This is a genomic window from Enterococcus sp. LJL120, from assembly GCF_054871765.1.
Genome location: NZ_JBTXLV010000004.1, coordinates 229,441 through 344,783 on the forward strand (window position 1 = coordinate 229,441; position 115,343 = coordinate 344,783).

Sequence of the window (115,343 nt, forward strand, 5' to 3'; positions counted from 1 at the left end):
CCTCGGCGAGAAAAAAGAAATTCCTGAAGCCTTTGCTTTCAATTTATTACACGAATTGAGTTTAGTGGCAACTGGCATGGAAACAATGATTTCTGAAAAACATTTAATCGATGAGCTAGCTCAAGTTTATTTGAAAGAAACCCGCAATGCCTTTTATATCGGCCGCAGTGTAGATTATTACGTTTCTATGGAAGCCGCTTTGAAATTGAAAGAAATTTCTTACGTTCAGACTGAAGGTTTTGCAGCTGGCGAATTAAAACACGGCACAATCGCTTTAATTGAAGAAGGCACTCCTGTCATGGCGATCATCACCGATGCTGCGACAGCGGCTCATACAAGAGGAAATGTTCGGGAAGTTGAAAGCCGCGGTGCAAATGTCTTAGTGATTGCCAGTGAATCCGTCAGCAAAGTTGACGACCAAATTATTTTACCAAACGTTCATCCGTTATTAACACCATTAGTTAGCGTTGTACCGGCACAATTAATTGCCTACTACGCTACCTTGCAAAGAGGTTATGATGTTGATAAACCAAGAAATTTGGCAAAATCTGTAACAGTTGAATAGCAAATTAGTCAAAAGAGGTTCGGCAAAATTGCCGAACCTCTTTTGCTGCTTAGCCATAAAAAAACTCCATTTCAACTGAAAAATTGAAATGGAGTTTATCTCGAATGAACTGATTTATTTTTTTCGTCAATTAAAAACTTAGTTTTCTAAGCCAATCTCTTCTCTGACAACTTTGGCTATTTTTTCAACATAATAGTCAACTTGCTCATGGGTGGGAGCCTCAGCCATCACTCTTAGTAATGGTTCGGTTCCTGAAGGCCGAACTAGGATACGTCCTTCGCCATTCATCTCCGCTTCTGCTTCTTCAATCACGGCTTTAATGGCTGGCACTTCCATAGCGCCGTCTTTATTCGAGACGCGGATATTTACTAATTCCTGCGGATAGATGGTGACTTCACTAGCCAACTCGGATAATTTTTTGCCGGTTTCCTTCATCACGTTTAGCAATTGGATGCCTGAAAGCATGCCATCACCGGTGGTATTATAATCTAAGAAAATCATATGGCCGGATTGTTCGCCACCAAAATTATAATCATTTTTGCGCATTTCTTCGACAACATAACGGTCACCGACTTGCGTGATAACATCATGCATTCCAGCAGCTTCCACTGCTTTATGGAAACCTAAGTTGCTCATGACTGTTGTAACAATCGTATCTTTTTTCAAGGCATTGTTGGCTTTTAGATACTTGGCACAGATATACATAATTTTATCACCATCAACGATATTGCCTAACTCGTCAACAGCAATAATCCGGTCGCCGTCGCCATCAAAGGCTAAACCGACATCGGCTTTTTTCTCTAGAACAAAGGAGGCTAAAGCCTCTGGATGAGTTGAGCCAACGCCGTCGTTAATATTTAATCCGTCAGGCTTGGTACCCATTGTATAAAAATCAGTTTCCAAGTCAGCAAAGACCCGATTAACTGCTGAATAAGTGGCGCCGTTCGCTGCGTCAATACAAATCCGCATACCTTCTAAATCACCAGGAATACTTTGCACTAAAAATTGTGAATACTTCAATAAGCCCTCTGGAAATTCATCAACGGTACCTAAACCAGCTGCTGATGGCCGAGGCAGTGTATCTTCTTCAGCATCTAGCAATGCTTCAATTTCCAATTCTTGTTCGTCTACTAATTTGAAGCCATCAGCTCCAAAAAATTTAATGCCATTGTCTTCGGCAGGATTGTGGGAAGCTGAAATCATAACGCCGGCAGAAGCTTTTTGAACTCTTGTTAAATAAGCTACCCCTGGTGTCGAAATAACGCCTAATTGGAAAACTTCGATTCCCACAGACAGTAAACCTGCGACCAAAGCCTGCTCCAACATTTGACCAGAAATTCTTGTGTCACGACCAACTAGTACCCGCGGACGTTTTTCAGAATCTTCGTGTTGACTTAAAACATAACCGCCAAAGCGACCTAATTTAAATGCTAATTCAGGGGTTAACTCCTTGTTGGCAATCCCTCTAACTCCATCTGTACCAAAATATTTACCCATTTAATTTGAATCTCCTTACTTGTCTTCTTTTTACGAACCAACGCTGTCTAATGTTGCAACTTCATCACTACTAGTTTCCGCCGAGCTGAGTGTACTGCTAGTTTGCGTACTGCTGGAGCTGGATGAACTAGATGAAGAACTGCTGGAGGAACCATTGCTCGTTCCTCCATTATTTGTTGCTCCACTAGAACTTGAACTAGAAGTTGTGGTACTAAAATTTGGCGTGATTGTCACCCGGACATTCTCTGGATCTGATGTGTAATCATCCGTTCCAAGGGCAACTGTCTGCACTGTTTCAGAGGTAATATTGGAAATGTCAATCGGCAAGGAAATGACATCAATATTATTGATTACTGATTGGGGTCCACTAATAGTCGCCGTCTCAGTTGAAAGACTAATTGTATAACTTTCAACATTATCTGGCAAATCCCCCTCTTGAGTGGCTTCAATGGTCACGTCCTTGGTTGGTGCTGTGACTTCGATTGCAATGGAAACCGTGTCAGGATTAGCTGAGATGCTCAACGTTTCTCCAGAACTATCCAAGGCTGTCACAACCGCATCTTGAGAAAAATTCTCCGTTTGGGCTGACGTTGGACTGACTAAAGCAATCACCCGATCAATCCTGGCAAGAGTATCCGCTCCTGTTGTAATTTCAACGGAGCTCGGCGAAGCGGTTTGCGTTGACGTATAGCCTTCTGCCAAAGCCGAACTGGAAAGTGTTGGCGTGACATCAAAGGTTTGCGTGACCTTTTCTTCAATGGTCACGGTAATGCTAGTGGTCTCTAAAGTTGCCGACACCGCGCTGCTGAGATTTTGAGTCCGCAGATTGACCTCATGGGTCCCCACGCTTAAATCAGATAAATCGGCGACGACTTGAAAGTTTCGAGTATCTTCGTTGTATTCGGCATCTAATTGCACCCGATTGAAACTGGATAAGGTAACACTGACAGTATTTTGATAGCCATAAACATAATATTCATCACTATCATAAATCAGTTCCACCGGCACACTGCTAGCCGTTTCGGTATAGGTATCGGTTTGAGAATAAAAAATGCTTTGTAGAGAATCATTGTTTGCATTAACAAATAAAATCAGGGCAAAAACTAAGGCCAACAAACGATAGGTTAAGTTTTTATCCTGCCAGAAATTCACTAATCTTTTCATTTGCGCTTCCCTCCTGACTTAAAGAAGTCATTGAAGAAGCCCCGCAAGCCTTGAATATTTGTCGTTTCCTCTTCAGTAGTCAAATACTGATGTAACACGACCAGATATTCCTCTTGGCTTAAATCGGTTAAAAATTCATTGTTAACCGCCATGCTGACATGGCCGGTTTCTTCTGAAACAATAATCGTCAATGCATCGCTGACCTCACTCAAGCCAATTGCAGCTCGATGTCGTGTGCCATATTCTTTTGGAATCAACATACTTTCTGACAGCGGCAAATACGCCGAGGCCACCGCAATTTTATTCTTTTTAACAATGACAGCCCCGTCATGCAAAGGAGTGTTCGGAATAAAAATATTAATCAGCAGCTCGCCGCTGATATCGGCATCTAAAGGAATGCCGGTTTCGATGTATTCATCTAAGCCGGTATTGCGCTCAATACTAATTAAGGCCCCGATTTTTCGTCGGCCCATATATTGAATAGCTTTATCATAGGCCGAAATAACGCGTTCTTCTTCCCGCTCACTTTTTTTAGTTTGCGTGAAAAATGTTTGCCGGCCTAAATGCTCTAAGCCTCGGCGAACTTCCGGTTGGAAAATTACAACAGCCGCAATCACTCCATATGTGATGACATGGTTCATCAGCCATGACAAAGTATGCAGACCAATAAACTCCGCAAGAATTCTGATTAAAATAAAAAGGGCTACTCCGCGAATCAACTGTACCGCTTTTGTCCCTCGTACTAGCTCAATTAATTTGTAAGCTAGAAACCAGACAACTAAAATATCTAATATATTTATCCAAAAGCTTAACGTAAGGATATTGCCACTAAAAAGATCCTGCCAATAAGTTAAGCTGAGAAGGTCACTGATTTGAAATGACATTACACGCCTCTTCTCCATTTCATTTTTAAGATTTCTTTGTGATTATAACATAATTTTAAAGCTTCATGGAAAACTTAGGGAAGTTTAAAAAGTTCTGAATAAAAATTTGCAGAGTTCTAAAGTAATAAAGAGACTCTGACATTAGTCTTTTAACAGATTCAAACCCGAACTAAATTATATCTGCGACTGTAATCCAGCAGACCTCGCCGCAAATTGACAATAGTTAGTGTTTCTTACAAGATATTGTCCGTTAAGTTCGTTTCTGTATTAACTAATGTCAGAACCTCTTCAAAATTTTTTAAATCTAAACAACTAAAATGTTGGAAATTATTTCAGTTTTTTTTGATTATAGAAGTTAGCTAAGAACTGGCTATCAATCTTCGGCTAGTCCTCCAGTTTTGCGCGAATTTTTTCTTCCTGACCAGCAAGCCGAGCATAGCTGTAAAAACGATTTTTAGCGTCTGTAACAGTTTTAGCAAATAATTTTTCTGCTACCTCCGGCTGCCCCTGTTTTAAAGAAGCAAAGCGAACTTGTTTTTCCATGAAAGCTGGCATTGCGGCAAAATCCGGCTTTTTATAATCTAAGTTCAAGGGATTTTTATTTTTTTCCCGCAGTTCTGGGTTATAGCGATACAAGCTCCAATAACCAGAGGCCACTGCCTCTTTAGCTTCTTTCAGGGTTTGACTCATGCCGCCTAATAAGCCGTGGGTGATACACGGCGTATACGCGATAATTAGAGAGGGTCCGGGAAACCGTTCCGCTTCTTCAAAGGCTTTAATCGTCTGCATTTGATTGGCACCAGAAGCGATTTGCGCCACGTAAACATTGCCATAGGTCATCGCCATCATACCCAAATCTTTTTTCGAAACATATTTACCACTGGCAGAAAATTTAGCGATTGCTGACGCTGGGGTGGCCTTTGAGGTTTGGCCGCCGGTATTGGAATAGACTTCATTATCCATGACTAAAATATTTACATCCGCTCCGCTAGCCAAAATGTGATCAATCCCGCCAAAACCGATATCATACGCCCAGCCATCACCGCCAATCATCCATTGACTACGTTTAACAAATAAATCTTTGTCTGCATAAAGCTTCTTCAAACTTTCTTGACTGTCCATTTCTGCAGCCAGAGCCGCTGTGAGTTTCGCCGCTCTTTGCTGCGTGCCTTCGCCATCATTTAAATGATTTAACCAGTCCTCCATTAAAGCTCTCAGCTCTGGGGAAACACTGGACAAAGTTTCCGCCATTTTTAAAGCTAAACGTTCACGGCGGGTTTGATTGGCTAAAAACATGCCGTAGCCAAATTCTGCATTGTCTTCAAATAAAGAATTCGACCAAGCGGGACCTTGTCCTTGTTCGTTCGTGGTAAAAGGCGAGACCGGAGCCGCTCCGCCCCAGATAGAAGAACAGCCGGTTGCATTGGCAATCATCATTCGGTCACCAAACATTTGCGTCAATAATTTTACATAAGGAGTTTCGCCACAGCCAGAGCAAGCGCCGGAAAATTCTAATAACGGCTGATTAAATTGCGAGCCAATCACAGTATTACTTTTGGCAGGATTTGCCTTTTGTTTCAACGTCATAGCAAAGGCCCAATTAAGCGCCTGCTCTTTTTGACTTTGATAGGGCTGCATCACCAATGCCTTTTCTTTTGCGGGACAAACATCCACGCACAATCCGCAGCCGGTACAATCTTCAACAGAAACTTGAATGCGATACATTTGGCCATCAGCTCCCCGCATCTCCCGCACAATAAAGCCAGCCGGTGCTTCAGACAATTCTTTTTCATCGGCTAAGAAAGGCCGAATTGCGGCATGGGGACAGACGAAGGCGCACTGATTGCACATGGTACAATGGTCACTTAACCACTCTGGAACCTCTAAGGCAATACCGCGTTTTTCAATCGCGGTAGTTCCCACCGGCATCGTGCCATCGGTCATCCCATTTGCTATTAAGGTGCCGACTGATAACTCATTGCCGGCTTGTGCATTGACTGGTTCAACGATTTCTCTAATATATTTTGTTGCTGCTGTTGATGGCTGACTTTTTACCTCAAGCTTTTTCCATTCCTTCGGTACTGTTACCTTATGCAGTAGCTCAGCCGTTTTATCAATAGCTGCCAGATTTTTTTCGACAATTTTCATAGATTTTTTGCCATAACTTTTAACAGCTTCTTCTTTTAAAATCGGTAAAACCTCTTCAAAGGGCATCACCTTAGCCAATTTAAAGAAAGCCGTTTCCATCGCGGTGTTAATCCGCCTTCCCAAACCAACCTCTTGAGCCAGCTGCATCGCATTGAGGGTATAAAACTGAATTTTATTTTCAGCCAGATATTTTTTTATTCGTGTCGGCAGATGGCTCTCCAGTTGACTGTCAGTCCAAATAGTATTAAGTAAAAAGATGCCACCGGGTTTTAGCCCCTTCAACAAATCATAATTATGTAGATAAGCCGGTGTATGACAGGCGATAAAATCAGCATTTTCCACGAGATAGGTCGATTGAATCGGCTCACCGCCAAAACGTAGATGAGAAATGGTCAGGCCGCCAGATTTTTTGGAATCATAATAAAAATATCCTTGCACAAATTTGTCGGTGTGATCACCGATGATTTTGATAGCTGATTTATTGGCTCCTACGGTACCGTCAGAGCCAAAGCCCCAAAATTTTGCCTGAAAGGTTTGCGAATTGGTGAGGTCCAGCAGCTCACCGCTGTCCAATGATAAATTAGTTACCTCATCAACAATTCCGATTGTAAAACGAGTCTTCATCTCTTTGCGAGGTTTTTGCAATTCATTGTAGATGGCTAAAATCTGATCTGGCGTAACATCTTTAGAGCCTAAGCCGTAACGACCGCCGATAACGACTGGTCTTAATTCTGAATCATATAGCGCACTTTGGACATCTAGCAATAACGATTCGCCACCAGAGCCGGCTTCTTTACTTCGATCGAGTACAGCAACACTTTTAACTGTCGCAGGCAATTTTTCCAATAAATTTTCTACAGGAAAAGGTCGGTACAAATGAATATTTAAAAAGCCGACTTTGCGCTCTTGTTGATTCAAATAATCAACAGTTTGTTGAATCGTGCCTGCAACTGAGCCCATTGAAATAATAAGCTCTTCAGCATCTAGAGCTCCATAATAATTCACTAAATCATAATCAGTGCCCCGCAGCTGATTAATTTTTTGCATATATTTTTGAACAATACCCGGCAGCTTTTGATAATAAGCATTGACAGTTTCCCGCTGTTGAAAATGCAAATCAGGATTTTGATTGGTCCCGCTAGTGGTAGGATGATTAGGAGACATCGCCTTTCCTCTAAACTTGGCTAATTTTTCCTGATTAATCAACGGTGCCAACTCTTGATACTCTAATACTTCAACTTTTTGAATTTCGTGGCTGGTTCTAAAGCCATCAAAAAAGTTTAAAAAAGGCAATTCCCCTTCAATCGCCGCCAGATGAGCAACTGGCGCTAAATCCATCACTTCTTGGACGCTGCTTTCAGCCAACATAGCAAAACCCGTTTGGCGAGCTGCCATGACATCGCTGTGGTCGCCAAAAATATTAAGGGCATTGGTGGTTACCGCCCTTGAAGCGACATGAAAGACTCCCGGCAATAATTCGCCGGCAATTTTATACATATTGGGAATCATTAACAGTAAGCCTTGAGATGCTGTGTAGGTACTGGTGAGGGCGCCGGTTTTTAAAGAGCCGTGGACCACACCGGCTGCCCCTGCTTCTGATTGCATTTCAACAACTTTAACTGGTTGTCCAAAAAGATTTTTCTTGCCATCGGCTGACCATTGATCTACCAGTTCAGCCATTGTTGAACTGGGGGTGATTGGATAAATCGCAGCTAATTCGGTAAAGGCATAAGAAATATAAGCTGCGGCGGTATTCCCGTCCATCGTTTTCATTTTCCGCATAAAAATTCTTCCTTCTTTCAAATTTTGCACCTCATGATTATAACGGATTGCCGCTGCTTTTGAAACAAAGAATAAGAAATTTTTCACAGACTTTTCTTAGGAATTTTATTATTCTAAGCTACTTTGTGAAAAAATCTCGTTATGCCTAGAGAAACTTTTAAAGCGAGCAAACAAATCAATGTGAAATTTTTTCAAAATACGCTATCATGAGGATAATCAAGTAAAGTTTGCTGCTGATTCGCTGCGGCAAAAAAATTGGAGGCTATTATGGATATTTCTGTTATTGATGCAAAAAAAGTGACCACTGAGAACGGGATTAAAATCGGTTTAGACAGTGCACCAAAAAAAATTGTGGAATTTATGAATTTGCGCTGTCCCTATTCTAAACAATGGTTTGAAGAATCAAAGGAACTGTTAGTCGAAGCTGTCGCTCAAGGTAAAGTTCAACGAATTATTAAACTATTTGATAAGGAAAAAGAAAGTTTGCAACGGGGCAATGTGATGCACCATTATGTCAGCTGGAGTGAACCGGAAAAAGCGCTAGGAGAAATTCAAAAGATTTATGATACCCAAGAAGATTGGGGCCATTTATCCTTAGCTGAGGTTGCGGTTTTTGCCGAAGAAAAATTAGGCTTAAAGGAACAATTAAACCAAGTTTTAGTCGACCAGATTATTGCTGAGGCTAACAGTGCCAATATTAAGTTCGTGCCGACTTGTGTCGTGGAAAAGGCCATCTTCGATGAAAATATTCAGCCTGAAGAATTAAGAGAAGTTTTAGATTTGATGTAAACAAAAAAATCCGCTAGCTTTTTTTGACAAAAAGCTGAGCAGTACTGCCCAACTGGTCAAGATAGCTAACGGATTTTTTATTTGATTAGCCGCTTTTACGGAGATGGTCCGCAAACTCATTAATTTTGCGGATGCGGTGGTTAATTCCCGATTTAGAAATAACACCAGAGGGAATCATCTCGCCTAATTCTTTTAAGCTGACTTCTGGGTGTTCTAAGCGCAGCTCAGCAATTTCCTGCAATTTTTCTGGTAGAGATTGCAGACCTACTGTATTTTCTATAAAGTGAATATTTTCGATTTGCTTAGAGGCAGCGTCAATTGTTTTATTCATATTCGCCGTTTCGCAATTGACCAGCCGATTAACTGAATTGCGCATATCCCGCACGATGCGGACGTCCTCAAATTTTAACATTGAATTGGTCGCCCCGATTAAAATCAAAAAATCAGCAATTTTTTCAGCCCCTTTTAAGTAGCAGATATAGCTGTTTTTTCGCTCTAAGGTGCGGGCATTCAAATCAAAATAATTAATCATCTTGCAGACGTCTTCATTGTGTTCTTCGTAGGTCGAAGAAATTTCCAGATGATAGCGGCTGGTTTCTGGATTATTAACAGAACCGGAAGCTAGAAAAGCCCCTCTTAAATAAGAGCGCATCTTCTGGGGATTTCCCATAATCTCGTCGGAGACATGACCGTTAAACATCATGCCGTCCATAATATCTAAATCAATTAAAATCGCTTTGGTTTGTTCCTTTAAGCGTACGATATAAACATTATTTTTTCTCAATTTCATTTTTTTGCGAACTAACAGCTCACTTTTAACTTGATAGTGATCTTTTAACAGGCTGAAAATTCGGCGGGCGATGGCGGCATTTTCGGTTTGAACATTTAAAACAAACTGCTGATTTGTCAAACTCAAAGAGCCGTTCATGCGAATCAGGGCAGCCAATTCTGCTTTAGCGTGTTCCCGATGAACCTCAAGGCCGGTCAATTCTTTTTTTACATCTGCTGCAAAGGACATTGAATTCCCTCCTTTACATTTTTACGCCATATAATAGGCGCATCAATTCCTCCACGACCTTATCGCCGTCGTGAAAAACGCCGCCGTTCCGTAATTTTAAAAAGTCTGCTGAAATAACTCGACAGCCCTCTCCCCGCAGTCCCTTAAAATCATGGGTCACTTGAACCAGATACTCATCGTATAATTCAAAATCCATGTATCCCTCTGGTATGGGTTCAACATTTACTAAAACGGTGTCGACAAATTTTTGCTGCAAATGATTGTGGAGCACGCGGATATGATCAGCATCACTGAAATGTTCCGTCTCGCCCTTTTGCGTCATAATATTACAAATATAGACAGTTTCTGCCTTGGTTTTTAAAAGGGCGTCGCCAATTTCTTGAATCACTAAATTTGGCAAAATACTAGTGAATAAACTTCCGGGACCTAAGACCACCATATCAGCCGCTAAAATACTATTGACGACTTTGCGGGCAGCTTTGGGCACGTCATCGTTATCAACATTAGTCACGTAGACGTGATCAATTGTTTTGCGGTCTAAAGCGATTTTAGATTCGCCGGCCTGTGATGAGCCATCTTTATAGACGGCATGTAAGACTAGCGGCTGCTCTGATGAGGGGTAAATATGCCCGTCAACGTGAAGCATCTTCGATAATAATTGAATGGCTTCATAGGTGCTGCCCCGCATTTCTGAAACGGCGGCAATAATTAAATTGCCGATGGAATGATTGGCTAGAAATTTATCATCTTTTTTAAAGCGATATTGAAAAATATCTTCATAGAGCTGCGGCATATCCGATAAGGAAACCAAAATATTGCGCATGTCCCCCGGTGGCACCATCGCCACCGAATTGCGAATTTCCCCGCTGGAACCGCCATCATCAGCAACAGTCACCACCGCGGTGATGTCAGCCCCTTGATTTCGCAAACTTTTCAGGATTACCGGTAGGCCGGTACCACCGCCAATCACGACAATTTTAGGCTTACGGATGCGGTAGGTTTTCATTTGATTGTCATTACTCATGAGCGATTCACCGTCTCTTTGCGTTTATCTTTATCCCGGTGAGTGATGTTAACTTTATAATCAGCTTTCAATGCGCGGCCGACCCGTTCAGTCAAAGCGACTGAACGATGTTGACCACCGGTACAGCCGATGGCAACCGTTAAGCTACTTTTGCCCTCTTTAATATATCCCGGCATAATGGTCGCCAACAAATCATAAAACTTTTCATAAAAAGTTTCTGTTTCAGGAAACGACATTACATAATCATAGACCGGCTTGTCCATGCCGGTTAACGGCCGCAATTCTGGAATATAATGGGGGTTTGGTAAAAAGCGCACGTCCATCACAATATCGGCATCAATTGGCAGACCGTATTTAAAGCCAAAGGAAATCATTTCCACCCGAAAACCGCTTGTTTCCGCCGTTTTAAACTCTTGGATAATTTTTTCCCGCAGCTGCCGTGGCGTTAAGGTAGTCGTATCAATCACAATATTTGCTTTAGGTTTTAAATCTTCTAAAATGGCCCGCTCTTTGCGAATGCCCTCAGTCACCAAGCCATCCATTGCTAAAGGATGGGCCCGACGTGTTTCTTTATAACGGGAAACTAGCTCCTCATCGGAAGCATCTAAGAATAAGACTTTTGTTTCAATAAAATCAGTATTTTCTATTTCAACCAGCATGCTTTGAATTTCATCAAAGAAACTGCGGGAGCGCAAGTCAACAACTAACGCAATTTTATGAACCTTGCCGCTTTCTTTGAGGAGTTCCCAAAATTTAGGAATCAAACTTGGCGGCATATTATCGACACAAAAATAACCCATGTCTTCAAAACTTTGAATTGCTACCGTTTTACCGGCACCGCTCATTCCCGTAATTATTACTAATTGTAAATTTTCTGCCATAATGGAGACCCCTTTCTCTTCAACTCACCTATTATATCATTCCTGGCGTGTCACTACCATCTTTTTACTTCAAGAATTTTTCGCAGTTTGACTCGTTTATATATAGGAAGCTTTGCCATTTCTGCCCTCCCTCGGTCAATTACATCTTTTTAGAACCAAATATTGATAATTATAATTTTATCATGCAAAAGGAAGAATGATTTAAGCTGTTCTACGACAAATTATCATTATAATTTATTTTTTAAACTTGAATTTATCTTATAAATTAACCAATTCCCTTGATGAATAAAGCTTTTCTTTGGCTAATTTTTCGCACCGCATTAAAGGGCACCTTCAGTAAAAAATTTCTCTTAAAGATAAATAATATTGGATATGTCAAAAAATACGCTTGTCGTGTTTTAATAATTTGACGAATAGACCTCCATTGTTTATTCTCCAAAAAAAAGTTATTTTTTCGGTATCTTGAAAAATTAAAATACTGGTGGATAAATTCGAGCATTATTGTAAGAAAAAGAAAATGTTTATTCGCGAAACAAGGAAAAAAAGAGAATGAGGTTAAGCAACTTTTTCAAATCTTTGTAAGTTGCCCGCTACAATGCCACAGTAACTCCTGAAAACTGGTCTTCTCCTCTCAGCAAAGTTCAGCAAAATTCAACGAGGGACAGAGATGAGCTATTCAGAGCCAGAAAAATTCATCTGACAAAATCACCAAAAAAATTTTGCAGATTTGTTTTTTATAAAAGCTATTACTTAAGAAAAATTACATATTATTTTCGTACTATAGCTATTGACTATCAAGGGGGGTCGTAAAAAAATAAAATGCAGTTGTCGGTTATATTTTAAAAGGCTGAAATTATTTAACTTTTTAAATTGGTAAATGTTGTCACCCTTGGTTAGGGAAAGGAATGTTTCACATGAAAGAAATGTTAAGCAGCACGACAAGACGGCGGATTACGCTATTAAATCTTCTCTTTGTTATGCTAGATAAAATTGATTTAGAGAGTTTGGCTCAACGGCTAAAGACTTCTAAAAAGACTGTCCTGACAGATATTGAATACTTTCAAGAGAATTGGCCAGAGATTGTGTCAATTGATTACAATACCACCACGGGAATCAGTTTAACAGAGGCTAAGAATCAAACGGTCCAGACAATTTATACGGATTTTTTACAGGAGTCTTTAGAGTTTCAACTACTGGAGGGGATTTTCTTCAATCCAAATCAAAGCGGCAAATATTGGGAGGATCAGCTCTTTATCAGCACCTCCAGTTTGTATCGCATGAGTCTACGGATGGAAAAAGCCTTAAAAGCTCATGGGATTCGGCTGCAAAAAAATCCTTATACGCTAGTTGCTGCCGATGAAAATCAGTTTCGCAACTTTTTTAAAGTTTATTTTTCAGAAGCCTATGGAGTCAAAAAATGGCCCTTTGAATTCATGCAAAGTCAGCTTCTCAAACTCGTTCGTCAGATTTCCGCTGATTTTGAGGTCGAGGTCAATGAAATCCAGGTCTATGATTATAGCTTTCGTTTAGCTATTCTGTTGGTGAGAACCCAACAAGGTCATACTGCACTCCACAAGTACAGTCCCGAAGATGTCGGTTTAACTGACTATCAAAAGCTTTTTGACTTTTATATTCAACAGTTACCTAGCGATTATCGCAGCTTTTTTGCCAGTGATACGCCGGGAAGAAACGATTTCATTCAAACAATTCTATGGTGGAAATTTGCTTGGGATAATCAAGAAGAAGCGAATCGGATGCGGCGGGCGGCCAATCATTTAATTGATCAAGTTTCTTTGGAAAATGATATTCCGATTGATGATTTCAGTCGCAATCGTGTGAAAAATAGTTTTATCAGTGCCTATCTCAGTCATAAAATTTATCAAGGGCCCAAATTTATGCTCTACAATCGAGCCTACTTTTCAAGGTTGTCGATTGAGTCTGCTTATCCGTTTTTCTCGTCTGTTTTTAAAAATTGTTTGCAGGAGCTGCAGCGAAGTCATCGAATCTCTTGGATTTCAGATTATCATGATGAAATTTTAGCGAAGATGATGATTCAATGGGAAAATTTACCAATGCTGATTGAAGGGCAGCGGGATACCGTCAAAATCGGAATCTTTAGCGACCTTGGAAAAGTCCACGCCCAATCTTTAGCAAATTTCTTGGGTCGTCTCTTTCTCAATCGGGCCAATATGGAGGTTATGAACAGCGATTATTTTTCAGCGAAAGCCTGTGATGTGCCGGCCTGTGATATTTATGCCGCCAATTATCAAATGTCTAACGTCCCCCCTGAAAAGCTGATTATCTTAGAAGACATTCCCACCTACCGCAGCATTGCTGGTTTACGGATTGAAATTGAAAAACAGCGAAAGGCCAATGTTCAAAAATTGCTACTGAATTATACGACCAATCAAAACGCCCGCTACTCAGCTTAAAAAAAACGAACTGCTAATAGCAAAAGGCTCCCTGTAAAGGAAATCCTCCGATAAAAGCAGTTCGTTTTTTTGTTTACGAGTAAGAGCTATTTTTCCATCACTTTCTTCAAATAATAGCCGGTGTAGCTGTCTTTCGACTTGGCAATTTTTTCCGGACTACCGGTGGCTAAAATTGTGCCGCCGCCATCGCCGCCTTCTGGACCCAAGTCAATGATGTAATCAGCTGATTTGATAACATCTAGATTATGTTCAATCACTAAGACTGTATTGCCGGCGTCCACTAGTCTTTGTAAAACCTGTAGCAAGCGGGCAATATCGTCGGTATGCAGGCCGGTAGTTGGTTCGTCTAAAATATAAAAATTCTTGCCGTTTGAAATTCGGTGCAGCTCACTGGCCAATTTCATCCGTTGGGCTTCCCCGCCGGATAAAGTTGTAGCTGGTTGTCCCAAAGTCACATAGCCTAGACCAACATCCAGAATGGTTTGCAGCTTCCGGTGAATTTTAGGAATATGTTGGAAGAATTCAACCGCCTCTTCAACAGTCATCTCTAAAATTTCAGCAATATTTTTCCCTTTGTAGTGCACTTCTAACGTTTCAGAATTATAACGTTTGCCATGGCAGACTTCACAAGGGACGTAAACATCTGGTAGAAAATGCATTTCAATTTTAATAATTCCATCGCCCCGACAAGCTTCACAGCGGCCACCTTTGACATTAAAGGAGAAGCGGCCCTTTTTATAGCCCCGGACTTTGGCTTCATTGGTTTTCGCAAATAAATCCCGGATATCATCAAAGACACTGGTATAAGTCGCCGGATTACTCCGAGGCGTGCGACCAATTGGACTTTGGTCGATGTCGACAATTTTTTCAATCGTTTCGTAGCCTGAAATCGTTTTGTATTTGCCGGGCTTATTAGTATTACGGTTAATTTTTTGCGCCAAAGCCTTTTTCAAAATTTGATTGACTAAGGTTGATTTGCCTGAACCTGAAACCCCAGTCACTGCTGTAAATGTTGCTAACGGAAAGTCCACGCTTAAGTTCTTCAAATTATTTTCAGCTGCACCGGTAATCCGGATTTTGCCGCCGTTACCTTTACGGCGATTCTTCGGCACGGCAATTTCTTTGTCGCCAGATAAATACTGTCCAGTGATAGACTCATGATTTTTAGCAACCTCCGCCGGTGTACCCGCTGCGACAATTTGACCGCCTTGTTCCCCAGCGCCGGGACCGACATCAATTAAATAATCGGCTGCCATCATCGTATCTTCGTCATGTTCAACGACAATTAAGGTATTGCCTAAATCTCGCATTTTTTTAAGAGAATCAATCAGGCGGTTATTGTCCCGCTGATGCAAACCAATGGAAGGCTCATCCAAGATATAAAGCACTCCGGACAAATTGGAGCCGATTTGCGTCGCCAAACGAATCCGTTGCGCTTCCCCGCCGGATAAGGTGCCGGCAGCTCGACTTAAGGTTAAATAATCCAAGCCAACATTTTTTAAGAAAGTCAGCCGATCGTCGACTTCCTTTAAAATCGGTTTAGCAATCATCACCTCTTGCTCACTGAGGGTTAAGCCTTGGGCGAAGTCTAAAATTTTTGTTACCGACAGTTCGCTGATTTCACCAATATTTTTTTGATTAACCTTCACCGACAATGCCTGTGGATTTAAGCGATAGCCTTTACAAGATTGACAAGCTAATTCCGTCATATACAGCCGCATTTGATTGCGGGTGAAATCACTGGCAGTTTGTTCATAACGCCGAGAAATATTCCGCAGAATACCTTCAAATGGCATTTCCACATCCCGCACGCCGCCAAACTCATTTTCATAATGGAAATGGAACATGTCATCACCAGAGCCGTTTAAAATAATATCCCGGTGTTCTTCTGGCAAATCTTTGTAGGGCATGTCTAAGTCAATGCCAAAGCCCTCTGCTGCTTGGGCTAGCATCTCCGGATAATACTGCGAGCTGATTGGGTTCCACGGTAAAATGGCCCCTTCCCGTAAAGTTTTATCTTGATCAGGAATCACTAAGTCAATATCGACTTCCAATTTCATCCCTAGTCCGTCACATTCAGGGCAGGCTCCAAAAGGCGCATTAAATGAAAACAAGCGGGGCTCCAATTCGCCTACGGTAAAGCCACAGTAAGGACAAGAATAATGTTCGCTGAAGAGAATTTCTTTTTCGCCAATCACATCCACCACCGCGTAGCCATCTGCTAAACGCAACGCTGCTTCAAAGGAATCAAACAGACGGGAGCGAATACCTTCTTTAATAACAATCCGGTCAATTACGATTTCAATATTGTGTTTCTTATTTTTTTCTAATTCGGGAACTTCGCTGACATCATAGTTTTCGCCGTTAACACGAACCCGCACATAGCCTTCTCTTTGAATCATTTCGAAAACTTTTTTATGCTGGCCTTTTTTGCCGTGCACAACCGGCGCCAAAATTTGAATCCGCGACCGTTCCGGCAATTCCAACACTTGATCGACCATCTGTTCAACTGATTGGCTAGTGATTTCCGTTCCATCATTAGGACAAATCGGATGACCAATTCGAGCATATAAGAGCCGTAAATAGTCATTAATTTCTGTGACCGTGCCGACCGTTGAACGAGGATTCTTGCTGGTGGTTTTTTGGTCAATCGAAATTGAAGGACTCAAGCCATCAATGCTATCGACATCCGGTTTATCCATTTGACCTAAAAACTGCCGTGCGTAAGAAGATAAACTTTCGACATAGCGGCGCTGCCCCTCAGCATAAAGAGTATCAAAGGCTAAGGAACTCTTCCCTGAACCAGAAAGACCGGTGACCACCACCAATTTATCTCGGGGAATCGTTACGTCGATATTTTTTAAATTATGGGCGCGGGCGCCGTGGATGACAATTTTATCATTTGCCATAGTATCACTTCTCCATTTCCAAAAATTCCTGCAAAGCATCTTCATCATTGTAGCACTCATCAGAAAAAAATTTTAATTTCTGAACTTAACTAGTTGCGACTGTTTGACACGCAAAAAACAATCCGACACAGAAGGCAGGCGCAACGTTTCCTCCTATGTCGGCGGCGCGTATTTATTCGCCAGCTTTAATCTCCAGAATCGTATCCCGCAGATTGGCGGCTGTTTCAAAATCAAGAGCCTTAGCAGCATCCTTCATTTCTTTTTCGAGTTTCAATAAGAACATTTCCCGTTCTTCTTTATTCATATCCGCTAGAGAAACGGACGTATCATAACCCGTCACCTCTTCAGCGACCTTCGTGATAGCAATTAAATCACGAATTTCTTTAATAATTGTTTTCGGCTCAATTCCGTGCTCGACATTATAAGCCTCTTGAATGCTACGACGGCGAGCCGTTTCATCAATCGCCCGCTGCATGGAATCCGTCATCTTATCGGCGTACATAATCACTTTACCTTCAGAGTTACGGGCAGCCCGGCCAATCGTTTGCACCAACGACCGCTCACTCCGCAGGAAGCCTTCCTTATCCGCATCTAAAATGGCAACTAAGGAGACCTCTGGGACATCCAGTCCTTCTCTTAGTAAGTTGATTCCCACCAGCACGTCAAATTCCCCTAAGCGCAAATCACGAATGATCTCTGTCCGTTCCAAGGTTTTAATATCGCTGTGAAGATATTTCACCTTGATACCCATTTCTTTAAAGTAGTCGGTTAAATCCTCAGACATTTTTTTCGTCAGTGTCGTGACAAAGACCCGTTCATTTTTCTCAACTCGCTCATTGATTTCACCAACTAGGTCATCAATCTGACCCATAATCGGCCGCACTTCAATTACTGGATCTAATAAACCGGTCGGCCGAATAATTTGCTGGATTACTGTATCGGTTTGTTCCGCTTCATAAGGTCCCGGCGTCGCCGAAACATAAACGATTTGATTGACATGTTCTTCAAATTCTTCTAAACGTAATGGCCGATTATCTAAAGCTGAAGGTAAACGGAAGCCGTAGTCCACTAACATTTGTTTGCGGGCCCGGTCGCCGTTGTACATACCGCGAATCTGCGGCATCGTCACGTGGGACTCGTCAATCACGATGAGAAAATCATCCGGGAAGAAGTCGATTAAAGTATATGGTGGCTCTCCTTCTTTACGACCGTCCATATGGCGGGAATAATTTTCAATTCCCGAAGTGTAACCCATCTCTAACATCATTTCGATATCATAATTGGTTCGCTGTTCTAAGCGTTGGGCTTCTAATAACTTATTTTCACTCCGTAAAATCGCTAAGCGGTCCGCCAATTCATCTTTAATTTGATTGACTGCTACCTGCATATGTTCTTCATTGGTAACGAAGTGAGTTGCCGGGAAGATTGCCACGTGTTCAGTATCGGCTAAAATTTCGCCGGTTAATGCATCGACTTCACGAATCCGTTCAATCTCATCACCGAAAAATTCAATCCGCAACGCCCGTTCATCTCTTGAGGCTGGGAAAATTTCCACAACATCTCCTCTAACTCGAAAACGACCCCGCTGAAAATCAATATCGTTGCGTTCAAATTGAATATCTACTAAGTTCGTCAAAAGCTGATTGCGTTCCAGCTCCATTCCAACTCGTAAGGAAACAACCTGTTGGCTATATTCAATCGGTGAACCTAAACCAAAAATACAAGAAACTGACGCAACAACAATCACATCATTTCTTTCCAGTAAAGAGCTGGTGGCCGAATGCCGCAGCTTATCAATTTCATCATTGATGCTGGCATCTTTTTCAATATAAGTGTCACTTGAGGGCACATAGGCTTCCGGTTGATAATAATCATAGTAGCTGACAAAATATTCCACGGCATTGTCAGGGAAAAATTCTTTAAACTCGCCGTATAATTGGCCCGCCAAAGTTTTATTGTGGGCAATAATTAAGGTGGGCTTATTGGTTTCCTTGATTAAATTAGAAATTGTATAGGTCTTGCCGGTCCCGGTCGCCCCTAAAAGAACTTGGGCTTTCTTTCCATCAATAATGCCTTCAGTTAATTGGCTGATTGCTTCAGGCTGATCGCCAGCCGGTTGATATTTTGACACCAAATTAAACTGACGGGAGGTATCTCGCTCCAACATTTTTCTGCCTCCTCAAAATAGAAATTTTCACTGGAAATAGTATATCATAGCGAACATACTTTCGCCATTTTTAAGCTATGATTTTTAAGAAAAAACCCTCAGTCTTACGAAAAAATTTCAAGTTTGAAAATTTTCTGGAATCAGCGACTTTTTTTTTTGTTAAAAATAGCATATAATTTTTCAGATGTAGAAATTTTGGAGGTTAGACATGAAAAGAAAAAAATATTTATTGAGTTTCGTTATGTTGCTGTTGGCGTTGGGAGCTTTTTTGGGCGGAACAACGGCAAAAGCTGCCAGCAATCATTATCAAATCGGCACAGATATCACCTTCCCGCCCTTTGAATTTCAAAATGACTCAGGCGATTATGTCGGTATTGATATTGAACTACTGGCAGCCATTGCCGAAGAAGAAGATTTCACTTATGATTTGAGACCTATGGGGTTTGATCCTTCTGTTCAAGGTGTGCAAGCCGGTCAGTTGGATGGCATGATCGCTGGTATGAGCGTTACCGAAGAACGTCAGCAGGTTTTTGATTTTTCCGATACATATTTTGACAGTGGTATTCAAATGGCCGTTTTAGGGAATGATGACGAGATTACCGGGTACGAAGATTTAAACGGAAAAGTCGTCGGTGCTAAAATTGGAACCCAAAGCGCAACTTTCTTAGAAAATAATGCCGATGAATATGGCTATTCAATCAAGCTCTATGATGCCTCTGATGCTTTATACGGAGCAATCAACAATGGCACGCTGCAGGCAATTTTTGATGATTATCCAGTGTTAGGCTATGCTATTGCAAACGGGCAAGATTTTAAACTTGTTGGCGATCGTCAAGAAAGTAATTCCTATGCTTTCGCCGTTAAAAAAGGCGAAAATCAAGAGTTGCTGACAATGTTCAATGAAGGCTTAGCGAAATTAAAAGCTAGCGGCGAATACGATGAAATTGTTGCCAACTACATCTCAACCGGTGAAGATGGCGAAGTAGATGTCGCAACCTCAGGTACTACGGCGGATGAGTCAACTTTATGGGGTTTAATTCAAAATAACTATCCGGCCCTTTTAAAGGGCTTGGGGCAAACAATTTGGTTAGCAATTGTTTCCTTCGCCTTAGCGATGATTGTCGGCATTATTATCGGCTTGTTCAGTGTTTCGCCGGTTAAACCTTTAAGAATGTTTGCCGGTGTCTATGTTGATATTATTCGCGGTATTCCAATGATGGTTTTGGCTTACTTTATTTTCTTCGGCCTGCCTTTCACCATTCCAGATTTTATCGCCGGCATTATCACCCTGACTTTAAACGCCAGTGCTTATATTGCGGAAATTGTTCGTGGCGGAATTAATGCGGTGCCGATTGGTCAAATGGAGGCCTCCCGCAGTCTAGGTTTACCTTATACGCGAACCATGCAAAAAATTATTTTGCCGCAGGCGATTCGGATTATGATTCCTTCCTTCGTCAATCAGTTTGTCATCTCATTAAAGGATACGACGATTATTTCTGTTATCGGCGTCATCGAATTGCTACAAACTGGTAAAATTATCGTTGCCCGTAACGGTCAAGGTGGTCGGGTTTACTTTATCATCGCTGTGATGTACTTGATTGTGATTACCGCCTTAACCAAATTAGCAAAACGTCTAGAGAAGAAGGTGTAAACAATGGCAGAAAAAATTCTAGTGAAAAATTTAATCAAAAAATACGGTGAAAATACTGTTCTCAATGATATTAATGTTGCGATTGCAGAAGGCGACGTGGTCTGCGTCATCGGTCCTTCAGGCTCAGGAAAAAGTACATTCCTCCGCTGTTTGAATCGCCTTGAAGAAGCAACGAGTGGCGATATCGTGATTGATGGCACCCATCTGTTGGATAAGGATACCAATATCAATTTAGTGCGCCAGCATATCGGTATGGTTTTTCAGCATTTTAATTTATTTCCCCATTTGACGGTGCTGCAAAATATTATTTTAGCTCCAACTGATGTCAAAAAAGAAACCAAAGCAGAGGCAGAAAAACGGGCCTTAAAATTATTGGAAACGGTCGGCTTGTCTGATAAAAAAGACGTGTATCCTGACAGCTTATCCGGTGGTCAAAAACAACGGGTGGCGATTGCCCGGGCCTTAGCCATGAAGCCGGACATTATGCTCTTCGATGAACCGACCTCAGCACTAGATCCGGAAATGGTTGGTGATGTTTTAAATGTTATGAAGAAATTAGCCAAGCAAGGAATGACTATGGTGATTGTTACCCACGAAATGGGCTTTGCCAAAGAGGTAGCGAATCGCGTGATGTTTATCGACGGCGGCAACTTTTTAGAAGACGGTACACCGCAACAAATCTTCGAAAATCCGCAAAATGAACGGACCAAAGATTTCTTAGATAAAGTTTTAAATATTTAATTTAAAAGGGCGAGCTTTTGCAGAAAAGTTAAGCACCCGAACGATAATAAAAAGCGCTTGAGGTCCTGTCGGTCCTCGGGCGCTTCTTTTATAAAACAATTTATATGATAGTTTTCTTTGCAGTCTGTTAAGCTTTTGAATATTTTTTGACGCCTGCTTCTTGACGGCGGTTAAGATAGCCCAACACCAGCTTGGTAATCTCCATTGAAAAGGTGGCAACGACTGCTAACGCAATACAAAAACCAACCTGTAGCAAACTGAAATCAGTCGGAATATCAAAGACTTCCCGAATTCCTGGCAATAAAGTTACGCTATATAAAACAGCGCAGAGGCTCATCGCTAACACGACCATTTTATTTGAAAAGAAGCCAACCTGCCAAGAGGTTTGAATATTGGAACGGGCCGCTAAAGTTTGGAAAGTCCGGCTCCAGATTAGCGTTGAAAAGGCCATCGCCACACCCACCCCTTCTGAATATTGCATTCCGATATATTGAGCAATAATCACAGCCAATCCAATTAAAATTCCTCGATAGGCCACTGAGACAAAAGTCTTGCCGCTTAAAATGCCGGCATTAGGGTCTCTGGGTGCCCGCTTCATAACATCTGGCTCCGCTTTTTCCGTTCCTAATGCAATCGCCGGCAGAGAATCATTAATTAAGTTGATAAAAAGCAGCTGAATAGCTGTAAAGGGATTGCTCCAATCCATAATTAAGGCAAAAAGAATGGCAATAATTGCCCCTAAATTACCGGCAAACAGATACGCAATCGCCTTTTTCAAATTGTCAAAGACGTTGCGCCCGACTTTGACCGCTTTAATAATGGAAGCAAAATTATCATCCGCTAAAACCATGGCGGCTGCATCTTTTGCTACATCTGTTCCAGTTCCCATGGCAATGCCAATGTCTGCCTGCTTTAAAGCCGGTGCATCATTGACACCGTCGCCGGTCATCGCCGAAATATTTCCTTTAGACTGCCACGCTTTGATAATTCGAATTTTATTTTCTGGTGACACCCGACCATAAACAGTCACCGTATCTAAAATTTCCATCAAAGCATCCTCAGATAACTCATCTAATTCAGTCCCCGTTAAGGCAGTGTCATTCTCTGAGAAAATGCCGATTTCTTTGGCAATTGCCACGGCTGTCGTTTTGTGGTCGCCAGTAATCATAATTGTTTTCAAACCAGCAGACTTGGCGTCTTTGACTGCTTGATAGACTTCTTTTCGTGGTGGATCAATCATCGCCAGCAGCCCCACCAAAATCAATTCATTTTCATCTTCTAAGGTGATTTCGGTATGATTAATTGGCTTAAAGGCAAAGGCTAAGACCCGCAATGCTCGTTTAGAAAATTTTTCGTTTTGCTGCTGTAATTGTTTTTGCAAATCAGCAGTTAAAGGCTGCACCTGACCGTTCAATAAAATTTTACTTGAGCGGCCGAAAACAATATCTGGTCCACCCTTGACTAAAAGTAAATCCTGACCGTCAATCTGATGGAGTGTCGACATTAATTTTCTAGCAGAATCAAAGGGCAATTCACCTTTGCGGGGATATCTTTTTCGCAAATCAGCAGCCGACAATGCTAGCTTCTGACTAAAATCTACTAAGGCAATCTCTGTTGGATCACCTAATTTTTGGCCGGCCTCGGTAATAATGGCATCATTAGTCAAAGTAGAAATTTGCAATAAGCGTTCTTCATCGACTGTCCAGTTTTGCGAATCCTTGGTAAATTCGCCAGTTTTGCCGACGGGTAAATAAAAGTCGACCACCGTCATTTTATTTTGGGTTAAGGTTCCGGTTTTATCTGTGGCAATAATACTCGTGGAACCTAATGTTTCTACGGCTGCCAGCTTGCGGATAATTGCATTTTCCTTGGCCATCTTCTTTGTGCCCAAAGACAAGACAATCGTGACAATCGATTGTAACGCCTCAGGAATGGCGGCTACTGCCACTGCCACCGCGAACATAAACGCATTGACAATATCTTCTGTGGCAACCCCAGCGTTATCGCCGAAAAATAACCGAGCTAGTTGAATTCCTAAAATTGTCAGCGATAAAACTAAAATCCAGATACTTAATTTTTTACTGAAACGATCTAAGCCTCGTTGTAAAGGCGTCTTACTTTCCGTGGTATTTTCCAATAGGGCTGCTACTTGACCAATCTCAGTAGCTCCAGCGGTCGCTGTTACTAAAAATTTTCCTCGACCATTCGTGATAATTGTGCCACTGAAAACCATATTATCTTGATCGCCGATAGCAACTTTATCAGCTAAAGTTCCCACCATTTTTTCAGCAGGCACGGATTCTCCCGTTAGCATCCCTTCGTCAACTTTTAAACTGTTTTCCTCAATCAAACGGCCATCCGCCGGAATATAATCACCGGCCTCCAGATTAACAATGTCACCGACAACAATTTTATTGGCGGGAACTTGTTCTTCTTTACCATCCCGTAACACACTGGCCACAGGCGCCGAAAGTTTTTTCAGAGCCTCCAGTGAACCTTCCGCTTTTTTTGCTTGAATGACACTGACTAAAGAGTTCAGCATTAAGACAGCGAAGATAACAATCGCTTCGATATGGGCGCCCATCGAGACCTGTACGAAGGAAACAATCAGTAAAACAATCACCATCGCATCTTTAAAGGTTTCTAAAAATAACTTGATAACCGATTTTTTCGGCGCTTCCGGTAGTTGGTTCAAGCCATCTTTGGCGAGCCGTTCTGCCGCCTCTTGATTGGTTAAGCCAGTGGGATTCGTCGCTAATGTCTCATATAAATTTGTTATTTCCTCTTGATAAGCTGTTTTTTTCAATTGTTTCCTCCAAATTTTTTATTGAAATAGCTCCTTAGAGACAAAAAGAGACTTAAGACAAACCAAATAGGTTTATCTTAAGTCTCATCGTTTCAGGTTAATACCAGCCAAAAAATTTTGACTAACTGTTGATATTACCGCGGCCTTTAACGACCACCGATTACTCCCCTAAGGACGTATTTCTATATTCGTTATCATAACGAAGTTAGTGGCCAAAAGCAACAGATGCAGCCTGTCAACTTTTTTTCAAACACAGAATTTTTGAAGGAATCACTTCAAAAGCTGCTGTGCCGCCAGTTTAATAACGATTCGTGTAAATCATAAGAAATTCTATCTAGAGAAAACAATTTTAAACTTTCTCTCTAACAAAACTTCTTTGAACATTTAATGTAAATTCTTTACAAAATTATTTTTTCTTTTTGCCGCCGCCAAAAGCGTCCTTCATTTTATCGAAGAAGCCCTCTTCCTGCTGCTCGCTGACTTGGGAATCGCCACCAGCATCTGCAAATGCTCGTAACGCTTCTTTTTGCTTGTCGTTTAAGTTTTTCGGTGTAATAATCCGCACCGTCACATGTTGATCACCGTTGGCATTGCCCCGTAATCTCGGCGCTCCCTTGCCTCTTAAACGAAATTCTTTACCAGTTTGAGTGCCGGCGGGAATTTTCATTTTTACATCTCCGTGAACAGTCGGTACTTGGACTTCATCTCCTAAGGCTGCCTGAACAAAGCTCAAAGGCAAATCATAGAAAATTTCGCCGCCGTCGCGATCAAAAATATCACTTTCTTCGACACGGAAGACCACATATAAATCGCCATAAGGTCCGCCATTGGTACCGGCTTCCCCTTGATTTTGCAGACGCATTTGTTGACCGTCTTCTACACCGGCAGGTACGTTCACTTTAACGGAATGGGCTTGCTTTTCATGACCTGAACCATGACAAGTTGGGCATGGTTCTTTAATTTCTTTACCAGTTCCGTGGCAGACATCACAGGTTTGACGACTCATGACCCGGCCTAGTGGTGTTTGGCGTTCAACATTAATTGAACCGGAACCATGACACTTATGACAAGTCACAGGTTGCGTACCTGGCTTAGCACCATTTCCGTTACAAGTGTGACACACTTCTTCACGATTGTATTTGATTTCTTTTTCAGTCCCAAAAATCGCATCTTCAAAAGCTAAATCAACCGTGTATTGTAAATCGGCTCCTTGTCTTGGGGCATTGGGATCGACGCTGCGACCACCGCCGCCAAAGAAAGAATCAAAAATATCTTCAAAACCGCCGAAGCCGCCGCTACTGTAGCTGCCGCCACCGCCGCCACCGCCGCCGAAACCACCAAAGCCACCAAAACCGCCAGCGCCGCCACCATAATTTGGATCAGTTCCTGCGTGACCGTATTGATCGTAGGCTGCTTTTTTCTGAGGATCGCTTAAAATTTCATAGGCTTCAGAAATTTCTTTAAATTTGTCTTCAGCATCCGCTTCTTTATTAATGTCGGGATGGTATTGTTTAGAAAGTTTTCGGTAGGCTTTTTTGATCTCATCATCTGTTGCCCCTTTGGTCAGTCCGAGCACTTCATAATAATCTCTTTTCGTTGCCATCGGCTTCCTCCTTGACGTAAATCTGCTTACAAATCCTTGATTTACGCTTCACTCATTATTTTTCCTGATTGTCTCAATTAAATCCGTCTTACGAATCCAAATTATCATACCATATTTATTAGAGAATCTGAACAGTTTCACCGCATTCTCCTAAAAATATTGGTGGCTCTTAAATAGACGAATACCAATCAAAAAGCCAAAGCAGAAGCTTTGGCTTTTCAAACAACTTAGCAGACTAGCTGCTGGTTAAACATTATTTATTGTCACCGTCAACTTCTTCAAAATCTGCATCGACAACATCATCAGCGCCGCCTTGAGCTGCTTCTGGGTCAGCTTCTGCTTGTTGTTGTGCTGCTTGTTCATAAAGTTTTACTGATAGATTTTGCACGATTTCGTTTAGCGCATCCCGTTTAGTCTTCATTTCTTCAATGTTGTTCGCTTCAACGGCTGCTTTCAATTCATCACGGGCATCTTCCGCTTTTTTGACTTCGTCAGCATCGACTTTGCCTTCAAGCTCCTTCAATGTTTTATCGACTGTGAATAACAAAGCATCGACATCGTTACGTAAATCAACTTCTTCTTTACGAGCTTTATCAGCATCAGCATTTGCTTCAGCATCTTTAACCATCCGTTCGATTTCATCATCAGATAAGCCTGAAGAAGATTTAATCGTGATTGTTTGTTCTTTTTGCGTGCCTAAGTCCTTCGCAGAAACATTTACGATACCATTTTTATCGATATCAAATGAAACTTCGATTTGTGGAATACCACGAGGTGCTGGTGGAATATCCGTTAATTGGAAGCGTCCTAAAGTTTTGTTGTCTGCTGCCATTGGCCGTTCACCCTGCAGGACATGAATATCAACTGCTGGTTGGTTGTCAGCCGCTGTTGAGAAGACTTGTGATTTACTTGTTGGGATTGTTGTATTTCTGTCAATTAATTTAGTGAAGACGCCACCCATTGTTTCAATACCTAATGATAATGGAGTTACGTCTAATAAAACGACATCCTTCACATCACCAGTGATGACACCACCTTGAATGGCAGCCCCCATCGCAACTACTTCATCTGGGTTCACTGATTTATTTGGTTCTTTATTCGTTTCTTTGCGGACTGCTTCAACCACTGCTGGAATCCGAGTTGAACCACCAACCAAAATTACTTCATCAATTTCAGATTGAGATAAGCCAGCATCTTTTAAAGCTTGGCGTACTGGTACTTTGGTTCTTTCAACTAAATCTAAAGTTAATTCATCAAATTTAGCGCGGGTTAAAGTCATTTCCAAGTGCAAAGGTCCAGCGTCGCCAGCTGTGATAAATGGCAAGCTGATTTGTGTGCTAGTCACACCAGATAAATCTTTTTTAGCTTTTTCAGCAGCGTCTTTTAACCGTTGTAAAGCCATTTTATCTTTGCCTAAGTCAATACCGTTTTCTTTTTTGAATTCTGCAACCATGTGGTCGATAATTTTGTTATCAAAGTCATCCCCACCTAGGTGATTGTCACCGGCAGTTGATAATACATCAAAGACGCCATCGCCTAATTCAAGAATGGAAACGTCAAAGGTACCACCACCAAGGTCAAAGACTAAGATTTTTTCATCTTTATCTGTTTTATCTAAACCATAAGCTAAAGCGGCTGCTGTTGGTTCATTGACAATCCGTTCAACTTCTAAACCGGCAATTTTACCAGCGTCTTTCGTTGCTTGACGTTGGGCATCGTTGAAGTATGCAGGAACAGTAATAACAGCTTTTTCAACTTTTTCCCCTAAGTAATCTTCAGCAAAACCTTTGATATATTGTAAAATCATTGCTGAAATTTCTTGTGGTGTATAAGATTTGCCTTCTGCTTCGACTTTGTAGCCAGCTTCACCCATATGACGTTTGATAGAAGCAATTGTGTTGGGATTAGTCACTGCTTGACGTTTTGCTACTTCACCTACTTGAATTTCACCATTTTTAAATGAAACAACAGATGGTGTTGTGCGGTTGCCTTCTGGGTTGGCGATAATTTTTGCTTCGCCGCCTTCAAGAACTGCAACTGCTGAGTTTGTTGTACCTAAGTCAATACCGATAATTTTACTCATAATTAATTTCTCCTCACTGTAACTTTTTTATCTTTTATTTTTAGAATAGCTTTTTTATTGAGCCACAATAACCATCGCTGGTCTTAACACGCGGTCATGTAATTTATAGCCCTTTTGCAAAACTTCAACAACCGTTTCGCTTGGAGCGTCATCATTGGCTGGAATCGTTTGGACAGCTTGATGTAAATTAGGATCAAAGGTTTCTCCCATTGCAGAAATTTCTTCGATGCCTTCTTCCTTCAAAGCAACTTGCAAACTTTCCAAAACCATCATAATGCCTTTTTTCAAACTGGCACCCTGTTCATCATCCACTTCAATTGCCAAAGCCCGCTCCAAATTATCTAGAGATGGCAAGACTTTTTTTGCTAAGTCTTGGGAACGATATTTTTGCATCGTTTCTCTTTCACTGCGATTGCGGTTGGTGATATTGGCGATTTCCGCCCGAGCTCTTAAAAACTTATCCTCCATATCAGAAAAATCAGCATTTAATTTTTCCAGCTCTGTTAAAACTTCGACTTCTTCGACTAATTCTTGATTGGCATCCGCTTCTTCAAGATTTTCAGGTTGCTCTTTTAATTCTTCGTCTTTTTCTGCCATCGTATAAACTTCCCTTCTATTCATTGGTTAACCGTCTAATTCCCGGTAGTAATCCTCCAAACGATCGGCAAGTTCTTGGCGGAACACATCCACTAAGCCGAACATTTTCGAATAAGGCATGCTCGTCGGTCCTAATAATGCAATCATGCCCCGACCGTGACCTTGAATATCATAGGTCGCTTGAATCAGACTTAGATTGTCTAATAAATTATTCCCGATTTCAGAACCAATTTTTATTGAAATCCCACCCTCTGCTGGTACAAAGAGCTGACTCAATTCATCCGAATCCTTCATAAATGAATAGGCTGATTTAAATTCTGTCAAATCTTGACTAGGATTAAAATCTAACAAATTCATTCGACCGCTCACGTAAACTTTTTCTTCAAAGGCTTGGCCTAGCATACTATTAAATAAACTGACCAATCCGTCCGTCGTTTGGAAATACTTGTGAAGAATCATCGGAATTTCTGTCCGCAACCGATGGTAAACTGTCAACAAAGGTTCGCCGACTAATTTATCATTGATAATTCGAACAATTTTTTCTAAATCCTCACCGGTAACTCCTTCAGGAATTTTGAAAATTTGGTTTTCGACATTGCCTTTGTCCGTCACAATCAAAGCAATGACTTGGCGATCATTTAAAGGGACAATCCGAAAACCGGTCAATTTCCTTTCCTTAACTTCAGGACCTAAAGAAAATGCCGTGTAGCTGGTCAATTGGGCTAGAACCTCAGCAGAGCCTTCAATGATTTCATTAATTTCGTGAAATTCCTTTTTAAAGGATTGACGAATTTTCAAGACATCATTGTTGGCAATTTGAGTCGGTTCCAACAAATAATCCACATAATAACGATAACCGGCTAAGGAAGGAATTCTTCCTGAAGATGAATGGGTCTTTTGTAATAACCCATGCTCCTCCAACGCCTTCATATCATTGCGAATTGTTGCAGAACTGGCTGAGATGCCCTCCTCCATCAACTTTTTCGAGCCGACGGGTAATCCAGTTTCGGTATAATTCTGAATGATGAGCCGTAAGATATTTTTTTGTCTGTCTGTTAACATCTCAATCACCTTCATCATTTGTTTTAGCACTCTTAACTATCAAGTGCTAACACAAGTATTAATATACCATATTCTCCAGAGAAGTCAAGGAAAACGATGCAAAAATTAGCACTTGTTTTATCCGAGTGCTAATTGCTTTTTTTCAGATAATTTCAATCATTGGAAAAGTTTCTTCTATATTAAGTCTAAATAAAGTATGGTACTATTTACAAAGAAATTGAACCACGAGGAGTCCAAACGATGGAAACAAAAAAAATTTTACAACCGGTCTCAGCCTATTTACACATTCCTTTTTGCGAGCATATTTGCTATTACTGTGACTTTAATAAAGTTTTTCTAGAAGGTCAGCCGGTTGATGAATATATTGAAGCATTACTAAAAGAAATTCAATTGACGAAAGAGCGTTTCCCAGTTGAAGAAATGGCTACTCTCTATATTGGTGGTGGAACGCCTACCTCCCTCTCTGCAAAACAATTGGATCGCTTATTAGCCGGCGTGAGGGAGCTGCTGCCCTTCAATGATCAAAATGAATTTACCGTTGAAGCTAATCCCGGTGATTTAACTCAAGAAAAATTACAGGTAATGAAAAATTACGGAGTAAACCGTTTATCAATGGGCGTACAAACCTTTGATGATAAATTACTGAAAAAAATTGGTCGCAAACACACCGCTGCCGATGTCTATGAAACGATGGCCTTTTTAGAAAAGGAAAATTTTGAAAATGTTAGCATCGATTTGATTTATGCGCTGCCGGGACAAACCTTGGCAAGCTTTCGTGATACCTTACAGCGGGCAATTGAATTGGATTTGCCCCATTACTCGTTGTATTCTTTAATTTTAGAAAATAAAACCATGTTTATGAATTGGGTGCGGCAAGGTCGGTTGGAATTACCAGATCAAGATATTGAAAGCCAGATGTTTGCTGAAACCATTGAACTGATGGCAACTGGCAATCGGCAACAATACGAGGTCAGTAATTTTGCAATTCCCGGCAAGGAAAGCCAACATAACTTAGTTTATTGGAACAACGAACATTATTTCGGTCTGGGGGCAGGTGCTAGTGGTTATCTCGGCAATATCCGCTATAAAAATCATGGCCCAATTCAGCATTATTTAGCGCCTTTACGAGACAATCAGCTACCGATTCGTGAAGAAGAAAAATTGAGCCGCAATAACCAGATGGAAGAAGAAATGTTTTTAGGGTTGCGAAAACGCCAAGGCATTTCGCCTGCTCATTTTGCTGAAAAATTTCAAGTGTCATTAGATTCAGTTTATGGACTGGTCATTGAAGAATTAATTCAAGAAAATTTATTAGTGCAACAAGAAGATTATCTGGCTCTAACAGAGGAAGGCTTATTTTTGGGAAATGATGTCTTTGAGCGGTTCCTGTTAGACGATTAAATACAATCAAAACAATTGACTTATAGCCCACTCTAAGTTTTATACTTAATTTGTAACTAAAATTGAAAGTAGGGATTTATATGACAGTCTTAACAGAAAATTTTCGTTTAGCCAATGGAAACCTAATTCCGAAACTGGCTTTAGGCACTTGGCAATCCAGTGTAGCGGAAGCCTATGAAGCTTCCAAAATTGCCTTAGCAAACGGTTATCGCCACATTGATACAGCGGCGGCTTACCACAATGAAGACGCAGTCGGTAAAGCGGTAAGGGAATCTGGTTTACCAAGGGAAGAAGTTTACATCACTACTAAAGTACCAGCTGAATTAAAAACCTATCAAGAAGCTGTGAAAAGCATTGATAATTCTTTAAAGGAATTGGACCTTGGTTATATTGACTTGATTTTGATTCATGCCCCTCGCCCCTGGTCTTTGATGCGGGACAGTGGCGGCAATGATTTTAAAAAAGAAAATTTAGAGGTCTGGCGGGCTTTAGAAGAAGCTTACACAGATGGCAAAGTCAAAGCAATCGGCGTTTCCAACTTTAGCATTGATGATTTGCAAAATATTTTTGACCACGGTACGATGAAGCCAATGGCCAATCAATTTATCTATCATATTGGTCGAACTGATGACCAACTGGTTGCTTTTTGCCAAGACAATGATGTCCTAGTTGAAGGCTACTCACCGATTGGCACTGGCCGTTTATTGGGCAATACCGAATTACAAGCTATTGCTGATAAGTATGACAAGAGTATTCCTCAGTTAGCGATCCGTTACCTACTGGAAAAAAATATCTTACCATTACCAAAATCAGTCCACGAAAAATATATTATCGACAATGCCAAAGTCGATTTTGAAATCACCCCTGAGGATATGGCAACATTAGATAATTTTTAAAAAAAGGTTACAACATAATTAGTTTGACAAAAATTTTTCGACTTCCCTTGTAGATTTGCGGTTAGCAATTCTTTACCGCAAATTTACAAGCGAAGCAGCCTTGACTGGACTGCTTCGAAAAATTCTTGCTTACTTTATGTTGTAACCTTTTTTATGCGTTAACAATTTGTTCTTGTACGTATGTGCTATATAGGGGATGGCTGACTATTAATTCTGCATGAGTGCCATGTCCCGTGACTTGGCCTTTTTCAATGAAATAGATTTGGTCAGCATCCACAATGGTAGACAAGCGATGGGCAATTACTAAAGTGGTGCGCCCCTCCATCAAGGAATCTAATGCGCGTTGAACTTTTTCTTCAGACTGAGAATCTAAACTGGCAGTCGCTTCATCCAACATCAATATTTTGGGATTTCGCAAAAAGGCTCGGGCGATGGCAATCCGTTGTTTTTGACCACCAGATAATTTGACGCCTCGTTCGCCAATTTCTGTTTCCAATTGGTCAGGAAAATCTTTGACAAATTGATCGGCATAGGCTAGCTCTAGGCCCCGCCATAATTCCTCTTCTGGCAATTCCTTGTCTAAGCCATATTGTAAATTATCGCGAATACTGCCGGCAAAAACCGCACTGTCTTGAGAAACATAACCAATTTGCGAGCGCCAATCCGCTAAGTCAAGGGCTGCCACATTTTCATCACCGATTAAAATTGCCCCACTGGTGGGTTGATAAAAACGTTCCAATAAAGCAAAAATCGTCGACTTACCGCCGCCACTCGGTCCTGCAAAAGCCACCACGGTATTGGGCTTGGCTTCAAAGGAAATATTTTCTAAAACCGGATGCAGTGCATCATACGAAAAGGATAACTCTCTGACTTGCAATTTTTGACCAACCACATCAAAATCTTCACCCGCACCGACTGGTTCTAACGGCGTGTGTAAAATTTGTTCAATTCTTTGCGTGGCCCCCATAGCTTTTTGCAATTGCGAAAAGAATAAGGCAAAACTAGTGGCTGACGCAATAATATTAAAAAGATACAGTAAAAATGCCACCAGTTCACCACTGGTTAAAGTGCCGGCCTGTACTCTGACCGCTCCATAACCAAGAATTCCGACAAACAGCCCCAACATCACAGTCATCATAATCGGTTGCAAAACGGCTTCTATCTTGGCATCTTTAATCCCTAATTTAAAAATTTTATCAATAAAACGACGACCGCTATGTTCTTCATAGGTTTCGCCATTACTGGATTTAATTAGACGAATTTCCGATAATTTTTCACTGGCCTCGCCATTAAACTCAGCTGTGGCTGCTTGTAATTGCCGGCCGATTTTTGACATCATCCGGCCAATAGGCAACATAATTAAGGCGATTAGCGGAACTGCGGTAAAAATTAAAGCCGCCATTTTCCAATCCATCCAGACTAAAATAATTAACGAGCCCACCAATTGAATGCCACCAGTGATAAAACTGGGAAATTGAGAGGTCACTAAATCTTTGATAACGGAAGTGTCATTAACTAAGCGAGAGCTACTCTCACCGGATTTATTTTCATCGAAATAACCTACGGGTAAGTGCAACAGGTGGTCCCACAAATTTTCCCGCAATTTTTTGACGGATTCTTCCCCGACATAACGGAGGAAAAAGCCTCCCAAAGTCCCAAAGCCTAACTGAGCAACAAAGGCCAGCAAAAGTGTCACCAGCATTTTCGTATCAATTCTGGTTAAGACACTGGTATCGACCAAACCCTTTGTTAGCTGGGGTACGATTAGACTGGCACCGGAAGTTACCAAACTCAAGAGCATCCCCAGCAGAAATAAAGATTTTCGTGGGTTGACACTGTTAATAAATTTTAAAAAATCACCAATTTTAATGACTTTTTCCTTTGGCATTTCTTCATTTACGACGGTTCCTCTGTCTGCCATTTTACTTATCCTCCTAGTCAGTCAAGCGGATCGCCGCTTGATTTGAAACTGCACATTAAAGCCTAAAAATAATTTTTTAATCGTGAGATATTCATACCAAAATGAATTTTGAATCAGCTGATAGACTGCCTAATTTCAATCATCGAAGTAATTTCCGTTACAACAATTAGTTAGTCTTAAACTAATCTCCAATAGCCGAAAAAAAATTTTAAGGATTCAATCACAGTTTTAGTTAAAATTTTTAAAAATCTTGCCACTCGTCTTCGGAATCTTTTTCCGCAGGTTTCTTTTTATCAGACGAATCGGCATATTCTTGCCAATCTTCCGGGTTGCCCCAGAAATTACCTGGAAATTGACGACCAAAGTTACGGCCAAAGTCTTTCATTTCCCGACGATGCTGGAAGGCCTGTTGCTTCATCTCACGGCGCATGTTTTTCCGTAATTTTCGAAATTCCTCTGGGCTCAGCTGGTCCCAATCTTGTCCCCACTGATCTTCAAACTGCTGACGGAAGTTTTGCATCACCTGCAAACGATCCAGTGGGTCCATAAAACGAGGTGCCTCCCTTTGAAATTTTTCCTCCCAGCCTTCTGGAATTTTTTCCAGCAGCTCTTGTAATTCCAACTGTTCCGCTTCGTTCAAGCCTTTGAAAAAGGCTTCACTACGATTTTGTCCATAGGTCAAGGCGGTTGCTTTTTTGCGACCCGCCTCAGATAAATAGACCCGCTTGATTCGCTTATCCTGCTTATCTTCTTGGCGGTAAATATCGCCGACGGTTTCCATTTTCTTTAAGACCTCAGCTAAAGAACTCGGACGAATATCTAAAATCTCGGCTAACTGGCTTTGAACTAAGCCAGCTTCTTCGGATAGTATCTGCAGCACCCGTTTTTGTCCAGAAAGATTTTCATCCTTTAGACTGACAAATTGATTACTGGCTAAGCCAACAAAGCGCAGCTGTTTCATTAGTTGATCGGTTAATTTACTCATTAAAAATTCCTTCTTTCAATTTAAATAAGTTCGGTACCTAACTTAAATCTAAAATGATTATAGTTAGGTGCCGAACTTTTGTCAAGAATTTTCTTTTGGCCTTTTTCGTACAAGATAAAAACTGTAGCCGACTAAAGTAAAAGCTGTGATAGCTTCGCTTGCTTTATGAAGCCAAGGCTTTTGATAGCTGACTTGCAGCTGATATTGCCCAGCTGGTAAATCAAAGCTAATTGTTTTGCCGTCAGAGACAACCGTCTTGACCTTCTGCTGATGCTGGTCAATAACTACTAAGCCGCTGTAGGCAATCACCGGTGTAACCACCCGATTTTCAGAAGCAGTTAAAGTTAAATCTAATTCAATTCCGCTGGCGTTCCCTTGATAATCCATTACGGTTTCCCGCTGATTAATAAAACCAACTTTATTTAAAATATTCTTTTTTTCGGTTTGATTTAAGCCCTTCGGCAGATAATCACGATTTTGATATTCTTGATAATGCTGCGACTCCTCGACTTGCTTTTGTGACAGCATTAAATTAGCCGGATCGCGAATTTGAATCAAATTTTCGACACTGACAATCGCCAGCACCGCTAAAAGCGTCGCCAGTAAAACTGGCAGGCGCCGTTTTGCTGAGTGTCGTTTTACTAGCCAATCTGACAATAGAACCGCTCCTAAATAATAACTAAAAATTCCTAAAAACGGCATCAGGCGAAACGGAAACTGCATTAAAATCATTGGCGTATTTTGAAAAAACTGCCACGGAAATAAGGTCGTCAAACTGATGAGGAAAACTAGCGACCAACCAAAACAGTTTTTAAGAAAACTGGATTGCCGCAAAATATTTGTCGGGCTCCTGAAATAACTCCACAGGCAACCGCCTAAAATCACGGAAATTACTAAACCAAAACTCATATAACCAAGATAATTATCCAAAGAATTGGCTAGAATCGTCCACAAATTATAGGCCTGCTGCTGCAAATCATAAGTTTTAACGGAATTAATTCCAATGGTCAGCATTTGATAAACCATCGGAACTAGACTGGCTAAAGATAATAATCCCGCCAGCAATGCCACTTGGATAAAGTTGCTGATGATTTTTTTATTAACTTGTTTTTTACATCCGTAAAAAATTAACATCAAGCCTAAGACTAACGAAACCAAAATTAACGAAAGGATGTGAGTATATGCCAAGAGCGCCATCCCTAGCACGAGCCAATGTTTTTTACGACCGTTATCTTTTAAAATACTATAAAAACCAGCAAAGATCAGCGGATAAAAACTAAGCGCCACAAATTCACCCAGCGCCATCCTTTCATAAAAACAAATCAAACGATAATGGGAAAAACCATATAGCAATGAGAATATATAGGGGACAAAAAGTCTAGCCTGCCGATTTAAATTGGGTAATGCCTGCTTGGTCAAATAGCAGGCGGTGTAATAGGCGATTAAAAAAGTGATAAAAGTCAAAAGAATGACATACAGGTACAGCCCCGTGACAACTGAATAAAATAAGGCTGATAAAATTGCAATCGGTACAACTGAAGTCAGCGGTGGGTAAAAAAGATTCACACCATAAAAAATCTGACTATGACCAAAAACCGCCACTTCCTGCTGCCAGCCATTCGCTTTTAATTGCTCCAGCAAACTAAAAATCCGCCCGAAATGAAAAGCGTAGTCATCCCCCCGCAAAATAACCAGTTGAAGATGCTGCCAGTCAAAAGCCGGCAAAACATACAACACTGAAAAAATAAAAAAAACTAAGAAAATTTTTCGCCGTCCCTTTTGCATTTGCCCACCTCTTTTTACCAAGTTCTGGAATACTACAGCTTAACTGATAGTCCACTATTAGTCTAACAAGGGACGTTAAATAAAAAGATGGGTAAATGTAAACAATTGGTAAACTATTTTCCGAAAAAAAGAAGCCGACTGATAGCCGGCTTCTAATAGTTTAGGAAATCTACTGGCGTCATAAAACTGCCAGTGTCTGTAAAATGATTTTTGTTTACAGATGACTCTCCGATTTTGTTTTTGTATCTTGTTGCGGAATTTTTAATCTAGTCTTGATAAATTTCTTTTGCCAAATTGAAGGCAGACCAGGCTTTAGGCCAGCCAGTGTAAAAGGCTAAATGGGTAATCAATTCGACGATTTCTTCTTTGGTTACACCATTTTTCTTCGCAATATTTAAATGGGCTTCTAATTGGGGGACACCTTGGGTCATCAAGCTAGCCACGGTAATTAAACTGCGGTCATGGGGGGACATTTGACTTTCCCTTGCCCAAACTTCACCAAATAGTACATCGTCGTTTAATGCTGCAAATTGCGGTGCGAATTCACCTAAATTATCTCTACCTGCTGTTTGTTTTTCCATAATCAATCATCCTCTCTTAATTGAACTATCTGCTTAAAGTGCGTCGTAAATTTGATCCGTAACTGGTTCTAACCATTCTGCTTGACCAGCAGTAATAGCCAAGTGTTCAAACCAGCTATCCTTAGCGGCACCATGCCAATGTTTAACCCCATCATGGGTAACGACAACATCCCCCGGCACTAATTTTCTCGCCGGCTGGCCATCTTCTTGGTACCAGCCTTCGCCACCAGTCACTAATAAAATTTGAAAACCATTTTTATGAATATGCCAATTATTGCGGCAGCCGGGTTCAAACGTAACATTGCCGACGCCGACACTGACATTGGGATCTGTAACTAAATTATTTAAATAACTTTGGCCAATAAAATATTGGGCGTAAGCATCGTTGGGTTCTCCTGCTGAAAAAATAATACCGTCTTTGACTTCTTCGTTTTTCATTACTATAACCTCCGAAATTTTTTTATTTCTTAAAACAATCTGAATGGTACTGATGGAGCCAATTGGCAATTGCCCGATCTGAGCGACTGACGTTACTGCCGCGAATGGCGAGACCGGTTTTGATTTGACTGGCGGCAAGCAATTGCTGCAGATTTTCAATGCTGGCACCTAAACCACTGCCCTCATGAGTGGCAAAGGGATAAATAATCTGATTAGCGGAAACCATTTTTTCTAAAAAAGTCGTCACCACCATCGGAAAGGTGCCCCACCAAATGGGGTAACCGAGAAAAATTTCCTGATGCTCGGCCAAATCAATCGGCAAAGGTTGAAATGCCGGCCGTAAATTTTGCTTCTTTTCGGCTTCAGCGATTGTAGTTGTCGCTGAATAACTTTCAGGATACAGCTTAACCGGTTTTAATTCGGCAATTTCGGCTGACAATTGCTGGCTAATCTTTTCGGCCAATTCAGCTGTCTGGCCGCTCTTAGAAAAATAAATGACCACACTCATGACAACATCACCTCCATTTCCCACTGTCCTTGCTACTCCTTTATGATAATCTCCTATCTTCATTTGGTCTAATACTTCATAAAAAAAGAACTATGCTTTGAAAGCATAGTTCATCCGTTGAATAAATTCTTTGACGACTGGTGCCTGCACCTTATGCTTGCGCCAGACGAAGACACATTCCGTTTCAATTTTTGGTGACAAGGGAATAAATTTCACCTCATTGGAATGGTGATAGCTAGTGGCACCTTTAATCACCAACGCAGAGGCCACTCGATTTTCAACCAGGGCAATCACATTAAAAATTAGATTATAGACACCTTTAATGTTCAATTGATCAATCTTAGTATGTGCCCAATTGGCTAACATTTCCTGAACTTCACTGCGGCGGCTGACTAACAGCGGCACTCCAATTAAATCTTCTGGGGTAATTGTCTCTTTGCTAGCTAAAAAACTTGTCCCTTCCACCAATAGCCCCCAAACTTCTTTTCTAGGCAGAGGGGTGCTGTGATATTTTTCCGTTGCAACCGGGTTGATTAAGATGGCGACATCCAGTAAACCCAAATCCAACTTCTCGATAATTTCTTCACTGGTACTGCTAAAGATTTCAAAGCTGACTTGCGGATAATCTTCCACAAATTCCTCCAGCATCAACGCCAAGGTATCGGAGTTATCCGCCTCAACACAGCCAATGGAAATTTTACCACTAAAGAGGGTTTGCCGTTGGTCCAAAAATTCCTGTTGCGTTTTATCCGCCAACTGGATTATTTCTTGGGCCCGTTCCCGTAAAAAAATCCCCGCCTCAGTCAGTACAAGCTGCTTATGCTCCCTTTGAAACAATTCAACACCTAATTCCTCTTCCAGCTCTTTTAGTTGGCGGCTTAAGGTCGGTTGGGTAATATTTAAATTTTTAGCCGCTTTAGAGATATTCCCCTGCTCAGCAATGGCTAAAAAATACCGATAACTTCTCAACTCCATTATACTTTACCTGCTATTCTTTATTTTTTCTTGGGGAGGTTAACTTCTTGGCAACTTGCCATAATAATTGCCGCACCTCTGGCGAAGTTTTTTCTACTCCGTTACCATATAATGCTGCTTCGTATGCTTCTGTTACAACGGCAAAGTCTGTTAATTGCGTTTCTTTAGCAAAACGCTGTGCATAAGCTATTAACGTTTCCGAAGGCTCACGAGGAACTTTTTTTTCAGCCTTTTTCAAAATTAATGGATACCCTTCAAGCAGCGCCTGCGGTTTACTCAAAACAAAACGCAGTCGAATTAGCAGCCAATTAACACTGATAATCAAGGCTGCAAGTGACGCCAAAAGTAAAGCCGCTACCAGATAAACCAAATCAGTATAATTTCTTTGGCTTGCCGCTGCTGTCTCTTCCGTTGACTCTTCTGAACTAACTTGACTACTTGTTGTCGAAGTTGTTGCTTGCGTGCTACTAGAACTAGCTGAAGGCGTTGCTTCAGCAGAACTTTCTGGTGTCTCTGCTTCTTCTGTTATTGTTGGCCGATCGGGATTACTAAAACTCGGCGTCGGTTCAAAAGGCAGCCAACCGAAACCGGAAAAATAAACCTCCACCCAGGAATGGGCATTATTATTGGTTACTGTATAAAGATATTCTTCACCATCACGACTGCGGCTGCCGGGCGCAAAGCCCTTGGTCCAACGGGCGGGAATCCCCAATGTCCGCAGCATTACAACCATCGAACTGGAAAAATTATCACAGTAGCCCACCTGTGTTTCAAAAAGAAATTGGTCGACATAATCCTGACCTTCTTCAATGACTGCCGCATCGACCTTTGAATAGCGGAAGGTGGAGGAATTTTTTAAATAATCCTCCACAGCCAGCACTTGATTGTATAAACCGTAGACATCAGTTGTCACTTGAGTGGCTAACTCGCCAACACGACTCGGCAAATTTTCCGGCAACTGCAGATAATCAACTGCAGTATCTGTTGGCGTTTGAACATAAACGTTTTCTAAATCACTGGCATCATAAGAAAAATCCTGCCAGTTGATTGTTGCGGCAATCGGTGCTGCTAAATTTTGAACATCCACCCGCCGAATTTCTTCTTGAACATAGGCCGCCGCCCCTGGATTGGATATCGCAATAGTATTGGCACCATAGGGTAGAGCAAGATAACTGGCTTGGCTTGTATACGAAAGCTCGATTGTTTGCGCTTCAGCGTATGTCCGCTGATAATCATAATCGATTACCGATAAATTGGTGGGATCAACATATGTCGCATTTTCAGCCTCGGTGGCAAACCAACCGGCTCCCGAGTAAAAATCTTTGCTTTCAACCCGCCAATAATGACTGCTAGCTTGGCGAGCTGTAAAAATTTCTGCATTGTCATCTAATAACGGTCCCCCCAGTGAGCTATCGTCTTCACTAAAGCCCATGCGGGAGACACTGGCAGTTCCTTGACTGCCGACAAAATCATAAAAGCCCGTAGCATTCAGCTGCGTCCGAAAATTTGCAGTCGTCAGCATTAATGAATTGCGGATGCCCGTTGAAGGCAGGTACTCAGCAACTAAAAAGATAACTAAAGTTAGACCAATGCCAGTCAACAGCAGCGTTAATTTGTATTTTCCTTGCCAATAATTATTCTTTAAAAAAACGGAAAGAATGCCACAGCTAGCAATAATCAAAGCCTGAAGTGTAAAATTCAAGCCGGGATGATAGAGACTGGTCATTAAAAGATACCCAATCATCAGACTGTAGCCAAAGAAAAAGATTTTAAAATGAATGAACAATACTAAAAGCAAAATAGAAAGCAATAACAATAAAAGCATCGCTAAAATTTCACCAATGTAAGCTCCAGAGTTTATCAGCTGTTCAACGCCTTGGTCAAGGCCATCTTTAAAACGAATCAGCCAAGTAATGCCAAGGGGCAGATTGTAGGGAAAAAAATGATGATAGCCAAAAAAAAGGGCTGCCAGTACCAGTAAAGATTTCAACCAGACTTTATTCAACAGCAATAGCATAGCGGCAACAACTGCAAAAAAAGTAAAAGCAAAAAAATTATCTGATAAGGAATAAGCCTGCAAAAAAACCGTGAAGGCAGTAGCGACACTTAAATAGGCTAAAAAAGCCAAGAGGCCATCTGCTTTTAGTTTTTCGCCGTTGACAAAGATGGAACGGGATTTAACCACGGGCCTCGCCCCCTTTTTCTGGTAATTCTGCTGCGGTCAGTTGTTGAATTTGCTTAATATCTAAAACTTGGATTTTTTTTCGCCGTTGATTCTCCTGAAGAAACGCATTTAATTCAGGCGTCTGAACCGACGTGATGATTAAGACCTGGCTACCTTTAAATTTGGGCAGCGCAGGTGTTTCAGTGAAGGGCTTGATAGTCGCAAATGTTTCCGTCTCAATTAAGGTACCAGTTTTTAGTTGCTGACCGACGATAATCTGGTAGAAATTGGTATTTTGCGCTAATAATTTTTGCAACGAATAATACCAGCTGAGGCTTTCTTCAAAGTCAGCCGCTGCTTGGCCCCAAAAAACTAAGACCACCTCACTGGGTCGCTCCATTTCCTGTTCCCGATAAATCAGGGTCCGTTCTTTACTGGAAAGCTTCCAATCAATATTTTTTAAAGGATCTCCAGGACGATAATCCCGATAGCTTTTAATGGAAAAATTATTCTCGCCAATCAGACTTAGCTTCTGGCTGGTTTTAAAATTGCGTAATAATAAGTACGCCTCTGCTTTGACCTCCGGCAGTACAATCAACTCTTGCTTCATTTGAATATGTCGTGTTTTACTGAACAATTCAACTAAATCAGTCGCCGTTACTTTCACGGGTAGCTCATGATAGACTCCCCGTTCTTTCGCTTGAATGGTGACTTCAAGCTGTTGTCTTTTGCCTCGATAGCCGATTATCCGCCAGGTTTGATCACTCCACTCAGGAAAATTGATAAACAATTTTCCAAAAGGTAGCAAACGACTGCCCGTCTTTTCGATAAGCACTTCCATTTTTAAAGGCCGAAGTCGGTAACTGTAAACTGAATCATGGCTAGTCAAAGTAATTTTTCTGAGTAAGGGTAAAATCGTCAAAAGATTAATCAGAAACAATAGCCCAAAGAAAAAGAGCAGGCTCCAGCCGATTTGAGTATTGAAGGCGGCTGCGTAAAAAATCAAAAAAACAAAAAGCAGCAGCGTCAAAATCAGTTTGAAGAAAAACCTGAGCCACTTCATACTAGCGCCTCACTGGAACGGCTGTCTGCTGTAAAATTTGCTCCATCACCTCAGCATTTTTTTCAGAGCTGGCGGCTAGCCCGCCTTTTAATAATAGCCGATGACCGAAGACCGCTGGCATAATTTTTTGCAAGTCTGCTGGTGTCACAAACATTCTACTTTGGGTCAGGGCAAAGGCTTTGGCACCTTGAATAAAAGCAATCGCCCCACGGGGACTTATCCCAAGTTCCACTGCATTGTGGCGCCGACTATTGCGAACTAAATCAAGAGCATAACGGGCAACTTGCTCATCAATATAGACTTGCTTAACGGTTTCTTTTAATTGTGACAACGCTCGATTAGATAAAATCGGGCGGATATCATCGACAGACTGCTGCTTTTCCCCTAACAATAGCTGCAGCTCGTTCTCATAATCAGGATAGCCAATATGTAAACGAAATAAAAATCGATCCAATTGCGCTTCTGGCAAAGGGAAGGTGCCTTCATATTCAATTGGATTTTGCGTTGCTAAAACAAAAAAGTGGGGACTTAACGGATAGGTTTGATTGTCAATTGTGACATGGCCTTCAGACATGGCTTCTAAGAGAGCCGCCTGTGTCCGAGGAGTGGTGCGGTTGATTTCATCGGCTAATAAAATCGAAGTAAAAATGGCGCCTTTACGAAATTCAAACTGATGGGTTTCTGAATTAAAAATCGAAACCCCTAAAATATCATTCGGCAATAAATCCGGAGTAAACTGAATTCTGGCATAATCGCTTTCAACGGCCTTGGCCAACGCCTTCACCAACTGCGTTTTCCCAACACCAGGTATATCTTCAAATAGTACATGGCCGCCAGCTAGTAAAGCCGCTACCGTCATTTGAATAATTTCCCGCTTGCCAAAGACCACCTTCTCTACTTCGTTCATCAATTGTTGAATTTTATCAAAAATCTGTTCATCCATTTGATTGCCCCCTATTTTCCCAGAATTAGTTCTTCTCTTCTATTTTACTTGATGAACCTCACTCTAAGTCAACTAATAAACTAAAAATCGACGATAATTTTTTATTAAATTAGCGATAACGGCTTAATTTTAGAAAAACTTAAGGCAGCTTCATAGAAAAAACCAGGCGGACCATTATTTTCTTCATGGAAGTTCTGTATTATTTTTTTAAGCTACAAACCAATTTAGCGAGGAGGAATGCAAATGATTACCGCCCTTCAATGTCACAGCCCCACAGTCAAGAATTTTTTGCCGCTATTGCTTTAAGAAAGCAACTCCTCCACCAGCCGATAAACTTTTATCGGGAAGCCAAGTATCAGACCTTTGCCCTTGTAGAAGAGCAAAAAGTGATTGCAGCGGTGACACTTCAGCTTTATGCCGGTAATTTTGTCCATATCCGCCAAGTGGTTTTTCTGCCGGATTATCAAAATGCGGCAAACGAGCGCCTGTTGAAAAATTTTATTTACAGCTATTTTCAAAGCCATCCAGGCAGCATTAGCGTCAAAACTTTAGCTAAGATAAATTAAAAATAATAACAAAGGACAAACAAACGGCTAGACAAATAAGCTGCCTAGCCGTTTGCATGATTCTATTGAATTTATACTACCAATAACTTATTGACAGAAAGCTCATAAGTTAACTTTGCTAGAGTGCTTATGTCATAATTTTCATTACGAATAAAAATTATCTTCTAGCAAGTGTCAAAGTATTTTGAAAAATTGTTTGCCAGAGTTTTTTTAATTAACGCAAGATATCAATCAAATCTTTGCGAGCCGCTTCTGACGCCGGCATTACAGAGAAAATTAAACCGATGGCACTGGAGACGCCCACTGCTAAAGTGACGGTAAATAAATCGACCGAAACCGAAACTCCCACCAATGAGCCGATTAAATATGCTAAAAGAATTCCGATAATATAACCGATAATCCCGCCGACTAAGGTTAGCGACATCCCCTCCAGTAAAAATTGCATCCGGATGGATTTTTTGGTGGCCCCTAAAGCCCGGCGAATCCCAATTTCTTTGGTCCGTTCTGAGACGGAAATATACATCATATTCATAACCCCGACACCGGCGATAAACAGAGAAATACCAGCGACAGCAGAAATAAATAATGTGATTGTGCCCAAGACTTGGCCAACGCCATCGGTCAACAAGGCGGTGTCAAAAACTTGATAGTCGCCGTATTGTCGCATCGTGCCGCTGTCTTCCAAACGCTTGATAACATCTGTCGTGACAGTCCCCGGAGTTGCTCCATCTTCTAAGATGACATTTACCGCATAAGCATCAGTATTTTCTGGAAAATAATACAAATAGCTGCTTTGGGGAATTTCTAAATTGGTTTCCATCATTGAAAACATGCTTTCAGTTTCCGCCGCTTGAAAGACTCCGACAATTGTAAAGACTTGCCCGTTAATCGTAACTCCACCGTTGACGGCATTTTCAGCACTGCCGTATAAATCCTCAGCCGTTTGCGAATCAACAACCAACACCTTATTGCGAATCTGATTATCTTCACTTGTTAAGCTGCGGCCAAATTCGACTGGCCGGCTGCTGTCCTCCGTTAAGGAAATCATTTTATACTGGCTTTCATTTTGAATCATTAAATTTTGTTGCATCATTGAATAATCCGGCTCAGGAAATTTTGCCGACGCGACCCCCTCCACACTATCAATCAAAGAGAGATCTTGGTCGTTAAAAAAGCTCAGATTACTGTTATAAATACTTTCATCCGTCGCAGTAAAATTGACTTGAATCGTCACCTGATCGGAATCATTGCCCTGCAGGCTGCGAATCGTGTCCCGTTCAAAGCCCCGACCAATTGCTAAAATAGCAATAACCGCTGCAATCCCGATAATAATTCCGAACATCGTCAAAATACTGCGTTTGCGATTTTTAAAAATCGCTTTGGTGGCAGTCCGCCAATTCACGTAAAATTTCATCGAATCAGCTCCTTATCCTCGATAATCGCACCATCACGAATGCTGATTAATCGATCGCAATAAGGTACCAGTTCCGGATCGTGGGTGACTAAAATAATGGTGGAACCTTCTTGTTTATTTAATTCTACAAATAAATTCATAATATCCGCTGAGGTGTGGGTATCTAAAGCCCCCGTCGGTTCATCGGCAATAATAAACTTCGGCTGATTAATCAGCGCCCGCGCAATTGCTACCCGCTGTTGTTGCCCACCAGAAAGTTGTTTGGGATGCTTGTCGGCTTTATTTTTTAAGCCGACTTTATCTAAAGCCGCCAAAACTTTTTCCTTTGTCTGATGCAATCCGTAACCATTGTATAAAAGCGGCAACTCGACATTTTCAAAAACGGTATTATTTTCAATTAAGCTAAAATTTTGGAAAACAAAGCCGACTGTCTGATTGCGAACTTTTGACAAAACATCATCAGAAGATGAGAGCAACGATTGCCCTTCAAACAAATACTCCCCTTCAAATTTCCGGTCAATAAAACCTAATAAATTAATTAGCGTCGATTTTCCGGAACCAGAAGGCCCCATAATCGCCATCATCTCACCGGCATTAACATGTAGATTAATATCTTTTAAAACGTGGAGCGTTTCCTCGTCGGTTTTATAATATTTATTTACATTGATCAAATCAATCATTTAATTCACCATCACTTCCAGACCATCCGTTAGCTGGTCATCTGGATTGGTGATAATTTCGGCGCCCTGCTCTAGTCCTTCCCGAACCACAGTCACACCGGATTGATCTTCTGCTGTGATGGCTGTTTTGACTGCCTGATCGTCTACAACTTGATAAGCAAATTGCATTTCTCCTTCTGTGACAACTGCTGAAGCGGGAATGCGTAATTCTTCTAACGGTAACGTCACTTGACAGCTGTAGCCATATTGTAAATCACTTTCTGGTTTCACAGTGAAAGTATAATTGGCTGTCGTCGTAGTTGTTCCCGTCGCTGCGGCTGCCGCTGCTGCATCAGGTAATAAATTAACTTGGGTAATTGTGCCATTAACCGATTGGTCGCTGCTGACAGCGCGAGCAGTCACTGTTCTGCCAACAACGATCCGATGATAATCATATTCTGATACGGTTGTCTTAATCACCGTTGCTTTGCTGACAACTTGAATCACAGGTACGGTGGCACTGATTTGACCTTCTTCATTGACAATCGCAATGCCGTCAATATCAGCAGTGACTTGTGTTGCTACACGACTGCGCAAATCTTCGACGTTACTGTTAGCATTGCTGACTTCTAAATTGGCAGCGTCAACTGCTTGTTGCGCTTGTTGAATAACATCATCTTGAGCGGTTATCGATTGCGTGTATTGATCAATCAAAGCCTGTTGTTCTTGGCGAGTCGCCTGGCCTTCAAGGGAATTCGCATCAGCCCCATTGAAACGATTGCGGGCTGTCGTTAAATCAGCCTGCAGCTCATTTTTTCGTGTTTGCGCACTCTGCAGACTAGCAGAAGCATTTGTTGCTTGTAAATTTAAAGTGCTTAATTGCTGTTCAGCCGTTTTTACTTGCTCTGCTACTTCGTCACTTTGATAAGAAAGGATTGGTGTTCCCGCGGCAACTTCTTGACCATTCGCCACTAAAATTTCACTGATCCGACCTTTCGTTGCATCTAAATAAACATCGCTAGTTTGCTCAGCCTCGACAGTTCCATTAAAGGTTAACGGGTCAGCCATTGTCACCTCGGCCGTAGTGTAACTTGGTAATGCTGAAGCTTCGTTATTTTGGGAAGCCAGAAAAGCCATCATTCCACCGACAAGTAATACAACAGCAGCCACTCCCCCCAAAACACCAAAAATTATTTTTTGCTTTTTCGAAAAACGGGGCTCTTTTTTGCGAGTTCCGCTAGTTTTAGTTAAAGAGTTCGCTGCTTTAGCCTTAGCTGCTAGTTCTGGCGCTTTCTCGTCAGCTTTAACCTCGGCCTTTGCCTCTGCTACAATTTCTGTTTTATCGGCGTCTGCTTTCAGTTCCTCATTTAATTCTTCTGCTGCGACAGCTACTACTAGTTCCTCTACAATTTTTTCAGCCTCCAGCTCAGCTCGAGAGATATCTGCTTCTAAAATTGCCCTTTTGACTTTGCGCAAATTTAATAAGGCCATCAAGGCAGGGACAATCACAAATAAAGACCCAATGACAACACCAATTGCTGAGAAAACACTCAACAGACTGCTGACCCCACTCAAGCTGGGATCTCCCAAATCAATTTGCGGAGTTAAAACCAATGTATAGATGACATTTACCACTACCAACACAAACTGCAAATAATATGGAATGGTATATGGCAGTTTTTCTTGATTTAAATTACGATTATTTTTAAACAGCAGCACAACCACTGCAATATCGATTAATAAAGTTATGATGGCATAAGCTTTCACCACAAGACTATCTTGAAAAGCAAATAATTGTTCACTGATTGCTATAGTTTCCTCCGGCAGATTGCTTATATCTGCCATTTGGGGATTTAAAGTTGTTGGTATATTGGCAATTCCCATAATTACACCAAGGCCAACAATAATCAACAGCACCATATTCCAAGTTTTAGTCTTCTTAAAAAATCTTTCTACCTTTTCTGAATGATTCATTTTTCTCCTCCAATAAACGCTTTTTCCAAACCCTCTCCTATAGCCTATCATTTTATTCTAAAAAAACAATCTTTCCTGAAAAATTTCAACAAAATAAAGCAGCCATAAACATTTTTTTGAAAGAATGCCGGCTGCTTTTTATAAAAAATTTATCTTCATAAAATAAATTCAATTTCTTCTTTGCTTATTTTAATTGTTGCTAGAATTTTTCAAAAAACTTGCTAGAGCAGTAGGCTGTCAAAAAATGTCAATGCTGATTTCTAATAGTCTGCCCGCTAACCAGCAAGTTCAACGACAAATATGTTTTTTATTCTGAAGGCTCCACGTGAATGTCCGTATCAAAAACACCACAGTTTAGCCGCAGCATCTCTTCAATTTCATCCGTGATTTGATGACTGCGGGCCACTGTCATCTGCGGGTCCATCGCCACGACAATATCTAAGAAAATATTGGCTCCATAAGACCGGCCACGAATATTTAAAACTTCTTCAATCCCAGGAATATTTTCAATTCGCTCGGTATAATCCGTCAGCAAGGTTTGATCAAAACCATCAGATAAGGAAAAGACACTATCTTTAAAGATATCAAAGGCCGTTTTTAAAATTAAGACCGCCACCCCAACAGCCGCTAAGCTGTCAATCCAGCCTAAATTAAAAGTTGCGGCTAACACGGCCACAGCTGTTGCAATACTTGTCCAAGCATCACTGCGATTATCCTTAGCCGCTGCCAAAAGAGCTGAGCTATTAACTTTTTGTGAGAGCTTTTTATTATAAAAATAAACTCCGTACATAAAGGCAGCCGAGACGACACCGACAATTGCCGCCACCAAGTCTGGCGCTTGTGTGTTACCAGAAATTAAATTAGTGATGGAGGAATAAAAAACCTCGAGCCCGACCATCAGCATAATGAACGAGGTGACTAGACTAGCAACATTTTCTGCCTTCCAATGGCCATAGCGATGTTCTTCATCCGCTGGTTTTTGGGCCAAGCGCAAACCGATTAAAACCGCCACCGAGGCAATAATATCTGTCACATTATTTAAACCATCAGCTCGTAAGGCCTCCGAATTTGCTAAATTTCCAACTGCCAGTTTGACAATCGAGACCAAGATATAAGCGATAATACTGATAATCGCACCCTTCTCAGCTTGTCTTAATTCCCGTGAGCGTTCTTCAATCATCTAATCCCTCCAAAAAAGTAACTTTTACGAGTGTATTACTTTTTTGGAAACAAGTGTTGAAAATTTGAAAAATATAATCATTTTGGCTTTCAGAAATTTTTTTTTGGGCATCCTAAAATTAAAATTTTGGGAAACCTGTTTTTATTGAAACACCTCTTCAACAAAACTAATTTTCTGCGTTTCTATATCGACAGTTACCGCTAACCCGTATGGCAAAACACAGCGAGGTGCGCAATGACCAAAGTTGACATTGGTCACAATCGACAGCTTCGAATTTGCCACAATTTTTTTCAAACTTGCGTGATACTCTTCGTAAAAAATTTCATTTGCTGGCTTACCGACAATCACCCCCGCAATTACTTGAAACAGACCGTAATCCTTAAGTACCTGCAATTTCTCGGCAAACATTTGAGGATTCGGCTGACCCGCAGCAGTCTCGATAAATAAAATTTTCCCCTGCCACTCACTCAGCTCTGGAAAAAGCTGATAAGTTTGATTAACAACTGCTTCTTCGACATGATTGGCGCCTGTGATTAAATCGGCTAAGCTGTCCAAACAGCCGCCTAACAGCTTACCAGAAAAACTTTTTGTCCCTTGTAACAACTCAAAGCCTTTTGCATCAGCTTGCTCTATCAATTGAGAATCGGTCTCCTGATACCAGACTGGGCTTGGTTCAATCATTTTGATTTCAGGAAAATCACCTAGAAAGTTTTTAAAATACCTTTTTGTATAAGGCAGCATTTCCTTCGTCTCTTCCCCTAAGTCATTCAGAAAACTCGGACCATAAAACGTCTGTAGACCTAATTTGTAAAACATCAAATGATTAATTGTACTATCTGAATAGCCGCAAAAAATCTTAGGTTGATTGGCAACTAACTCTTTAAATTCAGAATCCGCCAGCAGATAAGGAATCGTTCGAAAGGTATCTTCACCCCCGATGGCACAAATTATCCCTTTAATAGAAGAATCTGCAAAGGCTGCCTTTAAATCCGCAGCCCGCTTTTCAGGGTGAGCTTGAATAAAGTCAATTCCTTTAAGAGCGTGCTCCATAAAAATCGGTTCTAAACCAAATTGTTTTAAACGTTTAGTCGCAATTGCAACCCGCTGAGCTGCTTCTGGTTCACCTAAAATGCCAAAGGACAAGCTGACAATTGCAATTCTATCCCCCTGTTTTAAGCGCTGAGGTTTACGCATCCGCATCTACCGTCACCGCTAAAGAATTTATTTTTGAAAACAATTGAGCATCGACAAAGCCTGTTTCGTTTTTTATAAATCCTCTCAGAGTTCCTTCCAATTCAAAGCCATTTTTTTCAGCGACCCTTTGACTTTTCAAATTGCCAGCTTCTGTGATAAGCCCTAAACGATGTAACTGCAATTCTGTAAAAGCAATCTCGCAGACCTTATTCAAAGCTCGACTGACGATGCCGCGATTTTGCTCCTTTTGACTAAGCCAGTAGCCAATTTCCCCTTGGCGATTGACCAAATCAATTCCATGGATATCAATAGTCCCCACTGGTTGATTATTCACCAAAATAATCGCCAGCCACAGTTCGCCATCAATCATCTTTTTTGCAGACATTTTCAAATAGTTTTCTTCATCGGCTGCTGTTTTAGTTTCAGCAACCCAAGGCATCCAGCGACCCAACTCTTGCCGGTCTTCTTCAACTACGGCAAACAAAGCGGCAGCATCACTTTTATCAGGAAACTTTAAAGCAAGCTCATTATCAATTCTTATCGTAAACATGGGGTTCTCCTTTTTTTCTATTAAGCGTACCATTCCCAACTTCAAAAACAAACAAAAAATCAGCAGAAGGAGGTAATTGACAAAGCTGATTTGCAAGTAAGCCAAGACTTAATTGCAAATCAATCCTCATCACCTCGGCTCTGCTGATTGTCTATTTAAAATAATTGGCAGTGGTTAATTCGTCCTGCTTTAATTGTGTGATTAAAGCGTCAGCTCCATTAAAGGCCACTTGGTCGCGAATAAAATGATTCCAACGGACGGAAACTTGTTCGCCGTAAATATCTTGATGGAAATCTAAAATATAAATTTCCACTGTCAAGCCCCGGCCGGCGCCAAAGGTATCGTTATGGCCGATTGAACCCATAGCCGGATACCATGTATCACCGATACGTAGCTCGCAGACATAAACACCTTCTTTAGGTAAACGGACCGAACTGCGCAATTTAATATTGGCAGTTGGAAAACCAAGCTCACGGCCACGAGCATCCCCGTGCATCACAGTGCCGTCAATTTCATAGATATATCCTAAGAGGCGAGTAACTTCCTCCATATCCCCTTGGTCCAGCATTTCCCGAATGCGAGTTGAGCTGACTTTCGCACCATCTTTTTCCTGCTTGCCGATAGTCACAACTTCAAAGCGACCTTTTGCATACAGCGGCAAATGTTGCACATCGGCAATATCTTTTGGCCCATAGGTATAATCAAAGCCGGAAACCGCATATTTTGCGTGGAGGCCAACAATATATTGATCGACAAAGTCTTGTGGCTTCAAGCTGGCAAAGGCTGAAGTAAATTCAATTTCATAAAGATAATCGACGCCTAAGTTCTCCATCAGTCTTTCTTTTTGTTCGCTACTGGTCAAGTATTTCATTGACTCGGCTTCAATTTTTTGAAAAACAATTGACGGATGCTGATTGAATGTCATGAGAGCCAATTTTAGTTGGTGCTGATCAGCCAATCTGCGGCCTTCATTGATAACAGCTTGGTGCCCTAGATGGACGCCGTCAAAAAAACCTAAGACTAAGACAACATCAGCTTGAGGAATTTGTTCTGGTTGATAGGGGTGACGAATTTTAATAATTTCCATAATTGACAGTCCTTTATTCAATAATTTCGCTGAGTTGATTGCGAATCACTTTGCTTGGTTTTAATAAAAATGCTTTGCTGGGATGTTCTTTATAAATGCTGACTAATTTTTCTCGGTAAAAAACAGCGACTTCCTCATGGTACTCTGACGGAATGTGAAAGTCTTTTTTTGTTTGCGGAACACCATTTTTTACTTGTTCCCACAATTCATCCGATAAATCGACACGGGGAAACTGGCTAACGGCAGCTTCGATTGGTAAAAAAATCGCTGCAAGCTGATTTTCGCTGACCAACTCTTGCACCTGTGCTAAAGTTAAAGCCTGCTCTTTCGTAAAGCCACCGCTGGCTATGCGGGTTAAATCCGACATGTGGGCGGGTACACCTAATTTTTTTCCCGTATCAACAGCTAAAGTTCTAACATAAGTGCCTTTACCGCACACCACTTTAAAGCGCCAAGTTTGCGTCCCAGCAACCTCATCAAAAAAAGGCTCGCTAGTTCGCTCAAAGCTTTCAATCAGTGCTTTGCGTTCAGGTCGTTCGATAGTTTCTCCATTGCGGGCATATTCATATAAGCGTTTGCCATTGACTTTGACTGCCGAATACATTGGCGGAATTTGGGTAATTTCACCAACAAAGGCTGCCATTGCCTGATCAATTTCTGCTTTAGAAAAAGGTTGACCTAATTTTTCAGCAGCCACCAATTCACCACTGGCATCTTCAGTCGTTGTCGAAAAACCTAATGTAATGGCTCCTTCATAGGTTTTGCCGGAATCTGTCAGGTATTCAATAACCTTAGTGCCTTTCCCGACACAAATCGGCAGAACGCCGTCTACATCAGGATCTAAGGTGCCGCCGTGACCGACTTTTTTTGTCTGTAAAATTTTACGCAATTTAAAAACGCAGTCATGACTCGTCATGCCTCGTTCCTTCCACAAAGGTAAAATTCCTTCCATGAAGTTCCTCCGCTATTTAAAAATTTCTCGTTTTTTAGATTGTTTATTGTAAACCAACCTAAACATTATAACACAAGATCCATTGGTCCGGCAGTTTCTGCTGTCGAAGCAATGGATGCTTTTAATGCTTTTGATAATTCGGATCAAACTCATCAGTTTCAATATAGATATAACATTTTTTATCTGGTAAGGCTTCCCGGATAGTTCTTTCAATCTCATTGATAATTAAATAGCCTTCTCCTTCTAAATCGTGAATAATATCAATTTTAGCAGCAATCATAATTTCATCTGCACTCAGGTGAACGGTTTTAATATCCAAAAGATGCGCAATTTCCGGCCGTTGAAAGGCTTGCCGGATTTTAATTAAATCCTGTTCTGTAACACTTTCGCCAATTAATAAACTATAAAATTCTTTAGCTAAGAAAATTGCCGCACCCATCAACAATAAGCCAATCAACAATCCGCTAACTGCATCAAAAATTGCATTGCCGGTGATTGCCGTTAACACCGTGCCGACAAAGGCTAAGCAGAGACCGATTATCGCACAAAAATCTTCAGTGAAAATAATTAAAACCTCACTGTGGCGGGATTCGTGCAGGTACTTAAACAATGGCAGCTTCTCAGTGTTTAACTCATTAATTTCTTTAATAGCTACTCGTAGTGAACTACCTTCAACTAACATACCAAAGATTAAAATTCCCATCACTAGCCAAAGACTTTCAACTTCATGACTAGGATGAAAAATCTTTTCCAGGGCCTCCATCACACCGAGAGCGCCACCACCAAAAAAGAGCATCGTCGCAACTAGGGTACTGAAAAAATATTTTGCGCGACCTTCCCCAAATTGGTGCAAGGTGCTTTGACCTCGCTTGGCTATTTTATCGCCAAAGAGCAATAAGATTTGATTGGCGCAGTCCACCACACTGTGAATGCTTTCGTTCAACATTGCAGCACTACCACTGAAAATATAGCCGACAAATTTACTGATGGCCACTAAAATGTTAGCAGCTAAAGCGGCTAAGACCGCCGTCATCCCCTGTGATTTTGCTTCCAAATAGATTCCTTCTTTCATCAACAATTTATTATAGAAAAGTTTGCTGGGAAAAGCAAAGCAGAGCCTCCTTTATAAAAGAAAAAGCCGGCTGGAAATTGCTTTTCCAGCCGGCCTTGTATCAATCTTAATCTTCTTTATTCAAGTTGCGTAATAATTCATCAATGTGATTGCCGTATTTAACCGACTGATCCACTTCAAAAATTAATTCGGGCGTTTTATACAAACTTAAGGCATGGCCAAGCTCCCGGCGAATTAAGCCCTTCGCTTTTTCCAAGCCTTCAGCAGCTTTTTCTTGGTCTGAAGCTAAGTCAGACAAGACACTGTAATAAATTGTCGCCTGCTGTAAATCACCGGTAACGTGAACATCGGTAATGTTCACGTCTTGCACCCGGGGATCGCGCACTTTTTTGCGTAAAATTTGATTGACTTCTTTTAAAATTTCTTGACCGACTCTGCGATCACGATAGTTAGCCATCAGAACGGCCTCCTTTAAATTTTTTCATTTAGTCTTTTTTGATTTCTTCCATAACAAAGCCTTCGATGATGTCATCAACTTTCAAGTCGTTGAAGCTTTCAATCATCGCACCGCATTCATAACCCATGCGAACTTCTTTAACGTCATCTTTAAAGCGTTTCAAGCTGGCTAATTTACCTTCAAGAATAACGATACCGTCACGGATTACCCGAACACCGCTATCCCGTTGAATCAAGCCTTCTGTCACGTAACAGCCGGCAATCGTTCCAACTTTTGAAACTTTGTATAATTCCCGGACAATCATTTGACCGGTAATTTTTTCTTCAAATTCAGGGTCTAACATACCCTTCATTGCTGTTTCAATTTCTTCGATTGCTTTATAGATAATCCGGTGTAAACGAATATCCACTTCTTCTGCTTCCGCTTGTTGACGAGCTTGTGGTGTCGGCCGCACATTAAAGCCGATAATAATCGCATTACTTGCCGCAGCTAACGTAACATCACTTTCGTTGATGGCACCAACTGCCGAGTGAACGATTTTAACACGAACGCCTTCGACATCAATTTTTTGTAGTGAAGCTGCTAAAGCTTCTGCAGAACCTTGCACGTCAGCTTTGATGATGACGTTCACTTCTTTCAGTTCGCCTTCCTTCAAGCTTTCAAACAAGTTGTCTAAAGTAACCCGAGAAGTAATCGCCCTTTGTTCTAGCAATGCTCGTTTCGCTCTTTCTTCACCAGCTGCTCTGGCAGATTTTTCGTCTTCAAAGACTACGAAGCGATCGCCGGCCTGCGGTACATCACTGAGACCAGTGATTTCAACTGGTGTTGCTGGTCCCGCTGTTTTATCGCGGCGGCCTAAATCATTTGCCATCACCCGCACACGACCAAAGGTATTGCCGACAACGATTGGGTCGCCGACGTTTAAAGTTCCGTTTTGCACCAATAATGTTGCAACTGGCCCTTTACCTTTATCTAAACGAGCTTCAATAACTGTTCCGATTGCTCTTTGTGTTGGATCAGCTTTCAAGTCTTCCACTTCAGCAACTAGTAAAATCATTTCCAACAATTCTTCAATATTTTGACCAAACTTCGCTGAAATCTCAACAAAGATAGTGTCACCACCCCAAGCTTCTGGAATTAATTCATGTTCACTTAATTCCTGCATCACATGTTGTGGGTTCGCTCCTGGTTTATCAATTTTATTGACAGCAACGATAATTGGCACCTTCGCAGCTTTGGCATGGTTGATTGCCTCAACAGTTTGCGGCATTACACCGTCATCAGCAGCGACAACTAAAATCGTAATGTCGGTGATGCTGGCACCACGAGCCCGCATGCTAGTGAAGGCCGCGTGTCCTGGTGTATCCAAGAAAGTGATTGGTTTGCCGTCAATTTCAATTTGATAGGCCCCGATATGTTGGGTAATCCCGCCGGCTTCACCACTAGTTACTCGAGAATGACGCAAGGTATCTAGTAACGTTGTTTTACCATGGTCAACGTGACCCATGATTGTGACAACTGGTGGTCGTGGCACTAATTTTTCTTCGTTAACTTCTTCTGGTTCGAAGAATTTATCAATGTCAGCGATATCGACAGTAATTTTTTCTTCTGATTCCATACCGTAATCAGTCGCTAATAATTCAATCGTATCTTTATCTAAGCTTTGGTTTTGATTGACCATCACACCCAGCAGGAATAATTTTTTGATAATTTCCGCTGGCTCCCGATGGATTTTTTTAGCGATATCAGCTACGTTCATGCCTTCAGTGTATTCCAACACCTCTGGTAATTCTCTGAACTTACGTTGTGGCATTGGTGCTTTAGGCGTCGTATTTTGTTGCTGCCTGCCCTTCTTGCCCTTTTTATTGCGATTGCGATTTTGGTTGTTGCCAAAGCCGCCTTCACGATAATTATTGCCTTTGCCACGATTTCTTTGGTTAGCCGGAGCCGCATCAGCCTTAGTAAATACTTTAGTCCGTTCCGGTTTTTTATTTTCTTGCCGTGTTGCATCGGCAGCTGGCTGTTGTGCAGCTGGACGAGTATTGGTCGGGCGGTTTTGATTGCTGTTTTGATTTTGTGGACGTTGTTGCGTTTGTCCGCCTTGGGCATTGCCGGTTGGGCGATTGCCACCAGTATTATTGCCAGTTGGCCGATTAGGATTAGTCGGCCGGTTGCCGCCTTGTTGATTACGGTTTTGACTTTGACTTTGATTGCGATTTTGATTATTTTGACGCATTTGTGGTTTTTCATTGGCGATTTCATTCATCGCTGCTTTGGTTGCCGCTAATTTATCTTGACCAATTCTTGAGGCACTTGCGCCACCGCCATGCAATACTTTAGGATTGCGATCTTGTTGGCGGGGATTATTACCTTGGCCACGATTTTGGTTGTTGCGGTTTTGATTTGGATTTTGACCCCGGTTTTGGTTGTTGCGATTTTGATTCGCATCCGTCCGGTTTTGATTATTTTGCGGGCGTTGTCCTTGATTTTGACGCTGACCGCCTTGATTATTATTGGTATTGCCTTGACCAGAGCGTTGATCATTGCCGCGGTTGCCTTGATTGCGGTTTTGATTGCCTTGTTGTCCAGCTGCTCCTGGTTTTGGTTGGTTGCGATTAACAAAATTTGGATTATTCAGAGAACTACGACCTCTCATTTTTTTCTTTTCGCCTTGACTTTGCGGGTTTGTGGGATTCGCTGGTTTTGCATCTTGATTAGTAGTTGCTTGGGCTGGTGCTTTTGGTGCGGTTGCTGCTTTCGGTGCAGCTGGCGCTTTTGTTGTGCTCAAAGCTGATTTCAGTTTTCCTTCATCACCTTCTGAGATTGAACTCATGTGGTTTTGCACATCCATCCCTAAGCTCTTGGCCTTATCAACTATTTCCTTACTGCTTTTGTCTATTTCTTTTGCAAGTTCATAAATTCTTTTTTTCCCCATGCAATCACCTTCCCTAACCTTTGATTAGCTCTGTAAATTTTTTGGCAAACCCCTCGTCAGCCACGACAATTACTGACCGCTTACGGCCAATTGCGCTGCTGAGAGTCAGCATGTCAAATGTATCATTCACAAGAACTTGGTAGTATAGACTTTTGTCTTTAATTTTCTTCATGGTATTTTGACTGGCATCGGCCGCTACAAAAACAAATTTTGCTTGGCCTTTTTGAATGGCTTTGACCGCCAATTCTTCACCTGTCACCAGTTTTCCCGCACGCATCGCAATGCCCAGGAGGTTTAAAATCGCTTGTTGATTAGTTGCCAAACAATTCTCTCCTTGCTTTTTGATGACTCACATAATCTAATAGTTCTTGATAAAAGGCATCGTCGAGAGTCGTCTCTAAGACGCGATCAAGAATATGTTTATCCCAAGCCTGTTGAACTTCTGCGGGCTCAATCGCCACATAAGCGCCACGGCCGGGTAATTTTCCACTAGGATCAATTGAAACTTGTCCTTCTTTGGAACGGGTAATGCGAATCAGTTCCTTCTTCGGTTTCATTTCACCGGAGACGACTGATTTTCTTAAAGGAATTTTCCGTTGTTTCATCTGGCTCGCCTCCTTTTTTAAGTAAAGCTATTCGTCTTCTTCGTTAATAATTTCTTCAACGACTTCGACTGCATCATCCTCAGTTGCCGCTTCTGTTTCCACAAACGTTTCTTCTGGATCAATTTCTAATTGATCCGCGCCAGAAAGAACTTCATCGTCATAAATTTCTTCTGCAACAGCTTCATCGGCATATTCTTCTGCATCTAGTTCTGCATAGAAATCTGCCATATCTGTTTCAGATTTAATATCAATTTTGTGGCTTGTCAATTTAGCCGCTAAACGAGCATTTTGGCCCCGTTTACCAATTGCCAAAGACAATTGATGGTCCGGCACAACAACTGTACAAGCTTTCGGATTTTCTTCATCGAAAATAACGTCAATGACTTGCGCTGGATTTAAAGAGTTGGCAATAAAGACTGCCGCATCCTCGTCCCACTCAACAATATCCATGTTTTCGCCTTTTAATTCGTTGACAATCGCTTGCACCCGTTGACCTTTTGGCCCTACACAAGTACCAACTGGATCAATGTTAGGATCATTTGAGCGCACCGCAATTTTTGAACGATCGCCGGCTTCTCTAGCAATGCTGACAATTTCGACAGTTCCATCATAAACCTCTGGTACTTCTTGTTCAAACAAGCGACGCAATAAATCTGGATGGCTGCGGCTGACAAAGACTTGCGGGCCTTTTGAAGTATTTTCCACTTTTGAAACGTAGACTTTAATCCGATCATGGGCTTGATAAAATTCATTCGGCATTTGATCTTGTTTAGACAAAACAGCTTCAATCTTACCTAAATTGACATAGATATAACGGTGGTCTTGCCGTTCAACAATCCCCTGCATAATATCTTTTTCATAGGCACTGAACTCATTATAAATAATCGTCCGTTCTGCTTCTCTCACCCGTTGCAAAATAACTTGCTTTGCCGTTTGAGCAGCAATCCGACCGAAATCCTTTGGCGTGACTTCAAAACGGATTTTATCGCCTAATTCATAAGCGGCGTTAATCTTGATGGCTTCTTCTAAAGAAACTTCTAATTGCGAGTCCATCACTTCTTCTGTCACTTCTTTAACAGAATAAACATGAATATCGCCTTTTTTCATGTTGAATTCGACTTCAACATTTTGCGATTGACCGTAATGGCGCTTATAGGCAGAAACTAACGCTGCTTCCAAGGCTTCCACGACAATCTCTTTGCTGATTCCTTTTTCTGCTTCTAAAGCGTCTAAGGCATTTAACATTTCTTTGCTCATTTTATTTTTCCTCCACCGATCTAAAATTGAATTGCTAAACGAGCTTTGGCAATATTCTTTCGATCAATTGTCAATTCTTTTTTGCGGGTTTTAATTGGCACACTCAAAATCAGCTGGCCTTCATCAAGGGACATTAGAGTTCCTTCTATTTGTTTGTTGCCATCGATTGCTTGATAGAGATTCACATGGATAAAATTCCCAACAGCTTTTTGATAGTCAGCTTCTTTTTTCAATGGACGTTCCGCACCGGGAGATGATACTTCTAAATAATAGGCTTGGGGGATTGGATCGGGATCCAAGGCGTCTAATTTTTCACTTAGCTGCTCACTGACAAAGACACATTCCTCGATATCAATGCCGCCGTCTTTGTCAATATAGACCCTTAAAAACCAATTTTTTCCTTCTTTTACAAATTCAACTTCAACTAATTCAAAATGTTGTTCTTCAACAATTGGTAACACTAAATCAGTTACTGTTTCCACAACGCTACTCAACTGCACAGCCTCCTTCAACTTGGGTTACTCAATCCATTAAAAAGAGTGAGGGAAAAAATCCCTCACTCGACTAAGTATCATTACCACAGATAATATAACATGGTTTTCATGTATTTTCAAGTTTTTACCGTAATTACACCCTTTTTCATTAGAAAAACCTCAAAATTAATGAAAGCTGCTTTGCTAAGTGCTTGCAGGATTAAAATTATCTGCCATTTAAAAATAGGAAAATGTTGCAGAGCTTCATATTAAATAGCCTCAAATCAGTAGCCTCAAGACTTAGGCTAAGCAGCTAAAGCTTGAGGCCACAGTTAAACATTTTATTTCACGTTTTTCAAAAACCAAACTTACAGCATATCAAACAAGGACAATTGATTTTCATCTGGTAAATCTTTTAAAACTCCATTATCGTTCATGTACTCGATTAAAGTTTTGGAAACTTTTCCGCGATTGGCCAAATCTTCTTTAGATAAGAAGGCTTGCTCCTCACGAGCGGCAACAATTTGCTTCGCCACGTTGGCGCCTAAACTTGGCACAGCTCTAAATGGCGCAATCAAGGTATCGCCATCAATTACAAAATTTTCGGCGTCTGATTTATACAAATCAATCATACCAAACTGATAGCCCCGCTCCAGCATTTCATTACAGATTTCTAAAACCGTTAACAGATTTTTTTCTTTCGTGGAGGCATCTAAACCTTTTTCATTGATTTCCTTCATGCGGGCCTTAACAGCCTCTTTGCCTTTAGCCATCGCTACTAAATCAAAATCATCTGCCCGCACAGAAAAATAGGCACAATAATAAAGAATTGGGAAATAAACTTTATAATACGCCACCCGCAACGCCATCAATACATAGGCCGCCGCATGGGCTTTCGGGAACATGTATTTAATTTTTGAACAAGAATCAATGTACCATTCCGGAACATTATTTTCCCGCATTGCTTTAAGATAGGTATCGCGCACCTCATCATCAATTTTATTCCAGAGACCTTTACGCACAGTTTCCATAATTTTGAAGGCCATGCCGTCATCTAAACCGGCATGAATCAAATAGACCATGATATCATCCCGACAGCCAATTACTTCGGCCAGTGTGGCATCTCCTCGGCGAATTAATTCTTCCGCATTCCCCAACCAAACATCGGTACCGTGGGAAAGTCCAGAAATTTGTAATAGCTCAGCAAATGTTGACGGATGGGTTTCCTCTAACATGCCCCGAACAAAACGCGTCCCGAATTCAGGAATTCCCAACGTACCAGTTTTTGAAAAAATTTGTTCACTGGCTACATTCAAAACATCCGGTCCAGCAAAAATCCGCATAACCTCAGGATCGTCGGTGGGAATAGTTTTCGGATCGATGCCGGATAAATCTTGGAGCATCCGAATCACGGTCGGATCATCGTGTCCGAGAATATCCAACTTCAAAACATTATCGTGAATTGAATGGAAATCAAAATGGGTCGTTTTCCATTCGGCATTTTGGTCATCGGCTGGAAATTGAATCGGCGTAAAATCATAGACATCCATGTAATCGGGGATAACAATAATCCCCCCCGGATGCTGCCCAGTTGTCCGCTTAACTCCGGTTGCGCCTTTTGATAAGCGGTCAATCTCAGCGTTGCGCAAATGCAAATTATTGTCCCGCTCATAACCTCGAACAAAGCCATAAGCTGTTTTATCCGCAACCGTGCCGATGGTTCCTGCCCGGAAAACATATTCTTCACCAAACAAAACCTTCGTATAATTATGGGCCTCAGCTTGATATTCACCAGAAAAGTTTAAATCGATATCGGGGACTTTATCCCCGTGGAAACCTAAAAACGTTTCAAAGGGAATATCGTGACCGTCTTTAAAGAGGCGGTGTCCACAATTCGGACAATTTTTCTCCGGCATATCAAAACCAGAGCCATATGTTCCATCTTCAAAAAATTCTGAGTATTGACAATTAGGACAATGATAGTGAGGGGCTAATGGATTGACCTCTGTAATTCCGGTCATCGTTGCCACAAAGCTTGACCCAACTGAGCCCCGTGACCCAACTAAGTAGCCGTCTTCCATACTCTTATGCACCAATTTTTGCGAAATTAGATAAATTACCGAAAAGCCGTTGCCGATAATTGAATCCAATTCTTTTTTCAAACGCTTTTCAACAATCTCCGGCAGGGGATCGCCATAAAGTTCCTTCGCTCGGTTATAACTTAAATTCGTAATTTCCTCTTCTGAGCCGGGAATTTTTGGTGTATACAAATCATCTTTAACCGGAATTACTTCGTCACACATCTCAGCAATCTGATTTGGAGTCTCCACGACAACTTTTTTCGCTAATTCAGCGCCTAAAAATTGAAATTCGGACAACATTTCATCCGTCGTTCTAAAATGAACTTGCGGTAGACTGTGGCGATTCAATGGATTGGCGCCCCCCATTGAATTTATTAGGACCTTGCGATAAATAGCATCCTCTGGATCGAGATAATGAACGTTACCGGTCGCCACCACGGGTTTATCCAGCTCATCAGCAATTCTAATCAGATTGCTGAGAATTTCTTCTAAATCTTTTTCTGACTTAATCATTTCTTGTTCGAGTAATGGTGCGTAGACGGGCTTTGGCATAATTTCAATGTAATCATAAAATTTTGCCCGGCTCTTGGCCTCTTCAATCCCTTTTTGCATCATCGCTTCAAAAATTTCGCCTTTGTCACAGGCGGAGCCAACTAATAAACCTCCTCGCAGTTTATTTAATTGGGAACGGGGAATCCGGGGAACCCGTTCAAAATAATTGACGTTTGACATCGAAATCAATTTAAAAAGATTTTTTAAACCTGCCTGCGTTTTAGCAAGGATTGTCGCATGAAAAGGTCGAGCCCGCTTATAGGAATCCCCTTCGCCGATATGTTCGTTTAATTGGTCGTGGAAAAACATTTCATGATTTTCCATCGCTTCTTTAACAAAAATCCACGCTAGATGTCCGGTTGCCTCCGCATCATAGACAGCTCGGTGATGCTGTTCTAAATTAACCCCGAATTTTTTTGATAGGACGCCAAGTCCAAAACGTTTAAAATCAGGATACAAATAGCGGGCCAGTTCCAGCGTGTCAATAACCGGATTTTCAGCTTCGGGAATCTCGTATTTGCCATAGCTCGTATTTAAAAAACCCATATCAAAGGAGGCGTTGTGGGCCACTAAAATCGTATCTTTCGAAAATTCCATAAAGAGCCGCAGCACTTCTTCTTCTGATTTTGACCCTCTCACCATCTCATCGGTAATCCCAGTTAGATTAATCGTCGTTTGGGAAAGCGGATGACCGGGATCGATAAATTGCTCAAAGGTTTCTAAAACATTGCCTTTGTGCATTTTTACTGCGGCTAGCTCAATAATCGTATCATAAACCGCAGAAAGTCCCGTGGTTTCCACGTCAAAGACAACATAAGTAGCATCGCTTAAATTTACATGAGCATCGTTGTAGGCAATTGGCACACCGTCATCAACAACATTGGCTTCCACTCCATATAAAATTTTAACGCCCGCTTTTTTACCAGCGGCGTGGGCATCAGGAAAAGCCTGTGCTCCAGCATGGTCAGTAATGGCAATTGCTTTATGGCCCCATTTTCCAGCTTGAGCAACTAAGTCCTTGACACTATTGGTAGCATCCATCGTGCTCATATTACTGTGTAAATGCAGCTCGACTCTTTTTTCGTCTTCAGGGGCATAATCTTTTCGGGGAGCGTGTTTGACTTCAATTAAGTCTTGACCGTTCATCACCAAGTCCTTCATAAAGCTATCTTCTTGAATACTCCCCCGCACTTTGACCCAACTGCCGACACTGATAGCATCAAAAACTTGTTCATCTTTTTCGTTGTTGGAAAACTTTTTAATACTAAAGGAAGATGTATAATCGGTCACTTTAATTAAAAGCATTTTCCGTTTTGAACGCAGCTCGCGAACTTCTTTATCGAAGATTAAGCCTTCGACAGTCACTCGTCGTTCTTCTTCTTGGATATTCACCATCGGCGTCACAACTTCATCACTTGGAATATTACGACCCAATTGGATTGGTCCAGACAACTCGGCAACCTTAGATTTTTGTTCTTTACGTTTTTCTTCGTGATTGGCCAGGCTCTCAGCTGCTTGCTGCTGGAAAATTTCCTGTTGTTCCCGTTGGCGTTCTTCAAATAAACTCTGCACTCTTTGAGCTTGTTCTTCGTCAATCTGAGGAATAATTTGGAATTTCTGAAAGCCAAAATTTTCATATTGTTGTTGAACTTTAGGGAAATATTGCTGTTTCAAATAATCAACAACCGCCACAGCTTCAATCGGCAAAATAATTTTTTTGTCTTGAATAACCGGCAGCTGATTACAGACAACTTTTTTGGCCAGTTGGCTGTCAATTTCTTGGGCCGCCAATGCCAGAGGCCAATAAGCCTGCAGCAGTTCTTCTGTATAATTTGCATCATCAGCAACAATTGTAAAAGTTGTTGCCGCAATATCTTGAAAAGCTAAAGCTAAATTGGTTTGCAGGTTTTGATAGAGGGCCACCGGCAAAATAGCAGGAAAGCGGAGGGTAAATTCCCACAGGCGGGATTTTTTATGGACAACAACACTTTCGATTTCACCAGCAGCGATTAGCGGCTCCGCTAAGGTTGCAGCATCCAATTGCATTTGTCCTAATAATTTTTCAAATAATTCACGTTTTTCTGACAAAATAATCCCTCTCTCATCTGAAATTCAGTACTTATCAGTATACCCTTTTTAGTCGTTTTTTTCATTAAAAACTCTTGCTGATTTTTGAGACAAGAGAAAAACACCAGCCGGCAGCTGATGTTCTCTCAAAACTTATTCGCTAGGATTTAATAAAATATTTAAAGTTGAAGCCAACTCATCTTTTCTGACTTCAATCATTTCCCCAGTGTTTTGAATTTTTACTTCAACGATACCGTCGACTGCTTTTTTACCAACAGTAATTCGAATCGGGCAACCGATTAAATCAGAGTCGGTGAATTTCACGCCAGCCCGTTCATTGCGATCATCCACTAAAACTTCATAGCCGACTTGCTTCATTGCTTCTTCAACTTCAGCGGTTAGCCGGGTTTGATACTCATCTTTGACATTCATTTGAATGATATGCACATCAAACGGTGCGATTCCCGCTGGCCAGTGGATACTTTTTTCATCAGCATTTTGCTCGACGATAGCCGCCAATAAACGGCTGACACCAATACCATAGCAACCCATTGTCACAGCTTTTTCCCGACCATTTTCATCTAAAACTTTTGCATCCATCGCTTCACTATAGCGGGTGCCAAGTTTGAAAATATGGCCGATTTCAATTCCTTTGGTAAAAGCTAATACACCAGAACCATCCGGTGAAGGATCGCCTTCTTTCACGTAACGCAAATCAGCATACTCACTAACAGAAAAATCCCGAACAGAATTAACGTTTTTATAATGGAAATCCGTCTCATTGGCGCCAGCAATCCCATTGGAGATATCCTGTACAAATAAATCAGCGTAGACTTTCACGTTTTCAGCAATACCCACTGGCCCAATCGAACCAAAGTCAGCGTTAAAGTTTTCTTTGACGTCTGCTTCTGCCGCTTCTTCTAAGTAATCGACCTTTAAAAAGTTTTTTAATTTAATCTCGTTAACTTCGTGATCTCCCCGGACTAAAACTAAGACTGGTTGACCATCTGCCATAAATAAAATGGATTTAATAATTTTCTTTGGCGAAATTTCAAAGAAGTCCGCAACTTCTTGAATCGTCTTAACATTTGGTGTCGCAATTTTTTCGAGTTCGCCTAAAGACTCCCTTGAGATACTTGGCGAGTATTCACTGGTAGCCATTTCTAAATTGGCTGCGTAATCACTTTCCGTTGAATAGCAAATCGTATCTTCACCGATGTCAGCAATCGCCATAAATTCCTTGGAATCTTTGCCCCCCATCGCTCCGCCATCACCGATAATCGCCCGAAACTCTAAACCGCAGCGCTCAAAAATTTTATGATAGGCAGCCTCATAACTTTTGTAGCCTTCGTTTAAACTTTCCTCAGAATCATGAAAAGAATAACCGTCCTTCATAATGAATTCCCGTCCCCGCAGTAATCCAAAACGTGGTCGCTTTTCATCCCGAAACTTTGTTTGGATTTGATACAAGGAAAGAGGCAACCGTTTATAGGAATTGATTTCATTCCTGATTAATTCCGTGAAGGCTTCCTCATGGGTGGGACCTAAAATCATATCCCGCTGATTGCGATCGCTTAAACGATATAAACTTGGCCCGTAAGTTTCATAACGGCCTGATTCCTTCCACAACTCTGCCGGTAATAAAGCCGGCATCAGCATTTCAATCGCATCGATTTTCGCAAATTCTTCCCGCATAATGCCCTTTAATTTCTCCAAGACCCGATTGGCTAAAGGCAAGTAGGAATAAATCCCCGCTGACACTTGGCGAATAAAACCACCCCGCAAGAGCATTTGATGACTCAGTGCTTCAGCATCTGCTGGAACTTCCCGCAGGGTTGGAATCAACATTTTTGACTGTTTCATTTTTAAATCTCCTCGTCTTACGATTGGTTCATCAACTAGCTAAAATAAAAAGCGTTGAATATCGTTCCAGGTTACAAAAATCATTAAAAGCATTAAGCAACCAAAACCAATCAAAGTTAAAATTCCTTCTTTTTCAGGACTAATTGGCTTGCCTCGTATTCCTTCAATTAGATTTAAGACAATTTTCCCACCATCCAAAGCCGGAATCGGCAATAGATTCATGATGCCCAGATTAACTGACAGCATCGCCATGAAGCTAATGACTGTCATTAAACCAGAATTAGCTGCCTCAGAAGACATTTGGAAAATGGCCACTGGTCCACCTAATTGATTTAAACTAAAGTTGGTTACCAGACGACCCAGTGCTTGGAAGATACCTAGCGAGTTGGCAATTGTCGCAGAAAAACCGCTAGCAATTTTATCGAAGACACTAGTCTCAATTAAAGCTGGACTCACCCCAATCATGCCGTAAGTTTCATCACCAGAGACGGTCGCTGCTGGCGTTAAATCAATTGTTAGCTCTTCACCAGCACGTTCAACTTCAAGCGTTATTTCTTCATCTGGACTGGCTTGAATATCGGTCTGCATTTCTGTCCAAGTCGTTACGGCTTCTCCGTCTACTGATAGAACCGTATCGCCGGATTGCAAACCGGCGCTGGCGGCAACACTATCTGCTTGAATGTCTCCAAGGGTTGTCGAATTAGAATCATAGACACCACCCCGCATAAAAGCAACCACAATAAATAAAACTACCGCTAAAATAAAATTATTCATCGGACCGGCAAAGTTCGTTAATAAACGCTGCCATAATTTTGCTGATTGAAATTGCACATCCCGCGGAGCAATCCGAATTTCAATGCCGTCAGGTTCAATAATTGTGGCGTCGTGGTCGACATTGTAAGTCACCACTTCAGACTCATCACCATTGACATAACCAGAAATCGTTAAAGCATCCACTAAATCATGCTCAGTCAATTCTAAAGGAATGCCGTGGGTTAATTGAACTTTTTTACTGGTATTGATTTTGACAACTTTATTGTGTTGATCGAGCTCAACTGAAATCGGCATCCCGGGAGTCATCTCAACTTCCTCTTCGCCGTTGCCAGCCATCCGCACATAACCACCAATTGGTAGCAAACGCAATGTATAGGTAGTGCCGGTTTTATCCCGGTACCCCCAAATCTTTGGTCCCATACCAATCGCAAATTCTCTTACTAAAATTCCCGAGCGCTTTGCGAAAAAGAAATGACCAAACTCATGAACTAAGACGATTACGCCAAAGACAATAATAAAGGTTATAACTGTTCTCATTTGAAATCCTTCCTTTGTTTTCATTTTCTAACAAAGTTTTCTCAACCTTGTAAGGAGTTTACACTAAGTTTGTTCTATAAAACAAGCTTAATTTTAGCATACTAGCGGGCTTCTGACCATTTTCTCTCAAAAATCAACAGTTTTTTATTGGTCTATCAGTCTTTTAAATTTTTTGTGAAATTTTAAAATTTTTAAAAAAACTGGCAGGTTTGCCTAGAGTCATTTACTAAGGCTTAGTATCAGCCTTGCCCCTATGCAAAAACCCTGCAGCAAACACCTGCATTTTGCAAAAAGACTAAAAGTTTTCCAGTCTACGGTAAAAGAAGTTTAAAAGACTTAATCTAGGAGCTGAATCTAAAAACTTTTTTAGAAAAATCTTTTTGGTTGCTTGAATTATCAATGCAAAATGAAATAGTTTTATTGATTTAAATCGGATTAATTTCTTCTCTGCAACTCTGAAATCATTTTTTCAGCTTGTTAATCTGAGCAATATTTTTTTAGTTGCCTCAAACAATACAGAATTAATTCAAATAAGCGTATTATTTGAAACGATTTTTTCAACATCCGCCTCTAACAAATTCTGATAGTTGCCATAATAGGAACTGATAAACAGAATGAATCCGCTATGACTTGTTCCATAAGGAAATATGCTAGAATGATATTAATGAAAGCGCTATTTCGAAAAGGAGGCAATACTGTGAAAAATCGTTGGTCAATTGATGAATTAAGGCAGCAAGTTGCGCTATTAGATGGGCAAGGCTCACCAAATTTGGTGTTAAAAAATGCGACTTACTTAAATGTTTACTTGAGACGGTGGGACCAAGGTAATCTCTGGATTTATCAGGATAGAATTATTTATGTCGGTGAGGAAATGCCAGAGGAATTAACGGATGTCGAAATCATGGACTGTACAGATCTTTTTTTAGTCCCAGGCTATATTGAACCGCATATCCATCCAAGTCAATTTTATAATCCAGTTTCGCTGGCAGAATATGCAGCCAAGCTTGGGACCACAATGCTGATTAATGACAATTTATTTTTCTTGATGACACAGCCAACAAAAAACTTGTTTGCGATGATGGAGGCGATTAGCCAGCTACCAACGACTACTTTTTGGTGGGCCCGTCTGGACAGCCAGACCGAATTTTTACCAGGCAACAATTTGTTTAATACTGAAATGATTCTGGATTGGTTGGATAATGAACACGTCATTCAAGCAGGAGAATTAACTGCTTGGCCCCGCCTATTAAAAGGCGACGATGAATTACTTAGTTGGATGTTGGAAACCAAAAAGCGAAACAAAAAAATTGAAGGCCATTTCCCCGGCTCTTCTGCAAAAACTTTAGCCAAACTTAAATTGCTGGGAGCTGATGCTGACCATGAGGCGATGACGGGAGCTGAAGTTATGGCGAGAATTCAAAATGGCTATATGGTGACTTTGCGGGATTCTTCGATTCGTCCGGATTTAGATGTGCTATTAGACGATTTACTGGCAGCGGGCGTCAACGAATTTAGCCGCTTTATGCTGACAACAGACGGTGGTCATCCATATTTTTATGAAAATGGCATCACTGATCGTTTAATCAAAATGGTTTTGGCTAAAGGCATTCCTGAAACACAAGCTTATAACATGGCGACGTTTAACGTAGCCAACTATTATGATATCGAAGATCAATACGGCTCACTAGCAACTGGCCGGATTGCTAATATCAATTTCTTGCAGGATAAAAAAAATCCTACACCTGTCCATGTCTTAGCCAAGGGCCAGTGGGTTAAAAAAGGTACCGAGACAACCACGGCTTATCAGAATTTCAATTGGACTGAATTTGGCTTCGGGCCAGCGAAAATTGATTGGGATTTAACTGCAAACGATTTTGATATTGAGACAACTGTCGGTATTCATGTCATCAACAATGTAATTACTCGCCCTTATGAAAAAAATTTTTCTGGCACCTTTAGTCAAGCGAAATTGGATGCTGATGAAGCGCTGATTGTGAAACTAGACAAACAAGGAAAATGGCGGGTCAGCACCTTTATTAAAGGCTTTGTCAGTTCCTTGGGGGGCATGGCCACCACTTATTCTGGCACGATGGATCTTTTATTAATTGGTAAAAATCAACCGGACATGACACTGGCCTTTGAGCGTTTAAAAGCAATTGGCGGCGGCCTTGTCTTGGTTGATAACGGTAAAATTATTTTCGAGTTACCTTTAGAATTAGACGGCCGCATGTCTTTATTGCCGATGGAACAATTGATTCAAAAGGATAAAGAGCTCAAAAAAATAATGGCAGCCCACGGATTTGCTTTTGCTGACATTGGTTTTGCTCTGATGTTTTTAGCAGCGACGCACCTGCCGTTTATTAGGATTACACCAACGGGAATTTTCGATGTGAAAGCAAACCAGCTATTAATTCCTTCTGTTTCTCGTTAATAAAAAACTGCAGCCGACAAGAATAGTTCTTGTTCGCTGCAGTTTTTTGTGACGACCTTTTAAAATAATCCAAATAAGTGCATGATTGGAAAAACAAATAGCAGGCTGTCAAAGCGATCTAGAATACCGCCATGTCCAGGTAAAATTTTTCCAGAATCCTTCACATCATAATGACGCTTGATGGCCGATTCGACTAAATCGCCAAATTGACCAAAGACTGAGAAGAAAGCCGCAAAGATAATCATTGCTAATAAACCGTGGTTAAAATATTGCTGTGCTGGATACAATAACGTAAAGATTAACGTGATAAACATTGCACAGCCAATGCCGCCTAACGCACCTTCAACAGTTTTATTCGGAGAAATGCTTGGTAAAAGTTTGCGTTTGCCATATTGACGACCAATCATATAGGCACCGATATCTGTCGCCCAAACAATAAATAGTGCCAAAATAACCATTTGAACACTGTGGGAACGGGCTGCAACTAAATTTTGGAAGCCGACACCGACATACAATGAAACAATTACGGGAAAACCGGCTTCGTCAATCGTGTAAGAATTATTGGAGATTACCCCAATTCCTAAAAGAACCATAACAATTAAATAATATAAAGTAAAATTGCTGATGCCGCTTGGTAAAAAGAAGAACCAACGCTCCACCGGTAAGACTAATAAAATTGCGCCTAGTGCTGACAGTCCACCCTCTAAACTTAGCAGTGTCAGCCCCCGCATTCTAAATAATTCATAAACCCCAACAACCGCTAACGCTGCCGCAACTATATCTAAGGGATATCCCCCATAGGCTATAATTGGAATAAAAAATATCAGGGCAATTACAGCAGTGATCACTCTTTGTCTCAATGCTCATCCTCCTCGTCTGCTGCTTCATCCAAACCGCCAAAGCGTCGATTGCGATTTTGATATGAAGCGAGTGCATGTTCTAATAATTCATCGTTAAAATCAGGCCACAAAGCCTCAGTAAAAAATAATTCGCTATAGGCAATTTGCCACAGCAGAAAATTGCTGATTCGCTCTTCGCCGCTAGTTCTAATCACTAATTCAGGATCGCGGTAGTCCGCTGGTAAAACGCCCGTCATCAAATGATCTGCAATGGCTGCATCGGTAATTTCCGTCACTAAGCGCTCACCGCTGGCAATTTCTTCGCCAATCGCTTGAACTGCCGATAAAATTTCAGCACGACCGCCATAGTTTAAAGCAAAATTCAAAATCATGCCCGTATTATTTTTCGTCTGCTCGATGGCATCAGCAACGGCTTTTTTAGTATGCTCTGGTAAAGCATCCCGATAGCCCATCACCTCAACCTTAACGTTTTCTTCAATTAATTCCGGTACGAACTTATCAAAAAAATCAACCGGCAGCTGCATCAAAAAATTAACCTCAGAGTCCGGCCGTTTCCAATTTTCCGTCGAAAAGGCATACAGCGTCAGCACCTTGACACCAATTCGTGAAGCCTGCTTGGTAATTCGTTTCACATTTTCCATGCCTTCTTTATGACCAGCCACCCGTGGCAGCCGGCGGTTTTGCGCCCAACGGCCATTGCCGTCCATGATAATCGCCACATGATTAGGAATAAATCCGGCTTTATCAAAAACCAGCTCACTTTCCGGCTGAACAAATTTATTTTTTTGTGGAAAAAAGCGTAACATGATTTTTCCTCCTACTTCATATTAAGGAATTAATTTTTTTCAAAAATTAGTTTGATTTTCATTCGTATATCATTCTGCTAAACATTGGTCTCGTTAAATTTGTTAACAATCAGTAAGAGCCATTTCTTCATTATAATACTGAGAAAAGCAGAACTGACATCCTACTTCGTACTAAGGTAATAAATTTTTCTAGAGAAATTTAATTTGATTTGCGAGTTCGTCTTAACCAAACAAATCCAATTAGTTGAATCGTATGCGTACTGATAAACTTAGATTTCAAATAAGGACCTCCAGAGAAATCTTCCTTTCTCTGTCAGTAGCCTCATCCGTATATCATTCTGCTAAACATCGGTGTCGCTAATTTTGTTAACAATCAGAAAAAGCTATTTCTAAATTGTATACTGCGAAAAGCAGAACTGACATCCTACTTCGTACTAAGGTAATAAATTTCTCTAGAGAAATTTAGTTTGATTTGCGAGTTCGACTTAACCAAACAAATCCAATTAGTCGAATCGTATGCATACTGACAAACTTAAATTTCAAATAAAGACCTCCAGAGAAATCTTCCTTTCTCTGTCAGTAGCCTCATCCGTATATCATTCTGCTAAACATCAGTGTCGTTAAATTTGTTAACAATCTGAAAGAGCCATTTCTTCGTTGTAATACTGCGAAAAGCAGAACTGACATCCTACTTCGTACTAAGGTAATAAATTTCTCTAGAAAAAATTAGTTTGATTTGCGAGTTCGACTTAACCAAACAAATCCAATTAGTCGAATCGTATGCGTACTGACAAACGTAAATTTCAAATAAGGACCTCCAAGGAAATCTTCCTTTCTCTATCAGTAGCCTTATCCGTATATCATTCTGCTAAACGCTAGTGTCGTTAAATTTGTTAACACATAGAAAAAAACTTTTTCTTTATTATTACTGCAAAAAGCAAAACTGAAAAGCTGATTCATCTCAAAATCAAACAATTAACCCTTATAAAGATACAGCATAAACCTTCTATACTACCAACCCTAGATTCCCAAACATTATATCAATAACTGGCGGCCTTGCCTATGAATATTCGTGAGTTTTGCCAGTCCTTAACTGCTTTTTAAAAAATTTACGGCGAAAAAAGAGCAGACCAGCGCCACAGCGCTTGCCTGCTCGTCTGCTTAAAATTAAACTTCTAGTAATTCTTTTTCTTTGTCAGCAGTGATTTGATCAATTTGTTTGATGCTGTTGTCTGTCAAAGTTTGAACTTGTTTTTCCATATCCCGCAAGTCGTCTTCTGTTAAGTCGCCGCTCTTTTGTTGTTTCTTGTAGTCATCAAGGGTATCACGACGGACGTTGCGGACTACGATTTTTGCTGATTCAGCAACTTTTTTTACTTCTTTGGCTAATTCTTTCCGACGTTCTTCTGTTAATTGCGGAATCACCAAACGAATCACATTCCCATCATTGGTTGGACTGATGCCGATGTCGCTGGCCATAATCGCTTTTTCGATATCACCAAGAGTGGTTTTGTCAAAAGGCGTAATCATTAAGACCCGTGCTTCAGGAATGTTGATTGAAGCCATTTGATTGACTGGTGTTGGTGCACCATAATAATTTACTTGAATACGATCCAAGAGGCTGGCATTGGCCCGGCCTGCTCTGATTTGTCCAAGTTCTCTTTGTAAAGCTTCCTCAGCTTTTTTCATTTTTTCTTTGGCACTGTCCATAATTGCATCTGCCATGATTATTTCCCCCTCACAGTTGTTCCAATATTTTCTCCTAAAATCGCCCGGCGAATATTGCCAGTCTCGTTTAGGTTAAAGACGACTAATGGAATATCATTGTCCATACTCAATGAACTTGCAGTTGAATCCATTACTTGTAAGCCTTTAGAAATAACTTCTAAATGTGTTAACTCTTCAAATTTGACAGCATTTGCATCGACTTTAGGATCAGCCGAGTAAACACCATCGACATTATTTTTGGCCATTAAAATGACATCTGCGCCAATTTCAGCCGCTCTTAATGCTGCTGTTGTGTCCGTTGAAAAATATGGATTACCGGTTCCGCCGGCAAAAATCACAATCCGACCTTTTTCTAAATGGCGTTCTGCCCGACGACGAATATACGGCTCAGCAATTTGTCGCATTTCAATTGAAGTTTGCACTCTGGTTGGTACGCCGACATTTTCTAACGTGTCTTGTAAAGCTAGTGCGTTCATCACCGTTGCTAACATACCCATGTAATCCGCTTGGGCTCTTTCCATCCCCATTTGAGCACCAATCTGCCCCCGCCAAATATTTCCGCCACCAACGACGATGGCCATTTCAACACCTAATTCATGGACTTCTTTAATCTCGTTGATAATTTCTTTGATGACCGGCGGCTTAATACCAAAACCTTCGTTGCCAGCTAAAGCTTCTCCGCTAAGTTTCAATACGACTCGTTGATATTTCGGTTTCATGTGTATTCCTCCAACTCTTTCTAACAGATATTTTATCATAGTCTTGGACCAACTGCCAAAGTATCTCTTAGTTTCAGTTATTTTTTAATATAAAAAAATTTGTCTGTTTAAAGCAATTATAATTTTTGCTGTCATGGGGCTGTTTGACTGCAAAAAAAGGGAGCCCATTTTCATGGGTTCCCATCTGTTATCATAAACAGATTATTTTTTCACTTGGCTCATAACTTCTTCAACAAAGTTATCTTCACGTTTTTCAATACCTTCGCCGACTTCAAAACGAGTGAATGATTTAACAGTTGCGCCTTTAGAAGCAACATATTGTTCCACTGTCATGTCAGGATCTTTAACGAAAGGTTGGTCAACTAAAGCAATTTCTGCTTTGAATTTCTTCAAGCGGCCTTCAACCATTTTTTCAACGATTTGAGCTGGTTTGCCTTCATTTAAAGCTTGTTCAGTTAAGATTGCTTTTTCATGATCTAATTCTTCTTGAGGAATTTGAGTTTCATTCACATAACGAGGGTTGATAGCCGCAACGTGCATTGCAACGTCTTTGGCTACGTTTTCGTCAGTTGTGCCTTCTAATAAAGCTAATACAGCAATCCGGCCGCCCATGTGTAGGTATGCGCCAAATGCAGCATCGTCAGTTTTTTCAACGATTTCAAAACGGCGAAAGCTGATTTTTTCACCGATAACTTGTGTTGCTTCGATTAAAGCAGCGTCCATTTTGCCTTTAGAAGTTTCTAAAGCCATTGCTGCATCCATGTCAGCAGGTTTGTTTGCTGCAATTACTTCAGCGATTTCTTTAACTAAGTCTTGGAACATTTCATTTTTAGAAACGAAGTCAGTTTCAGAGTTCACTTCAACAATCGCTGCAACGTTCCCATTAACAGCGACAGAAGCTAAACCTTCTGCTGCAATCCGGTCATTTTTCTTAGCGGCTTTAGCCATCCCTTTTTCACGTAATAAGTCGATTGCTTGATCCATATCGCCTTCTACTTCAACTAATGCTTTTTTAGCGTCCATCATGCCAACGCCAGTTCTTTCCCGTAATTCTTTTACCATTTTAGCTGTTACATCTGCCATTTTAGTAATTCCTCCTGATGATAAATTTTATTGGATATCATTTTCTCTAAAAAAAGCTGCTTCAAAGGAGAGTGCGGCCTGTAGCCTAGCCTTTGAAACAGCTCCGATTTTTAAAAATTATTCAGCTGATTCAGCAGCGTTGTCGCCTTCTACTACATCAACGATTTCTTCGATTGAAGTTGCGCCGTCTGCATCTGTTTCAACGACAAAATCTTCTTCAATCACTTGGTCTTCCCCTTGGTTACCTTCGATAAAGGCATCAGCCATTTTCGCAGTAATCAATTTAACGGCGCGAATTGCGTCATCATTTGAAGGAATCACTACATCGATTTCATCTGGATCACAGTTTGTATCAACCATTGCCACGATTGGAATGTTTAATTTGTGAGCTTCTTGAACAGCGATGCGTTCTTTACGAGGGTCTACGATGTACATTACATCAGGAATTCTCGGCATATCAGCGATACCGCCTAAGAATTTTTGTAGACGTTCCCGTTCTTTATTCAAACCAACAACTTCTTTTTTAGGCAACACTTCAAAAGTGCCATCTTCTTCCATCGTATTGATTTGTTTCAAACGAGAAATACGTTTTTGAATTGTATCCCAGTTAGTTAAAGTTCCGCCTAACCAACGGTGGTTTACATAGTATTGACCTGAACGAATAGCTTCGTCTTTGATTGCTTCTTGTGCTTGTTTTTTAGTTCCGACAAATAAAGCAACGCCGCCTTCTTCAGCAACAGCTTTCATGTAGTCGTATGCTGCATCTACTAATTTGACTGTTTTTTGCAAGTCAATGATGTAGATACCATTTCTTTCTGTGAAGATGTATTTCTTCATTTTCGGGTTCCAGCGACGAGTTTGGTGACCAAAGTGAACGCCGGCTTCTAGCAATTGTTTCATTGAAATTACTGCCATGTTGTGTTTCCTCCAATTTTGGTTTTTTGTTTCCCTCTCCAAACACTTAACTTTTTAAAGAACTCTCTAGTAAAGAAAGCACCACTTTAAAAAACATGTTTGAATGTGAGATAGTTGTGTCTACCTGACACACTCTGAATAGTTTATAGTACAACAGGTAATTAGTCAATAGAAAATCACTGATTCCCCAGTATTTACTGTGATTGTTTTACAATCTAAGTGTAAAATGAGTGTAAAATTTCTAAAAAAGTAATTTTCCAATGAAATAACTGCCATTTACGCTGCGAAAAACAGTCTTCATGGCAGTTATTTCACTTGTTAATGCTCAACCATATGTTGTTATTTTCAAAATTTAGCTTCAATCCGAAAAATCCTATTTAGCTGATTTCAAGACTCTTTTTAATTTTATTTGATGGTCCACTTGAATATCATCAATAAAACGCTGATCGTGATCGACTAAAATCAAAGTCGGCTCAACACTTAAAATCAGCTCCTCCAATTGTTTATGATTGAAGACATCCAAATAATTTAGAGGCTCATCCCAAACGTATAAAGCCGCCGGTTGAGAAAAAGATTTGGCCACCTCAACTTTTTTCTTTTGCCCCATACTCATTGTTTCAATTTTTTGGGTGAAGACATCCCGTTCCATCCCTAACTTTTTTAAATTACTCAGGAAACTTTCGTAATCTAAGCCCTCCGTCTCAGCGAAATCCTTCAAGTATCCTTGATTCGCTTCGTAATTTTGCTTAATATAAGAAATTTTAATTCCCTGCGTCAAACTGATTTTTCCATTGATTTCACCAGTGAAGGTCCCTAAAATCGCTTTTAATAGTGCAGATTTACCAGAACCATTTTCACCCGTAATCGCTAGCTTCTGGCCCTTTAACAAATCGACATTGACCGCTTCAAAAAGAGGTTCAGCGCCAAAATTTAAGCTAACGTTTTCTAAGGTCAGAAAACGCTGATGATAATCCGGTTGATAATTTAAAGTCAGCGGATCAATATATTCGATATTTTTTAACAGCTGTTCCTTGTCGGCAATGTTTTTATCCATCCGCCGTTCTAAATTCTTGGACTTCTTCATCACCCGGGCAGCCCGCGCACCGATAAAGCCAGTATCTCCAATGGCGCCGCTGCCTTTTTGATTCGGCTTGCCATATTTATCTGTCTCACGACTTTGTGACCATTGAGCTTTTTCCCTGGCCGTTTTTTTCAAACGGGAAATTTCTCCCTTGAGCTTTTGATTTTGCTGCTGCTCAAAATTATCTTCCCGCTCTTTTTCAGCATCATAGGTCGAATAATTTCCTTGATACAAAACCAAACGATTTTTATCAATCGAAATAATATGGTCCACCGTCTCATCGACAAATTGTCGATCATGGCTGATTAAAATGAAGCCATTTTTCTTTTTCTTCAAATAACCGGCGACTTGTTCTCTAGCAGCTAAATCCAAATGATTGGTCGGCTCATCGATTAACGGAAAATAGCCTTCTTCTAAAAACAGCAGACTCAGCAAAATCTTTGTCTGCTCCCCACCACTTAAGGTATCAAAAGGCCGCCAAAAGATAGAGTCGTCCAACCCTAATTGATGCAGCTCCCGCAAAACCTGCCAATCTTCAAAATCAGATAACTCCTGTAAAACGTAATAGGTCAATTGAGTCGGATCATTGACTGTTTGAGGAAAATACACGAATTGTTGTTGATGAATAATTTGCCCGTTATATTCTTCTTGACCTAACAAGAGCTTCATTAAAGTGGTTTTCCCTCGACCATTACGACCGATAATTCCTAATTTCCAATGACTGTCAATTGTCAAATTGACATCTTCAAATAGTGGTTCTTTACCGTCATAGGCAAAATTTAACTCTTTTATTTCAATTGTTGCCATAAAAAAACTCCTCCTTGTGCCCCAGCTCAAGTAAGAGTTTTGTAATAAGACGTGAAAAAACCGCCTATTCAAGACGGTTGAGGGGTTGATTAAAAAAACTGCTCAAAAAATTAAGCGATGTCTTCATCCCATCTTTAGACCAATCCTGAAAAAGAACAAACTCCTCCTATAAAGGGAGCAATTATTTTCTGTTCTCTTCTAAAAAATTGGCTTAAAATTTCAATGGCTGAAGACCTCCTCTGATGATTACTTAAATTTTAGCGGATTTTTCCTAAAAAAGCAATGCAAAACATTGCTAACGGTCTTTTTCAAAAAAATTACTTAAAAAGGCTGACAGCTGTTTAATTTTTAAAATAATCCCACCAGCTAATAAAACCGCCACTGTTAATTGCAGAATTTCTAATTTGGTCATTTTCACCACTCCCGGTAGCTTCGTTCTCCTTAAAAATAATTTAAACAAAATTTTTGAAAAACTTATGAAGATTCTACGCAGGAATTTTGAAAACGCTAAAAAGAGCTTCAAAACAGACTTGCCTTAGTTAATTCAAATTAAGGACAACGTCTCTTGAAGCTCTTTTATTTCATAAATTGTTTACCAATCTTTTTTCAGAAAATCACTGACAGTATCTGCGAATCGCTGAGTCTTTTCAATTTGTGTCCAATGGCCGCATTTACCAAAGATGTGCAGTTCCGAATTCTTAATCAGTTTTGAGAGTTTTAAAGAAGTTTCGACAGGAATGACGCGATCTTCTCTACCATGGATAATCAAAGTTTCATGGGGAATATCGCGAATGTAATGTTGATTGCCTGCCATCCCTTCAACGCCATTTTGCCGAGGAGCTGGAAACATTGATGAGAAGCTCTCATGAAACTCTGGTTTTTTACTAGATTCATAACGGGTTTTAACCAGCTCTGGCGTAACAAAGGAATGATCATACGTGAAAATTTCTAACAATTCCTCCATGTTTGCTAAAGAAGGCTGGTACCCCCATACCCGATCTAGTCCGTAAGTTAATTTAAAACTGACACCCATACTACCCATCAAAATAATTTTATTAACTCTTTCCGGATATTTAATGGCCATTGACAAGGCGAGGGCCCCACCAAAAGAATTTCCAACTAAGTTTGCCTTTTCAATGCCCAGAGCATCAAAAAAGTCAATCGTTTGCTGCACCCAAACATTCATGTTGTAGCTGATGCCAGCTGGCCGTTCAGTATAGCCAAAGCCGACCATATCAGGTGCCAGCAAATGAAAATCATCCTGCCAAATCGGAAAAACTTTATTCCAATTAGCCCAAGCCGTTACCCCGGGGCCTGACCCGTGTAGCATCACAATTGTTTCACCATCGGCATTCCCTAAGTCGTGATAATTAGTTTTAAAATTTCCAGTTTGAATTGAATTCGCAATTTCCGGTCTTTTTTCCATAGTAATTCTCCTCTTTTTTTAATTTTCTTCACAACAATTGAAAAGGCAGTTGCCCTCCAAAAAAATGGAGGGCGCATGCTTTATTTAAGGGCTTCAAAATTATCAACCATTTTAGCAAGTTCTAACTAACTTCTTTGGCTAGAAAAATGGCGTAATTTCTTTGTCTTCAATGACTGGTGTACCATAACGGAAATAGCTGTGGGGCAGCTCAGCACCGTACCAGATAATGGCTTTATCGGCATCATGGATGTTCCATTCAACTGGTTTCCAAGTTGGATCAAAGATTAGATAACCTGTGTCACCGAATAATTCGATACGATTACCGCCAGGCTCGATTACGTACATACATTTCGCTTGGGATACACCATGTTTTAATGGGCCAGCTTCAATCGGAATCCCCAATTCAGTTAAAGCATCTGAAAGATATTCTAAATCTTGAGGGTCGCCGAACCAGTAGGCCACATGATGAAGCCGTCCAGGTTCTGCCTTTTCAAACATGCCATCAGTCATAAAGGCAATTTCGTGTACCAAAGCAGAGACTGATAACCAAGCAGCTCCCTTTGAGCCATCTTCTTTTGCCAAATATTCCCGCACGTTAAAGCCAAGAACTTCTGTAAAGAAATCAACATTTTTATCAACGTCTTTTGCCAAACAGTTCATATGATCAAGACGACGAACAGGCACGCCGGTTAACGGACGTCTTTGCGGCCGATTATTTAGTTTTGATTTTAATTCTTCTGGCGCTTCATAGTATTCCACATCAAAGAATAATTCAAAACGATGTTGGTCTGGGCTGGTAAATTCGTAAGCTTTGCCTCGTCCATATGCTGGTTCAACCCAACCTTGTCCCTGCGGCATTTTTTCCAAGACCGCAACTCGACGATCTAAAGCCGCTTGACTTGTCACCCGCCAGCTAGCTTTTGCCAAGCCAGCTTCATGATGGGGCGTTAATTTCATGGAGTATTTGTAAGGGTCTTCATAAGCCCGCATATAAACACTGCCCTCTTTGTCCTCATGAACAACAATCATTCCCATCACTTCAAAAAACTTGATGGACTCATGGAGTTTAGGCGTGTAAAGATTAATCATAGCTAATTGGGCAACTTCAAATAACGGCTCTACAGTTTGGTTTGACATGTTGGTTCTCTCCTTTTCTATTTTACAAATTTATTTGCTGAAACACCAGCAATACCCCAATGACTAGCCGGTACTTCATTGATCACAACGCGAATTTTTTCCGGTGGTGACTCCAAGGTTTGACTGACGGTTGCTGTTACTTCAGCAATTAATTTTTCAATCACTTCTGGAGTTCTGCCTGCTATTAAATCAATATGAACAAGGGGTATCTTTATTCCTCACTTTACAAATAAACGCACGCTACCTAAGTCTTCGCCAAAAGTGGCAGTCACATAATCACCAGCCTGCAAAGTAACAGCTTGGGTGATGCTACCGGTCAAAATCGGTAAACCAGCTGGCAAAATTTGTTTTTCTTTGGCTAATAATTCTGCAAGTTCGATAATGGCCTGTGCTGGATGCTCCAAGACCGCCGCCCCAGCTCCCGTTTCTCTGACTTGTCCATTAATTTCTAAAACGACACCAATCGTTGCTAAATCCTGCGTCATCAATTTTCGAGAATTGTTACCAAAAATGACGCCGGCAGCTGAAGTATTATCAGCGATTACATCTGAAATCGTAAAATTAAAATCTTTATAGCGGCTATCAATAATTTCAAGTGCCGGAAAAATATAATCCGTTGCTGCCATTACTTCGGAAATGGTTAAATTTTCTCCGAATAAATCATGTTTAAGAACAAAACCAATTTCTGCCTCCACTTTTGGATGAAGAAAATTAGATAAGGCGATACTGCCGCCATCTGGGCTGACCATTGAATCTAAAAGCTTTCCGTAAACCGGTTGATCAACCTGCATCTGTTGCATTTTGGCACGACTCGTCAGGCCCATCTTTAAGCCTTTGACTTTTTCCCCTTTAGAAATCCTTTTTTCTAACACAGCTTTTTGAATTTGGTATGCTTCAGCCACCGTTAAATCAACAGCTAGGCTTTCTGTTAGCTTAGGAATCTCTTGAGGAATTAATTGGGCAGCTAAAATTGCTGTGACGATTTTTGCAAATCGTTCTTCATTCAACTAGTTTGCGCCTCCCTTTCTTCACTCATCCTTTTGGCAACATCAAGAATCATATCTTCTTGCCCACCTACAACCTTTTCTTTGCCTAATTCTATTAAAATATCACGGGGATCAATGCCGAATTTTTCGCCAGCCCTTTGAGCATGTAAACGAAAGCTGGAATAAACGCCAGCATAGCCCATCGTCAAACTATCTTTGGTAATAATTTGCGGCGTTTGTAAAATTGGTGCCACCACATCCTCTGCGGCATCCATGATTTTATACAAATCAATTCCGGTTTTTATTTTTAATTTATCTAAGACCGCTACTAAAACTTCGGTCTGAGTGTTACCAGCTCCGGCACCTAATGCTCGAATGCTGCCATCTATCCGAGTTGCGCCTGCTTTAATTGCTGCCAAAGTATTGCCCATCGCTAGCCCAAGATTATTATGGGCGTGGAAGCCAACTTCAATTGACAGAGCTTTTTTCAAGGCGGTAATTCGTTCAAAGACTTCATCCGGCAAGAGAGCGCCGGCAGAATCTGTCATATAGACGGCTTGGGCACCATAACTTTCCATTAGCTGCGCCTGCTTGACTAGCACATCAATGGGAGCCATATGCGCCATCATTAAAAAACCAAAAGTGGTCAGGCCCATTTCTCTAGCAGCTTTTATATGTTGAGCTGATACATCAGCTTCAGTAACATGTGTTGCCACCCGAACTAAAGACGCACCTAAATCTCGAGCGTGCTGCAAATCGTGAACTGTGCCAATCCCCGGCAAAAGTAAAACAGCAATTTTAGAATACTTCGCAGTCGCTACGGCCGTTTCAATTAATTTAAATTCGTTGACCCGCGATAAACCGTATTGCAATGTGCTACCGCCTAAGCCATCACCGTGGGCCACTTCAATATAAGGAACCCTTGCCTCATCTAAAGCTTTAACCACATCACGCACTTGTTCTTCGGTGAAGCTGTGACTGACGGCGTGACTGCCATCCCGCAGGGCAACCTCGGTAATGACCACATCTAAATCTTTTTCCATTACGCTTCCTCCTGACTACGGTGTTTTGCAATTTCTTCCGCCACTTTGGTCGCCGCCGAAGTCATAATATCTAAGTTACCGGCATAGCTTGGTAGAAAATCACCAGCGCCTTCAACTTCAATAAAAACAGTAATTTCATTTTTATCAATAATTGGTTCGCTCCGCAGATGGTAACCAGGAACATATTGCTGAACCTCAGCCACTTTTTTATCAATGGCCGCTAAAATTTCCGCCGTTTTAGGTTTGCCATCAACCAACACACGAACAGTGTCCCGCATAAAAATCGGCGGCTCCGCAGGATTTAAAATAATAATTGCCCGACCAGTTTCGGCACTGCCGATTTCTTCAATGGCTTTACTTGTCGTCTCAGTGAACTCATCAATATTCGCCCGCGTCCCCGGACCAGCGCTCTTACTGGAAATCGTAGCCACAATCTCGCCATATTCCACCGGCTGCACTTCAGCAATCGCCGCAATAAGCGGCACGGTTGCTTGGCCTCCGCAGGTCACCATATTAATATTTTTTTCTTGAATGTACTCCGCCAAATTTACCGAAGGAATCACAAAGGGACCGACTGCGGCTGGCGTTAAATCCAACATAACTTTGCCTAAGCTTTGGGCGATTTCATTGTTGTGGAGATGAGCAGTAGCAGATGTCGCATCGAATAAAATATCAACTGACTCAGGAGCTTTTTCGGCCCATTCATCAATGCCGCCTGCAAAAGTCTGTAACCCATTTTCACGGGCTTTAATCATTCCCTGCGACTGATCGTCAATACCAATCATCACAGTGGGTTCAATCAGCTCAGATTTTTTTAATTTAAACATTAAATCGCTGCCGATATTTCCCGAGCCGATAATTCCAGCCTTTAATTTTTCCAAAATAGATGCCTCCTTTTAAAAGTAAACTGACACCGTGCCCATTTGATTAAATTTCATTTCAAAATAATCGCCGGGTGCTGCCGGTACCGCTGCTGATAATGCTCCCGAAAGAATGACCTCACCTTTTTCTAAAGCAATATCATAGTCTGCCAATTTATTTGCTAACCAAGCAACTGCATTAATCGGATTGTCCAAACAAGCGGCTCCGGTTCCGGTATTAATTAATTCATTGTTTTTATAAAGGGCCATACCCACTAATCGTAAATCAAAATCATGAATTGAAAACTTGGCCGGGCTCAGTACATATAATCCCGAAGAAGCGTTATCGCCAACGGTATCCGGCAAAGTCAGCCGCCAATCTTTAATGCGACTGTCGACAATTTCGATGGCCGGCGTAATATAATCGGTGGCCGCCACGACTTCATCTGCTGTCACGTTAGGGCCCATCAATCGCTCTTTAAGAACAAAGGCAATTTCTCCTTCAACCCACGGCTGCAAAACTAACTCCTCAGGAACTTTTTTGCCATCGGAAATTTCCATGGCATCTAATAAATGACCATAATCAGGTTCATTGACTCCTAAAGATTCCTGCATGGCGACAGAAGTTAACCCGATTTTTTTACCGGTAATCTTTTGGCCTTTAGCTAAAGCCCGTAGGATTGTTTCCAATTGCACTTGATAGGCTTGATCCACTGTTAAGCCGGGAACTATTTTTGTTAGTGGCTGCACGCCTTTACTTTGGAAGGCTGCTGCCAAAAAATCTGCTAACTTTTCTGCATCAAACTTCATTCCGCTCCTCCTTTACAGTCTTGTTAATCATCATTTCTCGCTTGTCTATGCCCTTATGATACGAAGCTTTGTCAAAATGCAAAAGCCCCGCTTCCCTTTATAAGCAACAAGATTTATTTTTTTTGTTTTTTAGTTTAAAATACTTCTATAGTAAGCGATTACATTTTAAAGAATTTCCTATCGTGTTGCATATAGAGAAACAGGAGGGTTCTGATGACACAAGAACTGCAATCTGTAAAAAATGCATTATTGATTTTAAAATGTTTTACCGTTGAAAAAAGTAAATGGCGGGTGACTGAATTAAGCAAGCAGACTGGCTTATCGAAAAGTGCTGTCAGCCGAACTTTAAACACCTTGGCTAATGAAGGCTTCGTCCGCAAAGCTAAAGATCAACAGTCTTATCTTTTAGGCTTGTCTTTACTAACCTTGGCGGGCGTTGCACTAAGCTCTATTACCATCCAGCAGGAATTGTCACCGATCCTTAGCCAATTAGTCGTCAAAACAAATGAGAGCGGCCACATAGCAGTTTTAGATGACTGGGAGATTATTTATATTTTTAAAGAAGAATCCGCCAGCCACACAAAAATGAAAACTCATCTCGGTCGGCGCAATCCGGCCCATGCAACTAGCTCAGGAAAACTTTTATTAGCCTTTCAAGATCCTTCACCCTTAGATAAATTAAGTGAACGAACCCTGACAGCTTATACGCCCTCAACAATTGTTAATCCTTTACAATTTGCCGAAGAGTTGGGGAAAATTCGGCAAGCCGGTTTTGCTTATAGTAAAGACGAGTTAACCGTCGGCGTTTCTTCTTTAGCAGTTCCCGTTAGAGATTATACTGAAACGGTCGTCGCTTCCATTTCTTTAGTCGGAGATTCCCAACGCTTGAATCCACAAAAAGTTCAGCAACTGGTGCCGCTGTTAAAAAAAGCCGCTAAAGATTCCTCGCGGCGCATTGGCTTTTGGAATTAACGGATAAAAAAAGCTTAACGCCTAGATTTATGAAGAGCCTCTAACAGTCTAGAAAAAACTGTTAGAGGAATTCGTATGTCAAAGGCATTAAGCTTTTAAGTTTGTCCTACATTTCCTGTGGTGCGTGAACACCCAGCAAACGTAAATCTTCTTTTAATAAGGTTGTCAGCGCATAAACCAGTGCTAGACGAGCTTCTTTTTCATTGTCATCGACTAAGATTTTAGTTTGGGCATAGTATTTATTAAAGGCCTGCGCTAATTTAATCGCATGCTTAGCAATCACTGACGGTTCAAAATTGTTAGCCGCCTGCAAAACTGTTTCAGGATATTTTTGTAATAATTTTACGACTTCCCAGCTTTCAGGGTCAGCCAAAGTATATGACTTCTCGGCATCGGCAACAAAGTCAGCCTTCCGTAAAATGCTCATCGCTCGAGCATAGGTGTATTGCACGTAAGGACCGGTTTCCCCTTCAAAGCGGACAACCTCTTCTAAATTAAAATCAAAATTATTTAAGCGATCATTTTTCAAATCGTGGAAAACTACCGCTCCAACCCCAACTTGTTTGGCCACTTCATCCTTGTTGGCGAGGTCAGGATTTTTTTCGGTAATTTGTTCATTGGCAGATGCAATTGCTTCGTTTAAAACTTCTTCTAATAAAACAATTTTACCTTTACGGGTGGATAGTTTCTTACCACCTTGAGTAATTAAACCAAAGGGCACGTGGACCATCTCGTCTGACCAATCAAAACCTAGCTCTTTGAGAACAGCTTTTAATTGTTTAAAGTGATTGCTTTGTTCGTTCCCTACAATATACAACGATTTGGCAAAATCATAGGTCCGTTTACGATAAATAGCCGCCGCTAAATCTCGGGTAATATATAAAGTTGCCCCATCAGATTTACGGATTAAGGCTGGGTTTAAGTCATAGGCAGACAAATCGACAATTTCTGCCCCTTGATTTTCTTTTAATAGATGTTTTTCCTCTAATAGAGTAACAACTTCAGCCATTTTATCATTGTAGAAGGCTTCTCCGTTTAAAGAATCAAAAGAAATTTCCAACATGTCATAAATTTTGTTGAATTCTTTTAGCGATTCTTCTCTAAACCATTTCCATAGACGCAACGCTTCTTCATCGTTTTCCTCTAAGCGTTTAAACCAAGCCCGCGCTTCATCTTCCAAAGCTTTATCTGTTTCTGCTTCTTCGTGGAATTGTACATAAAGGCGCAGCAACTCAGTAATCGGTGTCGCCCGCACTGCTTCTTCGCTACCCCATTTTTTATAAGCCACAATCAATTTACCAAATTGCGTGCCCCAGTCCCCCAAATGATTGATCCGAATCGGGTTGTAGCCAATTTTTTTCATGATTAGGGCAATCGAGTTGCCGATAACCGTTGAGCGCAAATGGCCCATTGAGATTGGTTTTGCAATATTGGGCGAAGACATGTCAATCGTGACATTGCCATTTTCACCAATTGTGCTGTCGCCGAAATGTTCGCCGGCTTCAATTACGGCCTTCAACGTTTTTTCAGTGACTTGACCTTTATCCATAAAGAAATTTAAATAAGGTCCCACGACTTCAATTTTTTCAAAGGCTTCCCCGTTAATCTGCTCTTTTAAGTCAGCCGCAATTTGCTGCGGCGCTTTGCGAAAAGCCTTGGCTAGAGCAAAGGCTGGAAAGGCCACATCGCCATGGTCAACTGACTTGGGTGTTTCCAATAATTTTTGGACTTCGGCTAATGACAAATGTTCTTTGACAACATCAAAGATGACCTTTGCCACGATTTCTTGATTGTTCATAAAATTTCTCCCCTTAACAAAATAAATAAGTAAAAAAAAACGCCTCTAAGACTGTCAGCTCTAAAACTGACAGAACTAGAGACGAGAATTTCCCGCGGTACCACTCTGATTGCCGCAATTGCGGCCAACTTTATGCTGATAACGGTAGCTGCCGTCTGCAAACAGAATCTGACAAGGGCGTTTCACCATTACATTTTTGTTTAGCTCCCACCAAATCTAAACTCGCTGTGAAAATCTGTAATCGTTACTCTTTTGTCGTAACAGACATTTTTTAACTGCCAAAATTATAGCAGACTCCTGCGGAAATTTCTAGAAAAACCACAGGATTCATTTTAAAATGTCAAACTTGGCTTGGCATTCAAAGCCATATTAGCTAGATGCTGCTTTTTAAATTCAATATAGCCAGCAGCGCCAATCATAGCCGCATTATCACCGCATAAACGCAATGGCGGAATTAACAGTTCAATTTCCGGATAATTTTCAGCCATCATTTCAGTCATGCCTGCTCTTAAACCTTGGTTGGCAGCAACACCGCCAGCAATAATTAATTGCTTAACGGGATAGCTAGCCAAGGCTTTTTTAGTTTTGCCGACTAAGACATCCACCACACTGGCTTGAAAGCTGGCTGCTAAATCTTCAGGAATTAACATTTCTTCCCGTTGTTGCGCATTGTGAACTAAATTAATAAAAGCGCTCTTTAAACCGCTAAAACTAAAATCTAAATTGTCTTCTTGTAGCATTGCCCGCGGAAAATGATAAGTATCTTTTCCTTGATGAGCCAATTCATCTAAAGCTTTTCCGCTGGGATAAGGCAGGTCTAAAATGCGGCCGACTTTATCATAGGCTTCACCAGCTGCATCATCACGAGTCTCGCCGATGATTTCATAAGAACCATCTTCAACCATATAAACTAATTCGGTATGCCCGCCGCTGACTAGTAAAGCTAAAAGCGGGAACTTTAACGGCTGCACATATTTAGCCGCATAGATATGTCCTGCCATATGGTTGACTGGAATTAACGGTAAATCATATGCCCAAGCAAACGCTTTTGCCGCTGATACGCCAATTAACAAGGCTCCCACCAAACCGGGGCCATAAGTTACGGCGACGGCTGATAAATCTTGTGGTTCAATTTCTGCCTCCGCCAACGCATCATCAATACACAAAGTAATCTGTTCCACATGATGACGACTAGCAACCTCTGGCACGACGCCGCCAAAACGACGGTGACTTTTTATTTGCGATGCGACAATGTTGGCTAAAATTTTTTCGCCGTTTTCGACAACGGCGACGCTGGTTTCATCACAGCTGCTTTCAATCGCCAAAATTAAGCTCTTAACTTTTGACATTTTTCAATGCGCACCTTTCCTGACATCACAATTCCATCTTCCTGAGGGTTTTGATAATAGTGTTTCCGTTTGCCCACAGCAACAAATTTATTTTTCTTGTATAATTTCTGGGCGGCTTCATTGGAGGCCCGCACTTCTAAATAGACATGCTCGACACCTTTACTGCCTACCTGATCCATCAGCTCACAAATTAAACGATTGCCGACACCTTGATGCTTTTCTGCTTGATTGACAACCAGATTAGTAATCTCCGCTTCATCAACGACCCAATGATAACCAAGAAAACCTAAAATCAAATCATCCTCCACAAAAATTACGTACTCACTGTGACCTAAACTTAAATCAGCTAGAAATTCATTTTCCTGCCACGGCGCTCCAAATTGATAGCTGGCTTCTGCCATTTGCCATAACTTAGGAGCTAATTTTTCTGCCGGCAGAAAATGTTTATTGACTAACACTGCCAATCCCTCACTTAAAGATATTTCACCATGTCCAGTGCATCTTCAGCACTGTCATCATAGTAATTGTATTTAACTTTTCTTGATACAAACCCTTTGCGACGATACAGCCGCTGAGCGCTGAGATTGCTAACTCTAACTTCCAAACTCATACTCTCACATTGCCACATTATAGCAAATTTTTCGACTTCGTCAATCAGCCATGAGCCCAAGCCGCTACTTTGCAAAGTTGGCTTGACTGCAACATTAGTAATATGGCAATCGCCGCTGGCCACCCGACAACCGACAAAGCCCAATAACTGGCTGTCTAAAAATAAACCTAAATACAGTTTATGCTTGCTTTGGCGCAGCTCATGGATATAAGCGCCTCTTGTCCAGGGATGCTCATTAAAATAAACTTCCCCCTCCAAGGCAAAAACTTGATCCACATCTAAAACCTCAAGCTGACGAGCTAAATAAAGTTGCCCATGAATGGTTACCTGCTGCTGAGGATATGTCAGTGGCTCTCGTTTGGAAAAAAAGAGTTGAAGAAATTCTTTAAATTTTTTCAACATAATTTTCCCCGTTCTCATGATGGGTTTTCAACCAGTTTTCTTCGGCCTCTACCCGTTTCAAATAATCGGGTAAAAAGCCGTGGATATCTGTTACTGGCTCCCCCGCGGCTGCCAAGGCGGCTGCTACGGTTCCTCTTGGCAAATCCCATTCTGCAATGGGATTTATGGTCCACAAAGGATTGCCCTGAAGTTTGTCTAAAAATTTTTCGGTATCCACTCCAACAAAATAAACCTCTTGTTCTGGTGGAATTTTTTCTAAAAGTTCCGCTAAAGCAATGTGTTGGTCAGCTAAAACTTCAATTAATTCTCCCTGCTGCCATTGATAGATTCCCGCATAGACATTTTCTCGACGAGCATCAAATAGTGGTACTAGCCAGCCCTTCACATTGTGGCAATTGGCGGCAATTATTTTTAGGCTGGAGATGCCAACTAATTCTTTTTTTAAGGTATAAGCTAACGTTTTGGCAATTGTGACACCGATTCTTAATCCTGTATATGAGCCAGGCCCTTGCGCCACACCAATCCGGTCAATCTCTGCGGGTTTCAAACCGACCGCAGCCGTCAACTCTTCTATTGCAGGCATTAAAGTCAGGCTGTGATTTTTTTTGACTGCTGTTTGAATTTCCCCTAAAATTTTCCCGTCTTGAATCAGCCCAACTGCTAAGGGCTGATTGGCTGTATCAATCCCTAAAGTAATCATAAATGACCCCTTCTTCTTGTTATTCAGCTAATTGTAGCACATCTGCTTTTTTTAAAGAAGCTCTCAGAATTTTTTTCTCAAGAATTGCCTTTCACTAGTAATTTTTTAAGATTTCCTTCATAATAAAGAGGTCTAGAATAATTGAAAGGGTGATAACTATGAAAAAATTTGTAACTGGCGTTGTCCTTGGCAGCTTAACTACAGTGGCTGTCGCAGCTGGCTTTTTGGCTAGTGTGAAAAAAACAGTCATTGATCCAATCACTGAAAAAGAAGCGATGATTGAAGAAAATCGTCGGAAAGCCCGCCGTAAAAGTTCAGCTCGTTAATTTTTCTTAAAATAAAAAAGTGGAAACCCTCAAAGGTGAGAGTTTCCACTTTTTTTCTGTTATGGATAAATCCGATTTAATAGACGCGGGAACGGAATCGCTTCTCTGACATGTTCAATGCCGGCAATCCAAGTTACCGCCCGTTCTAAGCCTAAGCCAAAACCAGCATGAGGCACACTACCATATCTTCTTAAATCTAAATACCATTGATATTCTTCTTCATCCAAACCATGAGCTTTAATTTGTTCTAACAAATATTCAAAGTCGGTTGCCCGCTCGGAGCCGCCGATTACCTCGCCATAGCCTTCTGGAGCAATCATATCCGCACAGATCACAACATCATCTCTTGTTGGGTGCGGCTTCATGTAAAACGGCTTAATCGCTTTTGGATAGTTTAAAATAAAGACAGGTTGTTCAAAGGAGTTTGCGATAAATGTTTCATGAGGTGAACCAAAATCATCTCCCCATTGGATATCTTCAAAGCCATTTTTCTGCAATAATTCAACGGCTTCATCGTAGCTGATTCGTGGGAATGGCAGCTGGGTATATTTTTTCAAGACTTCTTTGTCCCGTTCTAAAACATCTAAAGCATAATCACAGTTGTCCAATACACTTTGGACTAAAAAGGCCACGTATTGTTCTTGAACTTCTAGACTATCTTCTTGATGCATAAAGGCCATTTCTGGTTCAATCATCCAAAATTCAATCAGATGGCGACGCGTTTTGGATTTTTCTGCTCTAAAGGTTGGTCCAAATGAAAAAACTTTGCCAAAGGCCATAGCAGCTGCTTCCATATACAATTGGCCGCTTTGAGACAGATAGGCTTTCTGATCGAAATAATTGGTTTCAAACAAATCCGTTGTGCCCTCAGCTGCTGAACCAGTTAAGATTGGCGGATCAATTTTGGTAAAACCATTGCTGTTGAAAAATTCGTAGGTCGCCCGAATTAATTCATTTCTAATTTGCATGATGGCATGCTGTCTTGATGAACGCAGCCATAAGTGGCGATGATCCATCAAAAAATCAGTGCCGTGTTCCTTCGGTGTAATTGGATAGTCATGACTTTCGCCGACGACTTCAATAGCAGAAATACCAATTTCATAACCAAATTTTGAACGGGTATCTTCCCGTACTTCTCCGGTTAATAAAATGGCAGTTTCTTGATTCAGATTTTTTGCCAGTTGGAAAACTTCTTCCGGCACTTCACTCTTGACAACAATTCCTTGGAAATAAGCTGTGCCATCCCGCAATTGCAAGAAAGCAATTTTCCCGCTGGAACGTTTATTGGCGACCCAGGCTCCGATTTGGACTGTTTCTCCTACGTGATCTTTTGAATCAATAATTGATATTTGTTTCACGATTGTCTCTCCTCTTCAAAGTCGAATGAAATCAACTTTTCAACTAGTCTACAATTATCCCGAATTGTTTTTAGCTAAAATTAAAAACTTACTTTTGTCGTTTACTTTCAATGAAGGCTGCCATTCGTTCAACAGCTTTTTTCAAGGTCTCTAAATCAGCTGCGTAACTCATTCGCACATTTTCCGGTGCGCCAAAGCCTTCGCCGGTTACTAAGGCAACGTAGCCCTCCGCTAATAAATCATCAACCCATTTTGTGACATTATCATAGCCGCAGATTGCTAAAGTTTCCTTCACATTTGGAAAAAGATAAAAGGCGCCCTGGGGTTTTTCTAGTTTCACTCCAGGTAAAGCGGCTACCAATGGATAAATTTCATTTAAGCGGGCTTCAAAGGCCTCCCGCATCACTTCAACCGTTTCCTGTGGTCCAGTCAAAGCTTCTAAAGCAGCATACTGACTGATTGCGGTTGGATTACTAGTGGATTGCGATGCGATATCAATCATCGCCGCAATAATTTCTTGATTACCCACTGCATAACCAATGCGCCAGCCGGTCATCGCATATGTTTTTGAAACACCATTAATAATAATAGTTTGTTTACGGATAGACTCGCCTAAAGTAGCAATCGGCGTAAATTGATTGCCGTTATAAACTAAGCGGCCGTAAATATCATCTGCAATAATCAAGACATTATTTTCAACAGCCCATAATCCGATAGCTGTCAATTCTTCTTTCGTGTAAATCATTCCCGTTGGATTTGATGGTGAATTTAAAATCAGCGCTTTGGTTTTTTCAGTCTTAGCAGACTCCAGCTGTTCAACGGTCACTTTAAAACAATTTTCATGGAGGCCTTCAACAAAAACTGGTTTGCCGGCTGCCAATTTCACCTGCTCACCGTAGCTCACCCAATAAGGTGCTGGGATGATCACTTCATCACCATCATTGAGGATGGCTTGAAAAAGCGCGTACAACGCAAACTTTGCGCCATCGGTTACGATAACTTCCTTTGTCTGATAATCCAAACCATAATAAGTTTTTACATGGTCAACGATTGCTTGGCGTAATTCTGGAATTCCCGCTGATGGTGTATAATGCGTTTTCCCATCTTTAATTGCTTGAATCGCTGCTGCTTTAATATTTTCCGGTGTTTGAAAATCTGGCTCTCCCACAGTCAGACTCAATACATCCTTCCCTTCGGCTTTCAGCGCTTTAGCCTTAGCTGAAGCCGCAAAAGTCACGGATGGTTCTAGTTGCTCCGCACGTTTTGATAACATAACTCATGTCCCCTTCAATTTTTTATTCGAAATTAAACGTCAGCGACAACACTGACTTCACTTCCCGTAGTAAAATCTAGCAGATAATAAGTTAACTGCTGTGAACTGTCGCGGGTGATAACCTCCCAAACGACTTGGTCTTGATACATGCCTAAATTGGCCTTTAAAATGGTTGGATTATTGTAATCCTGCTGGACAATCGACCGGATTTCCATTTCTGAATAGCCGTCGCTTTGATTGACTACTTTCACATTGCCGCCGTCTTGTGAAATAATGACGGCCACCGCTTGGCTATCCGCATCTTCTCCCAGCACGGTGAAATAACTTTCACCCCAAGTAAACCAGTAAAAGGTATCGACTGTGCTGACATTGGCATAGGTTTGAGCGATGGCTGCCGCCTCCGCTTTTGCTTGACGCTGAGGTCTGGTTGCCCGAATGAAAAAAATCGCTCCTAAAACTAAAAATAAAATTAAGAGCAGAATCAGGCTAAAGACGATGCCGTTAATTTTTCGATCACGTTTAATTTTTGCTTCCAAAAGAAAACTCCTCAATGCTTAATTGTGTTTCATTATACCAGAAAAATTCTGGAGTTTTAGCGCTTTAGAAATTTTTACTCTTTTTTTCTAGAAAATCCTTGGTCGCACTTAATAAATCCGTCAAAGCCAACTCTTCAATTGGCAAGTCCTCCGGTAAAACTTTGATAATCCGTTTCCCGTAGCTGGCAGAAACCAAGCGGCGATCCAGTACAATCATCACGCCGTAATCTTTTTTAGAACGAATCAACCGCCCTAAGGCCTGCTTCAATTTTAAAGCGGTTTTCGGCAGCGATTCCTGATAAAAAGGATTGATCCCCTGACTCTCTAAATACTGATTGCGGGCCTTGGTCAAAGGCCGCCGTGGGTTATCAAAGGGCAATCGGGTGACGATTAATAATTTCAAGGTGTCTCCCGGTAAATCAATGCCCTCCCAAAAACTATCCGCTCCTAACAGAATTCCAGAATCAGATAAAAAGAAACGCTTCAATAATTTTTCCCGGGTGCCGTTAATATTTTGGGCAAATAATTCCCGCCCTTTATCTAATAAGCGCCCTTGGATTCGGAAATAAACCTGCTGCAAGACCTCATGGGAGGTAAACAAGACTAAAATCCGTTCCTGCTGATTGTCGGCAATTTCCAATAAAGTTTCAGCTAGAAAATTAATAAAATCAACCTGTTCAATCTGATTGGCAAAAACAGCCTCTTTAGGCACAAACAAGCGGGCCTGCTGGCTATAATCATAAGGACTTTTAATAATTTTAACTTTCGCATCGTTTAAGCCCCAGCGCTTGGGAAAGTATTGGCGATCACTACCGACGCGAATTGTTCCGCCAATATAAAGAATTTTTTGATAGCGTTCGTACCATTTGGTTTCTTTTAAAACCGCTGCTTGATAATCATAGAGCATTAAACTCAAACTATTATTTTTTTCACGAATCAGCCAGTGAACATAACGCCCCTGCCAATTTTCCGTCCAAAGGGTGAAAAAATCAGTCTGCTGTTTAATCCGCTGAAAAAAATTAGCAAGTGTGCTAAAAAGTTTCCGTTGATAAAGGGTCCAATTTTCAAGATTGTCCTGCAAAATAGTTTCTAAACGCTGCTGCAAAAGCAAAATATCTTGATAAAGGGCCTTTAGAGACTTCAACTTACTAAAGCCAAAATCAGACAGCAATTCAAAATCCTCTTCTGTTATGACTTCTTCAACCGCAAAGCGCTGTTGCGGTCGTTTAACGAGGCGCAGCAATTCCTTAGCAAAATCCTGCTGTTCCTCCAACAAATCTTCAACACTTTGACGATATAACTGAAAAGCATCCCGATCGGCCTCAGTAAAGCTTTGACTTTTGGCAATCAGCTTTTGCAGTTCATCAAAAAATTGGCCTTCTGCTAGTTGATGATGGGCTTTTTTCTGAAAAGAACCCAGCGATAGCCGTTGCTGACTGGCCTTTTCTAAATCATCACCTAAATGATGGGCCTCATCGATTAGAAGATACGAACTTTTTGGTAGTTGGAAATAATTTCTTAAAGATTCATAGGACAAATAAGCATGATTGACAATTAAAAAATTACTTTGGGCCATTTTGCGATGTAAATGCAAAAGAAAATCCTCTTGATACAGCTCTTGGCTTTCGGCTAAATAATTGAGTCCTTGATGGGCCACGTCTTCCCAAAAAGCATGATTCAAATTGGTCATCTGCAGCTCTTCAAAGTCCCCAGTCTCCGTTTCCGTCAGCCAAACCAACACCGCCATCTGATAAAGGGCATATTGCTTTTGTGAAACCGGATATGCCAAAGTAGCCTGAAAACTTTGCAGATTTAAAAAATGGCGGGGACTTTTTACCAAAGTGCCCTGAATCTCTTGCGGCAAAACTTGATTCAGCAAAGGAATATCCTTATCCAAAATCTGTTGTTGCAACACAATGGAAGCCGTACTGATAATTGCTGGATTTTCCGGCGTTGCTAGAAAACTCAATGGCAATAAATAGCCAATTGTCTTGCCCATGCCAAGTGCGGCTTCCACCAATAAATTTTTCTCGCTGTCTTTATCTGTGAAATGACGATAGACCTGATTCATCAAAACGCCTTGATCTTTGCGCAATTCTAAATCCTGATTAAATAATTTTCGTTTCGCCGCATTGGACTTAGGATAATCCTGCTGCCCAAAAAAATTATAGGAAAATAAATTCACCGTCTTTTTCCGCAGGGCAATACCGGCAACAATTTCCAAATTTTCTGCTAACTCAGGTTTCTGCTTTGCTACATCAGCTGCTAACTCACCAATATATTGACCAGTCTCCATCCCAGTCAATGAGCTTAATTCGGAAATTTTTTGCAAGGTCACTACTGGTAGCGAACGAATTTTTTCGGTAATTTTTAACAATAATTGGGCGGTCACCTCCGCATCACTGTCAGCTTGATGGGGATTTTCATGGATCAAGCCGAGAGAATCGGATAAATCTTTGAGACGAAAACTCGCTTCGGTCGGTAAAAAAATCTGCGCCAGCTCCACGGTATCGATGCCGGGAATTGCCAATTCCGGCACACCGCAGCGGACTAATTCCGCATTTAAAAAGTTATAGTCAAAATAAATATTGTGGGCGACAAAAGTAGTATCCACCAATAAGTTATAAATTGTTAAGGCAACATCTTCAAAATAAGGCGCTTTTTGCACCTGACTATTTGTAATGCCAGTCAAACTTTGGATTTGCTTGGAAATTTTTTGGTCAGGATTAATATCCGTGGCAAAACGGGAGACAATTTCTCCATCTTCAACTAAGACACAGCCAAATTGAATGATGCGATCTGTTTTGTGATCTGTGCCGGTTGTTTCAATATCCACAACCGCATATGTTTTTGACTTCATCAGAAACCTCCCTAGTTATCCTCAAAAATTATACTATAAAAATCAAAAATTGTAAGAGGGAGACGACTAGAGTTTTTTCTTAGTTAAGTTACGCAACTTGTCATTTTAAGACTTTTTATTTCAGTTTATTGTGCAAACGTTTACTTCTGAATGATATAATTATTACAGAACTATTTATCAACACTAAAAAAAGTTAAGCGGGAATTTTAAACAAAGGAGGAACTGTCATGAAAAAGATTTTGGGGAAGAAAAGTTTTTTGTTGGGTTTGATTGTCTTTTTAGCTTTACTCACTGGCTGTAATGCTGAAGAAGCTTTTTTGACGATAGAAAAAGCTTCCATCACAACGAGTGAAGCCGGTACTGCCACGATTAGCGGGGAAACTAATCCTGACAGCACTGTAAAAATTGATGGGAAAACAATTGAGACAGATGACGGAAGTTTCAACCATGAAATTAGTTTAACAAGTTTAACTGATAAAAATGTTGTCGTGACCATCGACTTTAACGGTGATGAAATAAAAAAAGAGGTGCTGATTCGCCCCTCTTCGACCTTCATTGAGACTACTGAACGAGCCGATGCCGAAACAGTGCTTGCCTTAGCGGAGAAAAATCCGAATCAAAAAAATTACGATCAAGCCTTTACTTTAATTGCTAGTCTTAGTAAAGAATACTCGGATATTAGTGAGCGACTTGCGATTATTGAAGAGCACTTACCAATACTTACAGCGATTGAAGCAGCTGAAGCAGAGCCGAACAGAACAAATCTGTCTGTTGCTCAAGAAAAACTTGAATTGGCGACCCTCAACAAAACAGCCCTTGCAGATCGAGTATCCAGCATCGAACAAACCGTAGTCTTAAAAGAAGAAACCGAAAGAAAAGTCAACGAAGCCATCGCTGCTGTTGAAAAGGCCGAACAGTCTTTATCGGACGAGGATTATCAACAAGCCGTAACCTTATTGGCTTCTTTACCAACAACTAACGCAGATTTATCAACACGAGTCGAACAAGTCAATCAGTCGATTGCGAATAAAAAGGCTGAAGAGCAAAGATTAGCTGAAGAAGCTGTTGCCGCCGCCGAAGCTGCAGCGGCTGCAGAGGAAAATGCAAACACCCAAACGCCTACTGCTCAAATGGTAATGGTGACACCCACTGGTAAAAAATATCATACCCATAAGTGTGGAAATGGCAATTATTCAGAGGCAACCTTGGATGAGGCTTTAGCCCGTGGTCTGACTCCGTGCGCAAAGTGCTATCCGTAAAATAAATTTTCTTATAGAAGCTATTTACCAAATTCATTTAACTGAAAATCTGTTGGCTAGTACTTGTTAGCATTATCGCTAATTGGTACTGGCCTCTTTACTTGTCCTCCAAGATAGATAATTCGGTTTGGAACAGAAAAATAAGTTACAATTTTTATTTCTTTAAATAAAATTTTCTGTACAAAAAAAACCGGCGAGAAAAATCTCGCCGGTTGAAAGGTTTACTTGAATTAAGCTTTAGTAACGTTAGCTGCTTGAGGTCCACGTTGTCCTTCTTCGATGTCGAAGTTAACAGTTTGGCCTTCTTCTAAAGTTTTGAAGCCATCAGTTTGGATAGCTGAAAAGTGAACGAATACGTCGCTACCGTTTTCTGCTGTAATAAATCCAAACCCTTTATCTGCGTTAAACCATTTTACTGTACCTGTTTCCATGAAAAAAATTCCTCCTAAAAGATGTTTTTGCAATTCCATGCTGAGTCAATATAGGAGATGTTTTAAAGGAAACAAACTACCATAATTACCTAACACAAACTACGACTTAAATTGTAACACAGCTACCCTGCAAAGGCTAGGCAAAATCTAAAGGCTTACAGAAATTATGTGGAAAGTCTCATTTAATTAACTTTCTTAAAAATTACAGTTCAGAAATAATAAAAAACAAACTTTTCCTTAAAAAAATTAATAACGAAGGATTGCTGCCAGACTCTTTTCATCCGGTGCATCCTGTTGGTCTAAAATGAAAACTTCGCCACCACCGCTGATTGTGTTGTAAGCAATATCATTTAAAACTTGACGTCGATCATATTCAGTATCGGGATCTTCGCCAAAGCCATCAATCAAATTACTGGTAGAAATAAATAGATGGGAAATTTTCCCTTGGGTCGAGGCTTGGTCGATGTCCACCAATTGATCGATAAATTTCCGGTCTAATAGTTTATTGTAGGCTGCAACTTCTTTTTCTTTTAAAGCAGCCGTAATTTTTTCTGTTTCAACAGCCAAGTCTTTCGTATTTACTTGCACTGGTGAGCCGGTAATAGCCACAGTTGGGTCATAAAAGCTCAGCTTGCTGATTTTTTTAAACATCGCTTGATTTTCTGGCAAGCCATATACAAATAACGGCGTTTTATCGTCAGCCAAAAAGCCCTTCAAGAAATCATCCACGGCTTGGTAATAATTTACCCAATCAATTTCAACTTCTTCATCCTTTGTTGAAACCCCATGGAAGACGCCTGATGCAGTGCTGTAATTAATACTGCCACCCGTCAATTCATCACCTAAAGCAGTGACTACATCAACTGGCGCACCAGCTGGCAGAGCTACTTCAGAGATAACTTTATTGTTAACATCATACAGTTTCATCGTGTCACGGGTTAAAGCCAATAATTTGTAATTATAATTAAACTGAGCATTTTTGATAATCGCCAATAAGTAAGCCCGATCGCCTACGTAATATTGGTCGTCGACTCTGATTGATAAGCGATAGACAAAATCTTCTGTTTCAGTTAAAACGACAGCAACACTTGTAGTGGCACTACGCCAAAAAGAGCTGTCAGCAAGAATTTTATCAATCTTATCTTGGAAGATACCCCAATCTTTTTCAGGATATTTCTTCAAGAATTTCTTTTTTGCATCTTTTGCAAAATTTTTAAACTTCAATTGATCCTTCTCAACATCTTGATGAGACACATGGGTGTTTAACATGATGGTCACAAAAGGACCCGCCACTGCACCAGAAGTCAATTGAGCCAGTAATTCTTTTCCAACTTTTGTCATAAACAAAAACCTCCTCATGAATATTCTATTACAACCTCAATTTTAGCACAGTCTCGGGAATCCTTAAAACGTTTTGGTTGTTATTTTGAAGGAAATCCTCAAATCCATAAAATCGTTTTCATTTTTTTCTAATAAAAAATTTAGGAAAACAAAACTATTCATTAATGTTTCCTAAGCTGTTCTATTGTATAGTTATGTTAACCAATTATCCCGAATTGGTTTTTCATACTTACTCCTACAAGAGTAAATAACAACCTTCATTTCCACCACACTCCCATGTGGTGGTTTTTTTTGTATTTTCTTTTTCCAAGATTTCCTTTTGTCAAGAAACTCGCTGTAATTGATACAGCTTTTTTAAACTGGAAAATTTTGTACTTGTCTAAAAAATCAGTTTGCTCTGAGTCTAGTAGCGAAAAATTTCGTAATCAATCTCAAAATGCGAAACTCCATTTATTGATAATAATGCTGAGCTGCTCTCACTGCTTCTAGCTAATTGCCAAACGTTAAATTTTAGCCTCTGAAGAATTTCATGGCAACTTTTTTTTGAATTAAAAAGTCCACGATGAATTAAGAATTTGATTTTTATCTTAAAAAAGCTTGTTACATCAGCCATTATCCGATGTTGCTCTTTTTCTTTTTTAATCTATTCAAAAAAATATTAATTTCTAACTTTTTTGAAAATTGGGCAGATTGAGTCTTTTAAGCTTAGGCCTTAAACTAATAATTGAGGTGAGCCCTATGGAAGAAGTTCAAGAATTTCAAACTGATGAAGAAGCTGTCTTTTTGCTTCGCTTACAAAATTTAGTCGTACATTTTTCTGATGAAGAGTATTGTTGCTATAAGTTTTTAACCTTTGATGAGGCTGAAGAATATTTTTTTAAAACTGTTGCGAAAATCCGTTTGAAACACCCTGAATAATTTCTTGGGCTTACAACGTGCTTAACCATTCTCTTTCCTTACCTAAACAAAAAAAGCTGGAGACTACTCTCTCAAGAGTTAGCCCACAGCTTTTTTTGCTTTTTTTATAATTTTAACAACAAGGCATTGATAGCAACAACGACGGTGCTTAAGGACATAATAATTGCCCCTACCGCTGGACTAAGTAAGAATCCAATTGGTGCCAAAATACCAGCAGCTAAAGGAATCGCTACAATATTATAGCCAGCACCCCACCAAAGGTTTTGTACCATTTTCCGATGGGTATTCTTTGATAAATCCAAAAGTCGTAAAATATCATCCGGATTACTAGCAGTCAAAACCACATCAGCGGAATCAATCGCTACATCAGTTCCGGCACCAATCGCGACCCCGATAGTTGCTCTAGTTAAGCTCGGTGCATCGTTGATACCATCCCCTACCATCATCACTTTTTTTCCCTCTTTGACATAGTCAGCGACAATTTTTTCTTTGTCATTTGGCAGCAGCTCACTGTGGTAAACATCAATCCCTAAATAAGTTGCCACAGCAGCTGCCGCTTTTTCATTATCACCAGTCAACATCACTGGCGTAATATTTTTTGCTTTTAGTTGTTGAATGAAGTTTTTAGCAGTCGGTTTAATCGTATCGCCTAAAGCAATCGCTGCAATCAATTGATCATCAATTAACAGAAAGCTTAAGGTATTGCCTTGATTCAAATAACTTGTCAAAGCTGTTTCATCAACACTTAAAGCTCGTTTTGCTAATTCTTTTTGATTCACAATAGCGGCATTTTTATTATTGATGACCCCTTTTAGCCCGACACCTGCTATAACTTGCGCTGTCCCACCGTTATAGACATCAATATTTTGACTATTAATATAGTCCATAATCCCTTCTGCCAGCGGATGGTTCGATTGCGCTTCTAAGCCACCAACATACTTCAATACTTCTTCTCTTGAATAATTCTCAGCAAAAATTTCGACTCCTGTTACCGAAAAATTGCCTTCAGTTAACGTGCCGGTTTTATCTAATAAAACCATATCAATTGAACTGGCTTGTTCTAAGGCATTCCGATTTTTAATTAGCAAACCATTTTTAGCGGCAATTGACGTCGAACGGGCAATGACTAAAGGAATCGCTAAGCCAAGAGCATGGGGACAAGCGATAATAAAGGTCGTCACCATTCGTTCTAATGCTGTACTAAAATCACTGACAACCCACCAAATAATCAAGGCTAAAATACCGGCAGCCAGCGCAACATAAAACAACCATTTGGCAACTTTATCTGAAATACTTTCCAAGCGGGATTTTTCGCTTTGGGCTTTTTTGACCATTTCCATTACCTGTGACAGATAACTGTCTTGGCCGATTCCTGCAACTTTCATTTGGAAAACGCCATTGCCGTTGACAGAACCGCCGATTACTTTAGAGCCAACTTTCTTTTCGACGGCTAATGATTCACCAGTTAAAGCTGATTCATTAATGCTGGTGGAGCCAGAGGTAATTTCTCCGTCAGCCGGTACTTTGTCGCCAGCACTAACCAATAAAATATCGCCATTGTGGACCGCCGTTAATGGAACTTCTTCAGTTTGACCATTACTCAATAATCGTTTTACCGAATTTGGCAACAGTTCAGCTAATTTTTGCAGAGCATTGCCGGCATTGCTGACGGCACTCATTTCAATCCAATGGCCTAACAGCATGATGACAATTAAGGTTGCCAACTCCCAGAAAAAGTCCATATACATTTGACCCGTCAGCAATTCAACAACAAAAGCATACATGCTATAAAAATAAGCAACAGAAATCCCCATAGCAATCAAAGTCATCATGCCGGGACTTTTCATTTGCAATTCCATTTTGGCGCCACTTAAAAACGGTTGGCCGCCATAGAAAAATAAAATAGTAGCTAAAATCATGACAACCCAATTGGAACCAGGAAAAGTAAATTGAAATGGCAGTGTTACCCCCATCATCGGAGACAAGATAAGAATAGGAATGGCAATAATCAGAGAGAGCCAAAACTTTTGTTTAAAATTTCCCATGTGCATTGAATGATCCATGCCCCCCATATCATCCATCGCCATTTCCCCGTGATGCATATGATTCATTTTATGACCAGCATGATTCACTGCCTTCATATCGTGCTGATGAGCACTGTGATCCATTTCTGAATTTTCTTTTGCTGCAGAAACGCTAGCCTTTTTTTCTGTTGAGTCATGATGCATGTGATGATGCATGGACATGCTATTATCTTTAGACAGCTCACTGGAATGATTAGCGTGATTCATTCCCTGCATGTTTTGCATGTCTTTTTGCATTTCGACCTCAGGATTATTTTTAGAATTATTTTTCTGCAGCTGAGTATCAACTGGAGATTGCTCAGTGCTGGAAATTTTTTTCGCTTCATCCACTTTATTCATCATTTTTCCTCTTTTCGTTTACAAATGTAATCTTTACATTTTTTAGTGTACCGAAGCAGATTTTTTCTGTCAAATAAAAACCACTGAGAAACTGCTGGAATTTTTTTGCAACACAAAAACACCTTCATGAATTTTGGCTTTTAGCCTGTCATAAAGGTGTTTAGCTATTATTTTTTACAACAAAATTTATAAGAGTTATAAAACTTAATTCTGTGAAAAATTTACTGCAATGTTTTTTTCATCATTGCTAATAAAGCTTTGACATCTTCTGGCTTGGTGTCGCCAGTTTCTTTGTCAATAATCGAACTATACACATGGGGGATAATCTTTTTGACGCCGGCATCTACGGCAATTTGAACAATCTCAGCAAAGTTTTCCAAATCAATTCCGCCAGTTGGCTCTAAATAAAAATCATAGGCCGCACAAGCTTCAGCAACCGCAATGTATTCTTCTTTGTGAGCCAAGCCCTTCATCGGAAAATATTTTACTGAGCTACCTCCCATATCCTTCAATAATTTGATTGCTGTTTCAATGGGAATAATCCCCTCTGGAGCTGCCGAACTTAAAGGGCCTGTTGCAATATTGACAAAGCCAACTTTGCCTGTTGGCGAAACCAAGCCGTTGACGATAGTTTCCTCTTGGTTTAAGAGTGCCCGAGAAGTGCCGACACCAGTAAAAACTTGATTGACGTGTTGAGGCTGCAAAACAGCAGAAATTCTTGAAACCATTTGGCTTTGATTAGGATCGCCGGCGCCTAAGCCGACAGACAAAGCGTTATTTGTAGCGGCTTGATATTTTTTCATATCTTCAATGGCCAATTCATCACTAGCATAATTTTTTGAAAGCACACCTAAAACTACATGGCCTTCTGCTGCTTCATAACAAGCCTGGGCATTTTCAACTGAGTTAGCTAAAACATTTAAGCACAAACGATTTTCTAAATAATTGGGTTGTAATGACATTTTTTTTTCGTTCCTTTCAAGGATAAACTTTTTAAAGCTTTTTTAAGCCATAATTTCCTGTAGACGCTGAATTATTTTCTTCATTTCAAGGGCATTAACGGAGCGAATATCAAATTCGATAATACCGTTATTGGCCTGATACTCACGGGTATAAATCGCCGGACTTTGACTTTTTAATTCGCTGATTACTTCTTTAGCGTTCTTTGGTCCAGTTATTTTTACACTCGCCCGATAAATTTCTCGGCCAGCGCTGTCCTGTACACTTTTTGCATCGATATTTTGAATCTGATTTAATTCGTCAACAAAAGGCGTTAAACGCGCCTGCATTGAAGTACCATCTTCAGAACCGACTGTCAAATAATCCTCAACCGCTTGAGTGAAGCCTAAAATATTATCTTTGCCAATTTTCATCGCCCGGCCAATTCCTTTACCCTGCAGGCGGACCCATTCAATCAATTGCTTTTCACCGATGACTAAACCAGCACTCGGTCCTTCGATTGCTTTGGCACCTGAGTAGATAACTAAATCAGCCCCTGCTTCGCTGTATTTAAACAAATCTTCTTCAGCAGCAGCGTCAACAATCAATGGCAGCTGATGTCGCTTGGCAACCTCTGCGGCTTCAGCAACTGTCAACATACTTTTTTGAACCGTATGATGGCTTTTAATATATAAAATTGCCGCAGTATTCTCTGTAATCATCATTTCCAAATGTTCTGGTGTACACATATTAGCATAACCGGCTTCAATAACTTGACCGCCACCTTGGTCTACCATCACTTCAACTGGTGTACCGTAGTCAACATTGTGGCCTTTAGGTAAAATGATTTCTCTTTTCGTAATTTTTTCTGTGTAAGGATGATAGACATGGTACAAACTACCTTGACCAATCACGGCAGCGACACTTTGAGCGATACCTGCAGAAGCGGAGGAAACAATTTGGGCATCCGCCACTTTTAACAAGTTGGCTAAATAAGCACCGGTTTTTTCACCAAGGTCGGCCATTTCAAAAAAATGTTCACCGCCAAATTTCTGAGCTGCTAACACATTTTCAGAAACTTTTGAGACTCCGAGGATTGTCATCCGCCCGGAGGCATTGATTACTTCCTTTAAATCAAACTTTTGATAACTCGTTGTCATACACCTGACCTCCTATTACTGTCTTGACCGGCACGATTTGTTCATTAGTTATTTCTTGATTGCCATTAGAATCAATTAATTCTTTCTCCGCTTCGACAAATTTAAAAATCGTAAAATCAGCATCCAAACCTTCTGTGATAGCGCCTTTACTGTTCAAATTAAAATTTTTAGCCGGAGCAACGGTAACCTTTTCTAAAATTTCTGGCCAGCTATAGCCGACTACTCGCAATTTTTCCATTGTCGTCGCTAGATTAAAGACCGGCCCTTTTTTACGATTACGAATATAGATATCCGTACTAATCGATGTCGCCTTCAGCCCTTCTTGAAAGGCTTCTTTGGCCACCGTGAAATTAAAGCTATCTGTCCCATGACCAATATCAAAAATAATTCCCCGCTTAAATGTCTCCCAAGCAAAATCTTTAATTTTACCTGTTTGCCAGTCATAAATCCCATTTGCTTTTCCATTGAAGCAATGGGTCACTACATCGCCTTGGTCCAATAAAGCAAAAATCTCATCTAATTCCGGCGGCGCTGAACCAATATGAACCATCAATGGCAAAGGAGCGTGTTCTTTTTGAATTTTTTTAGCCATCTGCAAAGGGGTCAAGCCGTTGTCGCCAATTACTGTTTTACTCATGCGAGCCTTAATCCCGACAATAAAGTCCGGATAATTTTCCAGCGCTTCGTCGATTAAAGCTCCTTGAACTTTACTTAAATCAGCCAATTCATCTTGTTCAACAATGCCCCATTTGGAGATATTTAACAAGGCCAAAACATTTGTTTTGCTGCGCTTGGCAAGCGCCGCAAAATCACCGATATTTTCTGCTCCGGTTGTGCCGGCATCAATTACCGTCGTCACGCCTTGAGTCACCCCGATTTCATCGGGGTAATCATAGTAGAGCTGCATTTTTTCATAGCAGTGAACATGGTCATCTATCCAGCCGGCAGAAATATATTCATTTTCTGACAGATGTAGTTCTTGAAGCGCCGGCTCTCTAATTTCTTTGGCAACAGTTGCGATTTTTCCTGCTTGAACACCAATTTCAAACATTTCTCCTTGAATATTCCGCGCATTTTTTATAATTAAATCTAGCAAGGGTCACTTACTCCTTTCAGCTTTCCCAGAAATTAAAATTCTATAACATTATAATCTTTCAACGCTATTAGCTTAGCATATTTTTTTGTGATTGTAAACGTTTTGCAATCTGAAAAAATTTTAATTATTGCTTAAAATTGCGAAAATCTTAGTGAAAAAAAACTATCCCAAAAAAATATTATTGGGATAGTGTCTGATTAAGTTTCGTATTCTATTTCATAAGGATAGGCTGTCGTATCGTAAATTGCTAAAGAGTATTCTACAACTTTGCCGTCAAAATCAATTGATTGGCGGTTACGCTGCAGAGCGATTTGGCTGTCGGTTTGCAAAATCTTTTTTTGTTCCTCCGTCAAGACAATTGCAGAAAAACTATCTTTAAAGCGTTCAATTTCAAAGCCATTGCTGTGAAGCAAACGGTACAAAGAAAAATCAGCAAAATTTTTCTGATCTATTTTTTTGACATTGCCCGGCAGAAAATGCTGAATGTAGATAAACGGCTGCTGATTTATAGCATAAGTCCGACTCAGATAAAGAGCCTTAGTACCAAAATATTGAAACATTGGATCATCTTTCGTCAATTTTATAGTTTGAAAGTCCAACGTCTTCTTTTCAACATTTTTATCCGAACGCTCTAAAATATCGGTAAAACTCGCCGCCCGGGACAATTTATTATAGGGGCGATTATTGATGACAGTCGTGCCTTTACCGCTTTTCTTTTCGACATATTCATCGGCGGCCAACAGCTCAATCGCCTTACGAATGGTAATCTTACTGACTTGATATTTTTTTTCCAGCTCGGTTTCAGTCGGCAACATACTATTTAAAGGATAGACTCCGGCATAGATGGCTTCTCTCAGCTCATCTGCAATTTCTAAATATAAAACGCGATTGCGCTTCATCGGCTTACCTCCAGCTTCTTTTCTTTATAAAAGATTATAACAATATCTTCCTTAACTTGCACAAAATTTTTCTCAAAATTTGTTTTTTTGACAGATTGGTCTATCTGTCAAAATCAATAAGGGTATCATTTGCCATAAAAGGCCCACAGGACTACTCTTAACTTAGCAAAAGAAAATTGCTGACAATGATCTAAGTGAATCAGAGAAAGAAGGATGCTTTATGCAAAAAGCTTTGATGATTGGAACAGGTATCGGAAATTTAGCAGCCGGCATTTATTTAATTCGTGACGGCGGCTTTCAAGGCAGCCAAATTACAATGTACGGGTTGGAAACCCATGGCGCTAACGATGGCAACACAGTGGCGGCTTATGAAGATGAATACAGCAACTCGGCGTTAAGCAACAATCGTGGCTATTTAGCTAAGGGTGGCCGCATGTTAAACGAAGAAACATATGAAAATCTCTGGGATATTTTGCGCTCCGTCCCTTCTTTAGACCATCCCGGTCAAAGTGTCACAGATGATATTTTAAATTTTGATCACACTCATCCAACCCATGATGTGGCCCGTTTGATTGACCAGTTTGGTCCGCGGACTAAACCAAATAAAGATAATTATGAACACATGCAATTTAATAATAAGGACCGGGCATTGCTGACAAAGCTGATGTTGATGCCTGAAAGCAATGAACAAACCTTAAATAATATCAGTATTAGCGAATGGTTTAAAAATTCTCCCCATTTTTTTGAAACAAATTTTTGGTATATGTGGCAAACGACCTTTGCCTTTAAACGGGCCAGCTCAGCCATGGAACTGCGGCGTTATATGAACCGGATGATTTTAGAATTCAGCCGTATCAATACATTAGCCGGCGTCACCCGCACGCCTTACAATCAATATGAAAGTATTATTTTGCCAATGCGCTGCTACTTGGCAGACCGGGACGTTACCTTTGTCAATAATATTAAAATTACTGATTGGGATTTCAAGGATACCCCACTGCAGGATGATATCATTGTAACCGGTCTACATTATCAAAAAATTGACGATGACGAAACGGGAATAATTCCGGTAGCTGAAACTGACTTGGTTTTTGATACAAACGGTTCAATCACTGATAGTTCTTCGATTGGTGATTTAGAGACTCCCGTAAAAGAAAATTTTGAATATGCACCAAGCGCAATGCTTTGGAAAAAAGCCACTGAAAAATTTTATTCTTTAGGACAACCGGATAAATTTTTCAATGACCGTAGCCAAAGTGAATGGATGAGTTTCACCGTAACGACCGATAATCATTTTCTCGTTGATCAAATTTCCCGGATTACCCAACAAGAACCCGGCAATGCTCTGAATACGTTTATTCATAGTACGCCGCTTCTTTCAATCGTCGTCCATCATCAACCGCATTTTAAAGCGCAAAAGCCAAATGAAACAGTTTTTTGGGGTTACTTTATGTACCCTCGTCGCAATGGTGATTATGTGCAAAAACCAGTCATTGAAATGACTGGTCGGGAAATGCTGACGGAATTATTAGGGCATTTAGCCGCAGTGGACCCCAGCAATGATAATCTGCGCAACCATCAAGAAGAAATTTGGAATTCAGTCGTCAATGTGATTCCTGTGATGATGCCTTATGCCAGTGCCCTCTTCAACCAAAGGGCCGTCGGTGATCGCCCGGCTGTCGTACCGACTCATTCGAAAAACTTGGCCTTTATCAGTCAATTTGCGGAAATGCCCTTTGACATGGTCTTTACTGAACAATATTCCATCCGAGCAGCACAAATTGCCGTTTATACTTTTTTAGGCATTCCTTTAAGTCAATTGACGCCGCTCCATCACTACGAAAAAGATCCAAAAATTTTGGCTCAAGCCACAAAAACAATGTTCCGCTAAACTTTTTCTCAGAAAGTAGGTGTCTAAATGAAAAAATTGGCAATCGTTTCAAAGGCGCTAGTCATTGGTTCTGCGATGACCATCACCATCGCCGTCTTGACAAAAAAATTTTTTGATTCGTTAAATGAATAAGCTTGCTTTTGCTAGTCAAGTATCAGTTTTTCAACGATAAGCTGTCGCTAAACAGTTTCAAAAAACTTTTCAGCGCAGTTTCTCTTGATTAGCTGATACTTTTTTTATGAAATCTTTCTCAGACCAAAGCCGATTAGTTGTCCCAATCCTTTGCAAGTATTACACTATAGAAAACGATTTCATTTTAGAAAGGCGGAATAGTAATGGCTTTTTCAAAGAAGACCCGAACAGATTCAATCGCTTATTTAAAAGAACATCCCGTTGACTTATTAATTATCGGTGGCGGCATTACCGGTGCTGGTGTCGCAATTCAGGCAGCGGCAGCGGGAATCAATACCGCATTAGTCGAGATGCAGGATTTTGCTGAAGGCACCTCTTCCCGCTCTACCAAACTTGTTCATGGCGGCATTCGCTATCTGAAAACCTTTGATGTAGAAGTTGTCGCAGATACTGTAAAAGAACGGGCAATTGTCCAACAAATTGCCCCGCATATTCCAAAACCCGACCCGATGATTTTACCGATTTATGATGAACCCAACGCAACATTTTCGATGTTTTCTGTCAAAATTGCGATGGATTTATATGATCGTCTGGCCAATGTAACCGGCACAAAGTATGAAAATTATATGATTGACAAAGCTGAAGTGTTAAAACGGGAGCCACAATTAAATGACAAGAATCTTTTAGGGGCTGGCGTCTATCTGGATTATCGCAACAATGACGCGCGCTTGGTGATTGAAAATATTAAACAGGCCGCAGCAGACGGTGCCCATCTGCTTAGCAAAGTTAAGGTCCTCAGCATTACCCATGATGCTAACGGTCAAGTAGATGGCGCGCTTGTCCAAGATATTTTGACGAAAGAAGAATTTAAGATTACCGCCAAAATTGTCATCAATACAGCAGGACCGTGGTCAGATTTGGTACGGCACTTGGATGACAAGTCTGAAAAAATTAGTCACCTGCGACCTACCAAAGGCGTGCATTTAGTTGTTGATAGAGAAAAATTAAATGTACCTCAGCCAACTTATTTTGATACTGGTCAAAATGATGGCCGGATGGTCTTCGTAATTCCCCGGGAAGAAAAAACTTACTTTGGGACAACCGATACAGATTATCACGGAGACTTTGCCCATCCGACAGTCACCCAAGAAGATGTTGACTATCTATTGGAAATAGTCAACCAGCGCTATCCCCATGCGGATTTAACCATTCATGATATTGAAAGCAGTTGGGCAGGCTTGCGGCCGCTAATTTCAGCCAATGGAAGTTCTGATTATAACGGCGGCACTAAAAATCATTTATCCGATGAAAGTTTGACAGCAGTTATCTCAGCCGTTGAAGCCTATTTAAAAGATCAACAAAAACGTGATTTAGTTGAAAAAGCCGTGGAAGATGCCCACGGAAAAGAAAGTGAAGCCGCAGCCGGCGATAATCCTTCGGCGGTATCCAGAGGCAGTGACTTGACAGAAGCCGATGATGGTTTGGTGACCTTATCCGGCGGCAAAATTACTGATTACCGACTGATGGCTGAAGGCGCCATGAAATTAATTCAAAAAATTCTGCAGGAAAAATATCAACAAACGGTTGAATTAATTGATTCCACTCATTATCCAGTGTCCGGCGGTCAGCTTGACCCGGCAAATGTTGATGAGGATTTAGAAAAATTAGCTGAGTTAGGTGAAAAAATTGGCCTTTCTTCAGCTGATGCTAATTACTTAGCTAATTTGTACGGCTCTAATCTGGAAACTGTCCTCAGCTATGACGGCGAACTGTTTCCTGGTTTAAATCGCAGAGAAAGTATCAGCCTGCGCTATGCACTAGCGGAAGAAGCCGTCTTAACTCCGGTTGATTTTCTCTTGCGGCGCACTAACCACATCCTCTTTATGCGGGACAGCTTAGATGGGTTAATTGAGCCCGTAGTAAATGCCCTGGCTGACTACTTTAACTGGACTGAAAAAGAAAAAACTTTTTATCAGGATGAACTTTCCGCAGTGATTGCTGAATCCGATTTACAGGAACTAAAAGCCAATAATTAAAAATTAAATGAACCAAAAATAAAACCCAAGTGCTTTAATAGAAGATAATCCTTATTACGATTTTCTTCTATTATAAAGTCTTTGGGTTTTTTGTGTCTTTGGATTTTTTTGTCAGCTGACTACTTCAAATTTTTAGTTCGCAGCAGATAATTGCGCCATGTTCGCCAAATAAAATACAAGAACACAATTATCATTACAATTAAGCAGCCGACTAGCAAATAGTTTTTGGCCTGCCTGAATTGCGCAGCACTATCAACAGTGCTGGCCACTTCTTCATTATAAGGTACACGATGCCCACGGACCAAAAGGCGGTGGGAATTTATCATGTAAGGAGTACAAGTAACCAACGTAATTAAATCTTCTCCTGGAACAATCAAGAGGCTTTCAGTTTCATTTGGCAAAACCGTTTCAATCCGATCGACTTGATAGGCCAATTTTTCACCTAAAACCGTTAAGACAAAGAGATCCCCTTCAACCAATTCTGGCAAATCGGTAAACAATTTTTTCTGCGGCAATCCCCGATGAGCCGAGATGACTGCATGAGTATTGATTCCACCAATCGGTTGAGAGGTGCCCCCCAAAACCGTTGCACCAATGTCTAATAAAGAATCACTAGTTGTGTCAAATAGCGGAATTTCCACAGCGATTTTAGGAATCGAAACGGTGCCTAATAAATGTTTTTGATAATCAGTCTGATTGCCGCTTTCAGCAGCTGTAAACGGATCGCTATCTGGATTATTGCCCTCTTCAGCTAATCGTTGATTCGCTTTTGCTAATTCATTCAGCTGTTCTTGTTCATTTGAAAGCTGGCTGTGGTAGTGGGCCAAACGTTGCTGATCAATCAGATTATTGACAGCATCTGAATAAAAAGGATAGCAAGCCACCAATAAACCTGTGAAAAATATCAGCCCGATTCCTAGTTGTTTCAGAAAATTGAATCTAACAGTGCTGGCCTTTTCCTGTTTGAAGGCAGCCTGCTGTAAACGATATTTCGGTGGTGAGTCTTTTTTTACTTCAAGATACTTTCTAGGTTTGCCTTTTAAAGTAACTTCTTGATCGGCTAATTTTTTTATTTTTGCTTTTAAGATAAGTCGGGTTTCCTTTTTTCCTTGCAGCGCTACCCAATACTTACCGCCGGGAATACCAGCAAACAACACCTCCCCTTGGGAATTGACCCGTTGCTGAGCCGCTGGGATTGGTAGAACACGGCCTTTACGATCAGTCAGCAAAAAAGTGGCTCTGCGCTTATTTTTGACAAAAAAGCGCAGATTGTAACGGCGGCTTGTGGACCGGTAAAAAATAATTTTGCGCCTAAGCCACCAGCCAAACAGACTAAGAAATGCCAAAATTGATAAAAGAATTAAAATCAAGCGATAACGATGATAATTTTGCGTCTGTTGAATCGCTTGATTCATTTCCGCTTGATAAGGGATACGAGAGCCAGTGACTAATAAGCGGTGACTATTTATTCCGTAAGGCGTGCAGGTTAACAAGGTTACCAAATCTTTATTTTCAACAATCTCTAAATCCGAAAACTCTGTAGGCACAACTTTTTTGACATTTATTACCTCATAAGCGAGGCGTTCACCTAAAACATCGATGTAAAATAAATCCCCCTGTTTTAGCTCTTCTAAATCCGTAAATAATTTTTTTTCCGCCAAGCCAGTATGTCCGGTAATCACCGAATGGCTACCCACCCCACCGATGGGATACGAAGTTCCCTGCAACAAAGTAGCGCCTTGTTGCAATAATGTTTCATTGGTCTCATCAAAAATCGGCAGACTGACCTTAATTGCCGGAATATAAATGGCTCCTAAAGAGTGTTCTTCTAAATAACTTTTATCAGGATTTTCTATTTTGCTGACGACTTCCTCAAAAGGATCATCCACCAAACCAAGACCCGGCACGGCGGTCTTGGCATTCTCAGTATTTTTTTGCTGTAGCTCAGCTAATTTGGCGGCCTGTTCTTCCCGATTTGTTTCAGCTTCTTTTTGATATTGAGTAATCCGCTGCTGATCAATAAAATTGTTCAAGGAATCCACCACAAAGGGGTAAGCAAAGATAGCAGCTCCTGATAAAAATAGCACTGCCATCAATAATTTTAGAATGAAATTAATCGAAGCGTCTTTTTTCATCAGCTACCCTCCCGTGTTTTAAACTTTTAGCTATCCCTTCATTTTTTAGCCAAGATTTAAATAATTTTTTTAATATGTGTCTCACTTATTCTATGTACGACTTCCGTTCGCTCATTTGTCATTTAAAAATAACCGGTCCAAGCTCTGCTTTGCGCCTTTGGACCGGTTATCGGTTTTCATTCAATTTTTATTTATCTTAAAATTTATTTTTAAGCTTTGACGGTTCTTTTAGAATTTTTAAACCAAAGATAAGCGCCAATCATCATACCTGTTCCAATTACTAGAAAAGCTACAATTCCTGCGCCACCAGTAGATGGCAAAGTCCCTTTTCTGGTGTTAGAAATAGACACGTTCTCAGCCATTTCAACGCTGACAGCTTCTTTATCATAGGTTCCCCAAGCAACATTGAAGTTTGTATAAGCACTCTCACCATTTGGTAAAGCATAGCCTTCAGGAGCAACAACTTCTTGCATTTGATAGTTGCCATATTCTAGGCCGACTACCTCAAAGGACCAGTCCTTACCATTAGCTGTATCAAAAGCCGTCGCCATAAAATGAGTAGCATTCGGAGCTGGATCTTCATCTGTCCCTCTGTCATTCCAAATAATGTTCGTCGCAGCAGAAGAATAATTTTCCATTGGGTCAACGCCATTATAGAATACAGCGTACTTGCTTCTATCAGCATTCCACAAAATAAATTCTGCTCCGGCTAAATTGTCTTGACTAGAGCCGTCAATTTTTTGGAACTTACGGCCACCGGTTAAAACTTTTTCATCTGGAATAATATCTTTTTGATAACCACTTTCGCCTTCACGACCAATGGTGATGGTTGCTTTGTTATCATGGAGCATATCCGCTTGAACTGTTGCTGTTAAAACCATATTATAGCTCAAGGTTAAGGTACTACCCGGAGTTAATTTTGCTAATGTGTCAGTATTAGCAAATCCACTCTCAGCATTTTTAGTTATGATTTCTAAATGAAACCCACCATTTTCTTCTGTAATGATGTAATCCGTATTCAACACTAATTGGGTATTACTAGTTGTATCAACGACTTCTAATGAATCTGTCACGTACTTCAAGTTTTCTGTTGGCACATCGACAATTGTAAAATTAGTGATGACTGGCGACTGATTGTTATTTACATCTCGAATGAAATACGGAATCGGTGAAGTAATTTCATAAGGAAGTACCAAACCTTTTTCTAAATCAACGACTTTGACTGTTGTTGTACCGTCTCCTTCTTTCACTTGAATCTCAGTAATTTCACTAGGGTCAACAGCAATTGTTTTGGTTGGTGTTTGCTGTTGATTTTTCGCATAAAGATGAACATCATCATTATAGGTATCTAAAAATGAACCGTCCCAAGCACTGCCTTCAGTAATATTTGGCATCATCACTGGTAACAAAATGACCATTGGCGTAGCAATAATTGAAATATCTGCCGGAGAATAGGTTTCGATAAACATTAATACTTTATCCCGATTCAGGCCATCAGTTGTTCTAACATTGGTAAACTCAACCAGACCATCTTCGCCATTGATATTAGCTGTCGTTTTAGTTTCTAATACAGTAGCCCCGCTGACTACCCATGAAGCATTCCAATTATCTTGAATAGCTTGAAGTGCATCTGCTGAACTTAAGCCATCACCAGCTGCTTCGGTTTGTGGATCGTCCTGCAACGCATTATAGTAAATATCAGTAACATCGTATAAAGTAAAATCAACTCCGTTTAAGCCGGCACCACTAAAATCCATCTCTAAGCCGGTGTTTAATGTTGCATCTGGAATTCCTGTTTCAGCATCCCAAACTTTTTTATGCAGTGTAAAGGAAATTTCACTTGGCTTTTCCGTCACTGCTGCCGCTTCGGCTGTCGTTGCCCCTGCCCTAATAATTCCCGCCATTAGCGGAGCTGCCATTAAAAAGGCAGCGATTGATCCCAATAATTTTCTTCTTTTCATCTCTTTTCCCCCTCATGGATAAAACAATCTATTTTATTTTGAATCTCTGATACCAGTTGTTCTTTTCTTCAAAAACCAAGCAACACCAAGTAAGATTATCCCTAAAATACTTATTAGTGATTTAACCGCCCCAG

89 protein-coding genes, 2 pseudogenes and 1 other annotated feature (2 of these 92 only partly in view) are annotated in these 115,343 nt (G+C 40.8%); of the genes and pseudogenes, 15 read left to right on the forward strand and 76 right to left on the reverse strand.

Annotated features, from left to right (window positions below; genetic code table 11):
* Nucleotides 1-565 carry the end of a glutamine--fructose-6-phosphate transaminase (isomerizing) gene (gene glmS / locus ACYSNU_RS08570; RefSeq protein ID WP_461736763.1) on the forward strand. The gene continues 1,244 nt to the left of window position 1, outside the view, so only the last 565 of its 1,809 coding nucleotides appear in the window; its start codon lies off the left edge, out of view; its stop codon occupies nt 563-565.
* Between the two features lie 138 nt (nt 566-703).
* Here the strand turns inward: glmS and glmM are convergent, their stop codons facing one another.
* From glmM to nifJ, 4 genes and pseudogenes are all read right to left on the reverse strand, one after another.
* Nucleotides 704-2,062: a phosphoglucosamine mutase gene (gene glmM / locus ACYSNU_RS08575; protein ID WP_461736764.1), complete on the reverse strand. Its 1,359-nt coding sequence runs from the start codon at nt 2,060-2,062 to the stop codon at nt 704-706.
* Nucleotides 2,063-2,092: 30 nt separating this feature from the next.
* The gene (locus ACYSNU_RS08580) at nt 2,093-3,226 is read right to left on the reverse strand and encodes a CdaR family protein (RefSeq protein WP_461736766.1); all 1,134 of its coding nucleotides are present in this window, start codon (nt 3,224-3,226) and stop codon (nt 2,093-2,095) included.
* Complete coding sequence (gene cdaA, locus ACYSNU_RS08585) at nt 3,223-4,110, reverse strand: diadenylate cyclase CdaA (RefSeq protein ID WP_461736767.1); 888 nt, start codon at nt 4,108-4,110, stop codon at nt 3,223-3,225. The genes ACYSNU_RS08580 and cdaA overlap by 4 nt, the downstream gene beginning before the upstream one ends.
* A gap of 390 nt (nt 4,111-4,500) precedes the next feature.
* Nucleotides 4,501-8,040, reverse strand: a pseudogene (gene nifJ, locus ACYSNU_RS08590) (pyruvate:ferredoxin (flavodoxin) oxidoreductase); the annotation flags it as partial.
* A 267-nt stretch (nt 8,041-8,307) separates the two neighbouring features.
* On the opposite strand from nifJ, the gene ACYSNU_RS08595 reads away from it, so the two are divergent.
* The gene (locus ACYSNU_RS08595; RefSeq protein ID WP_461736768.1) at nt 8,308-8,829 is read left to right on the forward strand and encodes a thioredoxin domain-containing protein; all 522 of its coding nucleotides are present in this window, start codon (nt 8,308-8,310) and stop codon (nt 8,827-8,829) included.
* Between the two features lie 85 nt (nt 8,830-8,914).
* Here the strand turns inward: ACYSNU_RS08595 and whiA are convergent, their stop codons facing one another.
* Genes whiA through rapZ form a run of 3 tightly spaced genes read right to left on the reverse strand, consistent with a single transcriptional unit; the run spans nt 8,915 to nt 11,752 of the window.
* Complete coding sequence (gene whiA, locus ACYSNU_RS08600) at nt 8,915-9,847, reverse strand: DNA-binding protein WhiA (protein ID WP_461736769.1); 933 nt, start codon at nt 9,845-9,847, stop codon at nt 8,915-8,917.
* 13 nt (nt 9,848-9,860) lie between these two features.
* The gene (locus tag ACYSNU_RS08605; protein ID WP_461736770.1) at nt 9,861-10,871 is read right to left on the reverse strand and encodes a gluconeogenesis factor YvcK family protein; all 1,011 of its coding nucleotides are present in this window, start codon (nt 10,869-10,871) and stop codon (nt 9,861-9,863) included.
* Nucleotides 10,868-11,752, reverse strand: coding sequence for an RNase adapter RapZ (gene rapZ, locus ACYSNU_RS08610; RefSeq protein WP_461736772.1), 885 nt, complete (start codon nt 11,750-11,752; stop codon nt 10,868-10,870). Before rapZ ends, ACYSNU_RS08605 begins: the two co-directional genes overlap by 4 nt.
* 914 nt (nt 11,753-12,666) lie before the next feature.
* Here rapZ and ACYSNU_RS08615 point away from each other — a divergent pair.
* Nucleotides 12,667-14,184: a helix-turn-helix domain-containing protein gene (locus ACYSNU_RS08615; RefSeq protein ID WP_461736774.1), complete on the forward strand. Its 1,518-nt coding sequence runs from the start codon at nt 12,667-12,669 to the stop codon at nt 14,182-14,184.
* Nucleotides 14,185-14,270: 86 nt separating this feature from the next.
* On the opposite strand, the gene uvrA is transcribed toward ACYSNU_RS08615, so the two are convergent.
* Nucleotides 14,271-17,093 carry an excinuclease ABC subunit UvrA gene (gene uvrA, locus ACYSNU_RS08620; protein ID WP_461736775.1) on the reverse strand — a complete coding sequence of 941 codons (2,823 nt, stop codon included), beginning with the start codon at nt 17,091-17,093 and terminating at the stop codon, nt 14,271-14,273.
* A 172-nt stretch (nt 17,094-17,265) separates the two neighbouring features.
* Nucleotides 17,266-19,260: an excinuclease ABC subunit UvrB gene (uvrB, locus tag ACYSNU_RS08625; protein ID WP_461736776.1), complete on the reverse strand. Its 1,995-nt coding sequence runs from the start codon at nt 19,258-19,260 to the stop codon at nt 17,266-17,268.
* 208 nt (nt 19,261-19,468) lie between these two features.
* Here uvrB and ACYSNU_RS08630 point away from each other — a divergent pair, with 208 nt between their 5' ends.
* Both ACYSNU_RS08630 and ACYSNU_RS08635 read left to right on the forward strand, forming a co-directional pair.
* Nucleotides 19,469-20,911: an amino acid ABC transporter substrate-binding protein/permease gene (locus ACYSNU_RS08630; protein WP_461736778.1), complete on the forward strand. Its 1,443-nt coding sequence runs from the start codon at nt 19,469-19,471 to the stop codon at nt 20,909-20,911.
* 3 nt (nt 20,912-20,914) lie between these two features.
* Nucleotides 20,915-21,652, forward strand: a complete 738-nt coding sequence (locus ACYSNU_RS08635; protein WP_461736779.1) for an amino acid ABC transporter ATP-binding protein — start codon at nt 20,915-20,917, stop codon at nt 21,650-21,652.
* Nucleotides 21,653-21,779: 127 nt separating this feature from the next.
* Here the strand turns inward: ACYSNU_RS08635 and ACYSNU_RS08640 are convergent, their stop codons facing one another.
* The 5 genes from ACYSNU_RS08640 to hrcA all read right to left on the reverse strand — a co-directional run bounded on the left by ACYSNU_RS08640 (nt 21,780) and on the right by hrcA (nt 29,803).
* Complete coding sequence (locus ACYSNU_RS08640; RefSeq protein ID WP_461736780.1) at nt 21,780-24,458, reverse strand: cation-translocating P-type ATPase; 2,679 nt, start codon at nt 24,456-24,458, stop codon at nt 21,780-21,782.
* Between the two features lie 406 nt (nt 24,459-24,864).
* Nucleotides 24,865-26,061 carry a molecular chaperone DnaJ gene (gene dnaJ, locus ACYSNU_RS08645; protein ID WP_461736781.1) on the reverse strand — a complete coding sequence of 399 codons (1,197 nt, stop codon included), beginning with the start codon at nt 26,059-26,061 and terminating at the stop codon, nt 24,865-24,867.
* Between the two features lie 253 nt (nt 26,062-26,314).
* Nucleotides 26,315-28,144, reverse strand: a complete 1,830-nt coding sequence (gene dnaK / locus ACYSNU_RS08650) for a molecular chaperone DnaK (RefSeq protein ID WP_461736783.1) — start codon at nt 28,142-28,144, stop codon at nt 26,315-26,317.
* 54 nt (nt 28,145-28,198) lie between these two features.
* Nucleotides 28,199-28,741, reverse strand: coding sequence for a nucleotide exchange factor GrpE (gene grpE / locus ACYSNU_RS08655; RefSeq protein WP_461736785.1), 543 nt, complete (start codon nt 28,739-28,741; stop codon nt 28,199-28,201).
* Between the two features lie 27 nt (nt 28,742-28,768).
* Nucleotides 28,769-29,803, reverse strand: a complete 1,035-nt coding sequence (hrcA, locus tag ACYSNU_RS08660; RefSeq protein WP_461736787.1) for a heat-inducible transcriptional repressor HrcA — start codon at nt 29,801-29,803, stop codon at nt 28,769-28,771.
* A gap of 240 nt (nt 29,804-30,043) precedes the next feature.
* Here hrcA and hemW point away from each other — a divergent pair, with 240 nt between their 5' ends.
* Both hemW and ACYSNU_RS08670 read left to right on the forward strand, forming a co-directional pair.
* Nucleotides 30,044-31,204: a radical SAM family heme chaperone HemW gene (hemW, locus tag ACYSNU_RS08665; RefSeq protein ID WP_461736788.1), complete on the forward strand. Its 1,161-nt coding sequence runs from the start codon at nt 30,044-30,046 to the stop codon at nt 31,202-31,204.
* A gap of 80 nt (nt 31,205-31,284) precedes the next feature.
* Nucleotides 31,285-32,100, forward strand: a complete 816-nt coding sequence (locus ACYSNU_RS08670) for an aldo/keto reductase family protein (RefSeq protein ID WP_461736789.1) — start codon at nt 31,285-31,287, stop codon at nt 32,098-32,100.
* A gap of 151 nt (nt 32,101-32,251) precedes the next feature.
* Here the strand turns inward: ACYSNU_RS08670 and ACYSNU_RS08675 are convergent, their stop codons facing one another.
* From ACYSNU_RS08675 to ACYSNU_RS08720, 10 genes are all read right to left on the reverse strand, one after another.
* Nucleotides 32,252-33,988 carry an ABC transporter ATP-binding protein gene (locus ACYSNU_RS08675; protein WP_461736922.1) on the reverse strand — a complete coding sequence of 579 codons (1,737 nt, stop codon included), beginning with the start codon at nt 33,986-33,988 and terminating at the stop codon, nt 32,252-32,254.
* A 274-nt stretch (nt 33,989-34,262) separates the two neighbouring features.
* Nucleotides 34,263-35,006: a MarR family transcriptional regulator gene (locus tag ACYSNU_RS08680; protein WP_461736791.1), complete on the reverse strand. Its 744-nt coding sequence runs from the start codon at nt 35,004-35,006 to the stop codon at nt 34,263-34,265.
* 81 nt (nt 35,007-35,087) lie between these two features.
* Nucleotides 35,088-36,791, reverse strand: coding sequence for a hypothetical protein (locus ACYSNU_RS08685; protein WP_461736792.1), 1,704 nt, complete (start codon nt 36,789-36,791; stop codon nt 35,088-35,090).
* A gap of 266 nt (nt 36,792-37,057) precedes the next feature.
* Nucleotides 37,058-37,372 carry a carboxymuconolactone decarboxylase family protein gene (locus ACYSNU_RS08690; RefSeq protein WP_265459184.1) on the reverse strand — a complete coding sequence of 105 codons (315 nt, stop codon included), beginning with the start codon at nt 37,370-37,372 and terminating at the stop codon, nt 37,058-37,060.
* A gap of 33 nt (nt 37,373-37,405) precedes the next feature.
* A complete protein-coding gene (locus ACYSNU_RS08695) occupies nt 37,406-37,810 on the reverse strand; it encodes a cupin domain-containing protein (protein ID WP_461736794.1) in 405 nt (134 codons plus the stop codon).
* Between the two features lie 22 nt (nt 37,811-37,832).
* Complete coding sequence (locus ACYSNU_RS08700; RefSeq protein ID WP_461736796.1) at nt 37,833-38,342, reverse strand: flavodoxin; 510 nt, start codon at nt 38,340-38,342, stop codon at nt 37,833-37,835.
* A gap of 66 nt (nt 38,343-38,408) precedes the next feature.
* Entirely contained in the window at nt 38,409-39,293 is an 885-nt protein-coding gene (locus tag ACYSNU_RS08705) for a LysR family transcriptional regulator (RefSeq protein ID WP_461736797.1), read from the reverse strand.
* Nucleotides 39,294-39,306: 13 nt separating this feature from the next.
* Nucleotides 39,307-41,478, reverse strand: a complete 2,172-nt coding sequence (locus ACYSNU_RS08710) for a DUF4129 domain-containing transglutaminase family protein (protein WP_461736798.1) — start codon at nt 41,476-41,478, stop codon at nt 39,307-39,309.
* Nucleotides 41,471-42,520, reverse strand: a complete 1,050-nt coding sequence (locus ACYSNU_RS08715; protein ID WP_461736799.1) for a DUF58 domain-containing protein — start codon at nt 42,518-42,520, stop codon at nt 41,471-41,473. Before ACYSNU_RS08715 ends, ACYSNU_RS08710 begins: the two co-directional genes overlap by 8 nt.
* Nucleotide 42,521: 1 nt before the next feature.
* Nucleotides 42,522-43,463 (reverse strand): AAA family ATPase, encoded by a 942-nt coding sequence (locus ACYSNU_RS08720; RefSeq protein ID WP_461736800.1) that lies wholly within the window; start codon nt 43,461-43,463, stop codon nt 42,522-42,524.
* Nucleotides 43,464-43,648: 185 nt separating this feature from the next.
* On the opposite strand from ACYSNU_RS08720, the gene ACYSNU_RS08725 reads away from it, so the two are divergent.
* Complete coding sequence (locus tag ACYSNU_RS08725; RefSeq protein ID WP_461736802.1) at nt 43,649-44,029, forward strand: hypothetical protein; 381 nt, start codon at nt 43,649-43,651, stop codon at nt 44,027-44,029.
* Between the two features lie 214 nt (nt 44,030-44,243).
* Here the strand turns inward: ACYSNU_RS08725 and ACYSNU_RS08730 are convergent, their stop codons facing one another.
* The 18 genes from ACYSNU_RS08730 to rseP form a co-directional block, all read right to left on the reverse strand.
* Complete coding sequence (locus ACYSNU_RS08730; RefSeq protein ID WP_461736803.1) at nt 44,244-45,443, reverse strand: ABC transporter permease; 1,200 nt, start codon at nt 45,441-45,443, stop codon at nt 44,244-44,246.
* Nucleotides 45,440-46,123 (reverse strand): ABC transporter ATP-binding protein, encoded by a 684-nt coding sequence (locus ACYSNU_RS08735; protein WP_461736805.1) that lies wholly within the window; start codon nt 46,121-46,123, stop codon nt 45,440-45,442. Before ACYSNU_RS08735 ends, ACYSNU_RS08730 begins: the two co-directional genes overlap by 4 nt.
* Nucleotides 46,124-48,076 carry an efflux RND transporter periplasmic adaptor subunit gene (locus ACYSNU_RS08740; protein ID WP_461736806.1) on the reverse strand — a complete coding sequence of 651 codons (1,953 nt, stop codon included), beginning with the start codon at nt 48,074-48,076 and terminating at the stop codon, nt 46,124-46,126.
* Between the two features lie 307 nt (nt 48,077-48,383).
* Nucleotides 48,384-49,256 (reverse strand): cation diffusion facilitator family transporter, encoded by an 873-nt coding sequence (locus ACYSNU_RS08745; protein WP_461736808.1) that lies wholly within the window; start codon nt 49,254-49,256, stop codon nt 48,384-48,386.
* 141 nt (nt 49,257-49,397) lie between these two features.
* On the reverse strand, nt 49,398-50,456 hold the full coding sequence (locus tag ACYSNU_RS08750) for a S66 family peptidase (protein WP_461736810.1): 1,059 nt from the start codon (nt 50,454-50,456) through the stop codon (nt 49,398-49,400).
* Nucleotides 50,443-51,000, reverse strand: a complete 558-nt coding sequence (locus tag ACYSNU_RS08755) for a GNAT family N-acetyltransferase (protein WP_461736812.1) — start codon at nt 50,998-51,000, stop codon at nt 50,443-50,445. Before ACYSNU_RS08755 ends, ACYSNU_RS08750 begins: the two co-directional genes overlap by 14 nt.
* Before the next feature lie 151 nt (nt 51,001-51,151).
* Nucleotides 51,152-52,087 (reverse strand): riboflavin biosynthesis protein RibF, encoded by a 936-nt coding sequence (gene ribF / locus ACYSNU_RS08760; protein ID WP_461736814.1) that lies wholly within the window; start codon nt 52,085-52,087, stop codon nt 51,152-51,154.
* A gap of 13 nt (nt 52,088-52,100) precedes the next feature.
* Entirely contained in the window at nt 52,101-53,039 is a 939-nt protein-coding gene (gene truB / locus ACYSNU_RS08765; RefSeq protein ID WP_461736816.1) for a tRNA pseudouridine(55) synthase TruB, read from the reverse strand.
* Between the two features lie 121 nt (nt 53,040-53,160).
* Entirely contained in the window at nt 53,161-54,111 is a 951-nt protein-coding gene (locus tag ACYSNU_RS08770; RefSeq protein ID WP_461736818.1) for a cation diffusion facilitator family transporter, read from the reverse strand.
* A 106-nt stretch (nt 54,112-54,217) separates the two neighbouring features.
* Nucleotides 54,218-54,568, reverse strand: coding sequence for a 30S ribosome-binding factor RbfA (gene rbfA, locus ACYSNU_RS08775; RefSeq protein ID WP_265459163.1), 351 nt, complete (start codon nt 54,566-54,568; stop codon nt 54,218-54,220).
* Nucleotides 54,569-54,596: 28 nt separating this feature from the next.
* Nucleotides 54,597-57,503, reverse strand: coding sequence for a translation initiation factor IF-2 (gene infB / locus ACYSNU_RS08780; RefSeq protein ID WP_461736820.1), 2,907 nt, complete (start codon nt 57,501-57,503; stop codon nt 54,597-54,599).
* A gap of 13 nt (nt 57,504-57,516) precedes the next feature.
* Entirely contained in the window at nt 57,517-57,825 is a 309-nt protein-coding gene (locus ACYSNU_RS08785; RefSeq protein ID WP_461736822.1) for a YlxQ-related RNA-binding protein, read from the reverse strand.
* Entirely contained in the window at nt 57,815-58,108 is a 294-nt protein-coding gene (gene rnpM / locus ACYSNU_RS08790) for an RNase P modulator RnpM (RefSeq protein ID WP_265459161.1), read from the reverse strand. Before rnpM ends, ACYSNU_RS08785 begins: the two co-directional genes overlap by 11 nt.
* A gap of 27 nt (nt 58,109-58,135) precedes the next feature.
* A complete protein-coding gene (gene nusA, locus ACYSNU_RS08795) occupies nt 58,136-59,365 on the reverse strand; it encodes a transcription termination factor NusA (RefSeq protein ID WP_265459160.1) in 1,230 nt (409 codons plus the stop codon).
* 20 nt (nt 59,366-59,385) lie between these two features.
* Nucleotides 59,386-59,859, reverse strand: coding sequence for a ribosome maturation factor RimP (rimP, locus tag ACYSNU_RS08800; protein WP_461736824.1), 474 nt, complete (start codon nt 59,857-59,859; stop codon nt 59,386-59,388).
* 347 nt (nt 59,860-60,206) lie between these two features.
* On the reverse strand, nt 60,207-64,559 hold the full coding sequence (locus ACYSNU_RS08805) for a PolC-type DNA polymerase III (protein WP_461736825.1): 4,353 nt from the start codon (nt 64,557-64,559) through the stop codon (nt 60,207-60,209).
* Nucleotides 64,560-64,691: 132 nt separating this feature from the next.
* The gene (locus ACYSNU_RS08810; RefSeq protein WP_461736827.1) at nt 64,692-66,401 is read right to left on the reverse strand and encodes a proline--tRNA ligase; all 1,710 of its coding nucleotides are present in this window, start codon (nt 66,399-66,401) and stop codon (nt 64,692-64,694) included.
* A gap of 39 nt (nt 66,402-66,440) precedes the next feature.
* A complete protein-coding gene (gene rseP / locus ACYSNU_RS08815; RefSeq protein ID WP_461736829.1) occupies nt 66,441-67,712 on the reverse strand; it encodes an RIP metalloprotease RseP in 1,272 nt (423 codons plus the stop codon).
* A gap of 697 nt (nt 67,713-68,409) precedes the next feature.
* On the opposite strand from rseP, the gene ACYSNU_RS08820 reads away from it, so the two are divergent.
* Complete coding sequence (locus tag ACYSNU_RS08820) at nt 68,410-70,143, forward strand: adenine deaminase C-terminal domain-containing protein (protein WP_461736831.1); 1,734 nt, start codon at nt 68,410-68,412, stop codon at nt 70,141-70,143.
* Between the two features lie 59 nt (nt 70,144-70,202).
* Here the strand turns inward: ACYSNU_RS08820 and ACYSNU_RS08825 are convergent, their stop codons facing one another.
* The 14 genes from ACYSNU_RS08825 to ACYSNU_RS08890 form a co-directional block, all read right to left on the reverse strand.
* Nucleotides 70,203-71,003, reverse strand: coding sequence for a phosphatidate cytidylyltransferase (locus ACYSNU_RS08825; protein ID WP_265459154.1), 801 nt, complete (start codon nt 71,001-71,003; stop codon nt 70,203-70,205).
* On the reverse strand, nt 71,000-71,809 hold the full coding sequence (locus ACYSNU_RS08830) for an isoprenyl transferase (RefSeq protein WP_461736833.1): 810 nt from the start codon (nt 71,807-71,809) through the stop codon (nt 71,000-71,002). Before ACYSNU_RS08830 ends, ACYSNU_RS08825 begins: the two co-directional genes overlap by 4 nt.
* 1,167 nt (nt 71,810-72,976) lie before the next feature.
* Entirely contained in the window at nt 72,977-73,534 is a 558-nt protein-coding gene (frr, locus tag ACYSNU_RS08835; RefSeq protein WP_461736834.1) for a ribosome recycling factor, read from the reverse strand.
* Between the two features lie 2 nt (nt 73,535-73,536).
* Entirely contained in the window at nt 73,537-74,256 is a 720-nt protein-coding gene (gene pyrH / locus ACYSNU_RS08840; RefSeq protein WP_265459151.1) for a UMP kinase, read from the reverse strand.
* 201 nt (nt 74,257-74,457) lie between these two features.
* Complete coding sequence (tsf, locus tag ACYSNU_RS08845) at nt 74,458-75,339, reverse strand: translation elongation factor Ts (RefSeq protein WP_265459150.1); 882 nt, start codon at nt 75,337-75,339, stop codon at nt 74,458-74,460.
* A gap of 117 nt (nt 75,340-75,456) precedes the next feature.
* Entirely contained in the window at nt 75,457-76,254 is a 798-nt protein-coding gene (gene rpsB / locus ACYSNU_RS08850; RefSeq protein ID WP_265459149.1) for a 30S ribosomal protein S2, read from the reverse strand.
* A 373-nt stretch (nt 76,255-76,627) separates the two neighbouring features.
* Nucleotides 76,628-78,142 carry a ribosomal protection-like ABC-F family protein gene (gene abc-f / locus ACYSNU_RS08855; protein ID WP_461736835.1) on the reverse strand — a complete coding sequence of 505 codons (1,515 nt, stop codon included), beginning with the start codon at nt 78,140-78,142 and terminating at the stop codon, nt 76,628-76,630.
* 592 nt (nt 78,143-78,734) lie between these two features.
* Complete coding sequence (locus tag ACYSNU_RS08860; RefSeq protein ID WP_461736836.1) at nt 78,735-79,568, reverse strand: alpha/beta fold hydrolase; 834 nt, start codon at nt 79,566-79,568, stop codon at nt 78,735-78,737.
* Nucleotides 79,569-79,706: 138 nt separating this feature from the next.
* Complete coding sequence (locus ACYSNU_RS08865; protein WP_461736838.1) at nt 79,707-80,705, reverse strand: VOC family protein; 999 nt, start codon at nt 80,703-80,705, stop codon at nt 79,707-79,709.
* 17 nt (nt 80,706-80,722) lie between these two features.
* The gene (locus ACYSNU_RS08870) at nt 80,723-80,920 is read right to left on the reverse strand and encodes a 4-oxalocrotonate tautomerase (protein ID WP_461736923.1); all 198 of its coding nucleotides are present in this window, start codon (nt 80,918-80,920) and stop codon (nt 80,723-80,725) included.
* A 3-nt stretch (nt 80,921-80,923) separates the two neighbouring features.
* Complete coding sequence (locus ACYSNU_RS08875; RefSeq protein WP_461736840.1) at nt 80,924-81,712, reverse strand: 2-keto-4-pentenoate hydratase; 789 nt, start codon at nt 81,710-81,712, stop codon at nt 80,924-80,926.
* Nucleotides 81,709-82,734, reverse strand: coding sequence for a 4-hydroxy-2-oxovalerate aldolase (dmpG, locus tag ACYSNU_RS08880; RefSeq protein ID WP_461736842.1), 1,026 nt, complete (start codon nt 82,732-82,734; stop codon nt 81,709-81,711). The genes ACYSNU_RS08875 and dmpG overlap by 4 nt, the downstream gene beginning before the upstream one ends.
* Nucleotides 82,734-83,615, reverse strand: coding sequence for an acetaldehyde dehydrogenase (acetylating) (locus ACYSNU_RS08885; protein ID WP_461736843.1), 882 nt, complete (start codon nt 83,613-83,615; stop codon nt 82,734-82,736). The genes dmpG and ACYSNU_RS08885 overlap by 1 nt, the downstream gene beginning before the upstream one ends.
* 15 nt (nt 83,616-83,630) lie before the next feature.
* Nucleotides 83,631-84,404, reverse strand: a complete 774-nt coding sequence (locus ACYSNU_RS08890; RefSeq protein WP_461736845.1) for a 2-keto-4-pentenoate hydratase — start codon at nt 84,402-84,404, stop codon at nt 83,631-83,633.
* A 213-nt stretch (nt 84,405-84,617) separates the two neighbouring features.
* On the opposite strand from ACYSNU_RS08890, the gene ACYSNU_RS08895 reads away from it, so the two are divergent.
* Nucleotides 84,618-85,376 carry an IclR family transcriptional regulator gene (locus ACYSNU_RS08895; RefSeq protein WP_461736846.1) on the forward strand — a complete coding sequence of 253 codons (759 nt, stop codon included), beginning with the start codon at nt 84,618-84,620 and terminating at the stop codon, nt 85,374-85,376.
* A gap of 106 nt (nt 85,377-85,482) precedes the next feature.
* Here the strand turns inward: ACYSNU_RS08895 and argS are convergent, their stop codons facing one another.
* The 5 genes from argS to tsaB all read right to left on the reverse strand — a co-directional run bounded on the left by argS (nt 85,483) and on the right by tsaB (nt 90,235).
* Entirely contained in the window at nt 85,483-87,174 is a 1,692-nt protein-coding gene (gene argS / locus ACYSNU_RS08900) for an arginine--tRNA ligase (RefSeq protein WP_461736847.1), read from the reverse strand.
* Nucleotides 87,175-87,248: 74 nt separating this feature from the next.
* Nucleotides 87,249-87,445: a binding site (T-box leader), on the reverse strand.
* Nucleotides 87,446-87,506: 61 nt separating this feature from the next.
* Nucleotides 87,507-88,523: a tRNA (adenosine(37)-N6)-threonylcarbamoyltransferase complex transferase subunit TsaD gene (gene tsaD, locus ACYSNU_RS08905; RefSeq protein ID WP_461736849.1), complete on the reverse strand. Its 1,017-nt coding sequence runs from the start codon at nt 88,521-88,523 to the stop codon at nt 87,507-87,509.
* Nucleotides 88,502-88,981, reverse strand: a complete 480-nt coding sequence (gene rimI / locus ACYSNU_RS08910; protein ID WP_461736850.1) for a ribosomal protein S18-alanine N-acetyltransferase — start codon at nt 88,979-88,981, stop codon at nt 88,502-88,504. Before rimI (ACYSNU_RS08910) ends, tsaD begins: the two co-directional genes overlap by 22 nt.
* A gap of 14 nt (nt 88,982-88,995) precedes the next feature.
* The gene (gene rimI / locus ACYSNU_RS08915) at nt 88,996-89,535 is read right to left on the reverse strand and encodes a ribosomal protein S18-alanine N-acetyltransferase (protein ID WP_461736851.1); all 540 of its coding nucleotides are present in this window, start codon (nt 89,533-89,535) and stop codon (nt 88,996-88,998) included.
* Entirely contained in the window at nt 89,519-90,235 is a 717-nt protein-coding gene (gene tsaB, locus ACYSNU_RS08920; RefSeq protein WP_461736853.1) for a tRNA (adenosine(37)-N6)-threonylcarbamoyltransferase complex dimerization subunit type 1 TsaB, read from the reverse strand. The genes rimI (ACYSNU_RS08915) and tsaB overlap by 17 nt, the downstream gene beginning before the upstream one ends.
* Nucleotides 90,236-90,393: 158 nt before the next feature.
* On the opposite strand from tsaB, the gene ACYSNU_RS08925 reads away from it, so the two are divergent.
* Entirely contained in the window at nt 90,394-90,561 is a 168-nt protein-coding gene (locus ACYSNU_RS08925) for a DUF3042 family protein (protein WP_461736854.1), read from the forward strand.
* Nucleotides 90,562-90,620: 59 nt separating this feature from the next.
* On the opposite strand, the gene asnS is transcribed toward ACYSNU_RS08925, so the two are convergent.
* The 4 genes from asnS to ACYSNU_RS08945 form a co-directional block, all read right to left on the reverse strand.
* Nucleotides 90,621-91,919, reverse strand: a complete 1,299-nt coding sequence (asnS, locus tag ACYSNU_RS08930; RefSeq protein WP_461736855.1) for an asparagine--tRNA ligase — start codon at nt 91,917-91,919, stop codon at nt 90,621-90,623.
* 88 nt (nt 91,920-92,007) lie between these two features.
* Nucleotides 92,008-93,192, reverse strand: coding sequence for a pyridoxal phosphate-dependent aminotransferase (locus ACYSNU_RS08935; RefSeq protein ID WP_461736857.1), 1,185 nt, complete (start codon nt 93,190-93,192; stop codon nt 92,008-92,010).
* A 32-nt stretch (nt 93,193-93,224) separates the two neighbouring features.
* Nucleotides 93,225-93,728, reverse strand: coding sequence for a cell wall elongation regulator TseB-like domain-containing protein (locus tag ACYSNU_RS08940; RefSeq protein WP_265459139.1), 504 nt, complete (start codon nt 93,726-93,728; stop codon nt 93,225-93,227).
* Nucleotides 93,729-93,792: 64 nt separating this feature from the next.
* A complete protein-coding gene (locus tag ACYSNU_RS08945; protein WP_461736858.1) occupies nt 93,793-96,588 on the reverse strand; it encodes a helicase C-terminal domain-containing protein in 2,796 nt (931 codons plus the stop codon).
* A gap of 227 nt (nt 96,589-96,815) precedes the next feature.
* On the opposite strand from ACYSNU_RS08945, the gene ACYSNU_RS08950 reads away from it, so the two are divergent.
* Complete coding sequence (locus ACYSNU_RS08950) at nt 96,816-97,847, forward strand: hypothetical protein (protein WP_461736860.1); 1,032 nt, start codon at nt 96,816-96,818, stop codon at nt 97,845-97,847.
* A gap of 230 nt (nt 97,848-98,077) precedes the next feature.
* Here the strand turns inward: ACYSNU_RS08950 and ACYSNU_RS08955 are convergent, their stop codons facing one another.
* Both ACYSNU_RS08955 and ACYSNU_RS08960 read right to left on the reverse strand, forming a co-directional pair.
* Nucleotides 98,078-98,278 carry a cold-shock protein gene (locus tag ACYSNU_RS08955; protein WP_265459133.1) on the reverse strand — a complete coding sequence of 67 codons (201 nt, stop codon included), beginning with the start codon at nt 98,276-98,278 and terminating at the stop codon, nt 98,078-98,080.
* A 246-nt stretch (nt 98,279-98,524) separates the two neighbouring features.
* Nucleotides 98,525-99,619: a baeRF6 domain-containing protein gene (locus ACYSNU_RS08960; protein WP_461736861.1), complete on the reverse strand. Its 1,095-nt coding sequence runs from the start codon at nt 99,617-99,619 to the stop codon at nt 98,525-98,527.
* Nucleotides 99,620-100,357: 738 nt separating this feature from the next.
* Between ACYSNU_RS08960 and ACYSNU_RS08965 the strand changes: the two genes are divergently transcribed.
* Complete coding sequence (locus ACYSNU_RS08965) at nt 100,358-100,537, forward strand: hypothetical protein (protein ID WP_461736863.1); 180 nt, start codon at nt 100,358-100,360, stop codon at nt 100,535-100,537.
* Nucleotides 100,538-100,641: 104 nt separating this feature from the next.
* Here the strand turns inward: ACYSNU_RS08965 and ACYSNU_RS08970 are convergent, their stop codons facing one another.
* The 5 genes from ACYSNU_RS08970 to ACYSNU_RS08990 form a co-directional block, all read right to left on the reverse strand.
* Nucleotides 100,642-102,705 (reverse strand): heavy metal translocating P-type ATPase, encoded by a 2,064-nt coding sequence (locus tag ACYSNU_RS08970; RefSeq protein ID WP_461736924.1) that lies wholly within the window; start codon nt 102,703-102,705, stop codon nt 100,642-100,644.
* A gap of 476 nt (nt 102,706-103,181) precedes the next feature.
* On the reverse strand, nt 103,182-103,922 hold the full coding sequence (gene dagF / locus ACYSNU_RS08975; protein ID WP_461736865.1) for a 2-dehydro-3-deoxy-phosphogluconate aldolase: 741 nt from the start codon (nt 103,920-103,922) through the stop codon (nt 103,182-103,184).
* Nucleotides 103,923-103,964: 42 nt separating this feature from the next.
* Nucleotides 103,965-105,059 (reverse strand): DgaE family pyridoxal phosphate-dependent ammonia lyase, encoded by a 1,095-nt coding sequence (locus tag ACYSNU_RS08980; protein WP_461736867.1) that lies wholly within the window; start codon nt 105,057-105,059, stop codon nt 103,965-103,967.
* Nucleotides 105,034-106,155 carry an amidohydrolase/deacetylase family metallohydrolase gene (locus ACYSNU_RS08985; protein WP_461736869.1) on the reverse strand — a complete coding sequence of 374 codons (1,122 nt, stop codon included), beginning with the start codon at nt 106,153-106,155 and terminating at the stop codon, nt 105,034-105,036. Before ACYSNU_RS08985 ends, ACYSNU_RS08980 begins: the two co-directional genes overlap by 26 nt.
* Nucleotides 106,156-106,352: 197 nt before the next feature.
* The gene (locus ACYSNU_RS08990) at nt 106,353-107,054 is read right to left on the reverse strand and encodes a GntR family transcriptional regulator (protein ID WP_461736871.1); all 702 of its coding nucleotides are present in this window, start codon (nt 107,052-107,054) and stop codon (nt 106,353-106,355) included.
* A 175-nt stretch (nt 107,055-107,229) separates the two neighbouring features.
* Between ACYSNU_RS08990 and ACYSNU_RS08995 the strand changes: the two genes are divergently transcribed.
* Entirely contained in the window at nt 107,230-108,945 is a 1,716-nt protein-coding gene (locus tag ACYSNU_RS08995) for an oleate hydratase (RefSeq protein WP_461736925.1), read from the forward strand.
* Nucleotides 108,946-109,280: 335 nt separating this feature from the next.
* Nucleotides 109,281-111,113: a type 1 glycerol-3-phosphate oxidase gene (glpO, locus tag ACYSNU_RS09000; protein ID WP_461736873.1), complete on the forward strand. Its 1,833-nt coding sequence runs from the start codon at nt 109,281-109,283 to the stop codon at nt 111,111-111,113.
* Nucleotides 111,114-111,232: 119 nt separating this feature from the next.
* On the opposite strand, the gene ACYSNU_RS09005 is transcribed toward glpO, so the two are convergent.
* The 4 genes and pseudogenes from ACYSNU_RS09005 to ACYSNU_RS09020 all read right to left on the reverse strand — a co-directional run.
* Nucleotides 111,233-112,270, reverse strand: coding sequence for a class C sortase (locus ACYSNU_RS09005; RefSeq protein ID WP_461736926.1), 1,038 nt, complete (start codon nt 112,268-112,270; stop codon nt 111,233-111,235).
* A 147-nt stretch (nt 112,271-112,417) separates the two neighbouring features.
* Nucleotides 112,418-113,248 (reverse strand): annotated as a pseudogene (locus ACYSNU_RS09010) (class C sortase); the annotation flags it as partial.
* Nucleotides 113,249-113,457: 209 nt separating this feature from the next.
* Nucleotides 113,458-115,209, reverse strand: coding sequence for a SpaH/EbpB family LPXTG-anchored major pilin (locus tag ACYSNU_RS09015; RefSeq protein WP_461736875.1), 1,752 nt, complete (start codon nt 115,207-115,209; stop codon nt 113,458-113,460).
* 33 nt (nt 115,210-115,242) lie between these two features.
* Nucleotides 115,243-115,343, reverse strand: the end of a protein-coding gene (locus ACYSNU_RS09020; RefSeq protein ID WP_461736877.1) for a pilin N-terminal domain-containing protein. It continues 1,141 nt past the right edge of the window; the window shows 101 of its 1,242 coding nt (coding positions 1,142-1,242); the start codon falls outside the window, past its right edge — the gene reads right to left on this strand; its stop codon occupies nt 115,243-115,245.

What these genes read in the sequence shown, in the direction of transcription:
- glmM (WP_461736764.1), bottom strand. Translation starts at nt 2,062, where the DNA reads ATGGGTAAATATTTTGGTACAGATGGAGTTAGAGGGATTGCCAACAAG.
- ACYSNU_RS08580 (WP_461736766.1), bottom strand. Translation starts at nt 3,226, where the DNA reads ATGAAAAGATTAGTGAATTTCTGGCAGGATAAAAACTTAACCTATCGT.
- cdaA (WP_461736767.1), bottom strand. Translation starts at nt 4,110, where the DNA reads ATGTCATTTCAAATCAGTGACCTTCTCAGCTTAACTTATTGGCAGGAT.
- ACYSNU_RS08595 (WP_461736768.1), top strand. Translation starts at nt 8,308, where the DNA reads ATGGATATTTCTGTTATTGATGCAAAAAAAGTGACCACTGAGAACGGG.
- whiA (WP_461736769.1), bottom strand. Translation starts at nt 9,847, where the DNA reads ATGTCCTTTGCAGCAGATGTAAAAAAAGAATTGACCGGCCTTGAGGTT.
- ACYSNU_RS08605 (WP_461736770.1), bottom strand. Translation starts at nt 10,871, where the DNA reads ATGAGTAATGACAATCAAATGAAAACCTACCGCATCCGTAAGCCTAAA.
- rapZ (WP_461736772.1), bottom strand. Translation starts at nt 11,752, where the DNA reads ATGGCAGAAAATTTACAATTAGTAATAATTACGGGAATGAGCGGTGCC.
- ACYSNU_RS08615 (WP_461736774.1), top strand. Translation starts at nt 12,667, where the DNA reads ATGAAAGAAATGTTAAGCAGCACGACAAGACGGCGGATTACGCTATTA.
- uvrA (WP_461736775.1), bottom strand. Translation starts at nt 17,093, where the DNA reads ATGGCAAATGATAAAATTGTCATCCACGGCGCCCGCGCCCATAATTTA.
- uvrB (WP_461736776.1), bottom strand. Translation starts at nt 19,260, where the DNA reads ATGTTGGAGCGAGATACCTCCCGTCAGTTTAATTTGGTGTCAAAATAT.
- ACYSNU_RS08630 (WP_461736778.1), top strand. Translation starts at nt 19,469, where the DNA reads ATGAAAAGAAAAAAATATTTATTGAGTTTCGTTATGTTGCTGTTGGCG.
- ACYSNU_RS08635 (WP_461736779.1), top strand. Translation starts at nt 20,915, where the DNA reads ATGGCAGAAAAAATTCTAGTGAAAAATTTAATCAAAAAATACGGTGAA.
- dnaJ (WP_461736781.1), bottom strand. Translation starts at nt 26,061, where the DNA reads ATGGCAACGAAAAGAGATTATTATGAAGTGCTCGGACTGACCAAAGGG.
- dnaK (WP_461736783.1), bottom strand. Translation starts at nt 28,144, where the DNA reads ATGAGTAAAATTATCGGTATTGACTTAGGTACAACAAACTCAGCAGTT.
- grpE (WP_461736785.1), bottom strand. Translation starts at nt 28,741, where the DNA reads ATGGCAGAAAAAGACGAAGAATTAAAAGAGCAACCTGAAAATCTTGAA.
- hrcA (WP_461736787.1), bottom strand. Translation starts at nt 29,803, where the DNA reads ATGTTAACAGACAGACAAAAAAATATCTTACGGCTCATCATTCAGAAT.
- hemW (WP_461736788.1), top strand. Translation starts at nt 30,044, where the DNA reads ATGGAAACAAAAAAAATTTTACAACCGGTCTCAGCCTATTTACACATT.
- ACYSNU_RS08670 (WP_461736789.1), top strand. Translation starts at nt 31,285, where the DNA reads ATGACAGTCTTAACAGAAAATTTTCGTTTAGCCAATGGAAACCTAATT.
- ACYSNU_RS08675 (WP_461736922.1), bottom strand. Translation starts at nt 33,988, where the DNA reads ATGCCAAAGGAAAAAGTCATTAAAATTGGTGATTTTTTAAAATTTATT.
- ACYSNU_RS08680 (WP_461736791.1), bottom strand. Translation starts at nt 35,006, where the DNA reads ATGAGTAAATTAACCGATCAACTAATGAAACAGCTGCGCTTTGTTGGC.
- ACYSNU_RS08685 (WP_461736792.1), bottom strand. Translation starts at nt 36,791, where the DNA reads ATGCAAAAGGGACGGCGAAAAATTTTCTTAGTTTTTTTTATTTTTTCA.
- ACYSNU_RS08690 (WP_265459184.1), bottom strand. Translation starts at nt 37,372, where the DNA reads ATGGAAAAACAAACAGCAGGTAGAGATAATTTAGGTGAATTCGCACCG.
- ACYSNU_RS08695 (WP_461736794.1), bottom strand. Translation starts at nt 37,810, where the DNA reads ATGAAAAACGAAGAAGTCAAAGACGGTATTATTTTTTCAGCAGGAGAA.
- ACYSNU_RS08705 (WP_461736797.1), bottom strand. Translation starts at nt 39,293, where the DNA reads ATGGAGTTGAGAAGTTATCGGTATTTTTTAGCCATTGCTGAGCAGGGG.
- ACYSNU_RS08715 (WP_461736799.1), bottom strand. Translation starts at nt 42,520, where the DNA reads ATGAAGTGGCTCAGGTTTTTCTTCAAACTGATTTTGACGCTGCTGCTT.
- ACYSNU_RS08720 (WP_461736800.1), bottom strand. Translation starts at nt 43,463, where the DNA reads ATGGATGAACAGATTTTTGATAAAATTCAACAATTGATGAACGAAGTA.
- ACYSNU_RS08725 (WP_461736802.1), top strand. Translation starts at nt 43,649, where the DNA reads ATGGAAGTTCTGTATTATTTTTTTAAGCTACAAACCAATTTAGCGAGG.
- ACYSNU_RS08730 (WP_461736803.1), bottom strand. Translation starts at nt 45,443, where the DNA reads ATGAAATTTTACGTGAATTGGCGGACTGCCACCAAAGCGATTTTTAAA.
- ACYSNU_RS08735 (WP_461736805.1), bottom strand. Translation starts at nt 46,123, where the DNA reads ATGATTGATTTGATCAATGTAAATAAATATTATAAAACCGACGAGGAA.
- ACYSNU_RS08740 (WP_461736806.1), bottom strand. Translation starts at nt 48,076, where the DNA reads ATGAATCATTCAGAAAAGGTAGAAAGATTTTTTAAGAAGACTAAAACT.
- ACYSNU_RS08745 (WP_461736808.1), bottom strand. Translation starts at nt 49,256, where the DNA reads ATGATTGAAGAACGCTCACGGGAATTAAGACAAGCTGAGAAGGGTGCG.
- ACYSNU_RS08750 (WP_461736810.1), bottom strand. Translation starts at nt 50,456, where the DNA reads ATGCGGATGCGTAAACCTCAGCGCTTAAAACAGGGGGATAGAATTGCA.
- ACYSNU_RS08755 (WP_461736812.1), bottom strand. Translation starts at nt 51,000, where the DNA reads ATGTTTACGATAAGAATTGATAATGAGCTTGCTTTAAAGTTTCCTGAT.
- ribF (WP_461736814.1), bottom strand. Translation starts at nt 52,087, where the DNA reads ATGGAAATTATTAAAATTCGTCACCCCTATCAACCAGAACAAATTCCT.
- truB (WP_461736816.1), bottom strand. Translation starts at nt 53,039, where the DNA reads ATGGAAGGAATTTTACCTTTGTGGAAGGAACGAGGCATGACGAGTCAT.
- ACYSNU_RS08770 (WP_461736818.1), bottom strand. Translation starts at nt 54,111, where the DNA reads ATGAAAGAAGGAATCTATTTGGAAGCAAAATCACAGGGGATGACGGCG.
- rbfA (WP_265459163.1), bottom strand. Translation starts at nt 54,568, where the DNA reads ATGGCTAACTATCGTGATCGCAGAGTCGGTCAAGAAATTTTAAAAGAA.
- infB (WP_461736820.1), bottom strand. Translation starts at nt 57,503, where the DNA reads ATGGGGAAAAAAAGAATTTATGAACTTGCAAAAGAAATAGACAAAAGC.
- rnpM (WP_265459161.1), bottom strand. Translation starts at nt 58,108, where the DNA reads ATGAAACAACGGAAAATTCCTTTAAGAAAATCAGTCGTCTCCGGTGAA.
- nusA (WP_265459160.1), bottom strand. Translation starts at nt 59,365, where the DNA reads ATGAGCAAAGAAATGTTAAATGCCTTAGACGCTTTAGAAGCAGAAAAA.
- ACYSNU_RS08810 (WP_461736827.1), bottom strand. Translation starts at nt 66,401, where the DNA reads ATGAAACAGTCAAAAATGTTGATTCCAACCCTGCGGGAAGTTCCAGCA.
- rseP (WP_461736829.1), bottom strand. Translation starts at nt 67,712, where the DNA reads ATGAGAACAGTTATAACCTTTATTATTGTCTTTGGCGTAATCGTCTTA.
- ACYSNU_RS08830 (WP_461736833.1), bottom strand. Translation starts at nt 71,809, where the DNA reads ATGTTACGCTTTTTTCCACAAAAAAATAAATTTGTTCAGCCGGAAAGT.
- frr (WP_461736834.1), bottom strand. Translation starts at nt 73,534, where the DNA reads ATGGCAGATGCAATTATGGACAGTGCCAAAGAAAAAATGAAAAAAGCT.
- pyrH (WP_265459151.1), bottom strand. Translation starts at nt 74,256, where the DNA reads ATGAAACCGAAATATCAACGAGTCGTATTGAAACTTAGCGGAGAAGCT.
- tsf (WP_265459150.1), bottom strand. Translation starts at nt 75,339, where the DNA reads ATGGCAGATGTAACAGCTAAAATGGTAAAAGAATTACGGGAAAGAACT.
- rpsB (WP_265459149.1), bottom strand. Translation starts at nt 76,254, where the DNA reads ATGGCAGTAATTTCAATGAAACAATTGCTAGAAGCCGGCGTTCACTTT.
- abc-f (WP_461736835.1), bottom strand. Translation starts at nt 78,142, where the DNA reads ATGGCAACAATTGAAATAAAAGAGTTAAATTTTGCCTATGACGGTAAA.
- ACYSNU_RS08860 (WP_461736836.1), bottom strand. Translation starts at nt 79,568, where the DNA reads ATGGAAAAAAGACCGGAAATTGCGAATTCAATTCAAACTGGAAATTTT.
- ACYSNU_RS08865 (WP_461736838.1), bottom strand. Translation starts at nt 80,705, where the DNA reads ATGTCAAACCAAACTGTAGAGCCGTTATTTGAAGTTGCCCAATTAGCT.
- dmpG (WP_461736842.1), bottom strand. Translation starts at nt 82,734, where the DNA reads ATGGAAAAAGATTTAGATGTGGTCATTACCGAGGTTGCCCTGCGGGAT.
- ACYSNU_RS08890 (WP_461736845.1), bottom strand. Translation starts at nt 84,404, where the DNA reads ATGAAGTTTGATGCAGAAAAGTTAGCAGATTTTTTGGCAGCAGCCTTC.
- ACYSNU_RS08895 (WP_461736846.1), top strand. Translation starts at nt 84,618, where the DNA reads ATGACACAAGAACTGCAATCTGTAAAAAATGCATTATTGATTTTAAAA.
- argS (WP_461736847.1), bottom strand. Translation starts at nt 87,174, where the DNA reads ATGAACAATCAAGAAATCGTGGCAAAGGTCATCTTTGATGTTGTCAAA.
- tsaD (WP_461736849.1), bottom strand. Translation starts at nt 88,523, where the DNA reads ATGTCAAAAGTTAAGAGCTTAATTTTGGCGATTGAAAGCAGCTGTGAT.
- rimI (WP_461736851.1), bottom strand. Translation starts at nt 89,535, where the DNA reads ATGTTGAAAAAATTTAAAGAATTTCTTCAACTCTTTTTTTCCAAACGA.
- tsaB (WP_461736853.1), bottom strand. Translation starts at nt 90,235, where the DNA reads ATGATTACTTTAGGGATTGATACAGCCAATCAGCCCTTAGCAGTTGGG.
- ACYSNU_RS08925 (WP_461736854.1), top strand. Translation starts at nt 90,394, where the DNA reads ATGAAAAAATTTGTAACTGGCGTTGTCCTTGGCAGCTTAACTACAGTG.
- ACYSNU_RS08935 (WP_461736857.1), bottom strand. Translation starts at nt 93,192, where the DNA reads ATGTTATCAAAACGTGCGGAGCAACTAGAACCATCCGTGACTTTTGCG.
- ACYSNU_RS08945 (WP_461736858.1), bottom strand. Translation starts at nt 96,588, where the DNA reads ATGAAGTCAAAAACATATGCGGTTGTGGATATTGAAACAACCGGCACA.
- ACYSNU_RS08950 (WP_461736860.1), top strand. Translation starts at nt 96,816, where the DNA reads ATGAAAAAGATTTTGGGGAAGAAAAGTTTTTTGTTGGGTTTGATTGTC.
- ACYSNU_RS08955 (WP_265459133.1), bottom strand. Translation starts at nt 98,278, where the DNA reads ATGGAAACAGGTACAGTAAAATGGTTTAACGCAGATAAAGGGTTTGGA.
- ACYSNU_RS08960 (WP_461736861.1), bottom strand. Translation starts at nt 99,619, where the DNA reads ATGACAAAAGTTGGAAAAGAATTACTGGCTCAATTGACTTCTGGTGCA.
- ACYSNU_RS08965 (WP_461736863.1), top strand. Translation starts at nt 100,358, where the DNA reads ATGGAAGAAGTTCAAGAATTTCAAACTGATGAAGAAGCTGTCTTTTTG.
- ACYSNU_RS08970 (WP_461736924.1), bottom strand. Translation starts at nt 102,705, where the DNA reads ATGGATCACAGTGCTCATCAGCACGATATGAAGGCAGTGAATCATGCT.
- dagF (WP_461736865.1), bottom strand. Translation starts at nt 103,922, where the DNA reads ATGTCATTACAACCCAATTATTTAGAAAATCGTTTGTGCTTAAATGTT.
- ACYSNU_RS08980 (WP_461736867.1), bottom strand. Translation starts at nt 105,059, where the DNA reads ATGACAACGAGTTATCAAAAGTTTGATTTAAAGGAAGTAATCAATGCC.
- ACYSNU_RS08990 (WP_461736871.1), bottom strand. Translation starts at nt 107,054, where the DNA reads ATGAAGCGCAATCGCGTTTTATATTTAGAAATTGCAGATGAGCTGAGA.
- glpO (WP_461736873.1), top strand. Translation starts at nt 109,281, where the DNA reads ATGGCTTTTTCAAAGAAGACCCGAACAGATTCAATCGCTTATTTAAAA.
- ACYSNU_RS09015 (WP_461736875.1), bottom strand. Translation starts at nt 115,209, where the DNA reads ATGAAAAGAAGAAAATTATTGGGATCAATCGCTGCCTTTTTAATGGCA.